General features: G+C 62.0%; 99 protein-coding genes and 2 riboswitches (1 of these 101 running past the window's edge). Of the genes, 41 read left to right on the top strand and 58 right to left on the bottom strand.

Annotated elements, in window-relative coordinates; genetic code table 11:
- The 5 genes from PG898_RS00500 to PG898_RS00480 form a co-directional block, all read right to left on the bottom strand.
- Nucleotides 1–904, bottom strand: partial view of an immunoglobulin-like domain-containing protein gene (locus PG898_RS00500; protein WP_270823264.1) — the 5' portion only. It extends 863 nt beyond the left edge of the window; the window shows 904 of its 1,767 coding nt (coding positions 1–904); the start codon lies at nt 902–904; its stop codon lies beyond the left edge, outside the window.
- Between the two features lie 121 nt (nt 905–1,025).
- Nucleotides 1,026–3,623, bottom strand: coding sequence for a glycosyl hydrolase family 18 protein (locus tag PG898_RS00495; RefSeq protein ID WP_270823263.1), 2,598 nt, complete (start codon nt 3,621–3,623; stop codon nt 1,026–1,028).
- A gap of 111 nt (nt 3,624–3,734) precedes the next feature.
- Nucleotides 3,735–3,821: riboswitch (cyclic di-GMP riboswitch) on the bottom strand.
- A gap of 203 nt (nt 3,822–4,024) precedes the next feature.
- Nucleotides 4,025–7,486, bottom strand: coding sequence for a hybrid sensor histidine kinase/response regulator (locus PG898_RS00490; protein WP_270823262.1), 3,462 nt, complete (start codon nt 7,484–7,486; stop codon nt 4,025–4,027).
- A gap of 65 nt (nt 7,487–7,551) precedes the next feature.
- Nucleotides 7,552–8,700, bottom strand: coding sequence for a 3-phenylpropionate MFS transporter (locus PG898_RS00485; RefSeq protein WP_270823261.1), 1,149 nt, complete (start codon nt 8,698–8,700; stop codon nt 7,552–7,554).
- Nucleotides 8,701–8,963: 263 nt separating this feature from the next.
- Complete coding sequence (locus PG898_RS00480) at nt 8,964–11,057, bottom strand: TonB-dependent hemoglobin/transferrin/lactoferrin family receptor (protein WP_270823260.1); 2,094 nt, start codon at nt 11,055–11,057, stop codon at nt 8,964–8,966.
- A gap of 201 nt (nt 11,058–11,258) precedes the next feature.
- On the opposite strand from PG898_RS00480, the gene PG898_RS00475 reads away from it, so the two are divergent.
- From PG898_RS00475 to PG898_RS00465, 3 genes are read left to right on the top strand one after another with little or no spacing between them, the layout of a single operon-like run.
- Complete coding sequence (locus PG898_RS00475) at nt 11,259–12,233, top strand: ChaN family lipoprotein (RefSeq protein WP_270823259.1); 975 nt, start codon at nt 11,259–11,261, stop codon at nt 12,231–12,233.
- 25 nt (nt 12,234–12,258) lie between these two features.
- On the top strand, nt 12,259–12,813 hold the full coding sequence (locus PG898_RS00470) for a cysteine hydrolase family protein (RefSeq protein WP_171272507.1): 555 nt from the start codon (nt 12,259–12,261) through the stop codon (nt 12,811–12,813).
- Between the two features lie 39 nt (nt 12,814–12,852).
- Entirely contained in the window at nt 12,853–13,257 is a 405-nt protein-coding gene (locus tag PG898_RS00465; protein WP_025328092.1) for a hypothetical protein, read from the top strand.
- A 70-nt stretch (nt 13,258–13,327) separates the two neighbouring features.
- Here PG898_RS00465 and hutZ read toward each other — a convergent pair whose 3' ends face one another.
- Together hutZ and hutX are read right to left on the bottom strand one after the other, a co-directional pair.
- Nucleotides 13,328–13,885 carry a heme utilization protein HutZ gene (gene hutZ / locus PG898_RS00460; RefSeq protein WP_005329149.1) on the bottom strand — a complete coding sequence of 186 codons (558 nt, stop codon included), beginning with the start codon at nt 13,883–13,885 and terminating at the stop codon, nt 13,328–13,330.
- On the bottom strand, nt 13,882–14,394 hold the full coding sequence (gene hutX, locus PG898_RS00455; protein WP_218409657.1) for a heme utilization cystosolic carrier protein HutX: 513 nt from the start codon (nt 14,392–14,394) through the stop codon (nt 13,882–13,884). The genes hutZ and hutX overlap by 4 nt, the downstream gene beginning before the upstream one ends.
- Nucleotides 14,395–14,562: 168 nt before the next feature.
- Between hutX and PG898_RS00450 the strand changes: the two genes are divergently transcribed.
- The 3 genes from PG898_RS00450 to PG898_RS00440 are packed head-to-tail and all read left to right on the top strand — an operon-like array spanning nt 14,563 to nt 17,234.
- Complete coding sequence (locus PG898_RS00450; RefSeq protein WP_218409656.1) at nt 14,563–15,402, top strand: heme/hemin ABC transporter substrate-binding protein; 840 nt, start codon at nt 14,563–14,565, stop codon at nt 15,400–15,402.
- A complete protein-coding gene (locus PG898_RS00445) occupies nt 15,399–16,430 on the top strand; it encodes a FecCD family ABC transporter permease (RefSeq protein ID WP_171272510.1) in 1,032 nt (343 codons plus the stop codon). The genes PG898_RS00450 and PG898_RS00445 overlap by 4 nt, the downstream gene beginning before the upstream one ends.
- A gap of 15 nt (nt 16,431–16,445) precedes the next feature.
- Complete coding sequence (locus tag PG898_RS00440; protein WP_270823255.1) at nt 16,446–17,234, top strand: heme ABC transporter ATP-binding protein; 789 nt, start codon at nt 16,446–16,448, stop codon at nt 17,232–17,234.
- Between the two features lie 213 nt (nt 17,235–17,447).
- Here PG898_RS00440 and PG898_RS00435 read toward each other — a convergent pair whose 3' ends face one another.
- Nucleotides 17,448–18,056, bottom strand: a complete 609-nt coding sequence (locus PG898_RS00435; RefSeq protein ID WP_270823254.1) for a YitT family protein — start codon at nt 18,054–18,056, stop codon at nt 17,448–17,450.
- A gap of 303 nt (nt 18,057–18,359) precedes the next feature.
- Here PG898_RS00435 and PG898_RS00430 point away from each other — a divergent pair, with 303 nt between their 5' ends.
- Nucleotides 18,360–19,721: a UDP-glucose dehydrogenase family protein gene (locus tag PG898_RS00430; protein ID WP_171272513.1), complete on the top strand. Its 1,362-nt coding sequence runs from the start codon at nt 18,360–18,362 to the stop codon at nt 19,719–19,721.
- Nucleotides 19,718–20,716: an NAD-dependent epimerase gene (locus tag PG898_RS00425; protein ID WP_226170158.1), complete on the top strand. Its 999-nt coding sequence runs from the start codon at nt 19,718–19,720 to the stop codon at nt 20,714–20,716. The genes PG898_RS00430 and PG898_RS00425 overlap by 4 nt, the downstream gene beginning before the upstream one ends.
- A gap of 59 nt (nt 20,717–20,775) precedes the next feature.
- Here the strand turns inward: PG898_RS00425 and PG898_RS00420 are convergent, their stop codons facing one another.
- From PG898_RS00420 to PG898_RS00410, 3 genes are all read right to left on the bottom strand, one after another.
- A complete protein-coding gene (locus PG898_RS00420; RefSeq protein WP_270823252.1) occupies nt 20,776–22,464 on the bottom strand; it encodes an ArnT family glycosyltransferase in 1,689 nt (562 codons plus the stop codon).
- Nucleotides 22,454–22,819, bottom strand: a complete 366-nt coding sequence (locus PG898_RS00415; protein ID WP_041206328.1) for a lipid-A-disaccharide synthase N-terminal domain-containing protein — start codon at nt 22,817–22,819, stop codon at nt 22,454–22,456. The genes PG898_RS00420 and PG898_RS00415 overlap by 11 nt, the downstream gene beginning before the upstream one ends.
- A gap of 88 nt (nt 22,820–22,907) precedes the next feature.
- Nucleotides 22,908–23,648, bottom strand: a complete 741-nt coding sequence (locus tag PG898_RS00410) for a glycosyltransferase family 2 protein (protein ID WP_270823251.1) — start codon at nt 23,646–23,648, stop codon at nt 22,908–22,910.
- Nucleotides 23,649–23,997: 349 nt separating this feature from the next.
- Here PG898_RS00410 and PG898_RS00405 point away from each other — a divergent pair, with 349 nt between their 5' ends.
- The 4 genes from PG898_RS00405 (at nt 23,998) to PG898_RS00390 (ending at nt 28,963) form a co-directional block, all read left to right on the top strand.
- Nucleotides 23,998–24,843 (top strand): lytic transglycosylase domain-containing protein, encoded by an 846-nt coding sequence (locus tag PG898_RS00405; RefSeq protein WP_270823249.1) that lies wholly within the window; start codon nt 23,998–24,000, stop codon nt 24,841–24,843.
- A 335-nt stretch (nt 24,844–25,178) separates the two neighbouring features.
- On the top strand, nt 25,179–26,846 hold the full coding sequence (ettA, locus tag PG898_RS00400) for an energy-dependent translational throttle protein EttA (protein ID WP_270823248.1): 1,668 nt from the start codon (nt 25,179–25,181) through the stop codon (nt 26,844–26,846).
- Between the two features lie 163 nt (nt 26,847–27,009).
- A complete protein-coding gene (locus PG898_RS00395) occupies nt 27,010–27,342 on the top strand; it encodes a hypothetical protein (RefSeq protein WP_017410319.1) in 333 nt (110 codons plus the stop codon).
- Between the two features lie 265 nt (nt 27,343–27,607).
- Nucleotides 27,608–28,963: an NCS2 family permease gene (locus tag PG898_RS00390; protein WP_041206332.1), complete on the top strand. Its 1,356-nt coding sequence runs from the start codon at nt 27,608–27,610 to the stop codon at nt 28,961–28,963.
- Between the two features lie 69 nt (nt 28,964–29,032).
- On the opposite strand, the gene djlA is transcribed toward PG898_RS00390, so the two are convergent.
- The 3 genes from djlA to PG898_RS00375 are packed head-to-tail and all read right to left on the bottom strand — an operon-like array spanning nt 29,033 to nt 31,564.
- Complete coding sequence (gene djlA, locus PG898_RS00385) at nt 29,033–29,851, bottom strand: co-chaperone DjlA (RefSeq protein ID WP_005327208.1); 819 nt, start codon at nt 29,849–29,851, stop codon at nt 29,033–29,035.
- Nucleotides 29,852–29,870: 19 nt separating this feature from the next.
- A complete protein-coding gene (gene murU, locus PG898_RS00380; protein ID WP_182786254.1) occupies nt 29,871–30,539 on the bottom strand; it encodes an N-acetylmuramate alpha-1-phosphate uridylyltransferase MurU in 669 nt (222 codons plus the stop codon).
- On the bottom strand, nt 30,536–31,564 hold the full coding sequence (locus PG898_RS00375; RefSeq protein ID WP_182786256.1) for an aminoglycoside phosphotransferase family protein: 1,029 nt from the start codon (nt 31,562–31,564) through the stop codon (nt 30,536–30,538). The genes murU and PG898_RS00375 overlap by 4 nt, the downstream gene beginning before the upstream one ends.
- Before the next feature lie 174 nt (nt 31,565–31,738).
- Between PG898_RS00375 and lptD the strand changes: the two genes are divergently transcribed.
- The 6 genes from lptD to PG898_RS00345 are packed head-to-tail and all read left to right on the top strand — an operon-like array spanning nt 31,739 to nt 38,543.
- The gene (lptD, locus tag PG898_RS00370; RefSeq protein ID WP_270823246.1) at nt 31,739–34,198 is read left to right on the top strand and encodes an LPS assembly protein LptD; all 2,460 of its coding nucleotides are present in this window, start codon (nt 31,739–31,741) and stop codon (nt 34,196–34,198) included.
- A 30-nt stretch (nt 34,199–34,228) separates the two neighbouring features.
- Nucleotides 34,229–35,521 carry a peptidylprolyl isomerase SurA gene (surA, locus tag PG898_RS00365; RefSeq protein ID WP_270823244.1) on the top strand — a complete coding sequence of 431 codons (1,293 nt, stop codon included), beginning with the start codon at nt 34,229–34,231 and terminating at the stop codon, nt 35,519–35,521.
- 14 nt (nt 35,522–35,535) lie between these two features.
- Entirely contained in the window at nt 35,536–36,531 is a 996-nt protein-coding gene (pdxA, locus tag PG898_RS00360) for a 4-hydroxythreonine-4-phosphate dehydrogenase PdxA (RefSeq protein ID WP_043130574.1), read from the top strand.
- The gene (rsmA, locus tag PG898_RS00355; protein WP_043130439.1) at nt 36,521–37,348 is read left to right on the top strand and encodes a 16S rRNA (adenine(1518)-N(6)/adenine(1519)-N(6))-dimethyltransferase RsmA; all 828 of its coding nucleotides are present in this window, start codon (nt 36,521–36,523) and stop codon (nt 37,346–37,348) included. Before pdxA ends, rsmA begins: the two co-directional genes overlap by 11 nt.
- 4 nt (nt 37,349–37,352) lie before the next feature.
- Nucleotides 37,353–37,715, top strand: coding sequence for a Co2+/Mg2+ efflux protein ApaG (gene apaG / locus PG898_RS00350; RefSeq protein ID WP_171272523.1), 363 nt, complete (start codon nt 37,353–37,355; stop codon nt 37,713–37,715).
- 6 nt (nt 37,716–37,721) lie between these two features.
- Nucleotides 37,722–38,543: a symmetrical bis(5'-nucleosyl)-tetraphosphatase gene (locus tag PG898_RS00345; protein ID WP_005327236.1), complete on the top strand. Its 822-nt coding sequence runs from the start codon at nt 37,722–37,724 to the stop codon at nt 38,541–38,543.
- Nucleotides 38,544–38,609: 66 nt separating this feature from the next.
- On the opposite strand, the gene PG898_RS00340 is transcribed toward PG898_RS00345, so the two are convergent.
- Nucleotides 38,610–39,095, bottom strand: a complete 486-nt coding sequence (locus tag PG898_RS00340; RefSeq protein WP_005327237.1) for a 2TM domain-containing protein — start codon at nt 39,093–39,095, stop codon at nt 38,610–38,612.
- Between the two features lie 171 nt (nt 39,096–39,266).
- Nucleotides 39,267–40,256: a luciferase-like monooxygenase gene (locus PG898_RS00335; protein WP_270823243.1), complete on the bottom strand. Its 990-nt coding sequence runs from the start codon at nt 40,254–40,256 to the stop codon at nt 39,267–39,269.
- A gap of 239 nt (nt 40,257–40,495) precedes the next feature.
- Here PG898_RS00335 and PG898_RS00330 point away from each other — a divergent pair, with 239 nt between their 5' ends.
- Nucleotides 40,496–43,381: an HD domain-containing phosphohydrolase gene (locus tag PG898_RS00330; RefSeq protein ID WP_270823242.1), complete on the top strand. Its 2,886-nt coding sequence runs from the start codon at nt 40,496–40,498 to the stop codon at nt 43,379–43,381.
- Nucleotides 43,382–43,452: 71 nt separating this feature from the next.
- On the opposite strand, the gene PG898_RS00325 is transcribed toward PG898_RS00330, so the two are convergent.
- The 4 genes from PG898_RS00325 to rplU form a co-directional block, all read right to left on the bottom strand.
- Nucleotides 43,453–44,823 carry a YjiH family protein gene (locus PG898_RS00325; RefSeq protein WP_025328120.1) on the bottom strand — a complete coding sequence of 457 codons (1,371 nt, stop codon included), beginning with the start codon at nt 44,821–44,823 and terminating at the stop codon, nt 43,453–43,455.
- A gap of 368 nt (nt 44,824–45,191) precedes the next feature.
- Nucleotides 45,192–46,397 carry an Obg family GTPase CgtA gene (gene cgtA / locus PG898_RS00320; RefSeq protein WP_025328121.1) on the bottom strand — a complete coding sequence of 402 codons (1,206 nt, stop codon included), beginning with the start codon at nt 46,395–46,397 and terminating at the stop codon, nt 45,192–45,194.
- Between the two features lie 189 nt (nt 46,398–46,586).
- Nucleotides 46,587–46,844, bottom strand: a complete 258-nt coding sequence (rpmA, locus tag PG898_RS00315) for a 50S ribosomal protein L27 (RefSeq protein ID WP_005911261.1) — start codon at nt 46,842–46,844, stop codon at nt 46,587–46,589.
- A 17-nt stretch (nt 46,845–46,861) separates the two neighbouring features.
- Entirely contained in the window at nt 46,862–47,173 is a 312-nt protein-coding gene (gene rplU, locus PG898_RS00310; protein ID WP_005304210.1) for a 50S ribosomal protein L21, read from the bottom strand.
- A 242-nt stretch (nt 47,174–47,415) separates the two neighbouring features.
- Here rplU and ispB point away from each other — a divergent pair, with 242 nt between their 5' ends.
- Nucleotides 47,416–48,387: an octaprenyl diphosphate synthase gene (gene ispB, locus PG898_RS00305; RefSeq protein WP_171272527.1), complete on the top strand. Its 972-nt coding sequence runs from the start codon at nt 47,416–47,418 to the stop codon at nt 48,385–48,387.
- A 92-nt stretch (nt 48,388–48,479) separates the two neighbouring features.
- On the opposite strand, the gene PG898_RS00300 is transcribed toward ispB, so the two are convergent.
- From PG898_RS00300 to PG898_RS00250, 11 genes are all read right to left on the bottom strand, one after another.
- Nucleotides 48,480–48,668, bottom strand: a complete 189-nt coding sequence (locus PG898_RS00300; protein WP_005327246.1) for a DUF2065 domain-containing protein — start codon at nt 48,666–48,668, stop codon at nt 48,480–48,482.
- Between the two features lie 85 nt (nt 48,669–48,753).
- Nucleotides 48,754–49,638: a protease modulator HflC gene (gene hflC / locus PG898_RS00295; RefSeq protein WP_041206348.1), complete on the bottom strand. Its 885-nt coding sequence runs from the start codon at nt 49,636–49,638 to the stop codon at nt 48,754–48,756.
- 3 nt (nt 49,639–49,641) lie between these two features.
- Nucleotides 49,642–50,790: an FtsH protease activity modulator HflK gene (hflK, locus tag PG898_RS00290; protein ID WP_041206349.1), complete on the bottom strand. Its 1,149-nt coding sequence runs from the start codon at nt 50,788–50,790 to the stop codon at nt 49,642–49,644.
- A gap of 82 nt (nt 50,791–50,872) precedes the next feature.
- The gene (gene hflX / locus PG898_RS00285) at nt 50,873–52,159 is read right to left on the bottom strand and encodes a ribosome rescue GTPase HflX (RefSeq protein WP_005327255.1); all 1,287 of its coding nucleotides are present in this window, start codon (nt 52,157–52,159) and stop codon (nt 50,873–50,875) included.
- 63 nt (nt 52,160–52,222) lie between these two features.
- Nucleotides 52,223–52,486 carry an RNA chaperone Hfq gene (gene hfq, locus PG898_RS00280; RefSeq protein WP_011704864.1) on the bottom strand — a complete coding sequence of 88 codons (264 nt, stop codon included), beginning with the start codon at nt 52,484–52,486 and terminating at the stop codon, nt 52,223–52,225.
- A 72-nt stretch (nt 52,487–52,558) separates the two neighbouring features.
- Nucleotides 52,559–53,491, bottom strand: a complete 933-nt coding sequence (gene miaA / locus PG898_RS00275) for a tRNA (adenosine(37)-N6)-dimethylallyltransferase MiaA (protein WP_182786273.1) — start codon at nt 53,489–53,491, stop codon at nt 52,559–52,561.
- Nucleotides 53,492–53,572: 81 nt separating this feature from the next.
- Entirely contained in the window at nt 53,573–55,444 is a 1,872-nt protein-coding gene (gene mutL, locus PG898_RS00270) for a DNA mismatch repair endonuclease MutL (protein ID WP_270823240.1), read from the bottom strand.
- Between the two features lie 3 nt (nt 55,445–55,447).
- Entirely contained in the window at nt 55,448–55,570 is a 123-nt protein-coding gene (locus tag PG898_RS00265; protein WP_270823238.1) for a hypothetical protein, read from the bottom strand.
- A gap of 180 nt (nt 55,571–55,750) precedes the next feature.
- Nucleotides 55,751–57,286: an N-acetylmuramoyl-L-alanine amidase gene (locus tag PG898_RS00260; RefSeq protein WP_270823237.1), complete on the bottom strand. Its 1,536-nt coding sequence runs from the start codon at nt 57,284–57,286 to the stop codon at nt 55,751–55,753.
- Nucleotides 57,277–57,750: a tRNA (adenosine(37)-N6)-threonylcarbamoyltransferase complex ATPase subunit type 1 TsaE gene (gene tsaE / locus PG898_RS00255; RefSeq protein ID WP_041206351.1), complete on the bottom strand. Its 474-nt coding sequence runs from the start codon at nt 57,748–57,750 to the stop codon at nt 57,277–57,279. The genes PG898_RS00260 and tsaE overlap by 10 nt, the downstream gene beginning before the upstream one ends.
- A 17-nt stretch (nt 57,751–57,767) precedes the next feature.
- Complete coding sequence (locus tag PG898_RS00250; RefSeq protein WP_270823236.1) at nt 57,768–59,270, bottom strand: NAD(P)H-hydrate dehydratase; 1,503 nt, start codon at nt 59,268–59,270, stop codon at nt 57,768–57,770.
- A 132-nt stretch (nt 59,271–59,402) separates the two neighbouring features.
- Between PG898_RS00250 and queG the strand changes: the two genes are divergently transcribed.
- Both queG and ppgK read left to right on the top strand, forming a co-directional pair.
- On the top strand, nt 59,403–60,557 hold the full coding sequence (gene queG, locus PG898_RS00245) for a tRNA epoxyqueuosine(34) reductase QueG (protein WP_270823235.1): 1,155 nt from the start codon (nt 59,403–59,405) through the stop codon (nt 60,555–60,557).
- Nucleotides 60,558–60,640: 83 nt separating this feature from the next.
- Nucleotides 60,641–61,384, top strand: a complete 744-nt coding sequence (gene ppgK / locus PG898_RS00240; RefSeq protein WP_171272533.1) for a polyphosphate--glucose phosphotransferase — start codon at nt 60,641–60,643, stop codon at nt 61,382–61,384.
- A 54-nt stretch (nt 61,385–61,438) separates the two neighbouring features.
- Here ppgK and PG898_RS00235 read toward each other — a convergent pair whose 3' ends face one another.
- Nucleotides 61,439–61,894 carry a hypothetical protein gene (locus tag PG898_RS00235; protein ID WP_005327308.1) on the bottom strand — a complete coding sequence of 152 codons (456 nt, stop codon included), beginning with the start codon at nt 61,892–61,894 and terminating at the stop codon, nt 61,439–61,441.
- 482 nt (nt 61,895–62,376) lie between these two features.
- Between PG898_RS00235 and metN the strand changes: the two genes are divergently transcribed.
- From metN to rfaH, 4 genes are all read left to right on the top strand, one after another.
- Complete coding sequence (gene metN / locus PG898_RS00230; protein WP_270823234.1) at nt 62,377–63,420, top strand: methionine ABC transporter ATP-binding protein MetN; 1,044 nt, start codon at nt 62,377–62,379, stop codon at nt 63,418–63,420.
- 58 nt (nt 63,421–63,478) lie between these two features.
- Complete coding sequence (locus tag PG898_RS00225; RefSeq protein ID WP_005327310.1) at nt 63,479–64,132, top strand: methionine ABC transporter permease; 654 nt, start codon at nt 63,479–63,481, stop codon at nt 64,130–64,132.
- Between the two features lie 26 nt (nt 64,133–64,158).
- The gene (gene metQ / locus PG898_RS00220) at nt 64,159–64,959 is read left to right on the top strand and encodes a methionine ABC transporter substrate-binding lipoprotein MetQ (protein ID WP_005327312.1); all 801 of its coding nucleotides are present in this window, start codon (nt 64,159–64,161) and stop codon (nt 64,957–64,959) included.
- Nucleotides 64,960–65,057: 98 nt separating this feature from the next.
- Nucleotides 65,058–65,558: a transcription/translation regulatory transformer protein RfaH gene (rfaH, locus tag PG898_RS00215; protein ID WP_182786284.1), complete on the top strand. Its 501-nt coding sequence runs from the start codon at nt 65,058–65,060 to the stop codon at nt 65,556–65,558.
- 157 nt (nt 65,559–65,715) lie between these two features.
- On the opposite strand, the gene PG898_RS00210 is transcribed toward rfaH, so the two are convergent.
- The 7 genes from PG898_RS00210 to arcB all read right to left on the bottom strand — a co-directional run bounded on the left by PG898_RS00210 (nt 65,716) and on the right by arcB (nt 79,207).
- Entirely contained in the window at nt 65,716–67,692 is a 1,977-nt protein-coding gene (locus PG898_RS00210) for a HAMP domain-containing methyl-accepting chemotaxis protein (RefSeq protein WP_270823232.1), read from the bottom strand.
- A 37-nt stretch (nt 67,693–67,729) separates the two neighbouring features.
- Nucleotides 67,730–68,941: an EAL domain-containing response regulator gene (locus tag PG898_RS00205; protein WP_043130489.1), complete on the bottom strand. Its 1,212-nt coding sequence runs from the start codon at nt 68,939–68,941 to the stop codon at nt 67,730–67,732.
- Nucleotides 68,934–73,199: a transporter substrate-binding domain-containing protein gene (locus PG898_RS00200; protein ID WP_270823230.1), complete on the bottom strand. Its 4,266-nt coding sequence runs from the start codon at nt 73,197–73,199 to the stop codon at nt 68,934–68,936. The genes PG898_RS00205 and PG898_RS00200 overlap by 8 nt, the downstream gene beginning before the upstream one ends.
- Before the next feature lie 217 nt (nt 73,200–73,416).
- Nucleotides 73,417–74,082, bottom strand: coding sequence for a hypothetical protein (locus tag PG898_RS00195; RefSeq protein WP_270823229.1), 666 nt, complete (start codon nt 74,080–74,082; stop codon nt 73,417–73,419).
- 912 nt (nt 74,083–74,994) lie between these two features.
- A complete protein-coding gene (locus tag PG898_RS00190) occupies nt 74,995–75,198 on the bottom strand; it encodes a hypothetical protein (protein WP_182786292.1) in 204 nt (67 codons plus the stop codon).
- A 292-nt stretch (nt 75,199–75,490) separates the two neighbouring features.
- The gene (dgt, locus tag PG898_RS00185; protein ID WP_182786294.1) at nt 75,491–76,861 is read right to left on the bottom strand and encodes a dGTPase; all 1,371 of its coding nucleotides are present in this window, start codon (nt 76,859–76,861) and stop codon (nt 75,491–75,493) included.
- Between the two features lie 33 nt (nt 76,862–76,894).
- On the bottom strand, nt 76,895–79,207 hold the full coding sequence (arcB, locus tag PG898_RS00180; protein WP_182786296.1) for an aerobic respiration two-component sensor histidine kinase ArcB: 2,313 nt from the start codon (nt 79,205–79,207) through the stop codon (nt 76,895–76,897).
- A 201-nt stretch (nt 79,208–79,408) separates the two neighbouring features.
- Between arcB and PG898_RS00175 the strand changes: the two genes are divergently transcribed.
- Entirely contained in the window at nt 79,409–80,407 is a 999-nt protein-coding gene (locus PG898_RS00175; protein ID WP_171272541.1) for a DUF2860 family protein, read from the top strand.
- Between the two features lie 68 nt (nt 80,408–80,475).
- Here the strand turns inward: PG898_RS00175 and PG898_RS00170 are convergent, their stop codons facing one another.
- From PG898_RS00170 to PG898_RS00155, 4 genes are all read right to left on the bottom strand, one after another.
- A complete protein-coding gene (locus PG898_RS00170) occupies nt 80,476–81,171 on the bottom strand; it encodes a DUF3334 family protein (RefSeq protein ID WP_005323808.1) in 696 nt (231 codons plus the stop codon).
- 118 nt (nt 81,172–81,289) lie between these two features.
- Nucleotides 81,290–81,736, bottom strand: a complete 447-nt coding sequence (locus tag PG898_RS00165) for an HIT domain-containing protein (RefSeq protein ID WP_270823228.1) — start codon at nt 81,734–81,736, stop codon at nt 81,290–81,292.
- A 70-nt stretch (nt 81,737–81,806) separates the two neighbouring features.
- Complete coding sequence (locus tag PG898_RS00160) at nt 81,807–82,415, bottom strand: DUF2057 domain-containing protein (RefSeq protein ID WP_270823227.1); 609 nt, start codon at nt 82,413–82,415, stop codon at nt 81,807–81,809.
- 77 nt (nt 82,416–82,492) lie between these two features.
- The gene (locus PG898_RS00155; protein ID WP_171272544.1) at nt 82,493–83,392 is read right to left on the bottom strand and encodes a LysR family transcriptional regulator; all 900 of its coding nucleotides are present in this window, start codon (nt 83,390–83,392) and stop codon (nt 82,493–82,495) included.
- 98 nt (nt 83,393–83,490) lie between these two features.
- On the opposite strand from PG898_RS00155, the gene PG898_RS00150 reads away from it, so the two are divergent.
- Nucleotides 83,491–84,093: a short chain dehydrogenase gene (locus PG898_RS00150; protein ID WP_182786308.1), complete on the top strand. Its 603-nt coding sequence runs from the start codon at nt 83,491–83,493 to the stop codon at nt 84,091–84,093.
- Between the two features lie 127 nt (nt 84,094–84,220).
- Here the strand turns inward: PG898_RS00150 and PG898_RS00145 are convergent, their stop codons facing one another.
- From PG898_RS00145 to dapA, 3 genes are all read right to left on the bottom strand, one after another.
- Nucleotides 84,221–85,324 (bottom strand): phosphoribosylaminoimidazolesuccinocarboxamide synthase, encoded by a 1,104-nt coding sequence (locus PG898_RS00145; RefSeq protein ID WP_041206365.1) that lies wholly within the window; start codon nt 85,322–85,324, stop codon nt 84,221–84,223.
- Between the two features lie 169 nt (nt 85,325–85,493).
- On the bottom strand, nt 85,494–86,618 hold the full coding sequence (gene bamC / locus PG898_RS00140) for an outer membrane protein assembly factor BamC (RefSeq protein WP_270823226.1): 1,125 nt from the start codon (nt 86,616–86,618) through the stop codon (nt 85,494–85,496).
- Entirely contained in the window at nt 86,611–87,498 is an 888-nt protein-coding gene (dapA, locus tag PG898_RS00135) for a 4-hydroxy-tetrahydrodipicolinate synthase (RefSeq protein ID WP_268435919.1), read from the bottom strand. Before dapA ends, bamC begins: the two co-directional genes overlap by 8 nt.
- 199 nt (nt 87,499–87,697) lie before the next feature.
- Here dapA and PG898_RS00130 point away from each other — a divergent pair, with 199 nt between their 5' ends.
- From PG898_RS00130 to PG898_RS00120, 3 genes are all read left to right on the top strand, one after another.
- A complete protein-coding gene (locus PG898_RS00130) occupies nt 87,698–88,231 on the top strand; it encodes a glycine cleavage system protein R (protein ID WP_025328154.1) in 534 nt (177 codons plus the stop codon).
- Between the two features lie 23 nt (nt 88,232–88,254).
- A complete protein-coding gene (gene bcp, locus PG898_RS00125) occupies nt 88,255–88,719 on the top strand; it encodes a thioredoxin-dependent thiol peroxidase (protein ID WP_270823225.1) in 465 nt (154 codons plus the stop codon).
- A 219-nt stretch (nt 88,720–88,938) separates the two neighbouring features.
- The gene (locus tag PG898_RS00120) at nt 88,939–89,439 is read left to right on the top strand and encodes a YfbU family protein (protein ID WP_005323826.1); all 501 of its coding nucleotides are present in this window, start codon (nt 88,939–88,941) and stop codon (nt 89,437–89,439) included.
- Between the two features lie 45 nt (nt 89,440–89,484).
- Here the strand turns inward: PG898_RS00120 and yfbV are convergent, their stop codons facing one another.
- Nucleotides 89,485–89,925, bottom strand: a complete 441-nt coding sequence (gene yfbV, locus PG898_RS00115) for a terminus macrodomain insulation protein YfbV (protein WP_025328157.1) — start codon at nt 89,923–89,925, stop codon at nt 89,485–89,487.
- 302 nt (nt 89,926–90,227) lie between these two features.
- Here yfbV and PG898_RS00110 point away from each other — a divergent pair, with 302 nt between their 5' ends.
- A complete protein-coding gene (locus PG898_RS00110; protein ID WP_005323830.1) occupies nt 90,228–91,430 on the top strand; it encodes an acetate kinase in 1,203 nt (400 codons plus the stop codon).
- Nucleotides 91,431–91,499: 69 nt separating this feature from the next.
- Nucleotides 91,500–93,653 carry a phosphate acetyltransferase gene (gene pta, locus PG898_RS00105; protein ID WP_025328159.1) on the top strand — a complete coding sequence of 718 codons (2,154 nt, stop codon included), beginning with the start codon at nt 91,500–91,502 and terminating at the stop codon, nt 93,651–93,653.
- A 398-nt stretch (nt 93,654–94,051) separates the two neighbouring features.
- On the opposite strand, the gene ilvN is transcribed toward pta, so the two are convergent.
- From ilvN to PG898_RS00075, 6 genes are all read right to left on the bottom strand, one after another.
- Nucleotides 94,052–94,546, bottom strand: coding sequence for an acetolactate synthase small subunit (gene ilvN / locus PG898_RS00100; RefSeq protein ID WP_025328160.1), 495 nt, complete (start codon nt 94,544–94,546; stop codon nt 94,052–94,054).
- Nucleotides 94,546–96,264: an acetolactate synthase 3 large subunit gene (locus tag PG898_RS00095; protein ID WP_182786314.1), complete on the bottom strand. Its 1,719-nt coding sequence runs from the start codon at nt 96,262–96,264 to the stop codon at nt 94,546–94,548. The genes ilvN and PG898_RS00095 overlap by 1 nt, the downstream gene beginning before the upstream one ends.
- A gap of 389 nt (nt 96,265–96,653) precedes the next feature.
- Nucleotides 96,654–96,806 carry a hypothetical protein gene (locus PG898_RS00090; RefSeq protein WP_005323837.1) on the bottom strand — a complete coding sequence of 51 codons (153 nt, stop codon included), beginning with the start codon at nt 96,804–96,806 and terminating at the stop codon, nt 96,654–96,656.
- Between the two features lie 35 nt (nt 96,807–96,841).
- Entirely contained in the window at nt 96,842–97,951 is a 1,110-nt protein-coding gene (locus PG898_RS00085) for an MJ1255/VC2487 family glycosyltransferase (protein ID WP_270823222.1), read from the bottom strand.
- Nucleotides 97,948–98,451, bottom strand: a complete 504-nt coding sequence (locus PG898_RS00080) for a phosphatase PAP2 family protein (protein WP_025328163.1) — start codon at nt 98,449–98,451, stop codon at nt 97,948–97,950. The genes PG898_RS00085 and PG898_RS00080 overlap by 4 nt, the downstream gene beginning before the upstream one ends.
- Nucleotides 98,452–98,591: 140 nt before the next feature.
- A complete protein-coding gene (locus PG898_RS00075) occupies nt 98,592–99,215 on the bottom strand; it encodes a TetR/AcrR family transcriptional regulator (RefSeq protein WP_005323843.1) in 624 nt (207 codons plus the stop codon).
- A gap of 406 nt (nt 99,216–99,621) precedes the next feature.
- Between PG898_RS00075 and leuA the strand changes: the two genes are divergently transcribed.
- The 5 genes from leuA (at nt 99,622) to PG898_RS00050 (ending at nt 105,616) form a co-directional block, all read left to right on the top strand.
- The gene (leuA, locus tag PG898_RS00070) at nt 99,622–101,184 is read left to right on the top strand and encodes a 2-isopropylmalate synthase (RefSeq protein ID WP_005323845.1); all 1,563 of its coding nucleotides are present in this window, start codon (nt 99,622–99,624) and stop codon (nt 101,182–101,184) included.
- Nucleotides 101,185–101,449: 265 nt separating this feature from the next.
- Nucleotides 101,450–102,535 carry a 3-isopropylmalate dehydrogenase gene (gene leuB / locus PG898_RS00065; RefSeq protein ID WP_182786320.1) on the top strand — a complete coding sequence of 362 codons (1,086 nt, stop codon included), beginning with the start codon at nt 101,450–101,452 and terminating at the stop codon, nt 102,533–102,535.
- Nucleotides 102,536–102,567: 32 nt separating this feature from the next.
- On the top strand, nt 102,568–103,965 hold the full coding sequence (gene leuC, locus PG898_RS00060; protein ID WP_182786322.1) for a 3-isopropylmalate dehydratase large subunit: 1,398 nt from the start codon (nt 102,568–102,570) through the stop codon (nt 103,963–103,965).
- A gap of 12 nt (nt 103,966–103,977) precedes the next feature.
- A complete protein-coding gene (gene leuD / locus PG898_RS00055; protein ID WP_182786324.1) occupies nt 103,978–104,577 on the top strand; it encodes a 3-isopropylmalate dehydratase small subunit in 600 nt (199 codons plus the stop codon).
- A 112-nt stretch (nt 104,578–104,689) separates the two neighbouring features.
- Nucleotides 104,690–105,616, top strand: coding sequence for a transglutaminase domain-containing protein (locus PG898_RS00050; protein WP_182786326.1), 927 nt, complete (start codon nt 104,690–104,692; stop codon nt 105,614–105,616).
- A 104-nt stretch (nt 105,617–105,720) separates the two neighbouring features.
- Here PG898_RS00050 and PG898_RS00045 read toward each other — a convergent pair whose 3' ends face one another.
- Nucleotides 105,721–106,011: a PilZ domain-containing protein gene (locus tag PG898_RS00045; RefSeq protein ID WP_171272553.1), complete on the bottom strand. Its 291-nt coding sequence runs from the start codon at nt 106,009–106,011 to the stop codon at nt 105,721–105,723.
- A gap of 91 nt (nt 106,012–106,102) precedes the next feature.
- Nucleotides 106,103–106,193: riboswitch (TPP riboswitch) on the top strand.
- A gap of 100 nt (nt 106,194–106,293) precedes the next feature.
- Between PG898_RS00045 and thiB the strand changes: the two genes are divergently transcribed.
- The 3 genes from thiB to thiQ all read left to right on the top strand — a co-directional run bounded on the left by thiB (nt 106,294) and on the right by thiQ (nt 109,655).
- The gene (gene thiB, locus PG898_RS00040) at nt 106,294–107,274 is read left to right on the top strand and encodes a thiamine ABC transporter substrate binding subunit (protein WP_226170231.1); all 981 of its coding nucleotides are present in this window, start codon (nt 106,294–106,296) and stop codon (nt 107,272–107,274) included.
- On the top strand, nt 107,250–108,878 hold the full coding sequence (gene thiP, locus PG898_RS00035) for a thiamine/thiamine pyrophosphate ABC transporter permease (protein WP_270823219.1): 1,629 nt from the start codon (nt 107,250–107,252) through the stop codon (nt 108,876–108,878). Before thiB ends, thiP begins: the two co-directional genes overlap by 25 nt.
- Nucleotides 108,879–108,947: 69 nt before the next feature.
- Nucleotides 108,948–109,655 (top strand): thiamine ABC transporter ATP-binding protein, encoded by a 708-nt coding sequence (thiQ, locus tag PG898_RS00030; RefSeq protein WP_270823218.1) that lies wholly within the window; start codon nt 108,948–108,950, stop codon nt 109,653–109,655.
- 247 nt (nt 109,656–109,902) lie between these two features.
- On the opposite strand, the gene PG898_RS00020 is transcribed toward thiQ, so the two are convergent.
- From PG898_RS00020 to PG898_RS00005, 4 genes are all read right to left on the bottom strand, one after another.
- Nucleotides 109,903–111,273, bottom strand: a complete 1,371-nt coding sequence (locus PG898_RS00020; protein ID WP_043130560.1) for a PhoH family protein — start codon at nt 111,271–111,273, stop codon at nt 109,903–109,905.
- Nucleotides 111,274–111,493: 220 nt separating this feature from the next.
- Nucleotides 111,494–112,177 carry a TSCPD domain-containing protein gene (locus PG898_RS00015; protein ID WP_270823217.1) on the bottom strand — a complete coding sequence of 228 codons (684 nt, stop codon included), beginning with the start codon at nt 112,175–112,177 and terminating at the stop codon, nt 111,494–111,496.
- A 9-nt stretch (nt 112,178–112,186) separates the two neighbouring features.
- On the bottom strand, nt 112,187–114,334 hold the full coding sequence (locus tag PG898_RS00010) for an adenosylcobalamin-dependent ribonucleoside-diphosphate reductase (RefSeq protein ID WP_270823216.1): 2,148 nt from the start codon (nt 114,332–114,334) through the stop codon (nt 112,187–112,189).
- Nucleotides 114,335–114,541: 207 nt separating this feature from the next.
- A complete protein-coding gene (locus tag PG898_RS00005) occupies nt 114,542–114,991 on the bottom strand; it encodes a pullulanase (protein ID WP_041206375.1) in 450 nt (149 codons plus the stop codon).
- Between the last annotated feature and the right edge of the window lie 352 nt (nt 114,992–115,343).

The raw sequence follows: 115,343 nt of genomic DNA, 5'->3' as shown, positions 1-115,343 counted from the left end.
TGAGAGGGCGGCTCAGGCCGGGGTCGAACGCCAGCCGGTTGGCAGGATCCGGCAGTACCTGGGCATGAGGATAGAGCGCCTGCTCCTGCACCCCTTCGGCGCCAAGCCAGAACTGGCCCGCCTCATTACGCTTGAAACCCTGCCTGTCGCTACCGGCCAGGTAGCGCAGGGTGAACTGGTAGTCCCGATCCGCCAGCACAGGGATGGGGGCACTGGGGGTGAAGGTGGTGCCACCGCTGAACGTCAGGGGACCGTCATAGAGCACCTCGCCACTGTCAGGATCCCTCAACAGGAGTGCGAACTGACGGTTGTTGCCACCCCAGTGTCCCTCCTTCACCTGGAATGTGCGAATGGACAGCCTCTCTCCCAGCAGCGGCAGGCTGTCTCCATTGATACGGAAGGGGCGGCTCAGCGCGTCGCCAACCACCATGAAGAGAGTGTCGTTGATGACGGGACCCTCATCCCAGAGCGTCCCCAGCACAAGCATCCTGGCGGGCAACTCGCGCGCTGGATCATAAATGGTCACCGGCAACGAGAAGGTGGTGGTGATGCTCCCCCACCCCTTGAAACCATCCTCCGCGGGCAGACCATCGTCCTTGACCTGATACTGGGCCACATAGCTGCCCGGCACCTGGGTATTGACCGTGCTTTTCTGGCTGATGCGAGCCGTGAGATCGCCATCCTCGGCATCCCAGGCCGTCAGCAGGGGGGAAAAGGTCGCCCCCAGTGGCAGCATCTGGGCAAAATTGTTGACCAGCCCCTCCTGGCTGTAGATCTGGGGCGCGCTGTTGTCCTTGCGAAATGCCCCCGTGGTACTGCTCTGCTGGGCCATCGCCAGCGGCGCAAGCAGCACCCAGCCGAGCAGGGGAACACTTGCCCGCAACAGGGTGTGATGATTCTTCATGGGGTCTGTCCTTCATAGGGAATAAATGCTGAGGCATTCTTGTTGCGATGGCAGGGCCGTTGGCCCTGTCAGTGAAAAAGGGTGAGAAGGGATGGGGCCAGGCCCCATCCCAGATGGCTTGTCAGTTACAGCTGGCCACCCCCTGATCCACCCAGACCGCGGCCTTGCCGGGTTCATCGCCCTTGGTCCAGTACTGGGCCTTCCACTTGCGCCCGTTGTGGTTGGTGAAGTCACCGGCGTTGTAGGCCACACCCGCGTTCCAGCCGAGCTGCACCGGGCTTATCAGCTTCCACTGATCCGCCGTCTGGCTTGGCTCGTTGCCCTGGGTCCAGTACTTGGCCTGCCACACCAGCTGGTTGTGGCTCACCTTGGTTTCGGCGTTGTAGACGGTGCTGGCGTTCCAGGCCGGCCAGTTGGCCGCCTCCGGATCGCTTGCCTCACAACCGCCACCGGTGCTGACCGGCTTGACGGTGAGGCGGGTAGCGGCACTGGCGTCAAGGGAACCGTCTGTGACCACCAGGGTCAGGTCATAAGCGGTGTCGCTGGTGACGCTCGGACCCGTGACCACTAGGGTGGCACTGTCCTGGCCGGTGGCGGTAAGACCCGCTGGCAGGCTCCACTGATAGCTCAGGGTGTCACCGTTCGGATCGGATGCCGTGGCCTGGATGGTCACCTGCTTGCCGGACTCGACGCTGGCACTGGCCGGGACGCTGACCACGGGCGGCAGGTTGGGCTGCGGCGCCTTGTTGGTCACCACCACCTGATCCTTGGCGGTGAGGCCCTGATCGTCGGTGACGGTCAGCTCGAACACCAGGTTGACGTCAGCACTGACGGCGTCCAGCACCACGCGGGCCTTGGCCTGGGTGGCATCGAGCAGGCTGGCCTGGGGGCCAGAGACCTGCTTCCAGCTGTGGGTCAGCACCCCGTTTTCAGGATCATGGGAGGCGGAGCCGTTGAGAGTCACCTCGGTCGGGCCGGTGACACTCAGATCGCTGCCGGCATTGGCCAGTGGCGGCTTGTTCGCCGGTGGCAGGGTGCCCTCGCCATGGCCCAATCCCTCGTGCATGGCGTTGAGGATGTCGCCGTTGTCCGCATCGATCTCCCAGGCAAACAGGCCGCCGAGCTGGTTCGCCAGCACGTACTGCCCCTTGGCCTTGACCGAGCGATCGTTGTCGAAGCTGATGAGATCGCCGCTGCTGGCCTTGAAGACATAGGGGGCCTCGGCCACCTCGTCATAGCCCTGCTCCCAGCCAGCGCCCATGCGGTTGTTGACGATGTCGCGGTAATCCACCACGCCGTTCTCCCAGGTGCCGGTTACCGGCCCGGTGGCGGTGCCGGTGAAGGGGTTGCCAGCCTGGTAGCCGTTCACCCCGGTCCAGCCACGACCATACATGGCGGCGCCGACCACTATCTTGCCCGGCGTCACACCCTGATCCAGCAGTGCCCTGACGCCCTTGTCGGTGGTGTACTTGGTGGCCGGATCCCAGCTGGATGCAAAGAGGTTGGTCTGGTGGGCCAGGTTGTTCAGGTCGAAGGCGCCACTGAAGTCGTAGCTCATCAGGAAGATGTGGTCCATGTACTGCTGGGCCGCCTGATAATCCACCTTGGCAATCTTGTCACCGCCGGCGCTGATGGCCGAAGTGAGCTCATACTGGCGTCCGGTCTCGGCCTCCAGTTCGTCGAGCATGGCGCGCAGTTCCTGCATCAGCACCACATAGGTGGCGCCATCGCTCGGGCCGCCCAGGCTGGGGTTGGCACCCTGGCCGCCCGGGAACTCCCAGTCGATGTCCACGCCGTCGAAGAACTTCCAGGTCTGCAGGAACTCCTTGACCGAGGCGACGAAGGTGTCGCGCTTGGTCTTGTCCCCCAGGAAGTAGAAGGGATCGGAGAGGGTCCAGCCCCCGACCGAGGGCAGGATCTTGAGGTCAGGACGGGCCTGCTTGAGCGCCATCAGGTTGCCGAAGTTGCCCTTGTAGGGCTCATCCCAGGCACTGAGGTTGCCCTGGGACATCTGGATCGCCGCCCAGGGATCGTGGATGGAGACCTTGAAGTCCTCGCGACCGGCACAGGAGCGCTGCAGCGCCTCGAAGCTGCCGGAGATCTCTTTGAGGCTGTCGTTGATGCCGTTGCCGCCGCAGATGGGGGTGAAGCCATAGAGGATGTGAGTCAGGTTCTGGGCCGGGATCTTGTCGACGGTGAACTTGCGACCATAGACCCCCCATTCCACGTAGTAGGCACCCACCACCTTGCCGGACTTGTTGGCGTAGGGCTTGTTGTTCTCTTGCAGCGGAGCATTGAGCGGCGCCAGATGGCTGCCGTCGGTATCGGCGACCACCAGTTCCTTCTTGTCGGAGAGCGTGCAGCCGTCGGCGTTGCACAGGGCCACCTGCATCTGGTAGCGCCCTCCCTTGGTCACCTTGAAGTTGGCAGTACCCGCGGCGGAAGCCGGACCTGACCACACCTCATTGCCATCGAGCAGCACCTTGGCGGTCTGACCGACGTCACCGGACCAGAGGTTCCAGGTCACGCTGACCGGGGCACCATCCTTGTGGACGGTCACCAGCTGGTTGTAAGCCGAGGCGGATTGATTGACTTCGACGATGGCGAACTTGGTGGGTCCCGAGCCGATGGTGGGTTTGCCCGGGGCAACGGCGAAGGCGGAGGTAGCACAGAGCCCCCCGACAAGGAGCGCCAGCAGGGAAAGTTTTGGACTTAACATATTTGAACTTCCTTATTTCGTTATTGGAATTAACAACGAAAAAGGCAACGCAACCTGACAGGTAACGCAGACATCATCGCAACCATGGCTTGGCCCATGGACGATACAACCTGTGGTGGCCCCGCTATCCTAGGTGCTTTGACCCTTAGACCGGAGGCTTTGCGTCCCGGACTTTCATCCGGTTTGCCTTTTTGCACAACTTGATTTGCGACAAAAATAATCGCCGAATGACTATAGGTGGGAGCAGGAAGGGATGCTACCTAGTAAAAATGACAGCAAACAGGACTCACTTTTCGCAATTGTTCGCGAACATGCCGGCAAGCTGGCACCAACATCGGTGATGCTGGCGCCTGATGATCATTCATGAGTGAACCTATCAATGATTGATTGTGTGAAGCCTGTCACTGTATTGGCAACAGCAGGCTGTTCATCAATGCCCGCAGCTTGAGCGGCTTGACCGGTTTGCTGACGTAGCCAAAGCCGTGCTCGCGGATCTGCGTCTGCAGCTCGCTCTTGCGATCCGCGCTGATGATGATGCCGCCGATGCCATTGCCGTGGGCCAGCCGGATCATGTGCAGCGCCTGCAGTCCCGTCTTGCCATCGTCCAGGTGATAATCCGACAGCACCAGTTGCGGCAGGAAGCCGTCACCGATGAGGGACAGCGCCTGCTCCTGGTTCTGGGCGCAGCGCACCTCGCAACCCCAGCGCCCCAGCAGGGAGGCCATGGCGATGAGGATCTCCTCCTCGTTGTCTATGCAGAGCACCCGGATCCCCTCCAGCTGGCTGTCCCGCACCACGGGGGCCGCCACCTGGCTCGGCATCACGGGCCGGGTCGCGAGGTTGAGGGTGATGGCAAACACCGATCCCGCCCCCGGCCAGCTGCGCAGGGAGAGCTGGTGGCCCAGCACCTGGGAGATGCCGCGGGCGATGGCGAGCCCGAGGCCGAGCCCCTGCTCCCTCGCGGTGCGGGAGTGATCGAGGCGGGAGAATTCGTCAAAGATAGCCTCCTGCTTGTCCAGCGGAATGCCGGGGCCGTTGTCCCACACCTCGATGCGCACCTTGTCCCCCAGTCGACGGCAACCGAGCAGCACCCGGCCACCGGGGTTGTAGCGAAACGCATTGGTGAGGAAGTTCTGCAGCACCCTCCGCAGCAGGCGCACGTCGCTGTAGACGGCGAGGCGGCTCTCCACCACGGAGAACTGGATCTCTCCCGCCTGGGCCAGCACCCCAAACTCGGCCTTGAGGTTGTCGAACATGTCGCGCAGGGCGAAATCGAGCTTCTTCGCCTTGAACTTGCCCGCCTCCAACCGTGAGATATCCAGCAGATCCGTGATGAGATCTTCGGTCGCCCCCAGGGCATCGTCGATGTGGCGGGCAATGCGGGCCGGCTCGTCTTCCGGCGGCAGCATCTCCAGCAGGGAGGAGGTAAACAGCTTGGCCGCGTTCAGCGGCTGGGTCAGATCGTGGCTCACCGCCGCCAGGAAACGGCTCTTGGAGTGGTTCGCCCGCTCCACCTGCTGGTTGACCAGCAGCAGTTGGCGGTTGAGCTCGGAGAGTTCATGGGTACGCTCGGCCACCCTGGCTTCCAGGTGCTCGTTCGCTTCGCGCAGCACCCGCTCCGCCGCCCGGAAGGGGGTGATGTCGGTGAAGGTCATCACGAAGCCCCCCGCCGGCATGGGATTGCCCTGCATCTCGATCACCCGGCCATCCGGCCGCTCCCGCGCCGAGACATGGGGGCTACCCCGCTTCATGAAGGCGACCCGCCGCGCCACCTGGGCCTCGATGTCTCCCGGGCCGCACAGCCCCTGCTGCGCGTTGTAGCGGATGATCTCCTCGATGGCGCGCCCCACCTGGATGAGCCCGTGCGGATAGTGGAACAGCTCGATGTAGCGCCGGTTCCAGGCCACCAGCCTGAGTTCCCGGTCCACCACCGAGATCCCCTGCCCCATGTGCTCTATGGCCCCCTGCAGCAGGCCGCGGTTGAAGCGAAACACGTCGGAGGCCTCGTCCACTATGGTGGCGATCTCCTCGAGCTGCATGTTGCGCCCCTGCAGGGCAGAGGCCAGCACCAACCGGGCGGACGAGGTGCCAAACACCCCGGCCAGCAGCCGCTCTGTGTGGGCGATCAGATCGGCCGACGCCTGCATCTGGGGTGCCAGGGTGCCGCCCCGCTCGCCCGCGAAGCGGCCGAAGGCGCGCTTGACCCGGCTCGAGCCGACGAAGCGGGCCGCCAGCATCTCCAACTCCTTGACCGAGACCCGCGCCTGATAGAGCGCCGTGGTATCGCGGCTCGGCTTGCCGACGAAGTTGGCGGCCTGCAACCGCTCGCTCACCGCCGCCCGCGACAGCAGCGAACCCGCCACGTAACCTGCGAGGTTGAGCGAGAGGCTCAGGAAGATACACCAGGCCCCCAGGCTCAGATCGCGAAAGGCGGGCCAGTCCGGCGGCGCCAGCAGCGCCTCCAGGGGCGAGCCCGCCAGCAGGCCGCTCTCGGCCAGCAGGGTCACGAACCAGAGGCTGACCCCGAGGAAGAGCCCGAGGTAGACCCCCTTGCGATTGCCGTGCCGCCAGTAGAGACCGAGCAGCAGGGCCGGGGCGAACTGGGCCACGGCGCCGAACGACAGGTAGCCGATGCGTGACAGGCTGGTGAGATCCCCGAGCCAGAGATAGAGCACCCAGGCCGCCAGCAGGATCAGCAGTATGGCGCCCCGGCGCACCTGCAGCAGCAGCCGCATCAGCCGTTCATCCCGCCCCTGCTGCCAGAAGCGGCGCAGCAGCACCGGCAGCACCAGATCGTTGCTGACCATGATGGCCAGAGCGATGGTGCAGACGATCACCATGCCGGTGGCCGCCGAGGTGCCGCCGAGAAACGCCAGCATCGCCATGCCGTCAAAGCCCAGCGACATGGGCAGGCTTATCACATAGGTGTCCGAGGCCATGTCGGCCCCGACCCACTGCTTGCCCGCCAGTGCCAGCGGCCAGATGAAGAGCCCCATCAGGAACAGGTAGAGCGGGAACAACCAGCGCGCCCAGTGAAGATCCTGACCCTGGTTGTTCTCCACTACAGTCACGTGGAACTGGCGTGGCAGGCAGATGACGGCGCACATGGCCACCAGGGTATAGATGGCGAGCTCCAGCAGGCTGCCCGGCGACACCGCCACCACCGCATCGAGAAAGTCCCCGGCTACCAGGGTGCGGGCCTCGCTCGGCCTGGCAATGATGAGCCAGAGCGCGAAGCCCCCCACCGCCATGAAGGCGAGCAGCTTGACCACGGACTCGAAGGCGATGGCTACCACCATGCCGCGATGGTGCTCGGTGGCGTCCAGGTTGCGGGTGCCGAACAGTATGCTGAACAGGGCCAGCAACAGGGCGACGCCGAGGGCCAGCTCGGCCGTGTTGCCCGTGGGCCCCGCCGGCACCGAGTTGGCCATCAACAGATCTAGCCCGGTGACGATGGCCTTGAGCTGCAGCACCAGGTAGGGAAGTATCCCCATGACGGCGATCAGGGTGATCACCATGGCCAGGCGCTGGGACTTGCCATAGCGGGCGGCGATGAAGTCGGCGATGGAGGTGATGTGCTCGCGCTTGGCCACCAGGATGAGGCGGGCCAGCAGGCGCCAGCCAAACAGGAACACCAGCATGGGCCCCAGGTAGATGGGCACCGGCGACCAGGGGGATTCGCTGGCCTGGCCCACTGTGCCGAAGAAGGTCCAGGAGGTGCAATAGACCGCGAGCGACAGGCTGTAGAGCAGGGGCTGGCCCTTGAGGCGACGGCGCTTGCTCTTGTCCGCCACATAAGCGATGAGGAACAGCAAGCCCAGATAGGCGAGCGACAACCCGATCAGCAGCCATCCTTGGTGCATCTATATTCTTCCCTTGTTCAGATGTGTTGAGCGCCGCGCCGGCTCGGCGTGCCGACGGGCAACCGTCATTGGGTGCGCCCGGCGCCCTCATGCTCCCCGCGCAGCCGCAGGACGAAGACCGGCAGCACCACCAGCACCATGATGAAGAAGATTCCCCCACCAAGCGGCTCGAACAGCACACCGCAGATCGCCATCAGGGCCGCCACCGTCATGCCGAGGCCGAGCGCCGCATAGAGCGCCTGGGTGGGGATCTGCTGCTCGGCGGGCAGTTGGCGGGTCATGAAGCGCACGGCGCCGAGGTGACTGATGCAGAAGGTGACCCCGTGCAACAGCTGACCCAACACCAGCACCGCCAGCTCGGTAGAGGCGCCGAGCAGCACCCAGCGCACCACGCAGCCGACGGCCCCCACCAGAAACAGGGTCTGGGCCCCGAAGCGGTGGAAGAAGCGTTTGTCCGCGGCAAACATGGCGATCTCCGCCACCACCCCCAGGGCCCACAGGTAGCCGATCAGGGTGCCGCTGTAGCCCGCCCCCTTCCAGTACATGGCGCTGAAGCCGTAGTAGGCGGCATGGCTGCCCTGCAGCAGGGCGGTAATGAGCAGGAAGCGGCGTACCGGGGCCGACTTGAGGGTGACGAGCAGGTAGGCTCGGGCCCGCTCCCCCTTGAGCTCCTGGGGCACCGGCCGCAGCGGCAGCGCGCTCAGCGCCAGCATGGCCAGCAGTCCCGCCACCATGGTGTGCAGCACCCAGTCGCTGCCGAAGTTGCTCACCAGGGCGCCCACCAGGGTGGAGGCGACGATAAAGGCGAAGGAGCCGCACAGCCGCACCTTGCCATAGTCGAGGTGCGTCTGCACCACCATGCGGGTGGCGAGCGCCTCCCCCATGGGCATCAACGTCGGGTAGATGAAGTTCGCCACCAGGGTCAGCACCACCAGCCACCAGAGGCTATGGCTGAGGTAGAAGCCCAGAAACGCCAGCAGGCTCAGCAGGCAGAGCAGCCGGGTGACGGGCAGCAACTGACCTGCCCCCTTGACCCGCCCCATCACCATCAGGTTGCCGGCAAAACGGATGGCCATGCCGACCCCCAGCAGCAAGCCTATCTGCTCGGCGCTCACCCCTATGCCCTCGAGCCACAGGGACCAGAACGGCAGATAGGCGCCGTAGACGAAGTAGAAGGCGCCAAAGAACAGGGCTAACCAGGAGAAGGCGGGCATAGGGGCTCGGCAGCGTGACAAGGGGCACAAATGATAACCGATTTTGGCGCAGGGATCCCCAGGGGCAAGGGGAGATAAAAACGATAAATATCAATAAAGTTGAACCTTTGTCACATCCCTCTGTCTATCTGGATAACACCGCTTCCTGATGAGTGTTGCAATCCTTACACCCGCCCCTGGCGGGTTTCTTTTTGGGGCCGGTTTGGGCCGCCAGAAACAGAGAAGGGGCCCTGGGGCCCCTTCATCATCGTCATGGACGAATATCAGAACACGTACTTGACCCTTGCACTCAGGTTGCGGCCCGGCTCGGTCTGGTTGCTGGTGTCCGCGCTGGCGGCAAGGCCCGTGATGCTCTCGTAGCTGACGTACTCCTTGTCGAACAGGTTGAAGACGCCGACGTTGAGCTGCAGATCCTGCATCGGCTTGAACTGGGCGTAGATATCCACCACGCCCCAGCCGGCGCTCTTGATGTTGTCGTTGCCTCTGGCGTCCTTGCCCACCTTGTCCATGTCGTCGGCGAAGCGCAGGGCGGTGTTGATGTTCCAGTTCGGCTGCTCAAGACGCACCCCAAGGCTGCCGTTGAACGGGCTCAGGCTGTTGATGTAGTTGCCGTCGCCGTCCTTGCCCTCGATGTAGGCCAGGTTGCCCCAGACGTTGACCAGCTCGTTCAGCCAGTAGTCCGCCTTGACCTCGGCCCCCTTGGTGGTGGCCTTGTCCAGGTTCTGGTACTGATAGATGGCGGTGCGCCCTTCGGTGCCCACGGCGGTCAGCTCGATGAAGTCATCAAACTGGTTGTAGAAGGTCGCCACCTCGTAGCTGAAACCGCCGCGGCTGCCGCGCACCCCGAGATCGATGCCGTCGCTGCTTTCGGGCTTGAGGTTAGGGTTCGGCTCGATGCGATAACCGTAGGCCTGGTGGTTCAGGGTGGAGAAGGCGTTGTCATACATGGGCACCTTGAAGCCATGGCTGTACTGGGCGAACAGGTTGGCCGCCTCGTGCGCCTTGAACACCAGCCCCAGCTTGGGGGAGAACTCCCCTTCGGAGATCTTCTGCATGTTCTCGCCTGTGTAGGCGGGATCCTCGTCCGGGGTCATCTTGTAGTAGTCGTAACGGGCACCCGGGGTCAGCACCCAGCGCTCGCCAAACTTGATCTCGTCGAAGGCCCAGAGCGCGCTGCGCTCGCTGGTGGTGGACGGGAAGCTCAGCTCGTTGTAGCCGACGAAGTCACCGGGGACGGTCGGCCCCTTGAAGCGGGTACGCTCGTTGTCGGTGTGCTCATACTCGACACCCCAGGCCAGACGCTGGTTGACGAGCGCCTTGCTGAACTTCACCTGAGCCCCCAGACTCTCCTGCTCGAAGCCGTTGTGATCCAGGGAGTTCTTGGTCACATAGGGATTGCCCGGGTTGACCGGATACTTGGAGGAGGCGTACTGATCCAGGGTCTGCTTGGTGCGGGTGTAGTAAATCTTGCTGTCCATCCGATCCGCCCAGGGGGCGTTCAGGGCGAGGCCGTGATCCAGCACCAGGGAGAGGTTGTCGGTATCTTTATCGGTGATCGGCTGATTGAAGACGGAGCCCGCCTTGGTCAGATCGATGGCATCCGGATCCTGCCCCTCGGTGAAGTAGTCGACCGTCAGCTTCAGGAACTGATCATCGGAGAGGTTCCACTTGCTCTTGAGCAGCACCGCCTGGCTGACGATGTCGAACTCGTTCTTGTCGCCGTCATGGTTCTGGGTCACCCCGCCGTCGCGCCAGGTGTAGCGCAACAGGTTCTCGAACTCGCCGCTGCGCAGCGCCCCCGTGATGCCAGCCATCTTCTGGTGGCTACTGGAGGCATAGCCCGTGGTCGCGTCTAGGTAGCTGTCCTTCACCTTGAGGAAGTCGCCGGCATCCTTGGTGGTGATGGCGATGACGCCCCCCAGGGCATCGGAGCCGTAGGCCGCGGACGCCGGCCCCTTGGCCACTTCCACCTGCTTGATCATGTCGGTGTCGAAGTAGGTCTGGCCCACACCGCCATTCTTGTAGGCGTCGTTCTGGCGCACCCCGTCCTGCACCACCTTGACCCGGTTCTCGCTCATGCCGCGAATGGTGAAGGTCTGGGCATCCCCCGCCCCGCCCTGCACGCTCACGCCCGGCTCATAACGGAACAGATCGGCGACATTGCTGACGACCTGCTCTTCGATCTGCTCGGAGGTGATGACGGCGATGGGGCCGGAGACGTCTTCCAGCTTCTGCTCCATGCGAGAGCCGCTGACGACCATGACTTCATTCGTTTTCTTGTCTGCGGCGAAAGCAGGGGATACCAGCCCGGCCGCCACGGCGAGGGCAATCAGAGAGGGGGTGTTGTTGTGCGCCACTGCAAAGTCCTTATTGAGAATCATTATCAACCGAACAGCATCTTACCCAGACAGCGACAAAGATCAATAATAAGATGAATCATTCTCATTTTCTTTTAATTCTGAACAGTTTTACACTAGCGCCTCTTTTTTCCTGCTCGCCATGCTGCCATCGTATGGTGCAGTGCCTTTGCCAATCTCTGCCTCTGTGAGTGAGATGCCATGACTCGACGACTCCCCCTGCTCGCCCTGCCCCTGCTGCTGACCGCCTGTGCCACCCCGCCGCAGAGCGAGGTGCCCCGGACCCTCTATCACTACCAGCTTGGCGAGGGGATGGACGACAGGCCCCTCAGCTTCGCCCAGGTGGTGGACAGGGTCAGGGATGCCGACATAGTGCTGGTGGGCGAGCTCCACAGCCACCCGGCCGTGCACCTGTTGCAGGCAAACCTGCTGGCGGAGCTTGCAGGCATGTCGCGCGTCGATGGCCGGGCCCTCGTGCTCTCCATGGAGCAGTTCACCCGCGCCGAGCAACCCGTGCTGGATGCCTACCTGGCCGGGCGCATCGGCGAATCCACGCTGATCCGGGACGGCCATGCCTGGCCGAACTACCCGAGCGACTACCGCCCCCTGGTGGAATTTGCCAAGGCGCAGCAGCTGACGGTGATCGCCGCCAATGCTCCCAAGCCGCTGGTAAGCTGTGTCGGTCAGGAAGGCCCGGAGTGGCTCGACAAGCTGCCTGCCAGCCGCCGCAGCCAGCTCGCCCGCGAGCTCACCCTGGGGGATGACGGCTACCGCCAGAAGTTCATGGCCTCCATGCATCATGGGGATGCGGACGGCAATGCCCGCCGCTTCGCCGCCCAGACCAGCTGGGACGACACCATGGCCGAGAGCATGGTCGATTATCTCGAGCAGCATCCCGGCCGGCGCATCATGCACATCGCTGGCAACTTCCACGTGGAGGGGGGACTGGGTATCGCGAGCCGCATCGCCAGCCGCAATCCGGCGCTGAGAGTCGCCCTGGTGGTGCCTGAAACTGGCTCCCAAGATGGCAAGGCCGTCCCCGGACGGAGTGCCGACGTGCGGGTGCACATAGCCCCCCTGCCGGAACGCTGGCTAAATGCAGCGGAAATGAAGCAAGATATGGGCGCGCTGCATCAATCCCGCAGCCGTGACTGCAGCCAGTGGCTGCAACCCTAATCTTCCAGGATACGGCGGGTAAAATATGGACGTGTTACTGATCATCGATGTGCAGCAAGGGGTCATGAAAGCGACCCATCACCAACAGCCACAGGTACTGGCCAACATCAACCGGGCCGCTGCCCACGTCAGACAGCAACATGGCCGGGTCATCTACATCCAGCATGACGACTTGCCAGGGGGCGAGCTGGAGCCCGGTACCCCGGGCTGGCAACTGCACCCGGCCCTGCAACCCGCCAAGGGGGATAGCCGGGTACGCAAGACGGCGTGCGACAGCTTCCTCGAGACCGAGCTGGCCTTCCTGTTGGCCGAGCAGTCCGTCGACAGGCTGATCCTCTGTGGCAGCAACACCGATTTTTGCGTCGATACCACGGTACGCAGCGCCGCGGCCCATGGCTTTGAGGTACTGGTGTTGCAGGATGGTCACACCACAGCGGATCGTCCCCACCTGAGCGCCGAGCAGATCATCGAGCACCACAACTGGATGTGGCGGCATCTGGACCTGCCCGAGGGCAGACGCATAACCCTGCTCACCACGGATCAGCTGCTCGAGGCGGCTCAACCCGCGCTGGCGTGCTAATCTGCCCGCCTTGAAGTGATCACCTGATTGGAGTCTTGCGTGCGTCTATTCTCTGCCGTTGCCCTTGTGCTGTTGTTACCGGCGATCACGGCCTGCTCCGGAATGCCGGGCACCACGCCCGACGGCCCGGCCCCCCTGTTTCATACCAACATCAACGAAGAGGGGAGCAAGCGCTTCACCTTTGAAGCCGCGCCCCTCGACGTCCTGCCGAGTCGGTTGCAGGAGGATGACAGCCGGCTGAGCCGCAACAGCAAGAGCCTGCTGGAGCGCCGCGAGGCCCTGCAGGATGAGCAACTGACCGAGACGCTGGCGGCGCGCAACTATTGCCGCACCGGCTACATAGTCCTCAGCCAGACCTCCTGGAAGATCCGGGGGGAGTGCAACGAGACCGCCACCCAGGCCGATCGCGACGCCTTCCCCAACAAGGCCTCCTGGCAGGAGTGATCCCGATTGGGGGACAGGTAACAAAACGGGCAGCCCAGGCTGCCCGTTTTTCATCTCATGACCCCGCACCTCAGACAGGTGCGTCCGTCTCGCTGGTCAACTCGGCGCCGTTGTCGACGCGCTTGTGCCCTTCCACCAGATGGACGAAATCCACCAACTCGTCACCGGAGACCCGGAACGCCTGGCCGAAGCCTTTGACGAACAGACCCTGCTCGGGCTTGAGGCGAAACAGCACGAAGTCCTTGAGGTTGGAGAGCCCTTTGACGATGTCGCCGAAACGCCCCTCCAGCGCCGCTATCGCCTTGCCCCAGCGCTCGTCATCCCGCGCCACTACCTCGGCTACGGCATCAAAGGTGAGTCGCTTGCGGGCGAACAGTTCGCGGGCGCCGGTCTCGTCCTCGATCAGCATCAGGGAGACCTTGGGCACCTGTTGCAGGTTGCGGGCATGGCGGGCTATCTCGGAGATCAGCACATAGTAGCCATCTTCCTGCAGCACGAAGGGGGCGTAGCTGGCATTGGGGTTGCCTTCGCCATCCACGGTCGCGAGCTGCAGGGTGCGGCAACCGTCACGAAATTCGCGGATCTCCGGTTGCAGACGGTTCTGCAGACGCTCCTGACGTTCACTCATGCTTTCACTTCCTCTTGATACTGGTGGCGCAGGGCCTTGAAACGCTCCACCTGATCAGGCAGCAGCTGACGCTGCTCGTCACGGCCCAGGTAGATCTTGAAAATGCAGCGACCGCTGTGGCCGAAGAACTGGAAGGAGTGCCCCTCCTTGCCCATGAACAGCTTGCTGACCAGGGCAATGCCGACCACGTTGTCGAGCTTGAGGTGGCCATGCATCTCGCCGTCCCGACCCATCAGGTTGTAGTAGCCACGGGCCGTCTTGCCCTTGGGGAAGGGGGCCTTCACCTCGAAGATGGAGCCGTCGGACTCCACAATGGTGGTCACCTGACCCCAACTGGCCAGATCCACCAGCAGGGCTTCGGCCTGATCGCTCGGCACCAGCGTCATCAGCTCGGCGGGCAGGTGGCGCACCACCTCCCACTCGCTGACGGCCAGCTCGGTGGCGATGCTGGAAGGATGGGCGCTGGGATCTTGTTCCAGCAGCGCATGAATGCGTTGTGCAATGCTCATCGGTTCTCCCTGGATGATCTGGCGATAGTACTCGGTCTCGCGGCGGATACTGTAATAAAGCGGCCCCCTTAACGCAATTGATAATCGCTTTCATTATCAGTGCATTTTTTTCACGAGCTTGATATTCTCGGCGGCAATCCCACTCTCATACACCCTTCGGAGGTTCGCATGGGCCGTCGTTTTGCCCTCGCACTCAGCCTGCTCGGCTGTTCAGCCCTTTCCCTGCCTGCTGCCGCGCAGGAACGTATCGTCAGCATAGGCCCGGCCACCACAGAACTCATTATGGCCCTGGGGGGCGAGCAGAGCCTGATTGCCACCGACGTCAGCAGCCCTGAACCCAAGGGGCTGCCGAGAGTCGGCTACCACCGCGCCCTGGCTGCCGAAGGGATACTGAGTCTGGCCCCGACCCGACTGGTCGGCAGCGACGAGATGGGGCCACCACCGGCTCTGGAACAGCTGCGCCGGGCCGGCGTCGAGGTTACTGTACTGCCGACGGCCCCTACTCTGGCCAACCTCAACGAGCGGATCGACGTCCTGGCCGGCTTGCTGGGCAATCAGGCCGCCGGCACCAGGCTGAAGGCCGAGATCGCCGTCCAGAGCGACCAACTGGCGGCCCAGGCGAAACAGAACAAGTCCCTCAGGGTCGCCTTCCTGCTGCTGCACAAGGGCCAGCCCACCAGCATAGCCGGCGGCAATACCACCGCCAGCGCCCTGGTGACCCTGGCCGGCGGCATCAACCCGGTCGCCCGCTTGCACGACTACAAGCCCGTCTCCACCGAATCCCTGATCGAACTGCAACCGGATCTGGTGCTGGTGAGCGGTCGTGACTGGCAGCAATACCAGAGCGTCGACAGCGTGCTGGCCCAGGTGCCGGCCCTGGCCGCCACGCCGGCAGGCAAGAACAGGGCCATCCACACCATCGACGGTCACGCCCTGCAAGGGGGGCTCAGCCTGAGATCCTTGCAGCAGGCCAACCAGATAGCCCAGTGGATCAAGCAGGGTTCATGATGCGTCTGCCGCTGCCCTGGCTGCTCGCGCTCACCGGCTGCACGCTCGCCCTGCTGCTGGTCGGCTCCCTCGCCACCGGCCCCATGTCGCTCTCCTTCGCCGAGAGTCTGCAGGCCCTGTTTGCTGGCAAAGAGAGCGGGATAGAAGCACACAAGCTGCTAATAGTGCAGGAGATCCGCCTACCACGCACCCTGCTGTGCATCGCCGTGGGGGGCATTCTCGGCATCTGTGGCGCCGTGATGCAGGGGCTGTTTCGCAATCCCCTGGCCGACCCCGGCATCATAGGGGTCTCCGGCGGTGCGGCGCTGGGCGCCGCCCTGGCCATAGTGCTGCTGGCCCCCCTCGGCCAGCAGTTGCAGAGCCTGCTCGGCCTCGGTCTGCTGCCCCTGCTCGCCTTCCTCGGCGGGGCACTCACCACCACCCTTGTCTACTTGCTGGGCACCCGTGAGGGGGGCACCTCGGTCACCGTCATGCTGCTGGCGGGCGTTGCCATCACGGCGCTGTCAGGGGCCGTGATCGGGCTCCTCACCTACCTTGCTGACGATCAGATGCTGCGCAACCTGAGCCTGTGGCAGATGGGCTCCCTGGCCGCCGGCAAGCCGGTGGACGTGGGGCTGGCGCTGCTGACCCTAGTCTCCCTGCTGTGGCTCTTCATGCGCGATGCCAACCCCCTCAACGCCCTGCTGCTGGGCGAAGGTGAGGCCCGTCATCTGGGGGTCAATGTGCAATGCCTCAAGCGGCGTCTCATCCTGCTCACTGCCGCCGGGGTCGGCGTGGCGGTGGCGGTGGCCGGCATGATCGGCTTCGTCGGCCTGGTGGTGCCCCACCTGGTGAGGCTGCTGGCCGGACCTAATCATGTCAGGCTGCTGCCGCTCAGTGCCCTGCTCGGCGCAGCCCTGCTGCTCGGGGCCGACATGCTGGCCCGCACCCTGCTGGCACCGGCCGAGATGCCGGTGGGCATCATCACCGCCCTGCTGGGTGCCCCCTTCTTCATCTGGCTCTTGATCAAGAGTCGCCGGACGCTGTAACAGGAGAACGCCACCTTGCCAGGATCCCCCCCCCTGCTTGTCTGCCGGGAGCTCAGCCTCCACCTGGGCAACCGCCTCATTCTGAACCGCCTGGATCTCGAGCTGCAGGCCGGCAGTCTGACCGCCCTGCTCGGCCCGAATGGCGCCGGAAAAAGCTCGCTGCTCAAATGCCTGACCGGCGAGCTGGCACATGAGGGAACCATCGCCCTGTTCGGCCAGAAACGCCAGGAGTGGGCCGGCAACGCGCTGGCCCACAGGCTCGGGGTGCTGCCGCAAAGCTCGTCCCTGAGTTTCCCTTTCCTGTGCGAAGAGGTGGTGGCCATGGGCCGGCTGCCCCACAGCGAGCCCGCCAGCCGACGCGACCAGATTGTGCGTGCCGCCATGACCCACGCCGGGGTGGATCACCTGACGGGCCGCCTCTACCCCGGCCTCTCCGGCGGGGAGCGCCAGCGGGTGCAGTTCGCCCGGGTGCTGGCCCAGATCTGGCAGGCCCCGGACGAACCGCAGCAAGCGCGGCTGCTGCTGCTCGACGAACCCACCTCGGCCCTCGACCTCAAGTACCAGCACCAGCTGCTCACCATGGCCCGCGCCCTGGCCGGTCGCAACACCGCCGTGCTGGTGGTGCTGCACGACCTCAATCTGGCGGCCCGTTACGCCGATCGGCTGGTGATGCTGGAGCGCGGTCGCCTGATGGCGGACGGCCCCCCGGCCGAGGTGCTCACCCCGGCGCTCATCGCTCGGCTCTACGACTACCCGGCCGAGGTGATCCACCACCCCGAGACCGGACAACCCATGGTGGTGTGATGCCGTTCATCCACCATCCCGAGACGGGGCAGTCCGCCATGGCGGTGTGATGGCGGGCGCATCGCCCTCTCAGTCCACGACCATCCCGTACCAGCCATCCACCACCCCGACATGGAACAACCCATGGTGGTGTGATTGGCCGGCATATTGGTGAGATTCAGAAACAAACAGAGCGCCCTCGGGCGCTCTGTTTGTTTTTGTCTGCGGGATTGGTCAGGCGATCTGGTAGCGGCCCGGCTTGTGATTGAGTGTCAACACCAGGTTACAGATGATGGCGGCCACCACGGAGAGTACCAGCAGCCAGGGAGAGACCACGAAGAAGGAGGCGACGACGATGGCGCAATCCAGTCCCATCTGCAGCTTGCCTGCCCGGATGCCGAACCTGTCCTGGATGAAGAGCGCCAGGATATTGAAGCCACCCAGGCTCGCCTTGTGGCGGAACATGATGAGCAGCCCCATGCCGATCAGGGTGCCACCGATCAAAGCCGCATAGACGGGCTCTATCTTGCCTATCTGCAGCACGGCGTTGAGGTGATCCGTCATGAAGGAGACGGTGGCCACGGCGGCGAAGGTGTTGAGGGTGAAGCGCGACCCCATCCTGAGCCAGGCCAGGGCGTAGAACGGCAGGTTCATGGTGAAGAACAGCAGGCCGAAGCTCAGGCCTGTGACCTGCTGCAACAGCAGCGCCAATCCGGCGGTGCCGCCGGTGAGCAGACCGACCTGATGAAACAGGAAGATGCCGAGGGAAACGAAGCCTGCCGCGGTCAGCAGGGCGAGCACATCCTCATAGAGCGGATGGGCCGAACGGGGAGTGTTGTCCATAACCTTATGTCCAGTAGCGAAGTGAAAAGAGTGTCTGAGGCCCGATGACGGGCGCGAGCCCCGTGAGTCGGGACTTCGTTATGGTCACAGTGTCCATTTTGAGTGACCCGGATCACAAGTACGGGATCGCATGCGCCGAAATGGTGCGCGTCAGCGCTGCGTTACAACCCTTGCACCAAAATATGTCATGCCCTCTCCCCTCCCAGCCTGAAGATAACCTGAAAAACCCAGGGTATCTCGCTGTCAGCGAGTCAGAATCGTTCTAAAATGACTCCCTTGCCACTGGCTGCGGAGCGACAGCAGATGAGAGTCAGCGTATTTGGAATAGGTTATGTGGGACTGGTTCAGGCCGCCGTACTGGCCGAGATGGGCCACAGGGTGACCTGTGTGGATGTGGACGCAGCCAAAGTCGAGCGGCTGAGAGAGGGTATCATCCCCATCTTCGAGCCCGGCCTCGCCCCCCTGGTACAGACCAACCACCAGGCAGGCCGTCTGCTGTTCACCACGGATGTGGCCGAGGGGGTGGGTTTTGCCGAACTCATCTTCATCGCGGTCGGCACCCCGCCGGATGAAGATGGCTCGGCCGATCTCAAGCACGTGCTGGCGGTGGCCGGCACCATAGGCCGGCTGATGCAGGGCGGCAAGGTGGTGGTCAACAAGAGCACAGTGCCGGTCGGCACCGCCAACCGGGTGCACCAGCATATCGCCTCCATCCTTGCAGAGCGCGGGGTCGACCTCCCCCTCGAGGTGGTCTCCAACCCGGAGTTTCTCAAGGAGGGGGCCGCAGTGGCCGACTGCCTGCGGCCGGATCGCATCATCATCGGTACCGGTTCGGCCCACGCCATGTCTCTGCTTGAGGAGCTCTATGCCCCCTTCAACCGTAATCGGGATCGCATCATCCAGATGGACGCCCGCAGCGCCGAGCTGACCAAGTATGCCGCCAACGCCATGCTGGCCACCAAGATCTCCTTCATGAACGAGATGGCCACCCTGGCGGAGAAGCTCGGCGCCGACATCGAAGAAGTACGCAAGGGCATAGGCGCCGACCCGCGCATCGGCCACCACTTCATCTATCCCGGCTGCGGCTATGGCGGCTCCTGCTTCCCCAAGGACGTCAAGGCGCTGATCCACACTGCCAGCGAGGCAGGCTGCGATGCCCCCCTGCTGCATGCGGTGGAACGGGTCAACGACGGCCAGAAGCACAAGCTCATGGCCCGCCTGCAGCAGCACTTCGGCAGCGATCTGACGGGACGGACCTTCGCCCTCTGGGGCCTGGCCTTCAAGCCCAACACCGACGACATGCGCGAGGCACCGAGCCGGGTGCTGATGGAGGCGATCTGGGCCGCTGGCGGCAAGGTGCAGGCGTTCGATCCCGAGGCAATGACCGAGGCCCAGCGTCTCTATGGCCTGCGGGACGATCTGACTCTGTGCGGTACTCAGGAAGCGGCCCTCAAGGGAGCCGACGCCCTGCTCATCTGCACCGAATGGCAGCAGTTCCGCGCCCCGGACTTCGAGCTGATACAGCGTACCTTGAAACAGGCCGTCATCATCGACGGTCGCAACCTCTATGATCCGGCCCGCCTGCACCAGCGCGGCTTTACCTACTACGCCATCGGCCGGGGCGACAGCCTGGCCACCGGACTGCACAAGGAGCAACGGCAATGAAATATCTGGTCACCGGTGCCACCGGATTCATCGGCTTCCATGTGGTGCAGAGGCTCTGCCACGACGGTCATCAGGTGGTCGGCATCGACAATCTCAACGACTACTACGAGGTCAGCCTGAAGGAGGCGCGCCTCGCACGGCTCAGCCCCCTGCCCGGCTTTCGCTTCGAGCGGATGGACCTCGCCGACCGGGTCGCCATGGCGGCGCTGTTTGCCCGGGAGCAGTTCGAGCGGGTGATCCATCTGGGAGCCCAGGCCGGGGTACGCTATTCACTGGACAACCCCTTTGCCTATGCCGACAGCAATCTCACTGGCACCCTGACCGTGCTGGAGGGGTGTCGCCATCACGGGGTCAAGCACCTAGTCTACGCCTCCTCCAGCTCGGTGTACGGCCTGAACGAGCAGATGCCGTTCAAGACCTCGGACGGGGTGGATCACCCTGTCTCCCTCTACGCGGCGAGCAAGAAGGCCAACGAGCTGATGGCCCACTCCTACTCCCACCTCTACGGCCTGCCCACCACGGGCCTGCGCTTCTTCACCGTCTATGGCCCCTGGGGTCGCCCCGACATGGCGCTGTTCAAGTTCGTGCGCGCCATCCTCGCGGGGGAGCCCATCGATATCTACAACCAGGGCCAGCTCAGCCGGGACTTCACCCATGTCGACGACATCGTGGAGGGGATAGTGCGGGTCGCGGATCGGCCGCCGGTCGGCGACCCGAACTGGCGGGGGCAGACCGACGCCAGCCCGGCGCCTTATCGCCTCTACAACATCGGCAACGGCAGCCCGGTGCGGCTGCTGGACTTCGTGGAGGCCATCGAGACGGCGCTCGGCAAGCCGGCGATCCGCAACCTGCTGCCCATGCAGCCCGGCGACGTGCTCGCCACCTGGGCCGACACCGAGGCGCTGTTCGAGGCGACCGGTTATAAACCCAAGATGGCGCTGCAAGAAGGCGTCGAAAGCTTCGTCGACTGGTACAAGACCTACTATCGGGTCTGACCCCGTTTCCTGAGATGAAAAGGGGCTGCCAGTGGCAGCCCCTTTTGCTGTGTCCGGCCTCAGGGGCCCGGGGTATAACGGAAAGGTTCGAGCCGGGGAGTCAACCCCTGGCATGCCGGCTTGAGGGCATCCACGCCAGCCAGCAGCCAGTCGGTGCGATGGCGGTTGCCGAGGTTTTCCATCTTCTCTGGCTCGAAACACAGCACCATCAGATCCGCGCTGCCCAGCACATGGCGCCTGGGCGCGGCCGCCACCCAGGCCGCCGCCTCGCGGGCCTGTTCCCCGTCCCCCAGCAGGTAAGGATAATGGCGCACGGGTTGTAGAGCGAACAGCAGATGCTGTTCCTTGAAGCCGGCCAGCAACAGCTCGTCGCCCACAGGCACCTGCTGCGCCGCCAGCGCCATCACCCCCTCCGGGGTGCGCATGTCGTTGAGCTTCACGCAGATCCAGCTGGAGTAGAACAGCCAGCCCACCGCAAGCGAGCAGAGGATGGCACTGAGCGGCGCCCGGCGCAGCAAGGCGTTGAGCAGCAGCAACGCCGCCCCCATCGCCAGTAGGGGCAGCCAGGGCGCCGGGCCCAGATCCCCCAGCTTGCTCGCCAGCTTGGCGCTGAATGCCAGCGCCCCCGCCCCGCCCAAACAGATGATCCCCAACAGCCAGCCGAGCCCGCCCAGCAGGCGAGCGGGCCAGACCCGCGCCAGCAGCTCGGCGACGAAGGGAGCCGTCAGCAGGGCCAGCGCCGGCGTGCCCGGCGTGACGTAGACGCCGCGCTTGCCCGGCGATACCGAGAAGAAGACGATCACCAGCACCAGGTAGCCGAGTAGCAGGATGATCCGCTTGTCCTGCCCCTGGATGGCCTTGCGCCACGCCACCACCAGCCAGGGCAGCAGCAGGGAGACCGGCAGCCAGAACGGCGGGATCACCGAGGTGAGGTAGTACCAGAACGGTTTGACGTGATGCCAGGCGTTGGTATAGCGGGTCACCGTCTGGCGCAGCAGTATGTTGTCCCGGTAGGCCTGCAGCACGGGATCCCCGCTCTGGGCCACGGCGAGCAACATGGGCACCAGCCACAGGCCGATGGCCAGCAGCATGAACAGCGGCCCCGTCAGCCCCTTGAGCCAGTCGCTCCTGGAGGCGGCACGGATCTTCTCGCGGTGGGTCCAGATCGCAGGGATCAGGATTAGCAAGGCCAGCAGCCCCACCCCCTTGGTGATGATGCCAAGCCCGGCGGCGAACCAGCCGAGCCAGTACCAGCGCCAGCCGCCACCGCAGAGCAGGAAGCAGACGAAGCCGTAGACGCCGAGGGTGATGAAGAAGGTGACCAGCGCATCGATCTGCGCCGTCTTGGCCTGCAGGGTGAACTGGACGGTAAACAGCAGCAACAGCCCTGCCAGGAAGCCCACCGAGGGGTTCCACAGGCGGCGGCCCATGTCCCACACCAGCGTGATGGTCAGCAGACCCGCCAGCAGGGAGGGCAGCAGAAACGCCACCTTGATGGAACCGGTCAGCAGATACCCCAGTGCTATCCCCCACATAAACATGGGGGGTTTGTCCGGGTAGATCTCGCCACCGCGCATGGGGAAGAGCCATTGCCCGCTCTCCACCATCTCCTTGGCGATCAGGGCGAAGCGCGGCTCGTCGGCGGGCCAGGGATCCCGCAGCCCGAGGCCTGCACCCAGCACCACCAACGCGATCAGCAGCAGCCAGCCGAGAGATCTTTGATTGAGCAGGAAACGGTCATTTACCATGACGAGCCTCATAGTCGTTGACGACTTTGTCCCGCTTCCAGCCTCTGTGCTGGATATCCAGATAGAGGCTGTAGAGCGCGGTAAAGGTGGGGAAGAGGTTCTGCAACACGCCAACCGAGTCCTGTTTGGGCGAGAAGACGAAGTAGCTCAGGGTCATCAGGCTGCCGAGCACGCTCATGTACCAGAACAGGCGCGGGATCACCGGCTTGCCGGCGCGCTTGGAGGCGACGAACTGCACCAGCCAGCGGCCGCCGAACATCAGCGCCCCCGTGTAGCCGATGATCTTCCAGCCCGTCACATGCAGGCCAGTCCAGTCGAACCAGGTCAGCTCCATGGAGAGCAGGGCATCGATCATCGCCATCCTCCCAGGTGCAACCCGCCGACATGCAGGGCAAGCTCATCCCGGTCCAGCCAGATCGACGGCAACGAAAGCAGGATCTCCATCACTCCAATGTCTCCCTGATCTCGACCACCTTGGAGCGGCGCTGCAACCACCAGACGCCGACCACGTCCACCAACCCGACCCAGAGCCGGTTCCAGACGCCATATTTGGAGACACCCGCCTGCCTGGGTCTGTGGTTGACCGGCCAGGGGGACATACGGCCACCCTGGGCCTGGATCAGGGCCGGGATGTAGCGGTGCATATGGTTGAAGCCGGGCAGGCGCAGATACCAGTCACGGCGCACCACCTTGAGGCCGCAGCCGGTATCCGGGATGCCATCCCGCAGCAGCAGATCGCGAAAACCGTTCGCGAGTTTGGACGAGAGGCGCTTCACCCAGTCATCGCGCCGATTGACGCGATGGCCGATGAGCCCGACCTGGCTCTTGTCCGCCGCGAAACGGAGCTTGGCCTCCTCCAGCATGGCGGGAATATCGGCCGGATCGTTCTGACCATCGCCATCCAGCACCACCAGCCAGTCACCGCGGCCGTGGCGCACGCCACTCAGTACCGCCATGCTCTGGCCGACGGCCCTCGCATGACGCACCACCTGCAGCGCGGGGAATTGCGCCTTCAGACCGCAGAGCAGGGCGTAGCTGTCATCCTCGCTGCCATCGTCCACATAGATCAGCTCGTAGCTGTATTTCCCCGCCAACGCGGCATCGATCTCGCCGATGAGGGGGGCCAGATTGTCCCGCTCATCCTTGGCGGGCACCACGACAGAGACCTCGATTGAATCAACCATATGCGCTTCCCAATCATGACGAAGGATGCAATCGGTTCGACTGCGCCCCCATTTCTATTTTATCGACAAGGTGACTAACATCATGCAAATACAAGGCGTTAGGCAGCAAGATCGGCAGTCTATTGCCACAAAAATAATAAATCTATCAATTTGAGTTGTGCCATGGAGAAAGGGTCGCGAAGTGCAGCCACCTGGCGTTCGTCGCCAGAGTCTTTTCCTTCTCTGCCAAAAGTTCCATACCGTTTTCATCTCTGATGGCCGAACACATAACCAGATGTTCCATCTCCTGGCTGGCAACCCCCCCATATCGCACCTATATCTTGCGGATACGAAAGACGAGGTATCCATCATGCAGAGACTCTGCACCTGGAGCTGGGGACTCCTGCTACTGCTTGTCACACCATCCTCCCATGCCGATGCCTTTCGCCAGGCCCCGAAGGCGATGAGTGCCCTGCGTCAGGGCGCCGCCATGGAACAAGGCAACCCGAGGCAGGCCATCGCCCACTACTGCACCGCAGCCAACCTTGGTAACCCGGAGGCCTATTATCGCATCGGCCGCCTGCTGGCTCGCGGGCCTCAGGGGATCCGCAGCGCCCGCCACGCCAACGCCTACCTCGCCATGGCCATGCGCCTCGGCAATCAGCAAGCGGCTCGCTACTACAACGAGCGGGTAGGCAATGCCCCCCTTGGCACTTGCGGTATCGGCGGGGGTGGAGGAGGCACCCCCTGGGTGCGCCCCAGCACGCCCTTCGATCAGGATAGCTATCTGGCCCGGCAATCCCGTACCAAGCAGAAGCTGGCCGTCATGATCCGCCAGGCTGCCCACCGTCACAAGGTCGACCCCCAGCTGGCGCTCGCCATCGCCATCGCCGAGTCGAATCTCAACAGCACCGCCGTCTCCCCCAAGCAGGCGCAAGGGGTCATGCAGCTGATTCCCGAAACCCAGGTACGCTTCGGCGTGACCCGCCCCTTCGATGCACAGCAGAACATCCGCGGTGCCATGATCTACTTGAAGTGGCTGGAGAAACAGTTTGGCACTGACTGGGTCAGGATCAGTGCCGCCTACAACGCCGGTGAGCAGGCCGTGATCCGTTATGGCGGCGTACCGCCCTACCAGGAGACCCAGGAGTATGTACAACGGGTGCTCTACTACTCGGGGCAGGACCCGACCAAGGTGATCAAACGGCCACGCTGACGGCTGGCATAAGCAAGCAGAACCCATGGCGCCTCACGGTAACGTGATGAATCCTATCGAGCCAGGCTTAAGGAAGTCTTAAGCCCGCACACCGCGGAATCTGGCCAACCGTTTGTCCTGTGGCGCTCCCTCTTATCTCCCCTCTTCTTTCCCCTCTGCCGAAAGGACTCTCTGCACAACATGTCCCCGGTTGTCTACTTTGCCGCCCTCTTCCCATTGGTTTACAATCGACGGGTTTTTTGGAACCGGGTCGGCCCCTGCCGACCAGGCCCCACCACGACGTCAGTTTGTTAATGCAAAGACATTAAACTGCTGAAAAGGAAGAGAATTAGCCAATGGCTCAATTTATTTACACCATGAACAGGGTCGGCAAGGTCGTGCCGCCCAAGCGTCATATCCTCAAGAACATCTCCCTCTCCTTCTTCCCGGGCGCCAAGATAGGCGTACTGGGTCTGAACGGCGCCGGTAAATCCACCCTGCTGCGCATCATGGCGGGGATCGACACCGAGATCGAAGGGGAAGCCCGTCCGCAACCCGGCATCAAGATCGGCTACCTGCCCCAGGAGCCGAAGCTGGATCCGGAGCAGACAGTCCGCGAGGCGGTGGAAGAGGCGGTCGGCGAGGTGAAACGCGCCATGGCTCGCCTGGATGAGGTCTATGCGGCCTACGCCGACCCGGATGCAGATTTTGACAAGCTGGCCCGCGAACAGGGCGAGCTGGAAGCCATCATCGCCGCCCAGGGTGGTCACAACATGGAGAACCAGCTGGAGCGCGCGGCCGACGCCCTGCGCCTGCCGGCCTGGGACGCCCAGATCAAGCACCTCTCCGGGGGTGAGCGCCGCCGGGTAGCCCTGTGCCGTCTGCTGCTGGAAAAGCCGGACATGCTGCTGCTGGACGAACCGACCAACCACCTGGATGCGGAATCCGTGGCCTGGCTGGAGCGCTTCCTGCACGACTACGAGGGCACTGTCGTCGCCATTACCCACGACCGTTACTTCCTCGACAACGTGGCGGGCTGGATCCTGGAGCTGGACCGCGGCGAGGGTATCCCCTGGGAAGGCAACTACTCCTCCTGGCTGGAGCAGAAGGACGCCCGTCTGGCTCAGGAAGCCAGTTCCGAAGCGGCCCGTCGCAAGTCCATCGAGAAGGAACTGGAGTGGGTTCGCCAGAACCCGAAAGGCCGTCAGGCCAAGTCCAAGGCCCGTATGGCTCGCTTCGAGGAGCTCAACACCAACGACTACCAGAAGCGCAACGAGACCAACGAGCTGTTCATTCCGCCCGGACCGCGCCTCGGCGACAAGGTGGTGGAAGTGGCGAACCTCTGCAAGTCCTACGGTGACCGCCAGCTGATCGACGATCTCTCCTTCTCCATTCCGAAGGGGGCCATCGTCGGCATCATCGGTCCGAACGGTGCCGGTAAATCGACCCTGTTCCGCATGATGTCGGGTCAGGAGCAGCCGGACTCCGGTTCCATCACCCTGGGTGAGACCGTGGTGCTGGCCTCGGTGGACCAGTTCCGCGACAGCATGAACGACAAGAAGACGGTGTTCGAGGAAGTCGCCGACGGCCAGGACATCCTGCGCATCGGCAACTACGAGTTCCCGAGCCGCGCCTACATCGGCCGCTTCAACTTCAAGGGCGCCGATCAGCAGAAGCGGGTTGGCGAGCTGTCCGGTGGTGAACGCGGCCGTCTGCACCTGGCCAAGCTGCTGCAGACCGGCGGCAACGTGCTGCTCTTGGATGAACCGACCAACGATCTGGACATCGAAACCCTGCGCGCCCTCGAGAACGCCCTGCTGGAGTTCCCGGGTTGCGCCATGGTCATCTCCCACGACCGCTGGTTCCTCGACCGCATCGCCACCCACATCCTGGACTACCAGGACGAGGGCAAGATCGCCTTCTTCGAGGGCAACTTCACCGAATACGAAGAGTGGAAGAAGAAGACCTACGGCGCCGAGGCCATCCAGCCGCACCGCGCCAAGTACAAGCGCATCGCCAAGTAACAGGGCAAACAAGTGCGGCTTCTGTATCAGCCGCACCGTTCCCATCACGACAAGCGCATCGCCAAGTAAACCGGTACATGCCACAAGGGGAGCCCAGGCTCCCCTTTCTTGTGCCCGATCGCTTACAATCCAAGACGGATACCTTATGCATGGATGTAGCAAGATGACGACCCAGCCCACAGAGAAGAAACTGACCATCCAGATCCGGGTCGAGCCCGGCTGCCTCGGGCCGGATGGCAAGGCGCACATCGAGACCTTCTGCACCGCCGCCGCCAAGATCTTCGCCGCCGTGGAGCCCGAGCTGGTGAACTGGACCCTACTGCCCCGCTATGACAAGCAGTTGCCGGAGCAGGAGTTTTTCATCGACGGCCGCAAGCTGACCGAGGAGCAGGCCAGCCTGTTTCTGCGCCGCCTGGGGCGGGAGCTGGGGGAAGTGCAGGAGACCCTCGACTCCGTGCTGGCCCAACTGGTGGAGCGCTACTTCAAGACCCTCTGATGGGCAGCTGCCCGCGCAAAAGGTTCTCCAGCGAGAACCTTTTTTATTTTCGGCAGGGCAAACGTTTGAATTTTTGCTCTATTCATTGATCCGCCTCGCAGATCCGGGGTTTGTAAACGTCGCCGCCTGTGTAAAAATGTGCGCGCTGTCACGGTATCAGGACGAGTCTGGTCGCTCAGTCGCCAGAAACAGGGCAACCCAGCCCCCATGGATGGAGTTGACTGTTCGCCTGCTGCTTATTTCACGTCACCCATTGGAATCCAACATGAATCAACCACACAACGCCACAGAGCAGGCAGCCAATCCGGCCGCCGGGCAAGGATTGCTCGAGCGCCTGTTTGCCCTGAAAGGCCATGGCACCACGGCCCGTACCGAGGTCATCGCCGGCATCACCACCTTCCTGACCATGGTCTACATAGTGTTCGTCAATCCGCAGATCCTCTCTGCGGCGGGCATGGACACCCAGGCAGTGTTCGTCACTACCTGCCTCATCGCCGGCATCGGCAGCATCCTGATGGGTCTGCTCGCCAACCTGCCCATCGCCCTGGCTCCAGCCATGGGGCTGAATGCCTTCTTCGCCTTCGTGGTAGTGGCCGGCATGGGTTATTCCTGGCAGGTCGGCATGGGCACCATCTTCTGGGGCGCCCTGGGTCTGCTGATCCTCACCCTGCTGCGGGTACGCTACTGGCTGATTGCCAACATCCCCCTCACCCTGCGGGTCGGCATCACGGCCGGCATAGGCCTGCTCATCGCCCTGCTCGGCCTGCACAACGCCGGCATCGTAGTGGCGAGCCCCGCCACCATGGTGACCGTGGGCAACCTCACCTCCCTGCCCTGCCTGCTGGGGCTGCTCGGCTTCTTCCTTATCTGCATCTTCTCCGCCCGCGGCGTGCACTCCGCCGTACTGATCGCCATTGTGGTCACCACCACCCTGGGCTGGCTGTTTGGCGATGTGACCTTCAAGGGCTTCGTCTCTGTGCCGCCGAGCATCACCCCCGTCTTCGGTCAGCTGGACCTGATGGGGTCTCTGGACATAAGCCTGGCCGGGATCATCTTCTCCTTCATGCTGGTCAACCTGTTCGACTCTTCCGGCACCCTGATCGGCGTCACCAACCGCGCCAAGCTGGCCGATGATCGCGGTCACTTCCCGCGTATGAAGCAGGCGCTGGTAGTGGACAGCGTGAGCTCGGTCGGCGGCGCCTTCATGGGCACCTCCTCCGTGACGGCGTACATCGAGAGCAGCTCAGGGGTGGCCGTCGGCGGTCGTACCGGCCTCACCGCCATCGTGGTCGGCGTGTTGTTCCTGCTGGCGATCTTCTTCTCCCCGGTCGCCGCCATGGTGCCCGCGTACGCTGCTGCGGGCGCCCTTATCTACGTGGGCGTGCTGATGTGCTCCGAGCTGACCCGGGTCAAGTGGGAAGACCTGACCGAAGCGGTACCGGCCTTCATGACCGCAGTGATGATGCCGTTCAGCTTCTCCATCACCGAGGGGATAGCCGTGGGCTTCATCTCCTACTGCGTGATGAAGGCGGGCACCGGCCGCTGGCGCGAGATCAACCCCTGCGTGCTGGTGGTAGCCCTGCTGTTCGTGCTCAAGTTCGTCTGGGTCGACAGCCACTAACCCCGGCTTTCGCATACAAAAATGCCCGTCATCGACGGGCATTTTTTTATGGCTGACAAAGGGCAAGGTTCAACGGATGCCGCGGGCCTCGCGGATCCACTCCCAGGCCTGCTGGATCTCCTGAGTCTTCTCCTTGGCCATCTCCATCATCTCGGGCGGCAACCCCTTGGCGGCCAGCTTGTCCGGGTGATGCTTGCTCATCTCCTTGCGATAGGCGCGCTTGATATCCTGATCGCTGTCGCTCTCGCTCACCCCCAGCAGCTGGTAGGCATCCTTGAGGCGATCCTGGGAGGGGGCCTCCTGCCGGTATTGCTGCCCTTGTCCACCCTGCTGCTGGCGGTGGAAGAAGTTCATCTGCGCCTCCGCCATCGCCAGGATCCGCGCCAGCTCGATGCGGCTGAAGCCGAGCTCGTCCGCTATGGTCTGCAGGATGGCGCGCTCGTTGGCCTCCACCTTGCCATCGGCAAAGGCTGCCTGCAGCTGCACCTCAAGGAAGAAGCGCAGGATGTCGCGCTGCCCCAGGCTCGCCTGGCGAAACTCCGCCAGGGTTTCGCGCAGCGGGAAGTCGTTCTCCTTGCCCTGGCGGAACGACTCCTGAGCCCGCACCCGCTGCTCGCCGGAGAGTCGCATCCTGTCCATCAGGCTGGAGGCGACCCGGATCTCGTGCTCGGTGACCTGACCGCTCGCCTTGGCGATGTGGCCCATGACGGCGAAGGTGGCGTGGAAGAAGACCGCCTGCTGTTGCTGGCTGGGAGCTCGCTGGAATGCCCCCCGAATGCCCATGCCCCGATCGAAGCGGTGGCCAATCCAGAGGCCAAGCAGGGCGCCGAAGATGTTGCCGAGCAGAAAACCGAAGAAGGCGCCAAGCACCTTACCCCAAATACGCATGGTTCAAGACCTCGTGATGTTAATGAGTGCCGGCAAGCAGCTGGTCATCCAGCTCCCGCAGCCGATCGACGGTGCCTATGTCCCGCCACTCGCCGGCCAGCAGACTGCCACCGACCCGGCCTTGTGCCATCCAGTCGCGCAGCAGGGGTGCCAGCTTGCGGGCACCGCAAGGCAAGGAGACAAAGGCCGCCGGGTGATAGAGACCAACGCCGCTGAAGGTCAGAGCCGGGCTGTCCTGCACCCTACCCTCCGCCAGGGAGAAATCCCCCTGAGGGTGCTGAGGTGGATTGGGCACCAGCCAGAGGTGGGCCAGGTCATCCGCCAACGGCTGATTCACCAGAGCGCCATAATCGGCATCAATCCAGGTATCGCCGTTGATCACCAGAAAGGGCTCGCTGCCGAGCAGTGGCAATGCCTGCACGATGCCGCCCGCAGTCTCGAGCGCACTCTCCTCCGCCGACCACAGGATCTCGACCCCGAACTGGCGGCCATCGCCGAGGGCCTCCACCAGCTTGTGGCCAAGCCAGGCGTGGTTGATGACAAGCTGGATCACACCGGCCGCCTTGAGCTTCTCGATGTGGTGGACGATGAGGGGCTTGCCCCCCACCGCCAGCAGCGGCTTGGGCAGCAAGTCGGTGAGCGGGCGCATCCGCTCCCCACGGCCTGCGGCCAGGATCATCGCCTTCATGACGGCTCCCCGGCACGCCGAGCCTCTGCCGTTCGGGTCAGGCCCGGCAGCACAATCCGCTGCAACCAGTCGCCGAAGCGGGCCAGCACAGGATGCTCGGCCCCATGTTGGTGGCACACATCCACCACGTAGCCCAGGGTACGGGGGATGTCCTTGAGGTAGCCGGACTTGCCGTCGCGATGGTAGAGACGGGTGAAGAGGCCGGCCGCCTTGAGGTGGCGCTGCATGCCGGTCAGATCGGCATACCGGCGGAAAGCGACATAATCGAGATCGCCCAGCAGACCGGCCTGGCTCAGGGTATCGAAGCCATGGCCCATGCCCTGCTCTATCACGGCATCGGGCCAACGCACGTAGCAGTCTTTCAGCAGGGAGACCAGGTCGTAGCTGAGAGGGCCGATGACCATGTCCTGGAAGTCGATGACGGCCAGTTGGCTGTCGTCCGGCGTATCGCCACCACACACCATCAGGTTGCGACTGTGGAAGTCTCTGTGCATCACTCCCTGAGGCTGAGCCAGGTTGCTCTCGGTGAGGCAGGCGAATGTCTCCGCCAGCAAGCCTTGCTCCTCGGCGCTCAGGGTCAGTTGCAGATGATGACCCAGCAGCCACTCGGGGAAGATGGCGTTCTCGCGCGCCATGAAGGCCTCGTCGAAGGGCTCGAGCTCGAGCGCCACCGATCCGAGCCGAGGCAGCAGGGCGAGGGCCTTGCCATACCAGGCCAGCACGTTGTCATCGTTCAGGCAGCCGATAAGCTGGGTATCCCCCAGATCCGTCACCGCCAGCAGGCCCTGCTCATAGTCCACCCCCCTGACCTCGGGAGCCAGCAGCCCCACGGCGTGCAGGGCGGCCGCATTGCGAACGAATTCATGATTTTTTTCGGTTTTCGGATTAGCATCCACCCACACCAGGCCACCACCACGGAAGTAGCGGCGGAAACTGGCGTCACCGGAGATCAGGGTCAACTGGAGATTGGCATCACCGGAAATCCGGCGTGCCCATTGCAATAGCAGGGAAGCGCGATCGTGCATGAGTCGGGAACCAAATTGGAAAGCAGCACTTGGCTGTTAGCCCTGGCCGCAATAATGCTTTATCATTGCCGGCTAACATAAAGCAATGACATGCAATGTCAACTCGATGGATCCTGACATAAAATGCATGCCCTGAATCAACCGTTTTTACTACGGATTGCGCGAGCCCTTCACATGACAAAATGGACACTGGGGTGTTCTTATCCCATCGCCCTGACCATCAGCCTTGTTCCTGCCCTGAGCCCGCTCACGGTACAGGCGGCGCCCCTCAACGCGCCACCGGCCACCGGGATCCTCAACAGCCTCTGCTATGACTATGTCCCCAAGATCGAGAAACCCAGCGCGGATCAGGACGCTAATGCCCAGCCCGTCGAAGTGGATGCCGATCGCCTGGAGGCCAAGCAGGGCGGTACAGCCGTCTATGAGGGTGACGTCAAGGTGCGTCAGGGCGTGCGCAAATTTGACTCCGACTATGCCCAGCTTGATCAGAAGAGCCGGGATGTCATTGCCATCGGCAACATCTATTACAACGATGGCCAGATCACGGTCACCAGCGACAAGACCCTCAAATCCAACCTGGACACCAAGAACTCCGAGCTGGAAGAGGGCAAGTATCAGGTTCATGGCTCACCGGTGCGCGGCTTCGCCGAAAAAGTCACCATGACCAACAACAACCAGAACATCACCCTGGAGGGGGCCCAGTACACCACCTGCCCCCCGGGTCAGGAGGCCTGGACCCTGAAGGCCGGCAGCATCGACATCGATCAGTCCGAGGTGTTCGGGGAAGCCTGGAACGCCAGCCTCTGGCTCTATGACTATCCGGTCTTCTATTTCCCCTATATCAACTTCCCCATCAAGGATGAGCGCAAGACCGGTCTGCTCTACCCGGGCTATACCCAAAGCTCCAAGAACGGCATGGACATCACCCAGCCGTTCTACTGGAACATAGCCCCCAACTACGATGCCACCATCACCTCCCGCTTCATGGACAGACGGGGCCTGATGGAGCAGGTCGAGTTCCGCTACATGCCGGATCCGGCCCACGTGGGCAGCCTCTATTTCGAAAACCTGGCGGATGACAAGCAGTACGACGAGACGGACAGCCTCAATAAAAACTTGGCCGATGGGCATCGCTACCTGCTGAACGCCCGCCACACCTCCATGTTCATGGACAACGCCATGCGGGTGTCGGTGGACTACACCAAGGTGCGGGATCGGGATTACAACTACTTCAACGACTTCTCCCCCAAGGTGGGGACCCAGGTCGACAACCAGCTGCAGCAGTCCCTCATGGCCGGCTACTTCCAGCAGAACTGGAACCTCAATGCCGAGGTGCGCACCTACCAGATCCTGCTGGCCAGCGCCCAGCAGCCCCACGAACTGATGCCGCGCATCGATCACAACTACTACCACCAGGGCAGCTGGTACGATCTGGCCTGGAACACAGAGCTGACCAACTTCGGCTACAACAACGACCAGGCCATCGACCAGAACCAGGGAGAGGGCTATACCGGCACCCGGGTCTACACGGCCCCCACCCTGACCATACCGCTCATCGACGAAGCCGGCTACTTCCTCGACAGCCAGTACAAGCTGATGTACACCCGTTACGATCAGACGGTGCCGGACAATATGAGCCAAGCCTTCCGTGACAAATTTGATCCGAATTCCAAAGGTCTTAACACAGGAACAGGCAAGCAAGAAAACATCACCTTGGAAGAGGGCATCATCACCCGGGTGCTGCCTTCGTTTCGCCTCAAGGGCGGCATGACCTTCGAGCGCAACCAGCAGTGGTTCGGCGAAGGGGCCAGCCAGACCCTGGAGCCGGAGTTCCAGTACCTCTATGTGCCCTACAAGGATCAGGACAACATCGGGGTCTACGACTCCACCACCATGCGCCAGGACTACTACAGCCTGTTCAGCGACCGCCGCTTCGCCGGCCTGGACCGCATCAGCGACTCCAACCGGCTCTCGGTCGGCGTCACCACCCGTATCTATGATCCTACCGGGGATGAACGAATTCGGCTGGCCGTTGCCCAAGCCTTCGACTTCGTGGCGCCCAGGGTCAAGCTCTACGCCAGCGACGAGCTGAGCACCAATACCCGCTCCCCGCTCTCGTTCGAGGGTGACGCCAAGATCAACGAGCAGTGGTATGCCCATGCCGGGGCGCAATATGATGTGGAGCAACGCCAGATAAGTTCTGCCAACAGCGCCCTGGAGTACCGCCATGAGAAGCTGATCAGTCAGTTGAACCACCGCTTCGTGCGGGACGCCAACTATGACCTCGACCGCAAGGGCGAGGTGACGGATCTCAACCAGATCGGCCTGCTGTTGACCACCCCGCTCAACGATCAGTGGCACCTCTATGGCGGCTACTATCAGGAGCTCGACCAGAACGTCAAAGTTGACCGCAAGGTAGGTCTGAAATATGACTCCTGCTGCTGGAGCATCAACTTCAACCTGGAGTGGGTCAATACGCCGGACAACGTGAACCTGGCCCCGACGTCCGAGCGCAGCCTCGGCATTCAATTTGAAATGAAAGGATTGGGTAGCGTGGGTACCGGCTCCAAGGGTACCTCCCTGGATACCGAAGCACTGCCTTACATTCGTCCGTTTAACCTGCGAGACCAATAACGGGTCTGGCAAACGCCTTGAGAGATGGATATGAAGAAGACGTTGATTTCCCTGCTGACCGCAGGCCTGTTTGGAGTCATGAGCCAGGGCGCCCTCGCCGCGCCCGAGCTGATGGACAAGGTGCTTGCCGTGGTCAACAAGGACGTGGTGCTGGCCAGTCAGCAGGAAGCCCTGGTGCAGAAGGTGAAGGCCTCAGCCCAGGAGAGCGGCCAATCCCTGCCCGATGACGCCACCCTGCGCAAGCAGGCGCTGGATCGCCTGATCCAGGAGAGCCTGCAACTGCAACTGGCGGATCGCCAGGGGCTCAAGATCAGTGACACCCAGTTGGAGCAGGCCATCCAGAGCATCGCCGCCGACAACAAGATGACCCTGGATCAACTGCGTGCCCAGCTCGAACGGGAAGGGCTGACCTATGCCCAGTACCGGGAGGAGGTGCGCCGCGAGATCCTGATGAACGAGGTGCGCCGCAGCCAGGTGCGCCGCCGTATCAACATCTCCGAGCAGGAGGTGAAGCAGGTGGTCGAGGCCCTGAGCAAGCAGGGTCAGCAACAGACCGAGTACCACGTCGGTCACATCCAGGTTGCCCTGCCTGACAACCCGAATGCCGAGCAGCTCAACGCCGCCAAGGCCAAGATCGAGCGCATCCTGGCCGCGCTGAAAGAGGGGGCGGACTTCCGCAAGCTGGCAATCGCCGAAAGCAACGGCCCCAAGGCCCTGGAAGGGGGAGACTGGGGCTGGATGAGCCCGCAGGAGATGCCGACCCTGATGGCCGAAGCGGTACAGGGTGCCAGCAAGGGTGACATCGTCGGCCCGCTACGCTCGGGCGCCGGTCTGCACATCGTCAAGATCTTCGACACCAAGGGTCAGCAGCAAGTGATGCAGACCGAGGTGAAGGCGCGCCACATCCTGATCAAGCCCTCCATCATCCTGAGCGAGGAGAAGGCCAAGGGCACTCTGGACGGCATCTTGCACGACATCAAGAGCGGCAAGGCGAGCTTCGCCAGCATGGCGGAGAAGTACTCCGAAGATCCGGGCTCTGCGGTGCAGGGTGGCGAGCTGGGCTGGTCCGATCCCAATGTCTATGTGCCGGAGTTCCGCGACATGGTCAACCGCCTGCAACCGGGTCAGCTCAGCGAGCCCTTCCGCACTACCCACGGCTGGCACATAGTGCAGCTGGAAGATCGCCGCAGCCAGGATGCCACCGGCAAGGCCCAGGAGCAGCGTGCCTATCAGCTGATCTTCAACCGCCGCTTCACCGAAGAGTCCCAGGCTTGGCTGGATGAGCTGCGCGACGAAGCCTACATCCAGATCGAACCCAATTAATGGCCGATGAGCAGATGAACAGCCATCGTCTTGCCATCACCCCGGGTGAGCCCGCCGGCATAGGCCCGGACCTGGTGCTGCAGATAGCCCAGCGGGACTGGCCGCACCAGCTGGTGGTGATCGCCGATCCCGCCCTGCTGCGCGAGCGCGCCGCCCTGCTGGGGCTGCCCATCGAGCTGGAACCCTATGATGCCGCCGCCCCCGTGAGGGGGCAACGGGCGGGGACCCTGACGGTCTGTCCCGTTCCCCTCGGCGCCCCCGTGGTGCCGGGTGAACTCGACGAGGGCAATGGCGCCTATGTGCTGGCCACCCTGCAGCGTGCCTGTGACGGCAACCTGAGCGGCGAGTTCGCCGCCGTGGTGACCGGCCCGGTGCACAAGGGGATCATCAACCAGGCGGGCGTCTCGTTCAGCGGTCATACCGAATTCTTCGCCCAGCAGTCAGACACCGCCGATGTGGTGATGCTGCTGGCCACCGAAGGGCTGCGGGTGGCGCTGGCGACCACCCACATTCCCCTCGCCTATGTGGCGATGGCCATCACGCAGGAGCGCCTTGGCAAGGTGATCCGCATCCTGGATGCGGATCTCAAGGGAAAATTCGGCATCGAACACCCCAGAATTTACGTCTGCGGCCTCAACCCCCACGCCGGGGAAGGGGGCCATCTCGGCCGTGAAGAGATCGACGTGATCGAACCCGCCCTGGCCGACTTGCGCCAGGAAGGGATCGATCTGGTCGGCCCCTTGCCGGCCGATACTCTGTTCCAGGACAAATACCTCAAGGATGCGGATGCGGTACTCGCCATGTACCACGATCAGGGGCTGCCGGTGCTCAAATACAAGGGCTTTGGCAACTCGGTCAACATCACCCTCGGACTTCCTTTCATCCGTACTTCGGTGGATCACGGCACCGCACTGGATCTGGCAGGCAAGGGCCTGGCAGACTCCGGGAGCCTGATCACCGCGATTAACCACGCCATCCAGATGGTAGAGAAAAAAAGATATGAGCAGTAAGGTGCAGAGCAACAAGGTGCACATGGGCCACACGGCCCGTAAGCGTTTCGGTCAGAACTTCTTGCACGACCGCTATGTGATCGACCAGATCGTCGCCGCCATCAATCCACAGCCGGGTCAGAACCTGGTGGAAATCGGCCCGGGTCTGGCGGCACTGACCGAACCGGTCGCCTCCCAGATGGACAAGATGACGGTGGTCGAGCTTGACCGGGATCTGGCGGCTCGCCTGCGCGAGCACCCGACCCTCAAGGACAAGCTGACGGTGATCGAGGCCGATGCCATGCGCTTCGACTTCGGCACCCTGATGGGGGAAGGCAAACCGCCCCTGCGCATCTTCGGCAACCTGCCCTACAACATCTCCACCCCGCTCATCTTCCACCTGTGCGAATTCGCCGATCGGGTGGAGGACATGCACTTCATGCTGCAAAAGGAAGTGGTATTGCGGATGTGCGCAGGCCCGGGCAGCAAGGCCTATGGCCGCCTGAGCGTCATGGTCCAGTACTACTGCCAGGTGATCCCGGTGCTGGAAGTGGGCCCGGGTGCCTTCAAGCCAGCCCCCAAGGTCGACTCGGCCGTGGTGCGACTGGTGCCACACAAGAATCCGACAATCGTCGCGAAAGACCTCCGCTGCCTGAGCCGGGTCTGCACCGAGGGCTTCGGCCAGCGTCGCAAGACCATCCGCAACAGCTTCTCCAATTTCATCACCGACGCTCAGCTGACCGAGCTTGGCATCGATGGCAACCTGCGCCCGGAGAACCTCTCCCTCGAGCAGTTCGTCATGATCGCCAACTGGCTGGCCGATCAGCAGCAGGCCTGATCCCATGGCATCCACCCGGATAGTGGTGCGCCCGCACCCCAGCTATGTGGCGGGCACCGAGGATCCCTACCATTTTCTCTATCTCATCGAGATAGAGAATCTGGGGCCGGGCAAGGTACAGCTGCTGCATCGGCGCTGGCTCATCACGGATGCCAATGGCAAGATGCTGGAAGTGGAAGGGCCGGGGGTCGTGGGCGAGCAGCCCTTCATCGCCCCCGGCGAGACCTTCAGCTATCAGAGTGGCGTACCGCTCGCCACCCCCTTCGGCGTGATGGAAGGCAGTTATACCCTGCAAGACGAATCGGGGCAGCAATTCGAGGCCCCCATCGCCCCTTTCACACTGGCCGTTCCCAACATTATCAACTGAGGTTTCATGGCGAATTGTTTCGTCGGTGATATCCAGGGCTGTTACGACGATCTGCGCCGTCTGCTGGATCTTGCCGAATTCGACTCCGACAAGGACACGCTCTGGCTGTGTGGCGACCTGGTCGCCCGCGGGCCGGATTCCCTCAACACCCTGCGCTTCGTCAAGTCACTGGGGAGCCGCGCCGTGACCGTGCTCGGCAACCACGACCTGCACTTGCTGGCGGTGGCTCATGGGGTCGCCCCTCTCAAGAAGAAAGACAAGCTTCAGGCCCTGATGGAGGCCCCGGATCGGGACGAGCTGCTGGAGTGGCTGCGCCACCGCCCCCTGCTGGCGGAGCACCCGGATCTGCCCATCATGATGATCCATGCCGGACTCTCTCCGGCCTGGGATGCCCACACGGCACGCAGTTGTGCCCGTGAAGTGGAGACGCTGCTGCGCGGCGATCAGTACAGCTGGCTGCTGCACCACATGTATGGCGACCAGCCCGATAGCTGGGACGAAAACCTGCAGGGGATAGAGCGCTACCGCTACATCATCAACACCTTCACCCGGATGCGCTTCTGCTACTTCGATGGCCGGCTCGACTTCAAGTGCAAGAAGGGACCCACAGAGTCCACCCCGGGCCTGCGCCCCTGGTTCGAGCAGCGCGAGCACCACGACGACGACCCCATCCTGGTATTCGGCCACTGGGCGGCACTGATGGGTGCCACCGGCAAGGCGGACATCAAGGGGCTGGACACCGGCTGCGTGTGGGGCAACAGCCTCACCCTCTGGCGCTATGAAGACGATGCCCTGATAGCGACCCCCTGCCCCGCCTATGCCAAGTGAAACAAAGACGCTGGCGATATAAAGAGGCCCGGCATTGCCGGGCCTCTTCGTTGGTCAGCACGCAGGCTAGAGCCTGCGCCCCAGCCGCTTCTCGACCTGGCGCCGCTCCCATTCAGGCCCGAACAGCCTGAACGGCTGGAACAGGTTGATGGCATGGGACATCAGGCCAAGCCCCCAGCCCAGCATGGGCCACCAGGCCCAGATATAGTCCGGGTTGCTCAGGTAGTTGATGACAAACAGCCCCCCTATCACCAGCACATAGCTGATGAGGTGGCCGTAGAAGCCTTTGAGCCCCTCGACGAACTTCATCGCCTCCCGCTCATCCTTGGCCACCTGCACCGTCCCCTGACTGTCGGTCTCGTTCCCTTTCATCTCGCTCTCCTGCAGTTGCGTCACATCGAGCTCAAAGACGGAGGCCAGGGCCTTGAGGGATTCCAGTCCGGGCTGCTGGCCCTGCTCGATCCGCTGTATGGTGCGGACACTCAGGCCAGTCAGGGTCGCCAACTGATCCTGGGACCACCCCCGTTGCAATCTCAACTTCCTGACGATCATCTCGAACTCCTTGTGGTGATTGACAGGGCCAGCATAGGGCCAGCGCGGCGAGAGGTGACACGACAGAGGGCCGACATATACCTGACTATCCTTTAAAATCAATAAGTTGAAATAAAAAATTGGATTTTTGTCAGCCCCCGTGCGCGCAGATCGGTGCGCCCGACCAGATTGTCACAGGCTCCGCATCAGCTCGGCGGCGATCTCGAAGGAGCGCAACCTGGCCTGATGATCGACGATGGGACCGTTGAACATCAGCTCGTCAGCCCCGGTTTCGGCCAGCAGGGCCTTGAGGCCGTGACGCACCTGATCCTGATCCCCCACCAGGGAGCGAGCCAGGGTCTGCTCCATCGCCATCAGCTCCCGGGGCGACCACTCCTCTCCCAGGCTCTGCACCGGCAGCGGCAGCTTGCCAGCATCACCCCGATAGAGGCGAAGGAACTGCTGCTGGAGCGTGGTGAACAGGAAGCGGGCCTCCCGGGTTGTGTCGGCGGCGATCACATTGATGCAGACCACCGCATAAGGCTTTGGCCAGCGCGCGGAAGGGCGGAACTGGGTACGGTAGATCTCGAGTGCCTGCAACAACAGGCCGGGAGCAAAGTGAGAGGCAAAGCCGAATGGCAACCCCATGGCGGCCGCCAGCTGGGCGCTGTAGAGACTGGAACCCAACAGCCAGATCGGCACGTGCAGCCCCTGACCGGGCACCGCCTGCACGGCGCCCACCTCGTCGCCGAAGTAGCCCATCAGCTCGCGCACGTCCGCAGGAAAGTCATCCACCTCGCCGCTGCGCTGGCGGCGCAGCGCCTGCATGGTGCGCTGATCCGTGCCGGGGGCGCGCCCGAGCCCCAGATCGATCCGATCCGGATAAAGAGACGCAAGGGTGCCAAACTGCTCGGCGATCACCAGGGGCGAGTGATTCGGCAGCATGATGCCGCCGGCCCCCAGCCGCAGTGTGCTGGTGGCTCCGGCCAGATGGCCGATGAGCACAGAGGTGGCGGCACTGGCGATCCCCGGCATGTTGTGGTGCTCCGCCAGCCAGTAGCGGTGATAACCCCAGCGCTCGGCATGCCGGGCCAGATCCTGCGAATGACGGAACGACTCGGCCGGCTGGCTTCCTTCGGGGACGGGCACCAGATCCAGGACTGAATAGGGGATGGCAGACATGGGACACTCCATTGATTCACAGGCGATTCACCAGTGGAGCAATGTAGCACGAGATATCTGAATGAATCACCTGACCAGGCTGCCGGGGTAACAGCCCACCCGTGCCGTGCAAAGGGCGACCAGGGGGCGCCGGTAGATAGTGGTTCCTCTTGTCAGCCAGCTCCTATGCTTTTTGTCATCTTGCGAGCACACTGTTAGCAGATCATCGCGGGGAGCGCCCGTAGGACAAGGACAGGTCCATGACAAAAGCAAGCCTCGGCAGCAAGCCCTTTTACGTGCACATTGCCACCCTTTTCATACTGCTGTTCTCCGTGCTGGGGGGGGCCCTCATCATGCTGCAGTTCCAGCAAGGCATGCAGCAGGGGCTGGAGCACGAACGGCAAAACTTCCAGCAGTACAGGGAACAGCTGGCGCTCGCCATCAAGCTGAACCAGCGCCCGGCCCGCATGTCCCTGAGCCTGCTGCGCAGTGGCCAGCTGGCCGCCATGACCAGCCTGGAGTCCCGCCTCGGCTACCTGCCCCAACTGGCCGAGGTGCTGGCCAACAGCGCCAGCTATGGCGCCATCTACGCCGGTTACGAGAACGGCGACTTCTTCCTGGTGCGCAAGCTGACCGAGCGGGCCAGGGGATTGCTGGACAGTCCCCCTCCCGGAAGCCACCTGCTGGTGCAGAGCCTGACTGAGGGCCGGGGAGAGTTTCTCTATTTCAACCAGCGCCTGCGGTTGCTGGAGCGGCGGCCCATGCCGGACTACCAGTTCGATCCCCGCGACCGCGGCTGGTACAAGGAGGCCCGCTGGGGCACGGGCATCATAGTAACCCACCCCTATCTCTTCTTCACCACCAAGGAGCCGGGCATGACGCTGGCGGTGGAGAGCGACGATCGCCGGGCGGTGATCGGGCTGGATGCCGGTGTGGAGGGGCTCTCCTCCCTCATCGGCGAGCTGCCCCTGCCCAGCCGCTGCCAGCTGGTGCTGTTCGACGAGTTCGGTACCCTGCTGGCAACGGATCCCGAGCGACTACCCAGCTTCGAACAGCTGAGTCGCCTGCCCATGCTGTCGGCGCTCAAGCATCCCATACTGGCCAAGCTGCAACAGGAGATGGCCTCCAGGCCTGCCCTGCTGCACGAACCGACCGAGCTGACACTGGCCGCCGAGGATGGCAGCGACTGGCTGGTCAACCTCTCCTCCCTCGACGAGGACTCCCCCTTCTATCTGGCCCTGCTGGTACCGGCGGACGAGCTCACAGCACCGGCCCGCCAAGACGCTCTGCACAACCTGGCCTGGGCCCTGGCCGGCCTGCTGCTACTGCTGCCCGTCATCTGGCTGGTGGCGAGGCGCACCGCCGCCCCCTTGCTGGCACTGACACAGGAGGCCGAGCGGATCCAGCACTTCGACTTCGGCGAGAGCGAGCGGCCAGACTCGGCGATCCGCGAGATAGACGATCTCGCCCGCGCCATGTCCAGCATGCGACTGACCCTCGGCAACTTCATGAGCATGGGTCTGGCGCTGGCAGCCGAGCACCGCTTCGATTCCCTGCTCAGCCGCATACTGAACGAAACGGTAGCGGCTGCCCAGGCGGAGGGCGGCTGCCTCTATCTGGCCCAGGACAAGCAGATGAAGGCGGTTCAGGCCATCTGGCAGCGGCAGCCCCTGGATTGTGAGCTGGTGCACTGGCAGGAGTCCCTGCTCGGCGGACTCTATCATTCCGAGCGGCTCAGCCTGACGCTCAACGCCGAGCAGTGGTCGCACTACCTCGCCGACTGGGGCCCCTTCCCAGGTCCCCGCCAACTGCTGGCCGAGCCCCTCTACAACCACCGCCAGGAGTTGATCGGCTGCCTGTTGCTGATCCTGCCGGACTGCGCGCCGCGGGAGCTGGCGTCGCGCATCAGCCTCATAGAAGCGCTGGCGGGCATGTCCGCCTCCGCCATCGAGAATCAGCGCCTGCTGGAAGAACAAAAGCAGTTACTGGAGGCCTTCATCGAGCTCATCGCCGGCGCCATCGACGCCAAGAGTCCCTACACCGGAGGCCACTGCCAACGCGTACCCGAATTGACCCGCATGCTGACGGAGGCGGCCTGCGCCCAGCAGCAGGGCCCCTTTGGCGACTTCACCCTCAGCGACGAGGAGTGGGAGGCCATCCATATCGCGAGCTGGCTGCACGACTGCGGCAAGGTCACCACGCCGGAGTTCGTGGTGGACAAGGCCACCAAGCTGGAGACCATCTACGACAGGATCCACGAGATCCGCACCCGCTTCGAGGTGCTCAAGCGCGACGCCCATATAGAGGCGCTGGCGGCCCGGCTGCCCGCCCCCGAACAACAGGCGGCCCTCGAGGCCGTGGCCCCGCTCTGGCAGATACTGGATCAGGAGTTCGCCTTCATCGCCGAGTGCAACCTGGGGGGCGAGTGGATGGCACCGGAGAAACTGGCACGGCTCGATGCCATCGCCAGCCGCACCTGGCTGCGCACCCTGGATGATCGCCTCGGCGTCAGCCCGGAGGAGCGCAAGCGCCATTCCGGCGAGGCGGCTCCGCTGCCCTGCCGCGAGCCGCTGCTGGCCGACAAGCCGGTCCACCTCATTCCTCGCCCCGCCCACGACAACCTGGCCAGACACAATCCCTGGGGCTTCAAGGTCAGGGTCCCCACCCATCTCTACAACCGGGGGGAGCATTACAACCTCGCCATCGGCCGTGGCACCCTCACCGAGGAGGAGCGCTACAAGATCAACGATCACATCATCCAGACCATCCGCATGCTGGAGCGGCTCCCCTTCCCCCGTCACCTGCGCAAGGTGCCGGAGATCGCAGGAGGCCATCACGAGCGGATGGACGGCACCGGCTACCCGCGCCAGCTGCTGGGTGAACAGATGAGCATCCCCGCCCGCATCATGGCCATCGCCGACATCTTCGAGGCCCTGACCGCGAGCGATCGCCCCTACAAGTCGGGCAAGACGGTCTCCCAGTCGCTGACCATCATGCTGCGCATGGTGCAGGAGCGGCACATAGACGGGGCGCTCTTCGATCTCTTCGTCGACAGCGGTGTCTGGCGGGACTATGCCCTGCGCTTCCTCGCCCCAGAACAGCTGGACGAGGCCGCCTGTCAGGCCCTGCTGGCGGAGCCGCGCTAGCCGCTATCCCCCGAGCGCCCATAAAAAAACGGTCAACCCAGGTTGACCGTTTTTCATCTCCAGGCAGCCCCTTAGAACAGCAGGTGCGCCACGCCGGCGATGACCGGCAGGGTGACCAGGGTGCGCAGCAGGAAGATGACGAACAGCTCCCACAGCTTGACCGGGATCTTGCTGCCCAGCAGCAGGGCGCCCACTTCCGACATATAGATGAGCTGGGTCACCGACATGGCGGCGATCACGAAGCGGGTGATGTCGCTCTCTATGGTCGAGGCCAGCACAGCCGGGATAAACATGTCGGCGAAGCCCACCATGATGGTCTTGGACGCCGCCTCGGCCTCCGGCAGTTGCAGCAACTCCAGCAAGGGCACGAAGGGGGCGCCCAGCCAGTTGAAGATGGGAGTATGCTCGGCCAGCATCAGGGCACAGGTCCCGATCGCCATCACCACCGGCAACACGCCAAACACCATGTCCAGGGCGTTCTTCACCCCTTCCCGCGCCACGGCGCCGAGATCCGTCATGCTGTCGGCCTTGGCCAGGGCCCGCTGATAGCCATAGCTCAGCACGCTGTGCTGATGGGGAATGGCCTCCTGCTTGCGGCACAGGGGAGTGCCATCGCTGTAGACATCCTTCTTCCAGGAGAGCGGGGGCAGGCGCGGCACCACTATGGCGGCCACCACGCCGGCCAGGCAGACGGTCAGGTAGAAGGGGACAAACATGTGCTCCAGCTTCACCTGGGAGATCACCACCAGACAGAAGGTGATGGAGACAGCCGAAAAGGTGGTACCGATAACGGCGGCTTCACGCTGGGTGTAGAACTTGCCCTCGTACTGCTTGCTGGTGAGCAGGATGCCGACGCTGCCATCCCCCAGCCAGGAGGCGAAGCAATCCACGGCGGAGCGACCCGGCAGGCGGAACACAGGGCGCATGATGCGAGTCATCATGGTGCCGACAAACTCCAGCAGACCGAAGTCCAGCAGCAGCGGCAGCAGCAAGCCGGCGAAGATGAAGACGGAGAACAGCACCGGCAGCAGATCGTGCAGCACCAGGCCACCGGTCGCCCCGGAACGCAGCACCTCGGGACCGGCCTCGAAGAAGGTCAGCAGCACGAAGAGGCCCCCCAGCACCCGCACGCAGGCCCAGAAGGGGGAGACGTTGAACAGGCTGTTGAGGAAGGGGCGTCTCACCAGGATCGCCGGCTTGAACAACCAGGCGATCAACGTCATCAGCATGGTGGTGGTAATGATGGCGCTAACCATGGCCACCAGATAATCGGCGAACACCGTCTGTACCAGCTTCGCCAGCACGGCGACGGGGATGGTGACATTGCCGTCATAGATGACGGGGGTCATGAACAGCAGGATCCCGATGAGCGACGGGATCAAAAACATCAGCACGTTGCGGCGAGTATGGATCGCCGGTGCTTCCAGGGTCTTTTCCAACATGATAGACAGCCTTAAATATGACTTTTCCTTCAGCCAGGCAGCCTGCATATTCATGCCCTCGCCCGGCAAACGGGCGCAAGAATAACCCAAAAAACTGCACAAACAAGCTTTAAATGGATTATTTCAAGCATAAATATTTTATCAGGCAAACCATCCATAAGAACAAACCAAAACAGTCATGCATATCAATTCAGTTTAACAGGTTAGCATAATGTTTCAAATTGGTTACGTTCAGGGGCGCAGTATAATGAGTTGCGGTTGGCAGGCAATAAGTGGCATGAGAAATATATCTATATGGTGATCCCGTCGATCCTCCCATAAAAAAACCGGAGCCTGTCGGGGCTCCGGTCTTGTCACGAGAGAGTGTCTCAGTCGCGTACGTAGATCACTTCGACGCCGTCGTCGTCTTCGTCATCCCAGTCGTCGTCATCGTCCAGTGCCTCATCGAAGGCCTTGGAGGCCGCCAGGGCTTCCGCCTCGGCCTGGGCCAGCTGGTTCTTGTGGTAGTCGTCCCACTTGAACTCGACCTTCTCGATGGCGGCCTTGGCATCGGCTTCCAGCTGACGGGGCATGGTGTCCAGCAGATCCAGGATGTCGTAGCAGACCTTCTTGGTGCCTTCCTTGCTGATGGCAGTGATGGCATAGACAGGACCTTCGTGGTTCAGGGCTGCCTTGACTCTGTCCATCACTTCCTGGGCTTCTTCTTCCAGGATCAGATCCATCTTGTTGAACACCAGCCAGCGCGGCTTGCCTGCCAGCTCGGGGCTGTACTTCTCCAGCTCACGCACTATGGTCACGGCGTTCTCGGCAGGATCCGAGCCATCAACCGGGCAGATGTCCACCAGGTGGATCAGCACGCGGCAACGCTCCAGGTGCTTGAGGAAGCGGATACCGAGGCCGGCGCCTTCGGCGGCACCCTCGATCAGACCCGGGATATCGGCGATGACGAAGGAGCGGGAGTTCTCCCCACGCACCACGCCCAGGTTCGGCACCAGGGTAGTGAAGGGATAGTCGGCCACTTTCGGGCGGGCGGCAGAGACGGCGCGAATGAAGGTGGACTTGCCCGCGTTGGGCAGACCCAGCATGCCGACGTCCGCCAGCAGCAGCAGCTCCAGCTTCAGGGTGCGTACTTCACCCGGAGTACCGTTGCTCTTCTGATAAGGGGCGCGGTTGACCGAACTCTTGAAACGGGTGTTGCCGAGGCCGTGGAAACCGCCCTTGGCGACCAGCAGCTTCTGGCCGTGGGTGGTCAGATCACCCAGCAGTTCACCGGTATCTTCATCGCTGGCGCGGGTACCGACCGGGACGCGCAGGGTGCGATCCTTGCCGCGACGACCGGTACAGTTGGCGCTCTGGCCGTTCTCGCCACGCTCGGCGGCATGGAAACGCTCGAAACGGTAGTCGATCAGGGTGTTCAGGTTCTCGTCGGCGATCAGATAGACATCGCCGCCGTCACCACCGTCACCGCCGTCCGGACCACCGTTCGGGATGTACTTTTCACGGCGAAAGCTCACACAACCGTTACCACCGTCACCGGCATCGACTCGAATCTGGACTTCATCAACAAACTTCATAGGTAACCGTCACCTTAATTCGAAAAACCGATACGCAATTATAGTGGTACAGGCCCCTTCGGGCGAGACGCATCTGGCCGATGAGGCCCGTCTGCGCCGGCTCATCCGCGTGCCGTTTTTTCGTCAAACTCATCAGAAAAACAAAAGCCCCGCCAGGTTGGCGGGGCTTCGGATCCTTGCGGTCCGTAATTACTCAGCAACGATGCTGACGTACTTACGATTCTGCGGACCTTTAACTTCGAACAACACTTTACCGGTCGCAGTAGCGAACAGAGTGTGGTCGGTACCCAGGCCAACGTTGGTGCCAGGGTGGAACTTGGTGCCACGCTGACGAACGATGATGCTGCCTGCCAGAACTGTTTCGCCGCCGAAACGCTTAACGCCAAGGCGTTTAGCTTCAGAATCGCGACCGTTGCGGGATGAACCGCCAGCTTTTTTATGTGCCATTTATCGGACTCCTCTAATTAAGCGCTGATGCCAGTGATTTTGACTTCAGTGAACCACTGACGGTGGCCCGCTTGCTTACGATGGTGCTTACGACGACGGAACTTGACGATAGTCACTTTCTCGCCACGGCCGTGAGCCACAACTTCAGCTACAACCTTGCCACCTTCAACGAAAGGAGCACCTACTTTAAAAGTGTCGCCTGCAGCAACCATCAGAACTTCGTTGAAGTCGATGGTAGCGCCAGTCTCAACGTTCAGCTTTTCCAGACGAACGATTTGACCTTCGGCCACACGGTGTTGTTTTCCGCCGCTTTGGAATACCGCGTACATTTGATTAACTCCGTAAAGGCGTGTCTTTTGCTCAAGGCCAGACACGCGCAAAAACCTATAACAATGGGCCGGCATTCTACGCAGAACGATTTGCCTAGGCAAGGCCAATTTAGCAAAAAGTTTATTTTGTGCGCATATCTGCCGCCGTGAATAAACGCTTAACTGTAACCCATTGTGAAATCGTGTAGAATCCCCGCCATTGCTAAAAACGCAGTAATTGCTGCCGTCACGTTACGAGACTTATGGACCAACAGACTATCCGTGCGCTCTGTGCCGCCGACATGACGGCGGTCAATGAACTGATCCTGGCCAGACTCCAGTCCGATGTCAGCCTGATCAACCAGCTGGGTTTCTACATCGTCAGTGCAGGCGGAAAACGGATGCGCCCTATGCTGACGGTGATGGCCGCTCGCGCACTGGGGTACCAGGGTCAGGACCATCTCAAGCTCGCCGCCATCATCGAATTCATCCATACCTCCACCCTGCTGCACGACGACGTGGTCGATGAATCCGACCTGCGCCGCGGCCGGGAGACCGCCAATGCGCTGTTCGGCAACGCCGCCAGCGTCCTGGTCGGTGACTACCTCTACAGTCGCTCCTTCCAGATGATGAGCGAACTCTCCAACCTGCGCGTGATGGAGATCCTGTCGGATGCCACCAACACCATCGCCGAGGGGGAGGTGCTGCAGTTGATGAACTGCAACGATCCGGACACCACGGAAGAGAGCTACATGACGGTCATCTACTGCAAGACCGCCAAGCTGTTTGAAGCCGCCACCCGCCTCGCCGCCGTGCTGACCCATCAGACCGAGCCCGTCGAGCAGGCCATGACCGACTACGGCAAGTACCTGGGTACCGCATTCCAGATCATCGACGACGTCATGGACTACTGCTCCCAGAGCGACGAGATGGGCAAAAACGTCGGTGACGATCTGGCCGAAGGCAAGCCTACCCTGCCGCTGCTGCGCGCAATGGCCGTGGGCACCCCGGAGGAGCGTCAACTCATCCGTGACGCCATCGAGCACCGTAACGGCATGGAACATCTCGAGCGCATCCTGGCCATTCTGGACCGCACTGGTGCCCTCGAGTATGCCCGTCAACGCGCACGGGAAGAGGCCGACAAGGCCATCGCCGCCCTCGCCATCCTGCCGGACTCCCAGCACAGGCAGGCGCTGGAGACCCTGGCCCAGATGGCGGTACAGCGCAGCGCCTGAGCCAGCGTGTCAGCATCCAAGAAAAAAGAGGCCTGTGGCCTCTTTTTTATGGTCTGCGCTTTGCTCTGAGGCATCAGTGCTGTCTTGACTGCTCAATGGGACAGTGCCCAGAGGATCACAGCCCCCGCCACCACCAGGCAGCCGCCGATGCGCCGCAGCTGCTCCGGCGGCTGATCGCTCATCAGTCTCAGCATCCGCTGCCAGACCCTCGGCGCCAGCAAGGGGCCCAGCCCCTCGAACAGCAGCAACAGCCCCACTCCTATCAAGATGGCTGTCAGCATGACTCCTCCTGCCCTCTGGGCCCTTGTCTCATCAAGCAAAAGGGCCTGAATCATCAGGCCCTTTGGGTTATGGCGCTATGCCTGCTTACTGCTTGTCACCGTGAGGCGACTTGAGGTAGCGGAAGAACTCGCTGTCAGGCTTGAGGACCATGAGGTCGTTGCCGCCGGCGAAGCTCTTGCGATAGGCCTCCATGCTGCGCACGAAGCTGAAGAACTCGGGATCCTTCTTGTAGCTGTCGGCATAGATCTTGGCGGCTTCGGCATCCCCTTCCCCACGCAGCTGACGCGCATTACTCTCGGCGTCGGCGATCATGACGGTGACCTTGCGGTCGATGTCGGCACGCAGGATCTCGGCCTGCTCGCGGCCCTGGGAGCGGTGTTCACGGGCTACGGCAGTCCGCTCGGCACGCATCCGCTGATAGATGGAGCTGGAGACTTCCACCGGCAGGTTGATCTGCTTGATCCGCACATCCACCACCTTGATGCCGAGCTCGGAGGAGCGCGCCATCTTCATCAGGGCATCTTCCATCACGGTACTACGCTCACCGGAGACGATGTCCTTGATGGTGCGGTTACCGATCTCGGAACGCAGACCGTTGTTGATCTTGCGCTTGAGCAGGTCTTCGGCCTGGATCTTGTTGCCACCACCGGTCGCCAGGTAGTACTTGGAGAAGTCCTCGATCTTCCACTTCACGTAGGAGTCGATGATGAGGTCTTTCTTCTCGGAGGTGACGAAGCGATCCGCCTGGCCTTCCAGGGTCTGGATACGGGCATCCATCTTGCGAACCTGATCGATGAGCGGCACCTTGAAGTGCAGGCCCGGCTCATAGAGCCGCGGCTCGCCGGAGTCAACCCGCTTCACCTTGCCAAACTGCACCACGATTCCCTTCTGCCCTTCATCGATGATGAAGACGGAAGAGAAGCAGACCATGGCGGCCACAGCGATGACACCAATAGCTAGCTTTTTCATCTATCAGTTTCTCCCTGTGCTGAAACGGTCACCGCCACGCAGCGGGGTCGGTGTGGAATTCGCCCCTTCGTTGGACGGCTGGGCCGGTTCCACCGCAGGTGTGCCCGCCGGACGCGCCGGTTGCGCGGCATTCGCCTTGCCGGACAGCTTGTCGAGCGGCAGATAGATCATGCTGTTGTTGCCAGCAGGCATGTCCACCAGCACCTTGTTGGCTTGCTGATAGAGCTCTTCCATGGTTTCCAGGTAGATACGCTCGCGAGTCAACTCGGGGGCGGACTGATACTGGGGCAGCAGCTCGTTGAAGCGGGCGACTTCACCCTTGGCCTTCAGCACGATCTGGGACTTGTAGCCTTCGGCTTCCTGTTCCAGACGCTTGACCTGACCACGGGCCTTGGGCTCGACTTCACGGGCATAGGCTTCCGCTTCACGGATGAAGCGCTGCTCATCTTCCTGGGCGGAGATGGCGTCATCGAAAGCGTCTTTCACCTCTTCCGGCGGACGCGCCGGCAGGAAGTTGACGTCGACGATCTGCAAGCCCATCTGATAGGGCTCGATGATGCCATCGATCACCTGCCAGGTCTCCTGACGGACTTTTTCCCGACCCGTGGTCAGGACATCATCCATCTTGGTGTGACCCACCACGTAGCGCAGGGCGCTGTCGGTGGCCTGGCTCAGACTCTCGTCGGCGTTGGTGACGCTGAACAGATACTGCTCGGGATCGACCACGCGGTACTGCACGTCCATCTCGACCCGCACCACGTTCTCGTCCTGGGTCAGCATGAAACCGGAGGCAGGCAGGGAGCGCACCGATTCCACATCCACCGGGATCACCCGATCGATGAAGGTCGGCTTCCAGCGCAGGCCCGGATCCACGTTGTGGGAGTACTCCCCAAAGCGCAGTACCACGCCCCGCTCGGCTTCACGGATGGTGTAGAAGCCGCTGACGACCCACACCACCACGGCCACCACCAAAGCGATGGAGAGGCCAAACTTGCCTACGTCACCGCCCGATTTGCCACCACCGAACAGGCCACCGAAACGACGGCTCACCTTGCGCAGCATCTCATCCAGATCAGGGGGTCCCTGATTCTTGCCGTTGTTCCCCCAAGGGTCACGGTCTTTGCCGTTGTTACCAGGCTCATTCCAAGCCATCAGCGTCTCCATTAATACATGCGGATGGATATCATCTCTACCGAGCCATCAACCGTTGACGAAGCTTGTCTTCATCGCCGGATCAATGCCTGATAAAGCGTTGTAAACTCTCACCTTCTTGTTTCATGAGGCGGTTCCAGTCGGCAAGCTGCAAGCGTACCTCCAGGACAAAATCCCCCTCCTCGCTGAAACCTTCCTGCTCGATGCCTTTCAGCCGATAGAGCGCACTGCGCAGTCTTGCGGCCGAGGGCGGCAACTGCAGGGTGTGATGGACCATGGATCCGGCCAGCAGTTCGGTCAGGGCCTGGAACAGGTATTCACTGCCTTCACCCGTCTGGGCCGACAGCCAGACCCGTTGCGGGCGCCCTTCGTCATCCCGCTCCAGACCGGCCGGACGATCGGTCAGCTTGTCGATCTTGTTGCAGATCATCAGCTGGGGACGGTCGTCCGCTTCGATCTCGGCCAGCACTGTCTGCACCGAATCGACATTCTCCTGCATCTGCTCATCGGCACAGTCCACGACGTGCAGCAGCAAGTCCGCTTCGCGGGTCTCCTGCAGCGTCGCCTTGAAGGCCGCGACCAGATCATGGGGCAAGTGCCGAATAAATCCAACTGTATCCGCCAGGATCACATCACCCACATCCTGGATCACCAATTTACGCAGGGTGGGATCCAGGGTTGCGAACAGTTGGTCGGCAGCATACACGCTGGCATCTGTAAGTTGGTTGAACAAAGTGGACTTTCCGGCGTTGGTGTAGCCCACCAGCGATACGGTCGGCACCTCGTTGCGGTTGCGGGCGCGACGCCCCTGCTCCCGCTGCTTCGCCACCTTGTCGAGCCTGCGTAAAATCGCCTTGATGCGCTCTCGCAGCAGGCGTCGGTCGGTTTCAAGCTGGGTTTCACCCGGGCCGCGCAGACCGATCCCGCCCTTCTGACGCTCAAGGTGGGTCCAGCCTCGCACTAGGCGAGTGGAAAGATGGCGTAACTGGGCCAGTTCGACCTGCAATTTGCCTTCGTGGGTACGGGCGCGCTGAGCGAAGATATCGAGGATGAGGCCTGTCCTGTCCACCACACGGCATTGGAACAGACGCTCCAGGTTGCGTTCCTGGGCAGGGGTCAGGGCATGGTTGAAGATGACCACGTCCGCACCCAGCATCTGGACCTGGGACGCGATCTCTTCCGCCTTGCCGCTACCGACAAAAAATTTGGCACTGGGCGCGCTGCGGCTGGTGGTGATCACCCCCAGCGCATTGACCCCGGCCGAGCTCACCAACATCTTGAGCTCGTCCAGATCCTCGCGCTCACCCTCATCGCTGAAGTTGACATGTACCAGAACGGCCTGTTCACCAGCTTCGTAACGGTCAAACAAGCGCTTGCTCCTTGACAGGTATCATGATGATTCTGAGTTGGCGAGTGGGCTCGCCGCGGGATATCACGCCTCGGCTTCACCCTGCTCTTCACCGGCGGCGCCAGGGGCGTGCTGGTGATGGTTGACGGCACGGGCCGGCACCACGGTGGAAATGGCGTGCTTGTAGACCATCTGGCTCACGGTGTTCTTCAGCAAAATGACAAACTGGTCAAACGATTCGATCTGACCCTGCAGTTTGATGCCGTTCACCAAATAGATAGAAACAGGAATCCGCTCACGGCGCAGCGCATTCAAAAACGGGTCTTGGAGAGATTGCCCCTTAGCCATCTTTCTTTTCCTTATAGTTTGTTGTTTTTAAACACCGGATATCAATATAACAACCTGATTATACAGGGAGTGTCAAGCCGCACCAGCTCGGGCGACCACCCTGGCCACATTGCCAGACTCACCAGATTCCAACCAGGTCAGGTCGGTCCAGCCACGCAACCAGGTCATCTGGCGCTTGGCCAGCTGACGGGTGGCCACGATGCCACGATAACGCATCTCATCATATCCCACTTCCCCTGCCAGGTAGTCCCACATTTGGCGGTAGCCAACGCAGCGGATAGCTGGCAGATCCGGGTGAAGATCACCCCGTTCGTAGAGCGCTCTGACCTCCTGTTCGAACTCCCCTTGCAGCATCTTGTCGAAACGCAGCTCGATGCGTTGATGCAGCACGGCGCGATCGCTCGGCGCGATGGCAAACTGGTGCACCCGGTAGGGCAAGCCTTCCCCCTGCACCTGGGTCAGTTCGGTCAGTGTCTTGCCGCTGATGCGATAGACCTCGAGCGCCCGGCTGAGCCGCTGCGGGTCGTTGGGGTGGATCCGCGCGCCAGCCACAGGATCGATGCGCACCAGCTCGTCGTGCAGCGCCTGCCAGCCGAGGCGGGCGGCCTCTGCCTCAATCTCGGCGCGAATGGCCGGATCGGCGGAGGGCAACGGAGAGAGCCCCTCCAGAAGCGCCTTGAAGTAGAGCATGGTGCCCCCCACCAGCAGCGGGATGCGGCCGCGGTCGGCGATCTCTTTCATCTCCCGCAGGGCATCGCGGCAGAAATCCGCCGCCGAATAGCTCATGGCCGGATCCAGGATGTCGATCAGGCGATGAGGCGCCTGGGTCAGCTCGGCGGCAGTCGGCTTGGCGGTGCCTATGTCCATGCCGCGATAGATGAGCGCGGAGTCCACGCTGATGATGTCGCAGGGCAGGGCCTGGCACAGTTCAATGGCGAGATCCGTCTTGCCGGAGGCCGTCGGCCCCATCAGAAAAATTGCAGTCGGCAAGTCAGCCACTTTCATGTTCCTCTGGCACGGTCGCCTCGTCGGGAGGCGTACCATGCAAATAGCTATCAATGAATGGAAGAGGTCAGCCCCGGCGACTCAATCGCCTTGTGCAAACCCTTCCAGCACGGCCGCCAACGACAGAGGGCGCGCCATGCGAATGTCTGCCAGTTGGTCACTGAAATCGGTCACAAGTTCCGTCAGCAGCCGGCTGGCAGTTGAAAAATCATATATTTTCTCGGTGCTTATCCCCTGCTCCACCAGCCACTGGCATAGTACTTCAGCCTGCTGGCCAGCATCACTGTCAGATCCGCTCTCGATCAATTGCAGCAATTCGGGTAAGAGACGCACCAGATCGGTCTGGCGCAACAAGGCAGGCACCCGAGTCAGGATCATGGTGTCGCGTCCCCCGCTTTTCAACTCCAGCCCCATGCGTTTGAGCAAACGTTCCTGCTCGGTCACCAGCGCAATCAGGTTCTTTGGCAGCTTGAAGGAGACCGGCAGCAGCAGGGGTTGCGCCGCCAGCCCCTGGCCCCAGGTCTCCAGCAACCAGTGGCGCAGCAACACCCGCTCGGCCCGCACCAGGGAGAGCAACGCCAGTTGTCCCTCCCGCTCGATCAGCAGATAGGCCTGTTCCACCAGGGTCAGGGCGCGAGTCCCTTGCGGCGGCGAACCGGCCGGGGTGACGGGGGCAGCCTGAGATACCTCCCCCGCTACCGGCAGGGTAGTGAGCAGGGCGCCCATGCCGCGCATCGCCTCCCGGCTGGGGGGCTCGGGGGGCTGGTAGCTGCCCGTGCGGCCAGCACCTTCGCGCACGGCGCCGCCATCCCGCGTCTGGGCGGGGGCTCTGTAGCTGTGCTCGGCACCATACCACTCGGGGCGCGGCGCCTGGCCTGGATACTCTATCTGCGGGCTGGTCGGCAGCTCGACCAGGGTTTCGGCGAGTGGCGCATCCGGCTCGCTGGCACCCACCCCTTCCCGGCGCAGGGCGGTAAAGAGCGCCTGGAAGATGAAGTCGTGGATGAGTCGCGCCTGATGGAAACGCACCTCGTGCTTGGCGGGATGGACGTTCACATCCACCTGACGGGGATCCAGCTCGATGTAGAGCACATAGGCGGCGAAGCTGCCGGCGGGCAGCAGCTCGTCATAAGCCTGACGGATGGCGTGGTTGATGAGCTTGTCGCGCATCATGCGGCCATTTACATAGGTATATTGCAGATCGTTCTGCGGCCTGGCCCCCGCAGGCAGCGCCAGCCAGCCCCACAGACGCACGTCGCTGTGCTCGCTCTCCACCGCCAGCGCATGGTGCATGAAGGGAGTGCCACAAACGGCGGCGAGGCGGCGCTCCTGTTCAGGCACCGTATTGGCAGCCTTGTACTGGCGCACTACCTTGCCGTTGTGGCGCAGGATCAAGGTAATATCGAAACGGGAGAGCGCGATGCGGCGCACCAGCTCGTCGATGTGGGCAAATTCGGTCTTCTCGCTGCGCATGAACTTGCGCCGCGCCGGGGTGTTGAAGAAGAGGTCCACCACCTCTACCGTGGTCCCCATCGGGTGGGCCGCCGGCTTGACAGTGACGCTCATCTCGCGCCCTTCGGCCTGTGCCTGCCAGGCTTCGGACTGCTCCGCGGTGCGGGAGGTGAAGGTGAGACGGGAGACAGAGCTGATGGAGGCGAGCGCCTCGCCACGAAAACCGAGGCTGTTGATCCCTTCCAGGTCATCCAGGGTCGCTACCTTGGAGGTCGCGTGTCGTGACAGCGCCAGCACCAGCTCCTCCTTGGCGACGCCGCTGCCGTTGTCACGGATGCGGATAAGCTTGGCGCCCCCCTTGTCGATGTCGATCTCGACCCGGTCGGCCCCCGCATCCAGGCTGTTTTCCACCAGCTCCTTCACCACAGAGGAGGGCCGCTCCACCACCTCGCCGGCAGCAATCTGGTTGGCCAGAATGGGAGGCAATATACGGATCGGCATCACTTACTCCTGAATTTCAATCTTGCGGATGATGAGCCCCTTAACCACCCAGGAGGGCAGCGCCACCACCTCTTCGCCAACCGGAATCTGGTTGGCCAGAACGGGAGGCAATATACGGATCGGCATGGCTTACTCCTGATGGTTTCGCTTGCGGGGTCAAGACACTTTCAACACGGGGACGGGCCGCGCCACCGCACCTTCGCCAGCAGCCATCCGGTTGGCCGACGTGGCGAACAATGCAGGGCACGGCCTGGCTTGAGCGCCAATCCGGGCGCCCCTCGGCCCTGCATCGCCAGCTCCCGCGCGTTAGTTTTGGGGAATGTAGAGCACCTGCCCTATCTGGATATCCCGTGACTTGAGCTTGTTGATCTCCACCAGCCGCGCCTGGCTCACCCCGTGCTTCTCGGCGAGGCGGGAGAGGCTCTGGCCGCGGGTGACCACGTGGCGGATCATCTGGGACTTGTCGTCGCGCTGGCTGCTTGCGACCGGCACGCTCGGCTCCTTGGCCGCCACCTTGTAGGGTTTTATCACCCCGGCACCGGAGGCGCTGCCGACACTGCTGACCGGGGCTCCGCCATCACTGCTGCGGCTCGGTACTGTCGCCGGCATGCGGTTGGTCACCTGCTGCCGGGGCGCGGGGGCAACCGCCGCCTTTTTCGCCGCAGGCTGACTGACGCTGGCCACTTGCTGCCCCTTGCCGGTCATCATGGGGCCCTTGGTCGGGTGGCTGCGGTAATAGTTGCGGATCCCCTCGAAGATGGCCCGGGCCAGCTGATCCTGATAGCTGGCGGTGGCCAGCAGCTTCTCTTCCGCATGGTTCGAGATAAAGCCCGTCTCCACCAGTACCGAGGGGATGTCCGGCGCCTTGAGCACCGCCAGACTGGCGTGTTCCGGCGCCTTCTTGTGCAGCCGGGCCACCCGTCCCATGGAGCGCAGGATCTGGCGACTGACGTCGTATCCCTCAGCGCGAGACTTGTCCATGGAGAGATCGAGGAAGGTCTGCGCCAGATAGGGGTTGGGATCGGACTCGGCCAATACCTTGCCCACCCCGCCCAGCAGTTCCCCCTGCTTCTCCTGCTTCTCCAGCCAGCTGCCCATCTCGCGGTTGGCGCGATTGGTCGACAGCACCCAGACCGAGGCGCCGCGCGGGGTCGAGTTGTGGAAGCTGTCCGCATGCACGGACACCAGCAGATCAGCCTTGGCCTTGCGGGCGATTTCCGAGCGCTTGTTGAGGTCGACGAAATAGTCACCACGACGGGTCATCACGGCACGCATGCCCGGCTCGCGGTCGATCAGTGCCGCCAACTTCTGGGACACCGCCAGGGTCACCCGTTTCTCGTAGGTGCGGCGCGGGCCGATGGAGCCGGGATCTTCCCCGCCATGGCCCGGATCGATGGCGATGACGATGGCCTTGCCCTGGCCGCCGACGGGAGCGGGCTGCGCCGTGGCGCCGCCCTTCTCTTCATAGGGCAGATCGATCACCAGACGATGACCGTAGGGGCCCGCCGGTGCCAGCGGGAACACCACCGGCTTGATGCTGGAGCTGAGATCCAGCACCAGACGCATGCTGCCTTTTTCAAGGGGCGTGCTCTCGCGGATCTTGCGCACCAGCTCGCTCTTGTTCTCGATGCGAGCCAGGTTGGCGGCGTTGCTCGCCCCCTTGAGATCGATCACCAGACGACTCGGGCCGCTCAGGGTGAAGTAGTTGAAATTGGGGGCGCTGCTCATGTCGAGCACCACCCGGGTGTTATCCGGCGACGGCCAGACCCGCACACTCTTGAGCTGATTTGCCCAGGAGGGTAAGGCCATCAGGGAGAGGGCAATAACAAGGATCAAGCGCACTGAGATGACAACCGTTCCAGAATGGCTTCGCCAATAGCAGTGCGGGCCGCAATCAGGGCCTCGCGCTGCTCGTTTACATACGTCAGGGTAATCTCGAGATCGGGGGACGGCAGCCAGCCTTCCCCTTTTTCAGGCCACTCTACCAGGCAGAGGGTATCGGCGCCGAAATAGTCCCGAATCCCCATGAATTCCAGCTCTTCCGGATCCGCCAGTCGATAGAGATCGAAGTGATAGACCTGCCAGTCGGCCAGTTCATAGGGCTCCACCAGGGTATAGGTCGGACTCTTAACCTTGCCTTGATGGCCAAGCCCTTGCACCCAGCCGCGGGTCAGGGTGGTCTTGCCGGCCCCGAGGGCGCCGTGCAGAAATACGGTAGTGGCCTGTTGGCATGCCTGCGCCAGGCGGCCGCCCAGAGCCACAGTTGCTGCCTCGTCCGGCAGTGTCATCATCAACGTTTTTGCCATGTTCTTCTTGTTACTTGTTACGGTGTCGGATTGACCAGACGGCGGATCCAGGGCAGCAGATCCGATGCCAGCATGCCCCTCTCCCCCTCGGCCGCGGCCAGGTCGGCGGCCTCTGCGTGAATCACGGCCCCCAGTCGCGCGGCCATGCCGGCAGACCAGCCCTGAGCCAGGAGGGCGGCGATTATACCAGATAACAGATCCCCCATGCCGCCACTGGCCATGCCGGGATTGCCTTCATCGCAGAGGCTGATGCGCTGGCCATCGCAGATGAGCGAGCCCGCCCCCTTGAGCAGCACCACGCCGCCGTATCGCTGCTGCAGCCGCGATACGGCGGCGAAGCGATCCGCCTCGACCTCGGCGACACCGCAATCCAGCAGGCGGGCCGCCTCTCCGGGGTGGGGCGTGAGCACCCAATTATCCTGATGACGGGGTGCCTGCGCCAGCCAATTCAATCCATCGGCGTCCAATACCAGTGGCCCGCTGGCGCTGAGGTGGTGCTCGAACTGGGCCCTTCCCCACTCATCCTGCCCGAGCCCCGGCCCCAGTACGCGTACCGTGGCCCACCCCTCGTCGGTCCCGACCGGGCATCCCATCAGCTCAGGCTGCACCAGGCTGGCGGGGGGAGAGTCCGGGTGCTGGCACAGTCGCACCAGACCCGCCCCCGCCCGCAGGCAGGCCTGCCCCGCCAGCAGTATGGCTCCCTGCATCCCCAGGTTGCCCCCCACCAGCAGCACCTTGCCGTGCTTGCCCTTGTGGGCCGAGCGGGGACGGGGAGAGAGCAGATTCTTGAGGCGGGGATAATCCAGGCGCTCGGCGGCGGGCACCAGGCCGGCCTCGGGCACTACCCCAAGGGGATCCCAGTCGAGCTGGCCGACGCCGTCCACCCCGTCGGCGGTGAGCATGCCCTGCTTGATGCCGATGAAGCTGAGGGTGCGGGTGGCGTGCACCAGGGCCCCCATGGCGCGGCCGGTGTCGGCATTGAGCCCGGAGGGGAGATCCACCGCCAGGACGGGGGCATTCAAGCCATTGATTGTTGCGACGATCTTTGTCATTGGCAAGGAGAGGGGGAGCTGGACACCGATGCCGAGCAATGCATCTATCACCAGATCCGGCGAAGGGAGCGACGCCCCCTCGAGCGCATCGGCCATCATTACCTCTCCCCCCACCGCCAGCCACTCGTCGGCGGCCCGCCTGGCGTCTCCTCTGAGCAGGCCCGGGGCCCTAGCGGCGATCACCAGAGGCTCGAGGCCGAGTCGACGGGCGAGGCGGGCCAGCACATAGCCATCCCCCCCGTTGTTGCCCGGGCCGACGAAGATCCACCAGCGGTGACTCTGGGGCCAGTGATGGCGAGCATAACTGCACAGGGCGGCACCGGCTCGCTCCATCAGGGCGTAGAGAGCTTGCCCCTCACGCTCGGCCCAGCGCTGCTCCAGCTTGCGGATCTGTTCGGCCCGCCACAGCGGCTGTGCTAGACTGATGCCTTGTTTTTTGCCGATAGCGTCCTCGATACCCTCTACCATGACGGCTCCCCACCTTCATCATCCACTGACCTGGCTTCTGGCCTGGCATATGGCGTGCCATGACGGCGCACGGCCCTCGTCACCCTCTGTGCTGCGGGCGCCATGCTGCTGCCAGCTGGCAGGTGAGGCATCATGACGGCCACCGAACTTGCACAACTGGCCCACGATATCAAGCTCTGGGCACGGGAGCTAGGATTTGACCAGGTCGGCATCACCGACACGGATCTCGCCCTCGAGGAACCCAGATTGCAGGCCTGGCTGGATGCGGGTCATCACGGCACCATGGACTACATGGCGCGCCACGGCATGATGCGGGCCCGGCCCCACGAGCTGCTGCCGGGCACCCTGCGGGTGCTGTCGGTGCGGATGAACTATCTCCCCTTCGAGGCGGGCTTTGCCGCCACCCTGCGCGATCCTACCCTGGGCTACATCAGCCGCTATGCCCTCGGGCGCGACTACCACAAGGTACTGCGCAACCGGCTCAAGCAGCTGGGAGAGCGCATCGAGCAGCGCTACCAGACACTGTTGCCATCCACGCAGGCAACCCCGGGGGAGTGGCGCCCCTTCGTCGATTCGGCCCCCATCCTGGAACGCCCGTTGGCGGCCAAGGCGGGGCTCGGCTGGGTGGGCAAGCACTCGCTGCTGCTCAACGAGACTGCCGGCTCCTTCTTCTTTCTCGGGGAGCTGCTGGTCAGCCTGCCGCTGCCCGTCGATGCCCCGGTGGAGAAAGAGCAGTGCGGCAAGTGCGTGGCCTGCATCAACATCTGTCCGACCGGCGCCATCGTCGCGCCCTACGTGGTGGACGGGCGGCGCTGCATTTCCTACCTCACCATAGAGAACGACGGCCCCATCCCGGAAGAGTTCAGGCCGCTGATGGGCAACCGCATCTACGGCTGTGACGACTGCCAGCTCATCTGCCCCTGGAACCGCTATGCGGATGCCAGCCCAGAGCCCGACTTCAGCCCGCGCCCCAATCTGCATCGCCCGCCGCTGTTGACCTTGTGGGGCTGGAGCGAGAGCGACTTTCTCAAGCACACCGAAGGCAGCCCCATTCGCCGCATCGGCTATCGGCGCTGGCGCCGTAACCTGGCGGTAGCGCTCGGTAACGGCCCGGCCAGCAGCGATGCCATGGCCGTACTGCAACAGGCGCTCGCCAGTGCCGAGCCCATGGTGGCCGAACACATCGAGTGGGCGCTGGCGACCCTGGCCGTGCGCCAGGAGAAAGAGAACAAGAAGACCCGTTTGCTGATCCGCTGCATCGAAAAAGGCCTGCCGGATCACGCATAAGTGATCTGGTCCTTGCCGGATGACAGCACTTTTTTCATGCTCTGCCGACCATTGGCCATCGGCACAATAAAAGGAAGATTCGGATGCAGATGTTGGGAGTAGATATTGGCGGCTCCGGGATCAAGGGCTGCCTGGTGGACACCGAGACTGGCGAACTGATTGGCGAGCGCCACCGCATCGCCACGCCACAGCCGGCCACCCCGGCCGCCGTGGCGCATACCCTCAAGGCGCTGGTCGAGCATTTCCAGTGGAAGGGCCCGGTGGGGTGCGGCTTCCCCGCCACCATCCACAACGGCATCGCCAAGAATGCCTCCAACATCGACAAGAGCTGGATCGAGACCGACGCCGCCCACCTGTTCGCCGACGTGACCGGCCTGCCCTGCCACGTGCTCAACGACGCCGATGCAGCCGGGTTGGCCGAGATGCGCTTCGGTACCGGCCGGGATCGCAAGGGGGTGATCATCCTCATCACGGTGGGGACCGGCATCGGTACCGCCGTGTTCGTCAACGGCCAGCTGCTGCCGAACACCGAGCTGGGTCATCTCATCCTGGAAGGGATGGTGGCGGAGCACTACTGCTCGGACGCGGTGCGCAAACGCGAGGATCTCTCCTGGAACCGCTGGGGCAAGCGCTTCAACAAATACCTGGCCCGTCTCGAGTTCCTCTTCTCCCCCGACCTCTTCATCCTAGGAGGCGGCAGCGCTGCCAAGCTCGACAAATTTATCGACCGGATAGAAACCCGGGCCCCCCTGGTGGCGGCGGCCAACCTCAACCAGGCCGGCATCATAGGGGCCGCCCTCTACGGCGCGGCCCGGCAAGAGGACTGACTCTCCTCCCGACAACGCCGCAAGAGGCCCGGACCGGGCCTCTGCCATGGCGCGCTAGATGTCGTCGAGCCGATGGGCTCCGTGCACCAGCCGGGTCAGCCGGGATTGCGCCATGGATGCCAGCGACGTCAGCAACGCGGCCGTGTCCGGCGTGGGGCACTCGCGAGCCAGGCGCCCCAGCTCGCCAACGAGTTTTTCCTCCTGCCGCGACACCATGGCCACTATCTCCTCGGGTTGAGTACCGGCCGCCAATGCCAGACGCTGGCAATCGGCCAGCAGATCCTCACCGAAGCCCTGATCCAGCCAGGTCTCCTTGACCGCACTCCCCATCTGCTCCCGATAGTCGTGCAGGTGGGCCGCCGCCGCGTCCTCCCGTCCTTGCAAATAGGCCAGCAGCATCCGGCTGCGCTCCCCATCCACCTGGGGGATCAGGCGCCCGTAACTGCGCCCCTGCTGCTGATGCAGTTGTTCGAGGTAAAGCATCAGGTCCTTGATCTGTTGAAATCGCATCTCTGCTTCCTCCTGCCGTCCACCTCCTGCCAGTATAAAAAAACGCCGCTCCTTCCCCGGATAAAAGCGGTCGTTTTTTGTTCTACATCAAAGGGATGGGAAAGAAAAAGAAGAAAACGAGGAGAAGTGGGCAAAGAGATTCCTCCCTGTCATGCTGGCAACTGACTGCCAGCGCCCAGGGGTAGGCCGTGACAAAACGGGGGAATCATCGATTCAAGGGTGATTATCCAGGTTATATTCGGAAGGATGATTTCAAATCAGAATCTAATATTGAAGCTGTCGGTTTACCCCTCTTCCCTTAGTCAGCGAGCGGGAATCCTTATCCATTTTTTAGACGTCTAGACGTAGAAACATGCGTTGACACAGCCATCCGGACATCTTAGCATCATCCTCCATGATGGCAGAGCAACCCAGTGAAACCTCTGCCCAATTCACCCGCCTGTAGCGCCCTGTGCTTTAAGGCTGTTAGCACGGAAGAATCCATGATTAAGTTGATCGGTCTCAACAAAGTCTACGGTAAAGGCAGTGACGCCGTGCACGCCCTGCGTGACGTGAGCCTGCATGTGCCACAAGGCAAGATTTTCGGGGTGATCGGCTCCTCCGGTGCCGGCAAGAGCACCCTTATTCGTTGCGTCAACCTGCTGGAGCGTCCCACCCAGGGCCAGGTCATCGTCGATGGTCAGGATCTCGTGGCCCTGAGCGAACGGGACCTGACCCAGGCTCGTCGCCAGATCGGCATGATCTTCCAGCACTTCAACCTGCTGGCCTCCCGCACCGTGTTCGCCAACATCGCCTTCCCGCTGGAGCTGGCTGGCTGGAGCAAGTCGCAGATCCAGACCCGGGTCGACGAACTACTGGCCCTGGTCGGGCTGGAAGCCCGTGCCCACGCCTATCCGTCCGAGCTCTCCGGCGGCCAGAAGCAGCGCGTCGCCATCGCCCGCGCCCTGGCTCCGGCCCCCAAGGTACTGTTGTGCGACGAGGCCACCTCGGCCCTCGACCCCCAGACCACTCGATCCATCCTGAGCCTGCTCAAGGAGATCAACGTCAAGCTGGGGCTCACCATCCTGCTCATCACCCACGAGATGGACGTGGTGAAGGGGATCTGTGACGAAGTGGCCATCATCAGCGACGGTCGCCTGATCGAGCAGGGCGAGGTGGCCTGGTTCTTCAGCAACGCCAAGACCCAGCTGGCCCGTGACTTCATCCACTCCACCATCCACCTGGAGGTGCCCCAGGAGTACCAGGACAGGATGAGCAGCGAGCGGGTGGCCAACAGCTATCCCCTGGTGAAGCTCGGCTTCACCGGCGCCACCGTCGATTCGCCACTCATCTCCGAGGTGAGCCGCCGTTTCAACATCGACATCAGCATACTGAGCGCAGACATCGAATACGCCGGTGGCGTCAAGTTCGGCTTCCTGCTGGCGGAGCTGTTCGGGGATGAGGCCCAGTGCGAGGCCACCCAGCAGTTCTTCATCGACAACCACATTCAGCTGGAGGTAATGGGCTATGTACGAAGCAATGACTAATCTGCTGCGCCCAATCCTCGGCGACTCAGCCATCGTATCCAGCTGGAGGTAATGACTCATGTCCGAAGCCATGATTAATCTGCTCATCACAGCCCTCGGCGACACCCTGATCATGGTGTTTGCTTCCGCCCTGTTCGGCTGCCTGCTCGGCCTGCCGCTCGGCGTGGCACTGCACGTGACCAAGGCGGGCCAGATCCTGGCCAACCCGCTGCTGAACAAGATCCTCGGCATCGTCGTCAACGTCGGCCGCTCCGTGCCCTTCATCATACTGCTGGTGGCCATCATTCCGCTGACCCGGCTGATCGTCGGCACCAGCATCGGCACCATAGCCGCCATCGTGCCGCTGACCGTGGGCTGCATCCCCTTCATCGCCCGTCTGGTGGAAGGTGCCCTGATGGAAGTGCCGGACGGCCTGCTCGAAGCCGCCAAGGCCATGGGTGCCAAACCCTTGCAAATCATTGCCAAGGTGCTGCTGCCTGAGGCCCTGCCCGGGATCCTCAACAGCATCATCATCACCCTCGTCACGCTCGTTAACTACTCCGCCATGGCCGGTGCCATCGGGGGGGGCGGTCTCGGCGATGTGGGTATTCGCTACGGCTACCAGCGCTTCGACCCTACCGTCATGCTGGTCACCGTGGTCATTCTGGTGGTACTGGTTCAACTCATCCAGAGCGCGGGTGAGCGCCTGGTCAAACAATGTGATCATCGTTAATCGTCGATTTCTGACAGGAGGTTTTTATGAAATTGGGCATTAAATCCGCTGCGGCTGCGCTGCTGGCAACTCTGGTACTGGTCGGCTGCGGTCAGAAAGAAGAGAGCAAGACCCTGAAAGTCGGCGCCATCGCCGGCCCCGAGACCGAACTGGTCGAGACCGCGGCCAAGGTGGCCAAGGAGAAATACGGCCTGACCGTCGAGATCGTCACCTTCTCCGACTACGTCACCCCCAACGTGGCCCTGAACGACGGCAGCGTCGACGTCAACGCCTTCCAGCACAAGCCCTATCTGGATGCCCAGATCCGTGATCGCGGCTTCAAGCTGGTACCGGTTGGCAACACCTTCGTCTACCCAATCGCCGGTTATTCCAAGAAGATCAAGGCCCTGTCCGAGCTGAAAGACGGTGCCCAGATCGCGGTGCCGAACGATCCGACCAACCTGGGTCGCTCCCTGATCCTGCTGGAGAAGCAGGGCCTGCTGAAGCTGAAAGAAGGCGCCGGTCTGGAAGCGACCGTGCTGGACATCGCCAGCAACCCGCGCAACTTCAAGATCGTCGAGCTGGAAGCCGCTCAGCTGCCCCGCTCCCTGGAAGATGTTGATCTCTCCATCATCAACAACACCTTCGCCGGTCAGATTGGCCTGACCCCGACCGAGAACGGCCTGTTTGTCGAAGACAAGGAGTCCCCCTACGTCAACCTGATCGTTGCCCGCGAGAACAACAAGGACGACGAGAAGGTCAAGGAGTTCGTCCAGGCCTTCCAGACCGACGAGGTCTACAAGAAGGGGACCGAGCTGTTCAAGGGTGGTCTGGTAAAAGGTTGGTAATCACTCACTCTGTAAAAAAGGCCACGTCAAGCGTGGCCTTTTTTTTTGCCCCCGTTATCATAGCCAGAAGCACGGCAACACGAAAAAACAGAACAACAATGAAGAAATGGTATCTGGCCTACTGCAAGCCCAAGGAAGAGGCTCGCGCTCGCGCCCATCTGGCAGCCCAAGGCGTCGAATCCTATTACCCCATGGTGGAAGTCGAGAAGCTGAGACGGGGCAGACGGGTTCCGCTACGTGAACCCATGTTCCCCAACTACCTGTTCATCTACGTGGATCTGGAAGAGGTCACTCCGGTCACCCTGAAGTCCACCCGCGGCATCAGCCGCATCATTCACTTCGGCAAGGAGTGGACCCCCGTCAGCAGCCAGCTGATCTACCGGCTGATGAGCCGGGACGACAGCGACGAGGCGCGCGCCAGCTATGCCTGCCTGCCGACGCAAGGGGACAAGGTATTGATCGAATCTGGTCCCCTGGCCGGGTTCGAGGCCATCTACCTGGAACCGGATGGGGAGAAGCGGGCGATCCTGCTGGTCAGCCTGCTCAACCAGGAGACCAGCAGCAGCTTTGACAACCAGGCCTTCCGGCGACTGGACTGATTCTCACCAGACGTCGCTGGCGAGAAGCGCCCCAACCCTGCTGGTGAGCCTGCTCAATCAGGAGACCAGCCGCAGCGTCGACCACCAGGCACTGGAAACAAAACGGGGCAGGCCCATCGGCCTGCCCCGTTTTTATGCCGCTGCACCGCTCCCCTCCTCAGGCATCCAGCGCAAAGCGGCTGATGGCCGTGGTCAGTCGGTTCGTCTCCCGGGTCAGTCTGGCGGCGATCAGCTCGCCCTGTTGACTGTGCTCGCTGGACTGGTGGCTGAGCCCGGCGATTTCCTCCACGGTGCCCGCCACCTCCTGCGCCACTCTCGACTGCTGCTCGGTCGCGGTGGCGATGGCGGCAAGCTGGCCGCTGAGATCCTGCACCAGCGTCGACATGGCCGCCAGTGTCTCGCTCGCCGAGACCACGGCGCCCCGGCCTTGCTCCACCAGCAGGGTACCGCTGCCCACGGTGTCGGCCGTCTGCCGGGTCTGTTGCTGTATGCTGGCGATGGTCTGGTTGATCTCCGCCGTCGACTGGCTGGTGCGGCTGGCCAGCAGGCGCACCTCGTCCGCCACCACGGCAAACCCCCTGCCCTGCTCTCCCGCGCGCGCCGCCTCGATGGCGGCATTGAGCGCCAGCAGATTGGTCTGCTCGGCGATGGTGGCGATCACCTCGGTGACGCGACCCACCTGCTCGCTCTGGCTGCTGAGCAGCGTCATCGCCTGATTCGCCTGGGTGATCATGGCGGCAATCTGCGCCATGGTGGTACTCATGCGGGCGAGAGCCTGTTCCCCCTGTTTGGCCTGTCGCTCGGTCTGACGCGCCGCCCCGGCCGCATCGGCGATGTTCCCCGCCACGTCCCGGGTGCTGGCCGACATCTGCTCTATGGCGGCCGCAACCGTATCCAGCCGATGATTCTGGCTCGCCAGATCGTCCACTATGGCATTGGTGGTCTGGCCCACCTCGCGACCGGCCCCTTCCACCTGCGCCACGGCCCCCTGGATCTCCCCCACCAGCTGGCGCAACTGGCTCGACATCCGGTTGATGGAGCCCGTCAACCCGCCCAGCTCGTCCTGGCGCAGCACCGGCAACGGCTCCCTCGGCAGACGGCCATCGGCGACCTGCCCGGCACGGCTCACCAGGCTGGCGATGTCACGGGTCAGGCGACGACTGAACAGCAGCGCCACCAGGGTGCCGAGCAGGATGACGCTGGTGGTCGCCAGCAGCAGGGTGCGGTGGATGGTCTGACTGGCGCCGGCCATCTTGCCCGCTATCTTCTCCACTTCCCCCCGGGTCTGGGTCACCTGGCTTGCCAGCTGGTCGGAGAGCCGGGTCAGGGAAGGTTCTATGTCGGTGGCCATCAGGTGGTTGGCCTGATCCCAGTCCGGCGCCTGTCGTCTGGCGATCACCTGCCCGACCAGCTCGGCAAAGGGAGCCGACATCTCCTCAAAGAGCGTCCACAGACCCTTCTGCGCCTCGGTGAGGTTGGCCTGTTGCTGTTTCAGCTCGGCCACTCGCTGCAGGTGGAACTGGTAGTAGTCCTGGTACTTGTCCAGGTACTCCTTGTCCCCGGAGATGAGGAAGTCCCGCAGGGCGGAAAGCGCATTGGCCAGCCCGTTGTAGGCATCCCCCACCTGCTTGAGCAGCAGGCGGCGATCGCCGGGCAGCGTCATCTGGGGGGTCGCCACCTCTTCGTTGGCAATGGATTGCAGTTGATCGAGGGCCGCCTCCGCCAGGGGGCCGGCCTCCAGCAGCATCAGGGTGTGGGCCGGCAGATTCTCCTCGGTATGGGCCAGGGCCCACACCTTCTCCTGCCCCCCCTTGAAGGTCTTGAGGGACCGGGTCAGAGCGGGTGTGAACCCCTGCTGCTCGATGGCCTGCCAGGCCGCCTCCCACTCCTGCTTGATGCGCGCACCTTGCGTGGGATCCTTGCCGAGGATGAGGTAGGCCCGCAGGGAGGAGACGGTAGCGATCAGGGCTTTCTGGCTCGCCTCGTCCCGTTGCAGGGCGGGCAGGGCCTGGGCCAGCAGGGTCTCCTGGGACGCTTCAATCCGGCCGAGCTGATGGTAGACAAGGGCGGACGAGAGAATGATGAGCAGATTGATAAAACAGAAGCTCAACAACAGCTTGCTTGATATTTTCATGACCATCCTTGTGTCGCAGCGGGCATCCTGCCCTTGATTAGCGCCCGATCAATGCGGGCAATCGTTCGCGCCAGGTGTCATGCCAGACGAGCAACTCCTCGCGTGGCATGGGGCGGGCGGAGAAGAACCCTTGGCACTGATCGCACCCCAGCCTGGCCAGCAGCCGCCAGGTGGCCTCATCCTCGACCCCCTCTGCCACCGATTTTAACCCCAACTTGCGCGCCAGTTCGATACTGGATTCGATGATGGCGAGGCGGGAGGGATCCTCATAGCAGCGATCGACGAAGGATCTGTCCAGCTTCAGCTCGGTGAACGGCAGCAGGGCGAGCTGCTGCATGGAGGAGTAGCCGGTCCCGAAGTCGTCGATGGAGAGGCCGAAGCCGTGCATCCGCAAGCGGGTCAGCACCTCCAGCGACTTGCCGAGATCCTTGACGAAGGCACTTTCTGTCACTTCCAGTGTGATGAGCTCGGGGTTGATGCTCCAGCGCTGGCAGTGATTGAGCAGGGTATTGCACAGATCCCCCTCGATCAGCGAGGTGGTGGAGAGGTTCATCGACAGGTTGAGGGAGAGTCCTGTCTTCTCCCAGAGATGGCCGTCGCGCAGGGACTTGCCGATGATCACCTCGGTCAGCGGATCCATGAGCCCGTTGTGCTCCGCCAGCGGGATGAAGCGGGCCGGCGAGATGAGCCCATATTCGGGATGCTGCCAGCGGGCAAGCGCCTCCATGCCGACCCACTGACCGTTTTCAAAGCTCACCTTGGGCTGATACCAGGGCAGCAACTGATCCTGTTCCAGGGCCCGACACAGTTCATCCAGGCTCAGGTTGTGACCGTCCTCCTCCTGGCTACGCACCTGCTGGGGCTGCCAGGCAGCGATCAACTGCGCGATCTGCTGATGGCTCGCGGGTTTGTCGATACGCCCCAGCACCTGCAGGCCGTAGGCACGGCTCATGCGCAGTACGGCATCGACCACATCGTCCTCCAGTGCGCTGCACAGCACTATGCCGCCGCGAAAACCGCCCAAAGAGAGGCGACGCAGCAGGGCCATGCCATCCATGCCGGGCATCCGCAGATCGCAAAACAGGATGTCGACCTGGTGGTGCTGGCACTGGGCCAGTGCCTCCTCCCCGTCCTGAGCCTCCAGCAGGTTAGCGTAGCCAAGTCCGCGGATCTGATGCATCAGGGCCTTGCGCTGGAAGTTGTGATCCTCCACCACCATGATCACCCACTCATGCCGTGCACTATTCATCGAGCCATAACCCCGTTTCACCTCTGATAGAGTCCATCAATGCCTGTACCGTCTGACTCAGCTCGCCGAGCCTGTCCAGCTGCTTCAACCTGGCCGCCGCCTCCAGTCGGGCAGCCTCCTCCGCCAATGCCTGCTGTCCCACCATGCGGGCGGCTCCCTTGATGCGATGCGCCGTCTCCACCAGCGCCTGGGTATCCTGTCGGGCCAAAGCCAGCATCATGTCCTCGCCATCTTGCCGATTGGCCTCCAGATATTCGCTGGCCATGCTGCGAGCAACCGCCTCCTCCCCAAACAGGGTCAACCAGCTGATGCCCGACGCCTGGGCCCTGGCTTGTAGGGGGGCCACTGACTCATGCTGCAGCGCCAGAGCCGGCAACCAGCGAGCCAGGGTCTGACGCAAGGTCTCCAGGCTGTAGGGCTTGAACAACATGTCGTTCATGCCCGCCTCCCGCATCTGCTGACCGGCCTCCTCCGAGGTGTCAGCGGTGACGCCTATGATGGGCGCCTCGTCACCGGCCGCCCGCAGGGTGCGTGTCAGGGTATAACCATCCATCACCGGCATGTGGCAGTCGGTCAGCAACAGGGTAAATCCCTGCCCCTGCCAGGCGCGAAGCGCCTGTTCCCCATTATCCACCACCTCGGACTCGAGCCCCAGGATGGCGAGCTGACGGGTCAGCAGCGCACGGTTGACGGGATGATCGTCCGCCACCAGCACCCTGCCCTTGAGCTTATCCCGCTGTATCTGTATCGGCCGACTGGATCGCTCGCTCGACAGTTGGCGACAGGTCTCCAGCAGCAGGTCGGGATAGATGGGCGACTGGCCGAGCCGCCACCAGGCGTCGCTGCCCATGCGGCCGCGCAGTGCTTCGTGGGGGGAGAGTACTATGCCCTTGAGCGAAGACTGCTGCAAATACTGCAACCAGCCACCACCGAAAACCTGCTCCATATGACCCTCTTGCGCCAGCAGGTAGCCATCCAGAGGCTGGTGCCACTGGTCGGCGGTCAGTCGGTGGAGTCTGGCGCCGAGTTGTTCCATCACCGACTGCACCACCTCGTCCTCACCGCACCACCACCACACCTGGCCGGCCAGCGGCGGCGCATCCCACTGACACTCGGACAGGGGCATCGCGAAAGTCACCGTGGTGCCCACCCCCGCCTCGCTCGCCAGCGTCAGGCTCCCACCCATTTTCTGGGTCAGCTGATGGCAGATGGCGAGCCCAAGCCCGGTGCCGCCAAAGCGCCGGTTGATGTCGGACTCCACCTGCTTGAACGGGATGAACAGGTTGTCCTGCTTCTCCCGGGCGATGCCTATTCCCGTATCCCGTACCTGCAAGCTCAATCGATGGTCGTGGTAGCTCACCCGGATGGCAATCTCCCCCGCCTCGGTAAACTTCACCGCATTGCTCAGCAGATTGGAGATAACCTGGCCCACCCGCACCGCATCCATGCTCGCCTGATCCGGCACCTCCCGCCCCCACGTCAGCGCCACATTGAGCCCCTTGCCATAGGCCAGGGCGGCATGCCCCCGGATGACGTCACAGATGACCGAGGTCAGTCGGCAAGGATGGGGGTGCAATTGCAACTGCCCCGCCTCCATCTTGGAAAAGTCCAGGATGTCGTTCACCAGATAGAGCAGGTGATTGGTGGAGGTCGAGATGTTGCGCAGCATGTAGCGCTGATCGTCATCGAGATGGCTCATCTGTAACAGCTCCAGCATGCCGTGCATGCCGGAGATGGGGGTGCGCAACTCGTGGCTCATGGTGGCGAGGAACCGGCTGCGCACCCGGGTCGCCTCCTCCGCCACCCGCCTCGCCTGGCGCAGCTCCAGCTCCTGGCGTTTCAGGTTCGTGATGTCCTGCACCACCCCGTTCAGGATGACGCCCTCGAGCCCCTCCTGCCGCACGAAGTGACCCCGGATCTGCAGGTAACCCGATTGCCCCTGGCGCTGGATCTCCACCTCGAGATCCAGCGGTTTCATGGCCCTGGCATGCTCCTCGACAGTGTCAACGAAGTCCTGATGGGCCTGCCCCGCCAACCCGAGAATCGTGGCTCCGGTGCTTGCCGTCTGCACCGGTTCATCTTCATAGCCCACTATCTCTCTGAGACCCTGGGAGGTGTAGAGGAAGTGCCCATTGCCCGGCCCCAACCAATGGTACTGGTAAACCAGGCCCGGCATGCTGTCGGTGATCTGGGTGAGCCGGGTCTGGGCCTCCTGGGCCGCGAACCGCGCCTGTTCCAGCTCGGTCACATCGGTCAACACGGTCAGGATCCCGAGTCGCTTGCCGCCGGGGCCGACGAACAGGCGCTTGGTGTAGATCATCTGATGTTCGACACCGTTGGCGAGCTGGATCTCGCCGCGGCCATGGAGCTCCTCGCCACTCTCCCAGACCCTGGCATCCTCCTCGATCACCCTGGCCCGGATGGCCTCCGGCAGCCTGTCCTGGAGCAGTTGCTCATACGAGCCGTTCAGGTTCTCGCCCCCCAGGAACATCTGCCGATACGCCAGATTGGTCATCGCAATTTCATAGCGCTCGTTGGTCAGCACCACCTGATTGGGCAGGGCATCGAGCATCATCTGGACAAACATCAATTGCTCTTCGAGCCGCCGCTCCGCCTCCCGCCGCTGGCTGATCTGGCGGCGCAGGGTCCGGTTCCAGCCCACAAACAGCAGCAGGAAGAGCACGAAGATGCCCCCGCCCAGGGTGGACCAGAGCAGCACCTTGTCGGGATCCAGCCCCGTCTGTATGGTCAGGGAGAGCCACTTCTTCTCCAGGGCGGTCAGCTCCGCCGGCGAAATGGAGAGCAACACCTTGGTCAGGATCTGCTGCAACATGGGATCCTGCAGATGGGTTGCCATGGCGATGGGAACCCGCAGTTCGTTGCCGGAGAAGACCACCTGATAACGGTCGCTGAATCCCTTCTTCAACGACTCTTCCAGGGTGGTCATGCTCATCAGCACGTAGTCGACCTGCTGCCGATCCAGCTGGGGCAGCAACTCGGGATCGCTCGCGACCGCCACGGGCTCGGCCCCCACCTCGGTCAGCAGCGTTTTTTCCACCGAGCCCCCCACCATGCCCACCCGGTGTCCCTTCAACGCCCTGGGGTTGGTCAGCTCGGCCATGCCTCGCCTCGCCACTATCACCCGGTTGAGAGAGGCATAGTTCGGCGTGAAACGGGCAAACTGCTGTCGTTCGGCGGTCGGTGTCATGGCCGGGATGACATCCAGCTTGCGAGCCTGAAACAGATCCAGGGTCTGGGCCCAGCTTCGGGTCTGTACCAGGGTGAACTGCAGACCGGCACGCTGGTTCATCATCGCCAGCAGATCGGCAATGAGCCCCTTGAGCCTGCCCCGGTCGTCTATCTCGCTCATGCCGGGCCAGTCCGGGGCGACCCCGTACCTGATCACCGGATGCGCTTGCAGCCACGCCTGCTCCTGCGCGTTGAAGACAATCTCCCTGTTCCCTTTCACCAGGGCATAGTCGACTATGCCGCCAGCCTCCAGGATGCCGCGACGCTCCAGCGGGGAGATGTCCTCAAGGGCCCGGTCCAGCAGCCCCTGCAGTACCTCGCCCCCAGGGGCGACCGCCATGGCGAGCGAGGTATCCCTCATCCAGTCCACCGTGGTCAACGTCATGCCCGCCATGGCTTGCAGGCGGCTCAGCATGGGCAACTCGGCCAGATAGGCGTCCGCCTGCCCCTCCTTGAGCATGAAGATCGCTTCATCCCGGCTGTCCACCGTCACCAGGTTCGAGATGCCGAGTCGCAGCAACTCATCGCAAGCGCTGACACCGAAGACGCAGACCCAACGCACCCCATAGGCCTCCTCCAGGGAGAGACTGTCCCGTCCTCCGGTCAACAGGACGGCGCGCGGCAGCGCCATCAACGCGGAGGTAAACAGCATCTGCAACTTGCGTGTCGGGCTCGGTGCCACGCCGATCACCATGTCGACCTTGCCATCCAGCAATGCCTGCTGGACCCCTGCATTGTTGGCATAGGCCTGGTAGCGCAGCTTGAGCCCCAGCCTGCTTGCTATCTGCGAGGCAAATTCATCCAGAGGGCCGGTGAAGTTGCCCCGGCCATCGGTATAGACATAGGGAGGCCAGGCCGTCGCCGGCATGCCGACCACCAGCTCGTCATGGACGGCGAGCCACTGCTGTGCGGCTGGCGTGAAAGTGCTTCTGTCCAGTTGCGTCGAGGCCGCCATCACCACCAGGCTACAGCAGGTCAACCAGCACAACAGGATGAGACGGTAAAACATTGTTAGTTCCTAATAAAGCGAGGGCGATAGCAGGTCAGAATCTCAGGGCAGGGTGAGAACACTGCGAGTAAAAATAAAGCCAGGCTCCCACCTTGCTTGAAAATGTCGCGTTTTCGCGCAGGTCAGGAGTCCTTCCCTGAGCATTGTTACAATACCACCAGGCAGCAGTACCGCATGAGTGGTTTCTTGATATCAAAAATCCAGGAGATTGCCATATTCAGTGACAGGGATGGGCACAGCAATACGTTCCCTGACCCAACATAAATCCATTGCTGACAGCGAAGGCGAAATGCTCTTTATGTTCAAGACCATGCACTATGGTTTGCTCACCGCCCCATGCATTGAGTATGCGTCTTAGCTCAGTAGCATCCCCCCTGCTAAATGCAGCTTCAAAAAAATTGCTGTCTATCTTTACCCCATCAATATATGGGTGAAAGGATTTTGACATCTGCAATGAAGGCCATTCATCATCAGCAATCATCCAGAATCGCACGCCTAATGACTTGAGTTTTATAATATTATCCAGCGCAATGCCGGACGACTCGTTCATGATCGTCTGCATCTTCACGCCAACATTGACTCTGAATTGAAAAACAAATGGAATAAAGTCTTTCCATGCCGATCTGGTATCCAGCAAACTAGCTGCAGCATCAATAAACAACGCTCGATAGGACAATGCATCCTGCCGATTCAATTTTTGAAAGAACTCCAGTTGTCGCATAAAAGACATTCTTTCATCGCTGTGATTGTTGAGCACACTCCCATTGTTTTTTAGGATGCGTTGCTTGATTTCAAAAGAAAAGACATCGCCGCTATTGAAATTAACTATCGGTGTTAATGTATGCCTAACAGAGCCAGGGCATTGGCTGATTGCCATAGTCATCAAATTCCTCCATCTCAAACCTTGCAAGACGTGGATAAAACATGCCTCAACTTGACCAAGGTAACTATGTGCCGGCAATCAAGGTCCGTTTTTATCACTATGCTCCTGATCCCAGAAAGGGGCACCTGCACCGTATCTTCACATGCGGTTAGTTCACGCCTGAGATGGATTGGCAATGTGTCTCTGAAAATCAGGTAGCCACGGTTTCTTGTCAAAGATATGAGCTAATTCATTTCTCTGTTTCCATATTTATGATGCGGTGGTACAACCCGCCGGCACATTCACTGGATAACATCACGTGACTTCTCAAGTCGATGACAATGTTTTTCTGTATTCTTCAAGTACAACGCTTTTCTCCGACCTTGAGTGCCCTCGAACCATGCAAAGGGATGCTCATCATTCGAGCAAACCACTGTACGGAAACTGAACGAATGACCAGATGGCGACCCTGAATAGAAAAGATGCATTATGATCCACATAATTCACACCAATTTAAATGACAAATAAATCAAAACAACAAAAAATTTAAATATCGATGAAAAACAAATACATAAAGGAAAATCAAACAGAAGAAAGCCCCGAACGAGACGGGTTTATAATCTGAAAACCAAGTATTGAAAGTATAAAAAACCTTTTGTTAAAGAGTTACCCGCATTAAGAAACATAAATACAACAGTGAGCGCACTCGATGCTTGTCGGCGTCACATGGTTTGAAGAGGTCATTCTGGAAACCGTCATCTGCGATCGGAATGAATTTCATAGCGAGGTATATCTCACCGAAAGATTTATCTTCCTCTGAGATTGCTTTATACCGATGTGGGCCGTGCTGCGAATGATGACGGCTTCTATCAGAAAAGAAAAATGGCAGGCCCGGGCCTGCCATCCACAAGTCGGGGGCCGAAGCCCCTCGCCTCAGGTTATTCGATTCCCGAGTCGGAAACCGGTTTGAAACTCCCGCTCACGGACATGAGCGACCTGCACATTGTGCCCTTCCAGCCCGATGTCTTTGAGCAGGGCGGGAGAGAGATGCAGATAGCTGACGCGACGTTCCAGCCGGGTGATCCGTTTTTGAACCAGGGTTTCGACGTGGCGCAGCAGGGTGAGTTCGATAGACATAATATTCTCCAGTTGAACGAGCGGTTCTCCCGGAGAGAGGACATCACCCTGCGGGACAACCGCGGGTGATGAAAAGGCAGGTGTTACCTGTTCCCTCCACGCGGTAAATAAAGAGCACGAGTCTTCGCGCTGCCATTGCAGCGAGCGAACGCAACGTTGAGCATGGAATGTTGCATGATCGTCTCCTTACCGTGTGAAAGTTGAACAAGTTGCCACAGTTTAAAAAAACACCGAATTTTACGCAATATCACCCCCACCCATATGGGTGGAATGCGGCCACAGCCGGCCCCGGTCAAATCCCGGACAACAGCCTGAACTCCTCAAGCGCATAGGTATCCGTCATGCCGCTGACGTAGTCGAGCAAGAGCCGCACCCTGTAGTACCACTCCTGCTCGCTACCCTTGTCGAAGCGCGGATCCCGGCTGGCCACCGCCAGCCGGTATGCCTTGAGATGGCGGGCCGACAAGCGGTGGAATAGCCGCCGGGCAAAGAACAGCTCACTCCCGCCGTTGCCGGCCAGCAACCGCTCGAACTGCGCGGCCGGCAGTGCCAGCAGGCAGGAATAGGTGGAAAGCACCCCACGCAGGGCGGCATGGCCTTCCAGCTCCAGCGCCTCCACCTCGGGGCGCATGAAGACCTGCTCGCGGGCCACACGTTTGAGGGTATCCAGCACTCTGGCAGCCGGTGCCTGACCGTGCAAGAGCGCCCTGGGGTAGGCGCCGCTCAGGATAGCCTCGTGGTCGCTCACATAGGTGTGGGCCGCGAGCGCCACCAGATCCCGGGTCAGATGCTGGCGGAAATGGGGGAAGAAGCCCCTGCCGGAGGCCAGCGCCTCCTCGAGCAGGCTGGCCATGTAGTCCCCCTCATCGGCACCGCGCAGCGCCACCAGCAGCTCGCCCTGGGTGAGGATGCGTCTGTCGACCGCATCCTCCAGATCGGCGATGCAGTAGGAGATGTCGTCCGCCGCCTCCATGATGTAGACCAGCGGATGCCGGCATCCCGGCGCCAGCCCCAGACTCTGGCCGAGGGCGCGATAGAGGGGTTGCTCGCTGAAGAAGATGCCGCGCTTGCTGGTCCAACCATGGTGCTGGCCATAGCCCTGGGGATTGTGCAACAGGGGCTGCTGCGGGTATTTGCACAGGGCCGCCAACTGGCCCAGGGTCAGGTTCATCTCGTGCAGACTGTGCACCAGTCGCAGGCTCTGGGCATTGCCGTCAAACACCAGCAGGTCCTGGCGAAGCTCGGCCCACTGCGGGCTCGGCAGCTGATCATGGGCGCTGGCAAACAGCTCATCCAGCGACTGTGCCAGCCACTGGCTCATCACCTGCTCGCCGAAGTGGCCGAACGGCGGGTTGCCGACGTCGTGCAGCAGGCAGGCCATCTCCACCAGGTTGATAAAGGCCCCTTCGCAGACGGTGCCCGCCGGCAGGGCCGCCAGGATGCGCCTGCTGATCTGGCGACCCGTCTCCTGCACCTCCAGGGAGTGGGTGAGACGGCTGCGCACCGAGGCCTTCACATCGAGCGGAAAGACCTGAGTCTTCTGCTGCAGGCGGCGCACCGGCGCGGCCTGCACGATGCGAGCGCGATCCTGCTCGGTCGCCTCCAGCAGCTCTTCGCTGCCCCAGGGGTGAATGCGCGCCGGGGTAATCAAACGGCTATACATGGTGCGGCTCCTTGCCAGCGACGTCCGTCAGGTTCACGACAACAACCAGCGCCGCAAGCGGGCGATATCGCCGGGGTATTCACGGCGCAGCGTCTCAATCCAGTCCTCCACGTTTTCCCACCAGGCGGGGTGATCCGGGCTCTGGATAAGCTGGGCTGTCTGCTGCAGGCGGCGCAAGCCGATGGAGCCCGCAGCCCCTTTTATCTTGTGCGCCTCCTCCACCACGCCGGCCTGATCCCTGGCAATCATGTTGGAATCGAGCACCGCCATGTAGTCCGGCATCATCTTCTCGAACAGATCCACGCTGGAGAGCAGCACCGGCTTGCCGACCGTACTGGCGTAATCGGTGAGGAAGGGCAGATCCAGCAGCGCATCCTGATTGCCCGCGTCCGCCTGATCAAAGGCCTCGTCGTCGGCGAGATCCGCAAACAGATGACCTATCACCTCCCGCACGGCCTTGGAGCCGAGCGGCTTGTTGATCACATCCTGCATGCCGTGATCCCGGTAGTACTGGCGATCGCCGGTGGCGTTGGCGGTGAGCGCCACCATGGGGGGCAGGCTGTCGCCATAACGCGCCAGCAACTGGGCCGCCACGTCGAAGCCAGTCATGTCCGGCAGCTGGATGTCCAGCAGGATGAGGTCGAAGTCATCCGGGTTGGCCATGGCCAGCGCCTGAGTACCGTCCCGCGCCACCTGCACCTGATGACCCAGCTTGTTGAGCAGGGCGCAGGCGACGGTGACGTTCAGCTCCACATCCTCCACCAGCAGGATATCCAGGGAGGGCATCTCGGGCTCGACTTCCGCGACCTGAGGTGCCACACAATCCACCTCCAGCTCGGCGGTGAAGCAGGAACCCTCACCCGGGTCACTGTCCACGTAGAGCTGGCCACCCATCGCCTGCACCAACTGACGGGAGACCGCCAACCCAATGCCGGTGCCGGTAGCGTGCTTCTTGCCCTGCACCTGATAGTACATGGCGAAGATCTTCTCCTGCTGGGCGCGCGGGATGCCGACCCCGGTGTCTTCCACCTCGAAGTGCAGCGCCAGCTTGCCCGGTTCATCGGCGGCGTGGGCGAGGCAACGCACCGTCACGCCACCCTCGTCGGTGAATTTGACCGCATTGCCCACCAGGTTCCACAACACCTGGCGCAGCCGGGTGCCGTCCGCCATCACGAACTGCGGCATGTCGCCATCCCGATCGAAGTGCAGGTAGAGCCCCTTCTGCTCCGCCTGGATGCGCGACAGCATCTCCAGCTCGTCGAGGAAGGCGGGCAGGTCCATGGGGGCAGGTGCTATCTCGAGGCGGCGGCGATCCAGTTTGTCGAGATCGATGATGTCATTGAAGATGTTGCCGAGCGTCACCGCGCTCAGGTGGATGGTCTTGAGCTGCTGCTGCCGCTTGGCATCCAGCGGCGTGTCCATCAGCATGCGGCTCAGTCCCACTATGCCGTTGAGGGGGGTGCGCAGCTCATGGCTGATGGTGGAGATGAAGGTGGTCTTGTCCCGGCTCGCCTTCTCCAGTTTGTCCTGATACTGCTTGCGCTCTGTGATGTCGCGGCCAAAGCCGAGCAGACCGAGCCGCTTGCCGAAGCGGTCGAAGAAGGGCACCTTGCGCAGCTCGAAGTAGGCCTTGCGGCCATCGGGGTACTCCAGCCACTGCTCGTAAGTGAGCGGCTCGTTGCTGGCGAAGACCTGCTTGTCGGTCTCCACCACCTTGCTGGCGATGTCGTGCTTGTAGACGTCGAACGGCGTCAGCCCGATGAGCTCGGCCTCCACCTTGCCGGTCAGCTCCTCCATGGCGCGGTTGCAGCCGGAGAACTGCTCGTCCTCGTTGCGGTAGTAGACCAGGTCCGGAGAGCAGTCGATGAAGGAGCGCAACAGGGCGGTACGCTCCCCCAGGTGCAACTGGGCCTTCTCCCGCTGGAACACCTCGTTCTCCAGATCCTCGATGGCTTGCTGGCGCAGGGTCTCGGCCCGGTTGGTCTCGGCTATCTGGGCATTGAGGCGGCTGATGTTCTCCTGCAGCTGGCTGTTGAGCTCGAGATCGCGCTCGCGCATGTCCTGCAGCTTGCGCACCATGCGGGTCAGCCGCTGGCGGGAGTCCTCCAGCTGATCCACCACGATGGAGAGGAAATAGACGGCCCAGGGGGTCACCAGCAGGCCGAAGAAGACAGAGCGCACCAGGTCGACGATGTCCACGGTACCGCGCAGAAACAGGGTCACCCCCATCTGGATGGAGACCGCCAGCACTATGATGGCGGTCGCCAGGAACATGCTGAAGCGCACCAGTCCCAGCTTGGTCATCAGGTCGACATAGTATTGCGCCCAGGATTTGATTTGCTTCATCTCGTTGTTTTCTCCCCGTTATTGCGCAAACAGAATACCAGTACGGCGCCCTGAACTCTTGCCCGTTGCACCTTAAATTATTGATTAACGTCACACTCCGACTGGGGTAGCATTCACGCCTGAGTCAGTCAGCTCCGGTTCAGCAAAGGATCCCGAGCCGCACTGCCACCCTTGTCATCCCTTGTGTCAGGAGCACACCCCATGCGCAATCATGTCCTGTTGAGTCTTGGTCTGCTAGCCGCCAATGCCGCCCACGCCGATCTTGGCGAGATCCCCAGAGAGTCCGGCTGGTCCGGTTTCCTGCTCGGCGGGGTCAACGTGGTCAGCTACGAGTCCAACTTCTACGCCGGCGATGACAACCACAGTCGTATCAATGACCTCGGCTCTCCCGACAGCGAGAGCGGCCTGACACCGCTCATCAACGCCGACATCCGCTACACCTTCGCCGACACCCGCACCCAGGTGTTCCTCGGCAACCTGATCCAGGATGCGGTGCGCTTCGACTTCACCCAGCAGCTGGGCCTGCGCCAGGAGATGGGCGACAAGGGCATAGTGGCCACCTCCCTGGTGTTCAACGCCATGCCGGTGGAGCTGTGGAGCGATCCCTTCGCCACCAAGGTAGATCGCAGCTCGACCGACGTGAAGTCGAAGGGCGTGCGCTTTGCCTGGGACAAGATCTGGGGCAGCCACTTCTACGGCACCCTCACCACCCGGGAAGTGGATCTGGACGAGGAGCGCAGCGGTCAGCAGTATGACCAGACCCACGGCACCCAGTATGCCGCCATGCTGAATCGCAACGGCAAGGTGCACGACATGGCGCTCTCCTACCAGTTCCACTTCGGCGGCAACCAGTTGCTGGAGCCGGCGATCCTCTACAAGCAGGCCAGGCTCGACGGCAGTGCCGAGAGCTTCGACAACACAGGGTTGCAGCTGACTTACGCCAAGCGGGGCCCGCAATGGTCCATCGTCAGCAACCTCTATGCCGGCAAGCGCAAGTATGACGAGGCGAATCCCCTGTTCGGCCAGCGTGCCGATGCAGACGAGTTCGCCATCAACGGCACCTTCTTCTGGCACAACCTGTTCGGGGTCAAGGCCCTGGCCGCGACCTTCACCGCCGCTTACTCAGGCGCCGACTCCGACATCGACTTCTACGATACCCAGGCCACCCGCTTCAGCACAGGCCTGCTCTACAACTTCTAAGCCGAGCCCTGTCGAAAACAGCGAGGCCACCCCAGGGGTGGCCTCGTTTTTTTCGCTTCCTGACTGCCTTAGATGCCGAGGGAGTCCAGCAGATCGTCGTGCTCGTTGCTCGCCGGGGCGACCGCCTGGGCCGGCTTGGTCGCCGCCAGCTTGGCCTGGGCGATCAGCTCGTCCGGATCGACCTCCTCCTGCACCCCACCATCGTGGATCCGGATAAACTCGGTCCTGTCCATGGCCAGCTCCAGATAAAAGATGTTGTTGCTGGCGGTGAAGAAGGTAACCCTGCGGGTCTCGGGGTTGTCGAGGTTGGTGTCGACGCTCAGCATCACCTGCTTGTTGAGGGCCAGCATCTTGGGCTGGTTCTGGGTGATGTGGGTCTGCAACTCGCGTCCCACCTTGGTGGTGAAGCTGCCGACGATCTGGTTCATCAGCTCGCCCATGACGTTGCTCACCTCATCCGAGGTATGGGAGATGGCGAGATCCTCCTTGGAGAGCCCCATGCTGAGCATGTAACGCTCGTAGAGCTCCATGGCGGCGGCGGCGGAGAAGTTGATCACCACCAGCCCGGAGAAGCCCCCGTCAAACAGCACGAAGCAGCCGATGTCCGGCTTGAGGCAGGTCTTGCTGATCCGTTGCACCATGCCGGAGAAGCGCACCTGGGTCTGGGTCGCCGCACTCAATACGCTCGTCACCGAATTGCACAGGCTCAGCAGCACGTCCTCTGTGGTCAATACGGCATCATCCTCGGATCTTGTCACTATCATGGAACCTTCCTGCTGATCGAAAAAATAGGCTTGTCTGTCTCGTCACCCATGTCATCACGCGCGCGTCCGATACGCTAACAGATTGCGTGATCCCGGTGTTGAAACCGCGAGCCGCCTCTCACTTGACCGTATTGTCAGTCAGAAACGGCTGGAATCCACCCAGGGTGACCAACCGGGCTCGCCAGTTATCGGCCTGCTGTCGCAAATCTTGTGTCTGATAGGGGATGGTGGGATGTGCTCCCCAGATGGGACCGGGCCAGGCGGCATCCGAGCTGAAGCGGGCGACATGATGCAGGTGCAACTGGGGCACCAGGTTGCCGAGCGCCGCCACGTTGATCTTGTCCGGATTGAGCGCCTCTTCCATCAGGGTGGCGACGGCGCAGGACTCCTGCATCAGCTGTTGCTGCTGCGCGGGGGCCAGGTGGTGGATTTCCCGCAGGTCGGCGACCCTGGGCACCAGGATGAGCCAGGGATACTGGCTGTCTTTGGCCAGCAGCACGCGGCAAAGGGGGAGATCCCCGAGTATCTGGGTATCCGCCTGCAGGCGGGGGTGCAATGCAAACATGGGGCCTCGCTGGTCAACATGGGCACGTCAGGAGATGAGTGTGCCCACGTTACTGCAACCAGGGGCAAACTTAAAGCCGGGGCACGGCCCAACCGATGAAGCGCTTGCGAAGTTCGGGATCCGCCCGCAGGAAGAGTTGCTGCAACTGCCCCTCCAGCTCGCTGGCAGGTACTGAAGGGGCCTGGGCCGCCGTCGCCACGGCGCCGGTCGCCAGCACCGCCTTGCCCGTGCCGCGGTTGTACTCCATCAGCCTGGCGTGCCAGTCCATGCCGATCTGCATGCCGTTGACCACCAGGGCCTCCTGCTGCACCTTCAGGGGCTTGTCCCCCGCCAGCAGGCTCACGGCCGGCGCCTTGGCGTAGCGCTCCATGCCTTTCTCGTCGGTGGGCACTGCGGCCTGCAGGCGCACCGACTGGCCGCTGGCCTCATAGCGGATCACCTGGGGCTCGGAGCGGATCTGGCGATCGTTGTCGCTGCTGTTGCGACTCGGGATCACCCCCTCATAGCGCACCAGCAACTGCTGCACCCCGTCGGCCAACACCCCATGCCGCTCGTCCTGCACCTTGCCGTCGCTCACCGCCAGGATCTGGAAATCCCCGGGGACCTCGACCCTGACCTCGGCCTGCACGGCGCCAGCACACAACAACATGACCCCAACCCAACCCTGATGACCCTTCATTCCCGTCTCTCTCTGCTCGCTATGATGGGCGCAGGCTAGCAGCCGAAGATGACAGAAAAATAACGCGAGCCTACCTCTCAGAGCAGGTAGTGGGGCCGCTCGGCAAACCACTGGGCCAGCACCTGCTTGAACAGCCGGATCTTGCGCGGTACCCGGCGCTGCTGGGCATGGAGCACATGCAGCGGGTGCAGGCCGGTCTGCCAGTCCGTCAGCACGGCCACCAGCTCGCCCCTGGCCAGGCTCGTCTCCACCAGCATCAGTGGGCACTTGGCAAACCCCATGCCCGCCCGTGCCAGCTGCAGCACTGTGCTGTAGTGGTTGGCCCGCACCTTGCCCTGCACCAGGATGTGGGCCTCCTCCCCTGCCTTGCGAAAATGCCACTGCTCCCAGGCCGGGTTGTGCCCCTGGCGCAGGCAGGAGCGCCCTCCCAGTTCATAGGGAGTGGCGGGGAGCCCCTCCCGGGCCAGCAGGGTTGGACTCGCCACCACTACGTCTTTCAACTGCCCAAGGGGCAGCGCCACCAGATTGTCCGGCACCTGATCCATGGCGCGCAGGGCGATGTCATTCTCCCCCTGACTCATGTCGATCATGGCGTTGGTGAAGTTGAGCTCCACCTCGACCCCGGGGCAGAGCACGGCGAAGCGCGCCAGCAGCTCGCTCACCATGGCATCCCCCGTGCTGACCGGGCAGGTGAAGCGCAGGCGACCACTGTCCTCCTCGGTCAAGGCCTGGATGTCCTGCTCCGCCTGACGGGCAAGGGCAAAGATCTGCCCCGCTTGCACATGGAGGGTTCTGCCCGCCTCGGTCAGGCTGAGTCTGCGGGTCGTGCGCTGCAACAGTTGCGCATTGAGGGCGGACTCCAGAGCGCTGACGTGGCGGCTCAGCATCCCCTTGCTCACCCCCAATGCATCGGCAGCGGCGGAGAAACTGCCCCGCTGCACCACTTCATAGAAACTGCTCAGATGGGCGATCTCCATCCATTAACTCCAATATGGAAACAATGGATTCATCATAAGCGCTTTTTCTCCCTTTTCATCCAGCTATCATCAACTCATCTCAACCAGGAGCGATAGATATGAAGATTGTGATTGTGGGTGCCTCCGGCACCATAGGTTCCGCCGTCAGCGAGTTGCTTGCCAGAGACCACCAGGTGATCCGGGTCGGCCACAGCCGGGGGGATGCCACTGTCGATATGACGGATGGCGCCTCCATCGCCGCTCTGTTTGCGGGCATCGGCCGGTTCGATGCTCTGGTGGTCGCCAGCGGCAGCGTGGCCTTCAACGCCCTGACCGAGATGACGGACGAGCAGTGGCAACTAGGGCTCCAGAGCAAACTGATGGGCCAGATCAACCTGACCCGGGCCGCCATTCCCTATCTGAATGACAACGGCTCCATCACCCTCATCAGCGGCATACTGAGCGAGGAGCCCATCAACTGGGGGGTCAGTGCAACCACCATCAACGGTGCCATAGAGCACTTCGTGAAGGGGGCCGCCTGCGAACTGCCGAGGGGTCTGCGCATCAACGTGGTGAGCCCGACCGTACTGGAGGAGTCCATGAGCAAGTACGCCGACTTCTTCCCGGGCTTCGTGCCGGTGCCTGCCGCCCGGGTGGCGCAGGCCTACAGGAAGTCGGTGCTGGGAGTGCAGACCGGCCAGATCTTCCGGGTCAATGGCTGAGGCCGCTCTCTCTCACTCCAGATGCCAATAAAAACGGGCCCCGTCATGGGGCCCGTCTGTTTGCCGGCTTGCTGCCTTCACCGCCAGCAAACGTTTGTGCGCCGGTGGCAAAAAAAGGCGGTCAGCCTCAGTCGATCAGACCGTACTGCTCGCGCAGTACCTCGATGATCTCCTGCTTGGGATTGGCACTGCGCACCAGCTTGTGACCAATGACCTTCTCGGCGATCCCGACATAGGTGTGGGAGATGTCCATCATCACCTCGGTGGGCAGCTTGTTGTCCCGGGCCAGGGCGAAGCGTTCCGGCATACGATTCTTGTTGAGCAGGATGTCCGGATCCGGGAAGTGATTCAGCAGCCACTGGCGGAAGCCCTCTTTGGACTTCTCGACGATCTCGCCCTGGCGCAGGGCGGCGCCGTCCCAGATACGGGAACTGTCGGGGGTACCCACTTCATCCATGTAGATGAGCTTTTCGTTGCCGGCGGCATCCTGGACATAGCCAAACTCGAACTTGGTGTCGACGAAGATCTGATCGAGCGCGGCCAGGGCCTCGCTGATGACGTTGAAACCATCCTTGAGCAGCGTCTCGTAGCGGTCGATGTCCGCCGGGGAGCGGAAACCGAAGGCCTGATGGTGGCGCGCTATGTCGGCACGGGAGACGTTGACGTCGTCCGCTTCCGGCACGCCATCCAGCCCCTTGAGGATCCCCTTGGTAGACGGGGTGATGAGGATCTCGGGCAGCTTCTGATCCTTCTTCAGCCCTTCCGGCAACGTGATGCCGCAGAACTCCCGCTCGCCGTCCTTGTAGGCACGCCACATGGAGCCGGTGATGTACTGGCGGGCGATGGCTTCGATCATCACCGGGCGGGCCTTTTGCACTATCCAGACGAAGGGGTGCGGTATGTCCAGGATGTGACTGTCCGCCAACCCCTTCTCCTTGAACAGCTTGAACCAGTGGCTGGAGATGGCATTGAGTGCCGCGCCCTTGCCCGGCACGCCGTTCAAGCCATCCACACCCTGCCAGATGCAGTCGAAGGCCGAGATGCGGTCGCTGATCACCATGAGGGCGAGGGGCGTATCGGCCGGCACATCATAGCCTTTCTCTCTTATGAGCCGGGCACTGTCTGCGGGGGTCAACCAGTAGACGCTGCGCACTTTGCCGGAATGGACAGGTTTATCGGTACGGATCGGCAAATCGTCATTCACCGCCAATACTTGATCTGCAAGACTCATGGCTAATAACACTTCCTGTTGTGGGACTGACAAGACAGGCGCATCAGGCTCCTGTCTACGAGGGATTCATTCAAGCGAAGCAGCGCCAGGCCTCTCTGCCGGGGCAGGCTCCCAAGAGGGCCTCTGCGCGAACTCCGCATAACAAAACAGGGGCACCAGGCCCCTGTTTCTATTCTGCTTTCGCAGCCTGATCGGCCACGCCTTTGGCAAACGCCTCGGACAGGCTGATATACATCTGGGAGATGACGCCGGATGCGACCGGCTTCTTGTCCTTGTCGAACAGGGTGATGGAGGTCTTGCCTCCGGCCATCTCGCCCAGCTGGAAGCGGTACTTGTCTTCCTCCAGCTTGAACGGCTCGGCACCCTTGGCCTGCCAGAACTCCGCATCGGGCTCGTCATACTCGACGTCGATCCAGCCCAGGGACTGCTGGGTATCCTTGATGGTGAAACCATAGGCCGGCAGCACCTGGTTGAGGCGGCGCCAGACCTGCTCGAAGGAACCATCGGCAATCCAGGCACTCAGCTCGTTGTTGTCCAGACCCAGCTCCAGACCCATGCCATCGTTGGACTTGTGTTGTTCGCGGGCCTTGAGCTGCTTGTCGTAGTAGAGGGAGAACTGGTTCAGTGCCCGGGTCGCATAGCGCTGGGCATCCGCCGGGGTCAGCACTGTGCTGGTCTCGCCGTCTATGGTCTCTTCATGATCCAGCACCCGTACCGACATGTTGACAGCGTGACGCTGCACATCGTTGTGCAGGGTGAACTGGTAGCGTTGGCGGATACGGAAGTCGTCGTCCTCCTCTGCCCAGCCATCGAGGGCGGCGGAGTTGTCAAACCAGCCGGTCTGCAACACGCCGGCCTGCTGATCCAGCTTCTCTGTGGTGACCTTGTGCAGGGCCAGGAAGTTCATCAGGAAGGCCCAGGTATCGCGCTCCACGCTCTGGCTGGTGCTCAGGGCATAGAAGGCCAGGGTCGGTTCGCTAGCCTTGGCCACCACCTGACTGCCAGGGATCACCGTCAGCAGTTGGGCTGGCGGACGCACGTCCACCTTGGCACCGATGGCACCTTCGCGGCTGCTCTCCGGCAGGGCCGGGATGTCGAAATTACTGTTAAAGGCGGGGGTACTCAACCCGGCGGGCACGAGGAAGGCGCGACCTTCGAGGCGGCTCTCTTCATACTCGAAGCCACGGTTGGCCATCTTGCGATCCTGGGGTGAGCTACAGGCTGCCAACACGGCAACAGTCGCGACACTCAGCACCAGGCGCACTGCATTTCCCTTTCCATTTGCTTTAAACACTCGCCATCAACTCCGCAGTCGTCAGTGCTCGCGCCATCGCCTGTTCCCCCTCGGGGGTGAGGTCGGTCAGCGGCAGGCGCAAGGTCGCCGTCGCCATCAATCCCAGTCGGGCACAGGCCCACTTCACCGGGATGGGACTCGGTTCGCAGAACAGAGTCTGATGCAACGGCATCAATCGATTGTTGATGTCATGAGCCTGCCCGGCATCACCGGCCAGTGCAGCACGACACATGTCGGCCATCTGGGGCGCCGCAATATTGGTGGTGACCGAAATGACGCCATCGCCCCCTTGCAGCATAAAATCACATCCGCTGGCATCATCGCCACTATAAAGCGCGAAATCCGGCCCGCACAACTCGCGCAGCAGCGGGGTGCGGCTCAAATCCCCCGTCGCCTCCTTCAAACCGATGATGCCGGGAACCTTGGCCAGACGAGCCACGGTCTCCGGTTTGAGATCGCAGCAGGTGCGACCGGGCACATTATAGAGAATTTGAGGCAGACCACTAGCCTCGGCGATCGCACAATAGTGACGATAGAGACCTTCCTGGGTGGGTTTGTTGTAATAAGGGGTCACCGAGAGACCCGCCACCACGCCGGTCTGGGCGAAACGCCTGGAGAGGGCGATGGCATGGGCGGTGTTGTTGGAGCCGCAGCCCGCGATGACCGGAACACGGCCAGCGGCGAATTCGACGGTTTTTTCCACGACGGCGATATGTTCCTGCTCGCTCAGGGTGACCGACTCTCCCGTGGTGCCCACCGCAACTATGGCACTGGTACCGGCGCCGACATGATACTCCACCAGGGCCGCCAGACTGGTCCAATCGATGTCACCCGAGGCCAGCATGGGGGTAACGAGCGCAACAATACTACCGCGTAACATGGATATTTCTCCCGATTTTCAGGGGCGTAATGGTAAAGCTGCCCCTTTTGAAAAACAAGGGAGGCAAGGGACAAGCCGTGTTACCATCCGCCACAAAACGTATGGATGCACGAGGGCAGGAGAGAGCCCGGAGCAGGGCGTCATGCCCGCCAAGCGCTCGCTTTCACCGCATTCGCAATAAATGGACGAGAGACGATTTATGACTCACTACCTGGTCGTAACGGCCATCGGCACGGACAGGCCTGGCATCGTCAATGAGGTTACCCGTCACGTCAGTGGCTGCGGTTGCAACATTGTCGACAGCCGTCTTGGCATCTTCGGTAACGAATTCACTTTCATCATGCTGTTGTCCGGTGACTGGAACAGCTTGATGCAGCTTGAGATAAGCCTCCCCCTGCGCAGCCAGGAGTGGGATCTCATCACCATGATGAAGCGCACCGAGCGCCACCACTCCCTGCAATATGACATCAGCGCCAGCGCCGAGGTGCTGATCCGGGATCAGCCGGGCATCGTAAGCCAGTGCACCCAGTTCTTCAGCGATCACGGCTGGGATATCCAGGCCATGCAGACTGTCACGCTCGAGCAGCAACCCTTCAACCTGCTCAAGGCCAATTTCCAGCTCAATCAGGCCAAGCAGGGCGAGGCGGCCGACTCGAAGACGGCCTTCGCCGATTTCTGTCGTGAACTGGGTGCCGAGTCATTCGAGTTCATCGTCAATCACAAATACGCCTGACGGCGTTTATCCGAGGAGACCCCATGCAACCACTACAAGTTGGTACTCAGGCCCCCGATTTTTCCCTCCCCGATCAGGATGGTCAGCAGGTCAGTCTGTCCTCCCTGCGGGGCAAGAAGGTGCTCATCTATTTCTATCCCAAGGCGATGACCCCGGGCTGCACCACCCAGGCCTGCGGCCTGCGCGACGTCAATACAGAGCTGGCCGCCCTCAATGTGGTAGTGCTCGGTATCAGCCCGGATCCGGCCAAGCGCCTGAAAAAATTCGAGGAACGCGACAGTCTGAACTTCCGGCTGCTGGCCGATGAGGATCACGCCGTGGCCGATGCCTTTGGCGTCTGGGGCCCGAAGAAGTTCATGGGCAAGGAGTATGACGGCATCCATCGGCTGAGCTTCCTCATCGATGAGGAGGGCAAGGTGGCCCATCGCTTCGACAAGTTCAAGACCAGCGATCACCATCAGGTAGTGCTCGACCTCGTCAAGGGCTGAGCCCCGCCAGTTCAGACACGACAACAGGGCCTGCAGATGCAGGCCCTGGTCGTTTGCACCCAACTCTGCCATGCAAGAGCCGGGGATGTCCTGCCAAATGCAGCTCCCCTATTAGACCCTCCTTCCCGTTTTTCTCGCCAACCTCCCCTATCAGATCAAAAAATTCATCCTGGATATGGGTTAACGTGACCCCAGATTCATTTTCCAGCGAGACAGCCCATGAACATGAGCCATACCGAACGCCTGATCCTGAGCAATCAGTACGAGATCCTGGCCAAACTCAATCCGGAGAAGGCGGCGTTTTACCAGCGGGCCAGCACCATAGTCGAGCGTGGCTACTGCCTGCAGATCCTCGAGCTGGAGAAGAGCTTCGGCCACCTGGATCTCGCCACCTGCCAGGAGGTGCTGGACACCCTGGAACTGCATCATGCGCTGGCCATCTCCTGGGGCAACCTCGACGCCGGTACCCGGGCCGAGGTGAACGAGAGTCGCCTGGCTTTCAACGGCTACAGCCGCAGCCAGGAGCGGGAACTGGCGGATTATGTCTGCTTCCTGCTGGAAGTGGACAAGCGCTTCCCCGAACTGCCCTGCCCCTGCGACGAGCTCTCCAGCGACATCGCCATGCGCGACAAGTACCAGCGCATGCTGGCGGCCTGGCGTCAGTGCCCCCGTCAGTACAAGCTCTCCATTCAGGAGATCAGCAAGGTGCTGGCCGCCTGAATGTGAAAAAGGCGCCTGACGGCGCCTTTTGCTCCCCTGCCGGGGTTATTCGTAGAGGAAGGATTTGTCCAACTGCTTGAAGGCGGCGTTGAGGGTATCGGCCAGCTCCTCGTAACGGGGGCGAGCCACCAACTGACGATGACCGCCCTGCTCGTTCATCTTGCCGTTGATCTCCCTGTACCAGTTGGCGAGGGAGGGGGGAAGGCGGGTATCGGCGCGCTGGCCGAGCCAGTAATAGCCTTGCAGCGGCAGGCTGAGCAGGAAGAGCACGGAGGCCATGACGGAGGGCCAGTAGTGCAGCTCGCCGAACTGGAACTGCAGCATGACGCTGAGCACGGCGAGTGCCGGGATGACCCTGAGGGCGAACTCGGTGGCCTTGATCACCCGATTCTCCGGGAACATGGAATTAAGCTCGGGACGGCGCGGCCAAAGAGTCATATAATGACGGCCTTGCTGTAATTTAGTTCCAAAAATGTTCATGCTCATACTACCTCCGAGCTCTTTTTGAACGTATTAACGGCAAAACCTCGACAATATTTGAGAGGTAATAACAAAGGTTGAGGATGACTTTGTTATTTTTCAACAATCAGGTTATCCTTTGTACGCCCAATTTTTACGCCAGTGGTTTGCTGCTGGCCTGTCAGGGACGTCAGAATTCCGGGTCTTGTATCACTATACAAGGGGCAAGCAACAGATTGCCAACCCTCATAAGGATAAGTTGATAGTTTTTGGACGCACCGCGTCCGGCGCATCCTCCAACCCAACCCAATCTGCGATAGGATTTATTCATGAGTAAGCTGGTTCTTGTTCTTAACTGTGGCAGCTCGTCCCTGAAGTTTGCTGTCATTGACGCAACCACCGGTGATGATCTGCTGTCCGGCCTGGCCGAGTGCTTCAACCTCGACGACGCACGCATCAAGTGGAAGCTCAACGGCGAAAAGGGTAGCGCCGATCTGGGTGCCGGTGCCGCTCACCAGGAAGCGCTGGACTTCATCGTCCACAAGATCCTGCCGCTCAACCCGGAACTGTCCAAGAACCTGATCGCCATCGGCCACCGCGTGGTACACGGCGGCGAGCAATTCACTTCTTCCGTGCGGATCTGCAATGACGTGATCGCCGGTATCGAAGCCGCCATTCCTTATGCTCCGCTGCACAACCCCGCTCACCTGATCGGTATCCGTGCCGCGCTGAAGGTCTTCCCTGAGCTGGCCGAGAAGAACGTCGCCGTGTTCGACACCGCCTTCCACCAGACCATGCCGGAAGAAGCATTCCTGTACGCCCTGCCGTACAAACTCTACAAAGAGAACGGCATCCGTCGCTACGGCGCCCACGGCACCAGCCACTACTACATCAGCCTGGAAGCCGCCAAGCAGCTGAACAAGCCGGTGGAAGAGCTCAACATCATCAACTGCCACCTGGGCAACGGCGGCTCCGTCTGCGCCATCAAGAACGGCAAATCCGTCGATACCTCCATGGGCCTGACCCCACTGGAAGGCCTGGTGATGGGTACCCGTTCCGGTGATCTGGATCCGGCCATCATCTTCTTCCTGCACGACAAGCTGGGCATGAGCGTCGCCGAGATCAACACCATGCTGACCAAGGAATCCGGCCTGCTGGGTCTGACCGAAGTCACCTCCGACTGCCGTTTCGTTGAAGACAACTACGACAGCAAGGAAGAAGCCAAGCGCGCCATGGACGTGTACTGCTACCGTCTGGCCAAGTACATCGGTGCCTACGCCGCCGCCATGGACGGTCGTCTGGACGCCGTGGTCTTCACCGGCGGCATCGGCGAGAACTCCGCCCCGATCCGCGAGATCACCCTGGGCAAGCTGGGCCTGCTGGGCTTCGACGTCGACCACGACGCCAACCTGAAGGCACGCTTCGGCAAGGGTGGCGAGATCACCAAGGCTGGCTCCACCAAGGCCCTGGTTATCCCGACCAACGAAGAGTGGGTCATCGCCCACGACGCGCTGGAACTGGTCGGCGCATAAATTAGCTGTAGAGCAAGGCCGCCCCAGGGCGGCCTTTTCCTGATCCCAAAAATGAACAAGGGGTAATAAGTGGCACGCACTATTATGCTCATCCCGGTCGGCACTGGTGTCGGCGTAACTTCCGTGAGTCTTGGCGTCGTTCGCGCCATGGAACGTCACGGTGTCAATGTCAGCTTCTTCAAACCGGTCGCCCAGCCGCGCCCGGGTGAAACCGGTACCGAGCGCTCCACCGCCGTGATCCGCGCCGCCGCCAACATCAACCCGCCCGAGCCGTTCGCCCTCTCCTACGCCGAGAACATGATCACCTCCAGCAACACCGACATCCTGCTGGAAGAGATAGTGGCTCGCTTCGAAGAGCACGTGAAGACCAGCGGCGCCGAAGTGGTGGTGATCGAAGGCCTGGTGCCGACCGACAAGCAACCCTTTGCCAACAAGCTGAACTACGACGTCGCCAAGGCGCTGGATGCCGACATGGTGTTCGTGACCCATCCGGGCAACGACTCCAGCCAGAAGCTCAAAGAGCGCATCGAACTGGCCTGCTCCAACTTCGGTGGCGTCAGCAACCCGCGCATCGTGGGCTGCGTCATCAACAAGGTGGGTGCACCGGTTGACGAGCACGGCGTGACCCGCCCCGATCTGACCGAGATGTTCGAGGCCCATCACCACACCTCCGACACCGCCCACAACCTGGAAGTGCTGCAGGTGTTCGGCAAGAGCCCGCTGCGCATCCTCGGCTGCATCCCCTGGAACACCCAGCTGATCGCCCCGCGCGCCAAGGATCTTGCCAAGCATCTGGCCGCCAAGATCCTGCACAAGGGTGAGCTGGACAGCCGTCGCCTGCAGACCGTGACCTTCTGTGCCCGCTCCATCCACAACATGATCGAGCACTTCCGTCCGGGTAGCCTGCTGGTGACCTCAGGCGATCGCTCCGACGTCATCGTCTCCGCCTGCCTGTCCGCCATGAACGGCGTCAAGCTGGGTGCCCTGCTGCTGACCGGCAACTACCACCCTGAGCCGCAAGTCATCGCCCTGTGCCAACAGGCCATGGCTACCGGCCTGCCGATCATGATCACCGGCACCAACACCTGGCAGACCGCCGTCAGCCTGCAGAACTTCAACGTCGACATCCCGGAAGATGACCGCGAGCGTATCGAGCTGGTGCAGGACTATGTGGCTGGCCACATCGACAAGCACTGGATCGAGTCTCTCTCTGCCAAGTCCACCCGCTCCCGTCGCCTGAGCCCGCCGGCGTTCCGCTATCAGCTGACCGAGCTGGCCCGTCAGGCCAACAAGCGCGTCGTGCTGCCGGAAGGGGAAGAGCCGCGGACCATCAAGGCTGCCGCCATCTGTGCCGAACGTGGCATCGCCCGTCCGGTGCTGCTTGGCAACCCGGAAGAGATCCGTCGCGTCGCCGAACAGCAGGGTGTGGTACTGACCGATCGCGTCGAGATCATCGACCCGCTGGAAGTACGCGAGCGCTATGTGCCGCGTCTGGTCGAGCTGCGCAAGAACAAGGGCATGACCGAAGTGGTCGCCCGCGAACAGCTGGAAGACAACGTGGTGCTGGGCACCATGATGCTGGAGCGTGGCGAAGTGGACGGTCTGGTTTCCGGCGCCGTGCACACCACCGCCAACACCATTCGTCCGCCGATGCAGATCATCAAGACTGCCCCGGGTTCGTCCCTCATCTCCTCCATATTCTTCATGCTGCTGCCTGATCAGGTGCTGGTGTACGGTGACTGCGCCATCAACCCGGATCCGAGCGCCGAACAGCTGGCCGAGATCGCCATCCAGTCCGCCGACTCCGCTGCCGCCTTCGGTATCGAGCCGCGCGTCGCCATGATCTCCTACTCCACCGGTACCTCTGGCGCCGGTGCGGATGTGGAGAAGGTGCGTGAAGCGACCGAACTGGCCAAGGCCAAGCGCCCCGACCTCATCATCGACGGCCCGCTGCAGTACGACGCGGCCATCATGGAGAACGTGGCCAAGTCCAAGGCACCGAACTCACCGGTCGCGGGTAAAGCCACCGTGTTCGTGTTCCCGGATCTGAACACCGGCAACACCACCTACAAGGCGGTACAGCGCTCCGCCGAGCTGGTCTCCATCGGCCCCATGCTGCAAGGCATGCGCAAGCCGGTCAACGACCTGTCCCGTGGCGCCTTGGTAGACGACATCGTCTACACCATCGCCCTGACCGGAATCCAGGCAGCCCAGGCCGAGTAATATCGCCCTCGCTGACCCTGTGAAAAACCCGCCTTCCGGCGGGTTTTTTTATGGCGGCGAGATGTTGATCCACAAGATCAAATCAGGATCCTGGGCAGATCCCCCGATCTGACGCTGGGGCTCATCTGGCAAGGCGCTGGCGATAAGCAAACACTCACACCCGCGCAGGGGGATTGCACAATTGCGATCCAGCCAGGATCAAATCAGAATATCCCTTTAAGATCAGCAAACTAACGCCAGACACACCGCTAATCTACAGAGTTTTCCACAGCTTTTGTGGATAGTTTACCGATCATTTGAAAGAAAATGACAGTTCCGGTCAGCACTTCCCCCCCTAGAGCGACCATGAGAAAGGGGCTCCGAAGAGCCCCTGTTGGATAGATTACCAGCCCCTGATATCAGGGACGCAGGGACTTGTCCGCACGGGAGATGCCGCAGACACCAGAGCGCACCACTTCGATGATCTCGTTGGTTTGGGCGGCAGTCTTGATGAAGGCGTCCAGCTTCTCGCTGGTGCCCACCAGCTGCACAGTGTACTGCTCGGGGGTGACGTCGACGATCTGGCCACGGAAGATGTCCGCCAGCCGTTTCAGCTCGTCGCGGGCACCACCGGCGGCACGTGCCTTGACCAGGGCGATCTCCCGCTCGATGTGCTCCCCTTCGCTCAAATCGCACACCTTGAGCACGTCCACCAGCTTGTGCAACTGCTTCTGGATCTGCTCCAGCACCCGCTCGTCACCCATGGTGACGATGGTCATGCGCGACAGGGTGGGATCCTCGGTGGGGGCCACCGTCAGGGTCTCGATGTTATAGCCGCGCTGGGAGAAGAGGCCCACCACACGGCTCAGGGCGCCGGATTCGTTCTCCAGCAGAACGGAAATTATATGTCTCATCAGGTCCTCTCCGTCTTGCTCAGCCACATCTCGTCCATGGCACCGAACTTTATCTGCATCGGATAGACGTGTTCATCCGGGTCGACCGAGATGTCCATGAACACCAGCCGATCCTTCATGGCAAACGCCTTCTCCATGGCACTCTCCAGCTCGGCCGGATCGCTCACCGCGATGCCGACGTGGCCATAGGCTTCCGCCAGCTTGACGAAGTCCGGCAGGGATTCCATGTAGGAGTGGCTGTGACGGCCGCCGTAGAACATCTTCTGCCACTGCTTGACCATGCCGAGGGCGCGGTTGTTGATGGAGATGATCTTGATGGGCACCCCGTACTGCATGCAGGTGGAGAGCTCCTGGATGTTCATCTGCACAGAGCCGTCGCCGGTGACGCAGCAGACCACGGCATCCGGGTTGGCAAACTGAGCCCCCATGGCGGCGGGAATGCCGAAGCCCATGGTGCCGAGGCCACCGGAGTTGATCCACTGGCGCGGCTTGGCGAACGGGTAGTAGAGGGCGGCAAACATCTGGTGCTGGCCCACGTCGGAGGCGACGAAGGCCTCCCCCTTGGTCACCTTGTAGAGCGCCTCTATGACCTGCTGCGGCTTGATCAGGGTGGGGTGGGTCTCGTAGGCCAGGCAGTTGCGGGAGCGCCACTGATCGATCTGGCTCCACCAGTCCGCCAGCGCCTGCTTGTCGTTGTCGAAGCCGCACTCGCGGATCACTTCCAGCATCTGCTCCAGCACGGTTTCCACCGAGCCGACGATGGGCACATGGGCCTGCACCGTCTTGGAGATGGAGGTGGGGTCTATGTCGATGTGGACTATGGTGGCGTTGGGGCAGAACTTGCTCACGTTGTTGGTGACGCGGTCATCGAAGCGGGCACCCACGGCGAAGATGAGATCCGCGTTGTGCATGGTTTTGTTCGCTTCGAAGGTGCCGTGCATCCCCAGCATGCCGATGAATTGCGGATGGGTGCCGCTGAAGGCCCCCAGCCCCATGAGGGTGGTGGTCACCGGCAGGTTCAGCAGCTCCGCCAGCTTGGTCACCAGATGATCCGCATTGGCGTTGATGGCGCCACCGCCCACGTACATGACAGGGCGGCTCGCCTCGGTCAGCAGCTTGGCAGCCCGCTTGATTTGCCCCTTGTGTCCGGCCTTGGTCGGATTGTAGGAGCGCAGGGAAACGGACTCGGGATACTGGTAGGGGAATTTCTCTTTCGGGTTCTGCACGTCCTTGGGCAAGTCCACCACCACGGGCCCCGGGCGGCCACTGGCGGCAATGTAGTAGGCCTTCTTGATGGCCTCTGGAATCTCGCTGGCCTTCTTGCACAAGAAGCTGTGCTTCACCACAGGGCGGGAGATGCCGATCATGTCGGTCTCCTGGAACGCGTCCTCCCCTATCATGCTGGTCGGCACCTGACCGGACAGGATCACCAGGGGGATCGAGTCCATGTAGGCGGTGGCGATGCCGGTGATGCAGTTGGTGGCGCCGGGACCCGAGGTCACCAGCACAGTGCCCACCTTGCCGGTGGAGCGGGCGTAACCGTCCGCCATGTGCACCGCGGCCTGCTCGTGCCGCACCAGGACATGCTCCATCTTGCCGTTTTCGAAGAGAGCGTCATAGATGTCGAGCACTGAGCCACCAGGGTAGCCGAAAACGTGTTCCACTCCCTGATCTTCCAGCGCTCTAACCACCATCTGGGCGCCTGATAACATCTCCATGATAAAGCCCTCCAGGCTTTGCTCCGTTAAGCGAAAGCTACCGACAGTCCGCTGCTTCCCGGCAGCGCCGATCCGTCTCTTGTTGTTGTCTGCATCCAGACCAGGCGAGTTCGGAGCCGTCGATAGTAGAAAAATAGGTTTTTTCCATCATTCACCCGAAAAGCGGGTGAAAAACCAACTTAACCCGCTTGTGAACGCTTGTCCACGGCTTTGTCTGACCAGAACAGTCATAAATTTCAAACAGCTATTAACATTCAGTGACTTGGTCACCAGACCGGAAACAAAGCGGGGAGTATGGGGGGGAAACTAGCGGATCATGCTGCCAATCAGGGCAGAGATGGAAATAAATGGCCCGCCCCCAGGGGGCGGGCCGTCAAAACCATAACGTTTTAGTGCTCGTCTTCCGGCTCCGCCAGCCAGATCTGCTGGTCCGGATCCGTCTCTTCACAGACCGAGATGCTGACCCCCATGTCGAGCAGCTCATGCAGGGTGAGATTGTCTGCCAGGGTCATGGTGTCGCCGTTTTCATTGGTAAAGCGCATGGTGTCCGTCCTCTCCTTGGTGGGATCAATTCAGTCTAGTCAAAGGCGCTGAGTTGCGATAACCAGGGACGGGACAATGCCGGGTTGCCCGCCAACTCGCTGAGGCGATCGCACACCTCCTCCGGGAAGAGGGTCCTGGCCCACAGGCGGCGGGAGAGAGACTCAATATCTTCCTCGGTACCGGCCATCAGCCAGTCGGCCAGCGCACCCGCCACATCGGGGTAATACACTCTGCCGGGTGCCGGCGCCTCGAGCCAGGCTCTCACCGCATTGACATCCAGCGTCTCCATCAACTGGGCCAGCCCTATCAACTCCAAGGTCCTGCCGTTGGTCAGCTGCTCGAACTGGCCACCCAGAGGCTTGACCAAGAGCTTCTTGCCCAGCGACAGCGCCTCCGAGGCCAGTTCAAACCCCGCATTGCTGATGACACCCCGGCAACCGGCCAGCGCCAACTTGAAGCCCTCACGGGCCGCCGGCTCGAAGTGGATGTTGCGCCATTGACTGGCTTTGCGAAGACCGGGGTGAAAGCAGACGAAGCGCTGCTGGCTGAAGCGCGACAGCAGCGCAGCTATCTGCTCTGTCTGCTCGAATGGCAGATAGACCAGGATCTGCTGGTTGTCCGGGGCCGGGGTCATGGGATCTATGATGGGGGGCAGCAGCGGCTGACCGAAATGGAACCAGTGCAACCCCAGAGAGCGGCTCACCGGGGCGAAGTGGCGCATCAGCTGACGGTTGAAACCACTCTCCCCCCAGCGCGGAATGGGCCAGTCGAAGCTGGCCTGATGGCTGATGGTCAGACTGGGTTTTTGCCCGCGCCGGGCGGCATGGGCACTGAGTGGCTCAAAATCGCTTATCACCAGATCGTAATCCCGGCAATCCAGCGCTCGCATGTCTTGCCAGAAACGCAGAGGCGAGAGCCCCTTGAGGGTACGCCAGCCCGAGATGCGGCCCTGATGACTGACGAAACTGATGCCGGGGAAGGTGCGGTACTCCCCGAACTCCCCCATCTCGAAGTAGCCGTCGGCGGTGCGCCCGCTGAACAGGTAGTCGACCTCTATCCCCCTGGCCTTCAGGGCGCGCGCCAGAGTCCTGCTGCGGCTGATGTGACCGTTACCGGTCCCCTGTACCCCGAACAGTATTCTCATCCCTGGCTCCAGCCGAGCGCCCACAGGGCGCAGCCGCCCCCGAGCAGGGCGCCGGCCACCAGATCGCTCAGATAGTGCACCCCGAGCAGCAGGCGCGACGCCCCGACCAGGATCGCCCAGAGAAACAGCAGCGGCGCCCAGAGCGGAAAACTTGCCGCCAGCACGGTGGCCATCAGGAAGGCGGCGGCGGTATGGCCGGAGGGCAGGCTGTAGCGATCGGAGGGGGTGATGAAGACCGGCAAGCCCACGGGGCGCTGACGTCTCAGGGCATTCTTGAGCAGCAGATAGAGCGGCAGCTCGGCGGCAAAGGCCAGCAGGGCGACTTGCACCACTTCCCGCTGCGCCTCTCCCTGCCACCAGAGCAGGGCCGCCAGCACGGCGTAGAGGGGGCCGTCACCGGTGCGGGAGACGAGCCGGCTGATCCTGGCCTGTGGCCGGTTGTAGGGATGAAGCAGACAGACGCGGCACACCCGTAGGTCCCATTGCTGGATCTTGTTCATCACGCCTCCTGCTCTTGAGTCTTGCCTGCAGACTAGGGCGCTGGAGTGACACTTGGTTGAAGGAGAGATAACAGATTTGTGAAATGAGCCATGCAAAAAAGGGCCATGCGGCCCTTTTTTCAGTTCTTACCCGGGAAGACTCAGTTCAGGGAACCGCGCAGGCCGTTCTCCATCAACTGGCAGTTGTGGGCCGCCAGCCGGCTCATGAAGCTCTCGTCCACCGTCAGGCCGAACACCTGCTCGTAGAGATCCTTCATCACGAAGGGCTGCCACATCATGCTGAGGAAGGAGATCTTCAGCATCTCGGGATCCAGGTTGTCGCCCAGCTGGCCATTGGAGCGCATGGATTCGAGCAGGGCATCGAACTGGGGCAGTTGACGCTCCAGCAGACGATTCAACACAAAATCCCGCCCCGGGCTTTTTTCGGTTGATAATGCGCTGGAGATGGCGGAAGTCAGCTCGCTGTTTGGCGCCATCACCTGATAGTAGGTATTGAGCAGATCGGTCAGGCTGCGGTTGCTGCTCTCGTCATGCCAGGCCTGATCCAGCGGCTCGGCCACATCCCCCAGCACCGCCTTGTAGAGGCCCTCTTTGCTGCCGAAGTAGTAGTGGATCATCGCCAAATTGGAGCCTGCCAGCTCGGCGATCTCGCGGGTCGTCACCTTGCTGTAGGGGGTGTTGAGAAAACGTTCGCGTGCGGCGGCGAGCAGCTTGTCACGAATGTCGGAACGTCCGACCGGACGGCCAGGTCTGCGTTTTTCCATGGAATACCTCAGATAATTCAGCAAGGGCTGATAAGTCGATCTGATTGTGCGGGTGATCGAGTACAGCAGGAACGACCAGATAATCAGGCATGAACCGAATATGGGACAAGGAAATTTGCACTCCTTTACAATCCGATTAAATAACACAGTGAATTGAACCTGTCCTTTCGAGTTGACACAGCATAAAAATCTCGATATTGGTAGTAGCGTTATCGACTGGAAGGATTGAGTCATCATGCATATTGCCGCTCCGCTACTACTGCTCCCCCTAATCGCGACTTCTCGCGCGGGATCCTTGTAGCCGGGCTAAGGCATAGCCGGAATTTACAAAAACCCGTGCACCCCGCACGGGTTTTTTTATGCCAATGCAGGATGCACGCACCGAACTTAGGAAGAGGGAAGTCACATGTCAGATCGAGTCATCATATTCGATACCACCTTGCGTGATGGCGAGCAGGCGCTGTCGGCCAGCTTGACGGTCAAGGAGAAGCTGCAGATTGCCCAGGCGCTGGAACGACTCGGTGTCGACATCATGGAAGTGGGCTTCCCTGTCTCCTCCCCCGGTGATTTTCAATCGGTGCAGACCATAGCCCGCCACATCAAGAACAGCCGTGTCTGCGCCCTCGCCCGCGCCCTGCCCAAAGACATCGATGCCGCCGGCGAAGCCTTGCGGGTCGCCGAAGCCTTCCGCATCCACACCTTTATCTCCACCTCCTCCATCCACGTCGAAAGCAAGCTGAAGAAGAGTTTCGAAGATGTGCTGGAGATGGGGGTCGGTGCCATCAAGCACGCCCTGCGCTACACAGACGATGTGGAGTTCTCCTGCGAGGATGCGGGTCGCACGCCGATTGATAATCTCTGCCGCATGGTGGAGGCCGCCATCAAGGCGGGGGCTCGCACCATCAACATCCCGGATACCGTGGGCTACACGGTGCCGACCGAATTCTCCGGCATCATCCAGACCCTGTTCAACCGGGTGCCGAACATAGACCAGGCCATCATCTCGGTGCACTGCCACGACGATCTGGGCCTCTCGGTGGCCAACTCCATCGGTGCCGTACAGATGGGGGCGCGTCAGATAGAGTGCACCATCAACGGCATCGGCGAGCGGGCGGGCAACTGCTCCCTGGAAGAGGTGGCGATGATCCTGAAAACCCGCGCCGACCTGCTCGGGGTGCACACCAACATCCGCCACAACGAGATCCACCGCACCAGCACGCTCGTCAGTCAGCTGTGCAACATGCCGGTGCAGCCGAACAAGGCCATCGTTGGGGCCAACGCCTTCTCCCACAGCTCAGGCATCCATCAGGACGGCGTGCTCAAGGCCAAGAACACCTACGAAATCATCACCCCCGAGAGCATCGGCCTCACCCAGAACAACCTCAACATGACCTCCCGCTCCGGCCGCCACGTGATCAAGCACCGCATGGAGAGCATGGGCTACGCCGAGAGCAGCTACGATCTCGACCACCTCTACGGCAAGTTCCTGGTCCTGGCCGACAAGAAGGGGCAGGTGTTCGATTACGATCTCGAGGCGCTGGCCTTCTTCAGCCAAATCCACGAGGAGCCCGAACACTTCAAGCTGGAGTACCTCGGGGTGCAGAGCGGCAGCTCTGTGCTGGCCACCGCCTCGGTCAAGCTCAAGGTGGGTCAGGATCTGATCTGCGAAGCGGCCACCGGCAACGGTCCTGTGGATGCGGTCTACCAGTGCATCAACCGCATCACCGGCTACGAGATCCGCATCGACAAGTACGAGCTCAAGGGCAAGGGGGAAGGCAAGAATGCCCTCGGCCAGGTCGACATCGTCGCCGAATACAAGGGCCGCAAATTCCATGGCATGGGGCTGGCCACCGACATCATAGAATCCTCGGCCCAGGCCCTGGTCCATGTCATCAACAGCATCTGGCGTGCCGATCAGGTCGCCGAGCAGATGGAACGCAATAACAACATCAAATCGGAAACCGTCTGAGCAGTTAGTGATAGGTTCACTGAGCAGATGGGACATAAAAACAACACCAAATCGGAAACCGTCTGAACAGTGAGTGATCGGCTCACTGAGCAGATGGGACATAAAAACAACACCAAATCGGAAACCGTCTGAGCAGCGATCGGCTCGCTGAAAGCGACGGAATTCAATCACAACATCAGGACGGAGACAGTCTGAACAGGTATAGGCTCGCAGTATCGGGTCACTGGGCAGATGGAACTCAAGACAACATCAGGACGGAGAGAGTATGAGCAGTTATCGGATCGCAGTATTGCCGGGGGACGGCATTGGCCCGGAAGTGATGGCCGAGGCCATCAAGGTACTGGAAAAGGTACAGGCCAAATTCGGCTTCTCCCTCGACTATGATCGCCACGACGTCGGTGGCATCGCCATCGACAACCACGGCACCCCGCTGCCCCAAAGCACCATAGCGGGCTGCGAAGCGGCCGATGCCGTGCTGTTCGGCTCGGTCGGCGGCCCCAAGTGGGAGCACCTGCCACCGAACGATCAGCCGGAGCGCGGCGCCCTGCTGCCCCTGCGTGCCCACTTCAAGCTGTTCTGCAACCTGCGCCCGGCCCGTATCTACACCGGCCTGGAGCAGTTCTCCCCCCTGCGTGCCGACATCTCGGATCGCGGTTTTGACATCGCCTGCGTGCGGGAGCTGACCGGTGGCATCTACTTCGGCCAGCCCAAGGGGCGCGAAGGGGAAGGCGCCATGGAGAAGGCATTCGATACCGAGGTGTATCACCGCTTCGAGATCGAGCGCATCGCCAGGATAGCGTTCGAATCGGCCCGAGTGCGCAAGTCCAGGGTCACCTCCATCGACAAGGCCAACGTACTCGCCTCCTCCATCCTGTGGCGCGAGGTGGTCAGCGAGGTCGCCAAGTCCTATCCGGACGTGGCCCTGAACCATATGTACATCGACAACGCCACCATGCAGCTCATCAAGGATCCGTCCCAGTTCGACGTGCTGCTCTGCTCCAACCTGTTCGGTGACATCCTCTCCGACGAGTGCGCCATGATCACCGGATCCATGGGGCTGCTCCCCTCCGCCAGCCTGAACGAATCCGGCTTCGGCCTGTTCGAGCCGGCCGGTGGCTCGGCCCCCGACATCGCCGGCAAGGGCATTGCGAACCCCATAGCCCAGATTCTCTCCGCCGCCCTGATGCTGCGTTACAGCCTCAAGCAGGAAGAGGCGGCCCAGGCCATAGAGCAGGCCGTGGCCCAGGCTCTGGCCGAGGGTTACTTCACCGCCGACCTGCATCAGGGTAACGCACAGCACCCGGTACAGAGCACCGCCGAGATGGGCAGCCAGATAGCCGCACGGATCTGAGCCACGCAGCACATAACAAGGAATACAGAGCAATGTCCAAGACCCTCTATCAGAAAGTGTTCGACGCCCATGTGGTCCGGGAAGTGGAAGGGGAAACCCCCCTTATCTACATCGACCGCCATCTGGTGCATGAAGTGACCAGCCCGCAGGCGTTCGACGGCCTGCGCGCCATGAAGCGCCCGCTGCGCCGCCCGGATCTGACCTGGGCCACCATGGATCACAACGTCTCCACCACCACCAAGGACATCGCCGCCTCTGGCGAGATGGCCCGCATCCAGATGGAAACCCTGGCCGCCAACTGCAAGGAGTTCGGGGTCCGTCTCTACGATCTCAACCACAAATACCAGGGCATAGTCCACGTGATGGGTCCCGAGCTCGGCATCACTCTGCCCGGCACCACCATAGTCTGCGGCGACTCCCACACCGCCACTCATGGCGCCTTCGGATCGCTCGCGTTTGGCATCGGTACTTCCGAAGTGGAACATGTGATGGCGACCCAGACCCTGAAGCAGGGCCGGGCCAAGACCATGCGTATCTCTGTCAACGGCAAGCTGGCCGAAGGCATCAGCGCGAAAGACGTGGTGCTGGCCATCATAGGCAAGGTCGGCGCGGCCGGCGGTACCGGTTATGTGGTGGAGTTCGCAGGCGATGCCATCACGGGTCTCTCCATGGAAGGGCGCATGACGGTGTGCAACATGGCCATCGAGCTCGGCGCCAAGGCAGGCATGATCGCACCGGATCAGACCACCATCGACTACATCCGCGGCAAGGTATTCGCCCCCACCGGCGAGGCGCTGGCGCAGGCCATCGCCTACTGGCAAACCCTCAAGAGCGATGCCGATGCCAGATTCGATGCCGAAGTGGTGCTGGACGCCGCCGCCATCGCCCCTCAGGTGACCTGGGGCACCAACCCGGGCCAGGTGATTGCCGTCAATGAACCCATTCCTGCGCCGGAGTCGTTTACCGACCTGATGGAGCAGCAGTCCGCCCGCAAGGCGCTTGCCTACATGGACTTGCAACCGGGCCAGAAGCTCTGTGATGTCACCATCGACAAGGTGTTCATCGGCTCTTGCACCAACAGCCGCATCGAGGATCTGCGCGCCGCCGCCGCCATCGCTCGTGGCCGCAAGGTGGCCGCCGGGGTACAGGCCCTGGTGGTGCCGGGCTCCGAGCAGGTGAAGGCCCAGGCCGAAGCCGAGGGGCTGGACAAGATCTTCCTCGAGGCGGGTTTTGAGTGGCGCCTGCCCGGCTGCTCCATGTGTCTGGCCATGAACAACGACCGGCTGCAACCGGGGGAGCGCTGCGCCTCCACCAGCAACCGCAACTTCGAAGGGCGTCAGGGCCGTGCCGGCCGCACCCACCTGGTGAGCCCGGCCATGGCCGCCGCCGCCGCCGTCACCGGCCGCTTCGCCGACATTCGCGCACTCTAAGAGGAAACAGCGATGACAGGATTCAAACAGCATAAAGGGATCGTCGTCCCCCTCGACAGCGCCAACGTCGACACCGACGCCATCATTCCGAAGCAGTTTTTGCAGAAGGTGAACCGCATCGGTTTTGGCAAGCACCTGTTCCATGACTGGCGCTTCCTGGACGATGCAGGCCAGCAGCCCAACCCCGAGTTTGTGCTGAACCAGCCGCAATTCGCCGGTGCCAGCATACTGCTGGCCCGCGAGAACTTCGGTTGCGGCTCGAGCCGCGAGCACGCCCCCTGGGCGCTGGCAGACTACGGCTTCAAGACCATCATTGCCCCGAGCTTTGCCGACATCTTCTACGGCAACGCCATCAACAACGGCATGGTGCCGGTGCGCCTGCCGGAGGAGGAGGTCGAGGCCCTGTTCCAGCTGGTTGCCGCCCAGCCGGGTATCGAGATCGACGTGGATCTGGAGGCGAACCAGGTGCGCGCCGGCGCGCTCACGTTCGGTTTCGAGATCGACGAGTTTCGCCGCTACTGCCTGCTCAACGGGCTGGATGCCATCGGCCTGACCCTGCAACACGAGGCCGCCATCAGCGCCTTCGAGGCGAAGCAGCCGAGCTGGATTTGACGAGCCTGCGACAAGAAAACGAGTAGAATCAACAGGGAGCCGAGGCTCCCTGTTTTATTGTCGGGTCGCTGTACAAGGCCCGCCACCTCTGCATGTCCGACAGGAGACACCTATGTCCGCAAGGGGCGCCCTTTCACTGCTCAGCCTGCTGCTCAGCCTCCCGGCCCTGGGCGGACAGACCTACTTCAACAGCAACGGCGGCCAGCTCAACGTCGGCTGGCAAGACAAGGAAGGCAAGGCCCAGCAACTCAGCTACCGGCTGGAGGCGGGCAAGCTGCCACCGCTCATCGCCTATCGCCCGGCCAGGATGCAGGAGGAGGTGCTGCAGAGCTTGCTGCAGCAGGCTGCACTTGAGTTCCCCGAGGTGCAGTTCTCCCTCTCTCGCCCCAGCCTCGCCCTCAGCCTCAAGAGCCGCAACGCCGACAAGGCCAGGGAAGCCTCGCTATGGGTCAAGCCGGAGCAGGCCATGCTGGAGGCCGAGTGGCTCAAGCAGCACTACTTCCAGCCCTTCACCCCGCCCGACGGCGCCCCCGCCATCAAGCAGGATCATGTACGCATCGCCCTGGAGAGCCGCGCCGAACTGGCGCCCCTGGCCGAACAGCTCAAGCAGGAGGGGGCCACAGAGACAGAGGCGCGCCAGAAGACGGTGGAGCACATGCTCGACTTCATCCAGGCCATCCCTTATCAGCTGCTCGACAGCCAGTCGGGGCGATCGGGCAAGGGCTTTCTGAGCCCGCGCCAGGTGCTGGAGCAGAACCGGGGGGACTGCGACAGCAAGGTGACCCTGATGGCGGCCCTGCTGGCCCAGCGCTTTCCCGAGCTGAAACAGGCCATGGTGTTCGTGCCGGGTCATGCCCTGCTGGGAGTCGCGTTGCCGGCTGGCCCGGGTCAGGCGACCCTGAGCTGGCAAGGGGAGACCTATCTGCTGCTGGAACCGACCGGCCCCGCCCAGCTCCCCATGGGCCAGATCGCCGTCACCAGCAAGACGCTGGTCGACAGCAAGCAATTGAGCGTCCAACCCGTGCTGGCCAGCCACTGAGTCGCCTCCGGAGCGGCGATCCGGGCGGGAAGGCAAGGTTGGCCCGGGCCGAAAATGCATCGACCAGCCGGTGGCTGGTCGATGGAACAGGGTGGCGTGCGGACTCAGGTCAGCGGCAGGAACTCCAGGGCCAGCAAGAGCCCACCCTCCTCCTCCAGCACCCGCACTATGCGGGCCTGGGCCTCGAAGGGGGGCAGCAGGTTGCTGCTGGTGGCCAGGCTCACCCGGATGGGTTGGGCCAGATCAAACCCGTGTTCGTTCACCTCGACCCCCATGCCATTGGCGCTGAGATCCCGGCAGACTCCTTCAAGCACCTTCTGGTGCTGGAACAGGGTGACAGGGGCGTTGATGACCATGCGCTGGAAGGCACGTCTTTCCTTGGTGCTGGTGATCACTGGGGGCATCCTCCTTGGTGGTGGCTCGCACGGCGCGGCCCCTGAAACATAGTGCTGGCCTCCCCCAAAGAAGGTCAATACAATGCGGTTCGTTGCTCAAACGGGGTGCGGTTTACCGCTGAGATTATACCCGTGAACCTGATCCAGATAATGCTGGCGGAGGAATTTGAGGCATGGCGCGCGTTTTTTGCGCCCTCATCCGCTGGCCCTCACCACAAGAGAGGTGCCATTGATGCGCAGACCGCGGCCCATGGCACCTCATTACTCACAGGAGTGCCATTGATGAAGACCCTGCTGCTGCTCGCGACCGGCCTGCTCTCTGCCCAGGCATTTGCCGCCGACACCCTCACCGTCTACACCTACAGCTCCTTCGCCGCCGAATGGGGCCCGGGTCCCAAGATCAAGCAGGCCTTCGAGAAGGAGTGCGGCTGCACCCTCAATCTGGTGGCCCTGGAAGACGGTGTCGCCATCCTCAACCGGCTGCGGCTGGAAGGTCAGCACAGCAAGGCAGACCTGGTGCTGGGGCTGGACGATGCTCTGGTCAGCGAGGCCAAGCAGAGCGGCCTGTTCGCCCCCCATCACACCAGGCTCGACGCCCTCAAGGTGCCGGGCGGCTGGCAGGATGACACCTTCGTCCCCTATGACTACGGCTACTTCGCCTTCGTCTACGACAAGGACAAACTCAAGCAGCCCCCCAAGAGCCTGAAAGAGCTGGTGGAACGCCAGGATCTCAAGGTGATCTATCAGGATCCCCGCACCTCCACCCCGGGCCAGGGGCTGATGCTCTGGATGAAGTCTGTCTATGGCGATCAGGCCCCCGCCGCCTGGGAACAGCTGGCCAAAAAGACGGTCACCGTCACCAAGGGCTGGTCGGAGGCCTATGGCATGTTCCTCGACGGCGAGGCGGACATGGTGCTCTCCTATACCACCTCCCCCGCCTATCACCTGATCGCCGAGAACAAACCCCAGTATCAGGCGGCCGCCTTCGCAGAGGGGCATTACCGTCAGGTGGAAGTGGCCGCCAAGCTGAAAAGCGCTACCCAGGACAAGCTGGCTGACCAGTTCCTGCAGTTCATGGTGAGCCCGGTCTTCCAGCAGGAGATCCCCGCCGGCAACTGGATGTACCCGGTGATCGACCAGCCGCTGCCCAAGGGCTTCGAGCAGATGATCACGGTCGCCAAGCCGCTGAGCTTCACCTCTGATGAAGTGGCCGCCAATCGCAAGAACTGGATCCGCGAATGGCTGCAAGCCGTCACCCAGTGAACGCAGGCTCTCGTCCCCTCTGGTGGCTGCCGGGCAGTGCGGCCACCCTGCTGATCCTGCTGTTGTCCCTCGGGCCGCTCGCGGCCCTGCTGTGGCAGGCGGGCACCTTGTCTCCCCGCACCCTGCTGGCCGATCCCTATCTGCGCCATGTGCTGGGCTTCAGCCTGGGGCAGGCCCTGCTCTCCACCCTGCTGAGCTTAGGTGTAGCCATTCCGGTGGCAAGAGCCCTGGCGCGGCGCCGCTTCCCCGGCAGGGCCCTGCTGCTCAAGCTGTTCGGCCTCTCCCTGGTGCTGCCCGTCATCATCGCCATCTTCGGCATGGTCGCGGTGCACGGCCGCCAGGGCTGGCTGCCACAGCTGCTGCGCGGCCTGGGGCTGGATCCCGGCAACTACCTGTACGGCCTGTTCGGCATACTGCTGGCCCATGTGTTCTTCAACATGCCGCTGGCGGCGCGCCTCATACTGCAGAGCATAGAGAGCGTCCCCGAGACCTCCTGGCGCCTCGCCAGCCAGCTCGGCATGCGCTCATCCCACATCTTCCGGCTGCTGGAGTGGCCGCTCATCCGCGGCATACTGCCGGGGCTCGCCAGCCTCATCTTCATGCTCTGCTTCACCAGCTTCACCACAGTGCTGGCGCTGGGCGGCGGCCCCAAGTCCACCACCCTGGAAGTGGCCGTCTATCAGGCACTGCGCTTTGATTTCGATCTCGCCACCGCGGGCGGACTGGCGCTGGTACAGCTGCTGCTGACCGTCGCCCTGCTCCTGCTGCAACACAGGCTGCAGACCACCCCGGCCAGCCGTCTCACCAGCCGCCGTCCCTGCCTGAGGCCGGATCGCCATCAGCCGGGGACAGGCCTGGTGGATGCCGTGGCGCTCTGCACCGGACTCGCCATCTTCCTGCCGCCCCTGCTGGCCATAGTCGTGGCCGGTTTCAACCCTGGCCTGCTGACTGCGCTGGCATCCCCCCAGCTGTGGCAGGCGGGCGGCCAGTCCCTGGCCATCGCCCTGGCGGCCGGGTCGCTGGCGACCCTGCTCGGCGCCGGTCTGCTGCTCACCAGCCGCCACCTGAGGGTGCGCGGGCGCAAGCGGCGGGCCGCCGCCCTGTGGGAGGCCAGCGGATCCATGATCCTGATGATCCCGGCAGTGGTGCTCTCCACCGGTCTCTTCATCATGTTCATGCCCTTTGTCGACGTCTTTGCCCTGGGCCCCTGGCTGGTGGTGCTGGTCAACGCCCTGATGGCGCTGCCCTATGTGCTGCGTACCCTCAGCGCCCCCATGCAACTGGTAGTACGCCAGTACGACCGGCTGGCGGACAGCCTTGGGGTACGCGGTCTGCATCGCCTGCGACTGGTGGAGTGGCCTCTGCTGCGCCGCCCGCTGGCGCTCGCCATAGCGCTCTCCATGATATTGTCCCTCGGGGATCTCGGCGCCATCGCCATGTTCGGCAGCCAGGCCCTTACCACATTGCCCTGGCTGCTCTATCAGCAACTCGGCAGCTACCGGCTGACCGAGGCGGCCGCCACTGCCCTGCTGCTGCTCACGCTCTGTTTCTCCCTGTTCTGGCTGGTTGAGCGGGGTCTTGGAGGAAAAAATGGCGAGCATTGAGGTACAAACCCTGCGCTACCGTTTCTGCGGCTGTTCTGGCTGGTCGAACGGACTCTTTGAGAGGAAAAAATGCTGAACATCGATGAACTGGTCACCAGCTACCCGGATTGGCGCGTCAGCTTCAGCGCCACCCTGCCCAGGGGGGAGATCACCGCCCTGATAGGGCCGAGCGGTGCCGGCAAGTCCACCCTGCTCGGCATGATCGCCGGCTTCGTGCCGGTGGAGTCCGGCCGTCTCAGGTTCGATGGCGTCGATCTGCTGCCGCTCGGTCCCGCCGAGCGGCCGGTGACCACACTGTTTCAGGATCACAACCTCTTCCTGCATCTGTCGGTGTTCGACAACATCGCCATCGGCCTGCACCCTGGCCTGCGCCTGAGCGAGGCCCAGCGCGAGCAGGTGAGACAGGGGGCAGAGCGGGTCGGCCTTGGAGACATGCTGAGCCGCCTGCCGGAGCAGCTCTCCGGCGGCCAGCAACAGCGGGTGGGGCTGGCCCGCGCCCTGGTGCGGGGAAAACCCCTGCTGCTGCTGGATGAGCCCTTTTCGGCCCTGGATCCCGCCCTGCGCCGGGAGATGCTGGCCGAGGTGGCTCGCCTCGCCTGCGAGCAGGGCATCACTGTGCTCATGGTGTCCCACAACCCGGAAGATGCCCAGCTGATCGCAGATCAGGTGCTGTTCGTGGACCAAGGCCGCATCGCCCTGCAGGGCAAACCCGACATACTGCGGAACAGCGAGCACCCCGGGCTGCTGCGCTACCTTGGTCGCGCTCTATCTCCATAGGGGATGGCCAACAAGCTGATGGTCTCCCCCTGGCATAACCCCGGAAGATGCCCAGCTGATCGCCGATCAGGTGCTGTTCGTGGACGAGAGCCACATAGCCCTGCAGGGTAAACCAGACATACTGCAGAACAGCGAGCACCCCGGGCTGCTGCGCTACCTTGGCCGTACACAAGGGCAATGACGGCGACGGGATCAAAAAAGGGGAAGCCGTCCGGCTTCCCCTTTCTCATGCAGAGATTGCGTTGAATCAGAGATTTTCCTCGGCGAACGAAGCCAGCCGGCTGCGCACCACGCCGTTCAGGAAGATGTTGGCACTGCCGTCGAAGTCCTTGAAACGCTCGACTATGTAGGTCAGACCCGAGGTCACCGGGCTCAGGTAGTTGGAGTCTATCTGGGCCAGGTTGCCGGAGCAGACGATCTTGGTCCCCTCGCCGCAACGGGTGATGATGGTCTTGATTTGGGAGGCGGTCAGGTTCTGGCACTCGTCCAGCAGCACGAAGGTGTTCTGGATGCTGCGCCCGCGCATGAAGTTGACCGATTTGAACTGGATGTTGGCCTTCTCCATGATGTAGCTGAGGGACCCGCTCATGTTCTCGTCCTGCTTGTGCAGCACCTCCAGGGTGTCGGTCACCGCCGCCAGCCAGGGCATCATCTTCTCCTCCTCGGTGCCGGGCAGGAAGCCGATGCTCTCGGCAATTTCCGGGGTGTTGCGGGTGACGATCACCTTCTCGTAGATCCCCTTCTCGATCACCAGCTCCAGGGCAGCCGCCATGGCGAGCAATGTCTTGCCGCAGCCCGCCGGGCCGGTCAGGATCACCAGGTCGATGTGCGGATCCAGCAGGGCATCCAGCGCCATCCCCTGATAGACGTTCTTGGGGTGCACCCCCCAGGCCTTGCGGGACATCAGCCGCTCACGGCCCAGATCCTTGAGGCGGATCTTGTTGCCGTCGTGGCTCAGCACCCTGGCAGCAAAGAAGTTCTCCTCGTCCAGCAGGTACTGGTTGACGTGCACCCCCTCCAACAGGTTGGCATCGATAACGTGCACCGTATCGCGGCCATGGGTCTCGCTGTCGCACTCGCCGACCCGCTCCCAGAAGCTGCCGGGCACCACCTGGAAGCCCTTGGCCAGCAGGCGGATGTCGTCAATCAGCTGGTCGCTGCGATAATCCTCCACGTGGGCAAGACCCGCCCCCTTGGCCTTGAGGCGCATGTTGATGTCTTTGGTGACCAGCACCACCTGGCGTTTCATCTCGTGCTTTTGCAGGTAGAGGGCCGCGTTGATGATGCGGTTGTCCGCCTCCTTGTCGGTGAACACCTCGGCATCCTGGGGCAGGTGGTGATCGCTGAAGATGGAGATATGACCACTCGCCTCGCCGGCCAGGGCCACCCCCTGCACTATCTGTTCGGGGTTGGCGTCGCGAAACACGTCTTCCAGCGCCCGGATGGCGACCCTGGCATCACGACTGACGTCTTTCTGGCGATCCTTGATGTTGTCGAGCTCTTCGAGCACCGTCATGGGAATGAGCACGTCGTGCTCTTTGAAGGAGTAGATGGCGAGGGGTTCGTGAAGCAGAACATTGGTATCCAGGATAAACAGCTTTCGGTCCGTGTTGTCCATAAGCATCCTCCTTGGCACTGAAGGTGCCACGTGTGTGAATCTCAGATGTCATTGAAACCACACGGCCGTGACAGTTTTATTACCCCTCACGCTACGCCCGAATTTACCGGTGTGCAACATTTCCCTTGTCCGTCCTAACTGACTGTATATAAAGCAATCAATAAACAAGACCGGCCCATAGGCCGGTCTTTTAAGCTGATTTATGCTCCTGTTGGCCCCATTAGCCACACTTGGAATCACCGCAGTTGAGGCAGGTCATGCAACCATCCTTCTGCACCAGCGCCTTGGTGTGGCACTTGTAGCAGAGCGCCGCACTGGCCGGGAAGCCGCTGCCTGCCTGCTGGGCGTCAGCCTCCTGTTCGGCCTGCATCTGTGCCTGTTTCTCGGCCAGAAACGCCTGCTGGTGCTCATCCAGCCCGGTGGCCTTGAGCATGCCGATCTCGGTGAGATGGGTCTCGATCACGTTGCCAATTTCGGCGATGAGCGACGGCACATACTTGCCCTTGTTCCAGTAGCCCCCCTTGGGATCGAACACGGACCTCAGCTCCTCCACCAGGAAGGTGACATCCCCGCCCTTGCGAAACACCGCAGAGATGATGCGGGTCAGCGCCACTATCCACTGGTAGTGCTCCAGGCTCTTGGAGTTGATGAAGATCTCGAACGGACGGCGCGTCTCGTGGACCGTGCCCTCGTTGAGAATGATGTCGTTGATGGTGATGAACAGCGAGTGCTCGGAGACATGCTCCGGCGTCTTCAGCTTGTAGGTGGTGCCCATCAGCCGCTCCGGACGCAGTACCGTCTCGTGCATGTGCACCACGTCATCCTGAGGAGCCGGCGCTTCTTGCGGCTCATCCCGGATTTTCACCTTGTAGGCGACGATTTTCCTGTCGATCTTCTTGACCATAATCTGTTCTCAGAATTTACCGTAATAGCCTTCTTTCAAGGCGTCGTAGAGGTTGGCGGCGGTGTGCAGCTCGCCATCGTATTCGATCTCTTCGTTCCCCTTCACCGTGATGACGGAGCCATCCTCCAGAGTGAACTCGTACTGAGTGTTCTCCAGATCCTTCTCCTTCACCAGCACCCCCTGGAAGGCCTCGGGGTTGAAGCGGAAGGTGGTGCACCCCTTGAGGCCTGAGTCCGAGGCATACATGTAGATGTCCTTGAACTGCTCGAACGGGAAGTCGGTCGGTACATTGGCGGTCTTGGAGATGGACGAATCTATCCAGCGCTGGGCCGCGGCCTGGATGTCCACGTGCTGGGCCGGGCTGATGTCGTCGGCGGTGATGAAGTAATCCGGCAGACGGCAGGCCTCATCCTCGGTGTAGGGCATGGCGCCGGCGTTGATGAGCTCCCGGTAGGCCAGCAGCTCGAAGGAGTAGACATCCACGCTCTCCTTGCTCTTCTTGCCCGCCTTGATGACGTTGCGGCTGTAGTGATGGGCGAAGCTCGGCTCTATGCCGTTGCTGGCATTGTTGGCAAGCGACAGGGAGATGGTACCGGTCGGCGCTATGCTGCTGTGGTGGGTGAAACGCCCACCCACCTCGGCCAGTGCGGCCACCAGGGCGGGATCCACCTCGGCCACCTGCTGCATGTAGCGGCTGTAGCGCGCATGCAGCACCTTGCCCTTCACCTTGTCGCCGAGCTTGATGCCATCGGCCACCATCTCGGGGCGCAGCCGCAGCATCTTGCCGGTCACCTCGAACTCCTGCTCCATGATGGGGGCAGGGCCCTTCTCTTTCGCCAGCGCCAGGGACTCCTGCCAGCCGGTCATCGCCAGCTCCTGGGAGACCTGCTCGGTGAAGGCGACAGAAGCGGCAGAGCCGTACTTTATCTGCAGCATGGTGAGGGTCGACCCCAGGCCGAGGAAGCCCATGCCATGGCGGCGCTTGGCGGTGATCTCCTCGCGCTGCCTGGGCAATGGCAACTGGTTGATCTCCACCACGTTATCCAGCATGCGGGTGAAGATGGCCACTACCTTGCGAAACGCTTGCCAGTCGAAGGCGGCCCGTTCGGTGAAGGGCTCGCGCACAAACTTGGTCAGATTGACCGACCCCAGCAGGCAGGCGCCATAGGGGGGCAAGGGCTGCTCACCACAGGGGTTGGTGGCGCGGATCTCCTCGCAGAACCAGTTGTTGTTCATCTGGTTCACCTTGTCGATCAAGATGAAACCGGGCTCCGCATAGTCATAGGTGGAGGTCATGATGACGTTCCACAGCTTGCGCGCTGGCAGGGTCTTGTAGACCTTGCAGGCCACCTGCCCCAGTGCATTGATCACCACTCCTTCCTTGTTCGGCCAGTCGGCCCAGAGCACCTGAGCGGGATCATCCAGGGCGATGCCGTCCTGCTCCACCTCTTTGGCGGTGTAGGGGAAGATCAGCTGCCAGGGAGCATCCTCCTTCACCGCCTTGACGAACTCTTCGGTGATCAGCAGGGATAGGTTGAACTGGCGCAGGCGGCCATCTTCCCGTTTGGCCTGAATGAACTCGATCACGTCGGGATGCCGAATATCCATGGTGCCCATCTGGGCGCCGCGACGACCACCGGCTGACGAGACGGTGAAACACATCTTGTCGTAGATATCCATGAAGGAGAGCGGGCCCGAGGTATAGGCCCCGGCGCCGGAGACGAAGGCGCCGCGCGGGCGCAGGGTCGAGAAGTCATAACCGATGCCGCAGCCCGCTTTCAGGGTCAGGCCGGCCTCGTGCACCTTGCCGAGAATGTCGTCCATCGAATCTTCGATGGTGCCGGAGACGGTGCAGTTGATGGTCGAGGTGGCCGGCTTGTGCTCGAAGGCCCCGGCATTGGAAGTGATGCGACCCGCCGGGATGGCGCCATTGCGCAGGGCCCACAGGAAGGGCTCATACCAGGCATCGGGCTCGCTCTCCTGGGCCGCCAGCGCACGGGCAACCCGCTGATAAGTCTCGTCTATGGTGCCATCTATGGGCGCCCCATCCTTGCTCTTGAGGCGATACTTGCTGTCCCAGATCTCGAGGGAGGTTTCCTGCATGGGGATGAGGGCAGAGTTGGGTCCACTCTCCAGAACAGGGTTGGATTTAGCCATTTTCAAGCCACCTTATGTGAATGCAACAACGTCATGACAGAGTTAAAAACACAACTAATAGGTTTCATATAAACCAGATAACACTATATATAGTATCTCTCTCACGGGGCGCCGATTCTATCCTAAAAAAATGCCCCGGCCAGCAGATATTTGGGCCAGGGCATTTAACCAGTTCATTTCCCGATGAATTTAACGGGAGGGGAAATCTCAGGGCTTCTTGACGTACACGCTCGGCGTCTCACCCGCCATATTCAGATAGAACTCGTAGACACCGTCGGCATCCGGCGAGAACTTCATGTCCTCATACTTGGAGCAGGGGTTGACCGGCACAGGCTCTCCGCCCAGCACGGCGACGCCGTCACTCGGACTCTTGTAGCCGAAGTTGGTACCACAGCTCCAGCCGGAATCGGCGAACTTGAACTTGTAGGGCGCCCACTCTTTCTTGAGCGTTCCCTTAGCCATGTAGAGCTTGTCTGCTACCTTGACAACCTTGCTCTCATCGGTCGCCATCCAGTCATTCATCTCCCCGCGCAGGTAGATGGACTTGCCGTCGAAGTCGCTGTTGTCTGCCGCCTGCTCTGCACCACCATTGGATGCGCAACCGCCTAATACCAGGGTTCCCGCCGCCAGCATCATCGTTACTGTTCTTTTGAACATGTGTCCATTCCTCAGATTATTGTGATTCCTTGGCCCATCGAACGTGGGCAGACGAATTAAAGCAGAGCAGGCATCACAAGAAAGGTAGAGTCATCACATTCTGTGCTTTTTATATCCAGCACGTGGCGATAATGGATAAATATCGAACAGAAGATGGTCGAGGTTTTTGGACCGAGGGAACATGTCGTCAAAGTTAGAGGTCAATTATCAGTCAATGCGCTAATTTTCAGGCAATAAAAAACCCCGCTCATTGAGCGGGGTTTCTTGTATTGGGTGCCTGGCAGTGTCCTACTCTCGCATGGCGAATGCCACACTACCATCGGCGCTACCGCGTTTCACTTCTGAGTTCGGC

Origin of the sequence: Aeromonas sp. QDB31, assembly GCF_027707605.1 — a bacterium.
Taxonomy (GTDB): Bacteria; Pseudomonadota; Gammaproteobacteria; order Enterobacterales; family Aeromonadaceae; genus Aeromonas; species Aeromonas media.
This window is presented reverse-complemented; position numbering and strand designations above follow the sequence as displayed.

What these genes read in the sequence shown, in the direction of transcription:
- PG898_RS00235 (WP_005327308.1), bottom strand. Translation starts at nt 61,894, where the DNA reads ATGCGATTTCAACAGATCAAGGACCTGATGCTTTACCTCGAACAACTG.
- PG898_RS00050 (WP_182786326.1), top strand. Translation starts at nt 104,690, where the DNA reads ATGTCCGCAAGGGGCGCCCTTTCACTGCTCAGCCTGCTGCTCAGCCTC.
- bcp (WP_270823225.1), top strand. Translation starts at nt 88,255, where the DNA reads ATGCAACCACTACAAGTTGGTACTCAGGCCCCCGATTTTTCCCTCCCC.
- PG898_RS00015 (WP_270823217.1), bottom strand. Translation starts at nt 112,177, where the DNA reads ATGGTCAAGAAGATCGACAGGAAAATCGTCGCCTACAAGGTGAAAATC.
- PG898_RS00005 (WP_041206375.1), bottom strand. Translation starts at nt 114,991, where the DNA reads ATGTTCAAAAGAACAGTAACGATGATGCTGGCGGCGGGAACCCTGGTA.
- PG898_RS00075 (WP_005323843.1), bottom strand. Translation starts at nt 99,215, where the DNA reads ATGGAAAAACGCAGACCTGGCCGTCCGGTCGGACGTTCCGACATTCGT.
- PG898_RS00265 (WP_270823238.1), bottom strand. Translation starts at nt 55,570, where the DNA reads ATGCCGATCCGTATATTGCCTCCCGTTCTGGCCAACCAGATTCCGGTT.
- PG898_RS00195 (WP_270823229.1), bottom strand. Translation starts at nt 74,082, where the DNA reads ATGACTATGGCAATCAGCCAATGCCCTGGCTCTGTTAGGCATACATTA.
- rpmA (WP_005911261.1), bottom strand. Translation starts at nt 46,844, where the DNA reads ATGGCACATAAAAAAGCTGGCGGTTCATCCCGCAACGGTCGCGATTCT.
- rsmA (WP_043130439.1), top strand. Translation starts at nt 36,521, where the DNA reads ATGAGCAGTAAGGTGCAGAGCAACAAGGTGCACATGGGCCACACGGCC.
- hflK (WP_041206349.1), bottom strand. Translation starts at nt 50,790, where the DNA reads ATGGCTTGGAATGAGCCTGGTAACAACGGCAAAGACCGTGACCCTTGG.
- murU (WP_182786254.1), bottom strand. Translation starts at nt 30,539, where the DNA reads ATGAAGGCGATGATCCTGGCCGCAGGCCGTGGGGAGCGGATGCGCCCG.
- dapA (WP_268435919.1), bottom strand. Translation starts at nt 87,498, where the DNA reads ATGTTACGCGGTAGTATTGTTGCGCTCGTTACCCCCATGCTGGCCTCG.
- PG898_RS00470 (WP_171272507.1), top strand. Translation starts at nt 12,259, where the DNA reads ATGGACGTGTTACTGATCATCGATGTGCAGCAAGGGGTCATGAAAGCG.
- PG898_RS00145 (WP_041206365.1), bottom strand. Translation starts at nt 85,324, where the DNA reads ATGAGTCTTGCAGATCAAGTATTGGCGGTGAATGACGATTTGCCGATC.
- apaG (WP_171272523.1), top strand. Translation starts at nt 37,353, where the DNA reads ATGGCATCCACCCGGATAGTGGTGCGCCCGCACCCCAGCTATGTGGCG.
- PG898_RS00205 (WP_043130489.1), bottom strand. Translation starts at nt 68,941, where the DNA reads ATGAATAGTGCACGGCATGAGTGGGTGATCATGGTGGTGGAGGATCAC.
- tsaE (WP_041206351.1), bottom strand. Translation starts at nt 57,750, where the DNA reads ATGGCAAAAACGTTGATGATGACACTGCCGGACGAGGCAGCAACTGTG.
- pdxA (WP_043130574.1), top strand. Translation starts at nt 35,536, where the DNA reads ATGAACAGCCATCGTCTTGCCATCACCCCGGGTGAGCCCGCCGGCATA.
- thiP (WP_270823219.1), top strand. Translation starts at nt 107,250, where the DNA reads ATGGCTGCAAGCCGTCACCCAGTGAACGCAGGCTCTCGTCCCCTCTGG.
- PG898_RS00340 (WP_005327237.1), bottom strand. Translation starts at nt 39,095, where the DNA reads ATGATCGTCAGGAAGTTGAGATTGCAACGGGGGTGGTCCCAGGATCAG.
- miaA (WP_182786273.1), bottom strand. Translation starts at nt 53,491, where the DNA reads ATGAAAGTGGCTGACTTGCCGACTGCAATTTTTCTGATGGGGCCGACG.
- PG898_RS00165 (WP_270823228.1), bottom strand. Translation starts at nt 81,736, where the DNA reads ATGTTTGCATTGCACCCCCGCCTGCAGGCGGATACCCAGATACTCGGG.
- ppgK (WP_171272533.1), top strand. Translation starts at nt 60,641, where the DNA reads ATGCAGATGTTGGGAGTAGATATTGGCGGCTCCGGGATCAAGGGCTGC.
- PG898_RS00410 (WP_270823251.1), bottom strand. Translation starts at nt 23,648, where the DNA reads ATGGTTGATTCAATCGAGGTCTCTGTCGTGGTGCCCGCCAAGGATGAG.
- PG898_RS00080 (WP_025328163.1), bottom strand. Translation starts at nt 98,451, where the DNA reads ATGAACAAGATCCAGCAATGGGACCTACGGGTGTGCCGCGTCTGTCTG.
- PG898_RS00405 (WP_270823249.1), top strand. Translation starts at nt 23,998, where the DNA reads ATGCAGAGACTCTGCACCTGGAGCTGGGGACTCCTGCTACTGCTTGTC.
- PG898_RS00020 (WP_043130560.1), bottom strand. Translation starts at nt 111,273, where the DNA reads ATGGACAACACGGACCGAAAGCTGTTTATCCTGGATACCAATGTTCTG.
- PG898_RS00200 (WP_270823230.1), bottom strand. Translation starts at nt 73,199, where the DNA reads ATGTTTTACCGTCTCATCCTGTTGTGCTGGTTGACCTGCTGTAGCCTG.
- PG898_RS00435 (WP_270823254.1), bottom strand. Translation starts at nt 18,056, where the DNA reads ATGGACAACACTCCCCGTTCGGCCCATCCGCTCTATGAGGATGTGCTC.
- thiB (WP_226170231.1), top strand. Translation starts at nt 106,294, where the DNA reads ATGAAGACCCTGCTGCTGCTCGCGACCGGCCTGCTCTCTGCCCAGGCA.
- PG898_RS00085 (WP_270823222.1), bottom strand. Translation starts at nt 97,951, where the DNA reads ATGAGAATACTGTTCGGGGTACAGGGGACCGGTAACGGTCACATCAGC.
- PG898_RS00300 (WP_005327246.1), bottom strand. Translation starts at nt 48,668, where the DNA reads ATGCTGACAGCCATCTTGATAGGAGTGGGGCTGTTGCTGCTGTTCGAG.
- surA (WP_270823244.1), top strand. Translation starts at nt 34,229, where the DNA reads ATGAAGAAGACGTTGATTTCCCTGCTGACCGCAGGCCTGTTTGGAGTC.
- hutZ (WP_005329149.1), bottom strand. Translation starts at nt 13,885, where the DNA reads ATGAGTGAACGTCAGGAGCGTCTGCAGAACCGTCTGCAACCGGAGATC.
- yfbV (WP_025328157.1), bottom strand. Translation starts at nt 89,925, where the DNA reads ATGAGCATGAACATTTTTGGAACTAAATTACAGCAAGGCCGTCATTAT.
- PG898_RS00150 (WP_182786308.1), top strand. Translation starts at nt 83,491, where the DNA reads ATGAAGATTGTGATTGTGGGTGCCTCCGGCACCATAGGTTCCGCCGTC.
- ettA (WP_270823248.1), top strand. Translation starts at nt 25,179, where the DNA reads ATGGCTCAATTTATTTACACCATGAACAGGGTCGGCAAGGTCGTGCCG.
- PG898_RS00425 (WP_226170158.1), top strand. Translation starts at nt 19,718, where the DNA reads ATGAAATATCTGGTCACCGGTGCCACCGGATTCATCGGCTTCCATGTG.
- PG898_RS00345 (WP_005327236.1), top strand. Translation starts at nt 37,722, where the DNA reads ATGGCGAATTGTTTCGTCGGTGATATCCAGGGCTGTTACGACGATCTG.
- PG898_RS00190 (WP_182786292.1), bottom strand. Translation starts at nt 75,198, where the DNA reads ATGTCTATCGAACTCACCCTGCTGCGCCACGTCGAAACCCTGGTTCAA.
- rplU (WP_005304210.1), bottom strand. Translation starts at nt 47,173, where the DNA reads ATGTACGCGGTATTCCAAAGCGGCGGAAAACAACACCGTGTGGCCGAA.
- metN (WP_270823234.1), top strand. Translation starts at nt 62,377, where the DNA reads ATGATTAAGTTGATCGGTCTCAACAAAGTCTACGGTAAAGGCAGTGAC.
- PG898_RS00095 (WP_182786314.1), bottom strand. Translation starts at nt 96,264, where the DNA reads ATGGAGATGTTATCAGGCGCCCAGATGGTGGTTAGAGCGCTGGAAGAT.
- leuC (WP_182786322.1), top strand. Translation starts at nt 102,568, where the DNA reads ATGTCCAAGACCCTCTATCAGAAAGTGTTCGACGCCCATGTGGTCCGG.
- PG898_RS00210 (WP_270823232.1), bottom strand. Translation starts at nt 67,692, where the DNA reads ATGAAAATATCAAGCAAGCTGTTGTTGAGCTTCTGTTTTATCAATCTG.
- PG898_RS00155 (WP_171272544.1), bottom strand. Translation starts at nt 83,392, where the DNA reads ATGGAGATCGCCCATCTGAGCAGTTTCTATGAAGTGGTGCAGCGGGGC.
- hutX (WP_218409657.1), bottom strand. Translation starts at nt 14,394, where the DNA reads ATGAGCATTGCACAACGCATTCATGCGCTGCTGGAACAAGATCCCAGC.
- arcB (WP_182786296.1), bottom strand. Translation starts at nt 79,207, where the DNA reads ATGAAGCAAATCAAATCCTGGGCGCAATACTATGTCGACCTGATGACC.
- leuB (WP_182786320.1), top strand. Translation starts at nt 101,450, where the DNA reads ATGAGCAGTTATCGGATCGCAGTATTGCCGGGGGACGGCATTGGCCCG.
- ilvN (WP_025328160.1), bottom strand. Translation starts at nt 94,546, where the DNA reads ATGAGACATATAATTTCCGTTCTGCTGGAGAACGAATCCGGCGCCCTG.
- PG898_RS00170 (WP_005323808.1), bottom strand. Translation starts at nt 81,171, where the DNA reads ATGATAGTGACAAGATCCGAGGATGATGCCGTATTGACCACAGAGGAC.
- leuA (WP_005323845.1), top strand. Translation starts at nt 99,622, where the DNA reads ATGTCAGATCGAGTCATCATATTCGATACCACCTTGCGTGATGGCGAG.
- PG898_RS00495 (WP_270823263.1), bottom strand. Translation starts at nt 3,623, where the DNA reads ATGTTAAGTCCAAAACTTTCCCTGCTGGCGCTCCTTGTCGGGGGGCTC.
- hflC (WP_041206348.1), bottom strand. Translation starts at nt 49,638, where the DNA reads ATGAAAAAGCTAGCTATTGGTGTCATCGCTGTGGCCGCCATGGTCTGC.
- PG898_RS00445 (WP_171272510.1), top strand. Translation starts at nt 15,399, where the DNA reads ATGATGCGTCTGCCGCTGCCCTGGCTGCTCGCGCTCACCGGCTGCACG.
- PG898_RS00475 (WP_270823259.1), top strand. Translation starts at nt 11,259, where the DNA reads ATGACTCGACGACTCCCCCTGCTCGCCCTGCCCCTGCTGCTGACCGCC.
- PG898_RS00225 (WP_005327310.1), top strand. Translation starts at nt 63,479, where the DNA reads ATGTCCGAAGCCATGATTAATCTGCTCATCACAGCCCTCGGCGACACC.
- PG898_RS00375 (WP_182786256.1), bottom strand. Translation starts at nt 31,564, where the DNA reads ATGCACGATCGCGCTTCCCTGCTATTGCAATGGGCACGCCGGATTTCC.
- dgt (WP_182786294.1), bottom strand. Translation starts at nt 76,861, where the DNA reads ATGTATAGCCGTTTGATTACCCCGGCGCGCATTCACCCCTGGGGCAGC.
- PG898_RS00090 (WP_005323837.1), bottom strand. Translation starts at nt 96,806, where the DNA reads ATGCGCTTTACCAATGAAAACGGCGACACCATGACCCTGGCAGACAAT.
- mutL (WP_270823240.1), bottom strand. Translation starts at nt 55,444, where the DNA reads ATGCCGATCCGTATATTGCCTCCCATTCTGGCCAACCAGATTGCTGCC.
- PG898_RS00010 (WP_270823216.1), bottom strand. Translation starts at nt 114,334, where the DNA reads ATGGCTAAATCCAACCCTGTTCTGGAGAGTGGACCCAACTCTGCCCTC.
- PG898_RS00415 (WP_041206328.1), bottom strand. Translation starts at nt 22,819, where the DNA reads ATGATCGATGCCCTGCTCTCCATGGAGCTGACCTGGTTCGACTGGACT.
- PG898_RS00335 (WP_270823243.1), bottom strand. Translation starts at nt 40,256, where the DNA reads ATGTCTGCCATCCCCTATTCAGTCCTGGATCTGGTGCCCGTCCCCGAA.
- PG898_RS00395 (WP_017410319.1), top strand. Translation starts at nt 27,010, where the DNA reads ATGACGACCCAGCCCACAGAGAAGAAACTGACCATCCAGATCCGGGTC.
- rfaH (WP_182786284.1), top strand. Translation starts at nt 65,058, where the DNA reads ATGAAGAAATGGTATCTGGCCTACTGCAAGCCCAAGGAAGAGGCTCGC.
- PG898_RS00120 (WP_005323826.1), top strand. Translation starts at nt 88,939, where the DNA reads ATGAACATGAGCCATACCGAACGCCTGATCCTGAGCAATCAGTACGAG.
- PG898_RS00330 (WP_270823242.1), top strand. Translation starts at nt 40,496, where the DNA reads ATGACAAAAGCAAGCCTCGGCAGCAAGCCCTTTTACGTGCACATTGCC.
- PG898_RS00130 (WP_025328154.1), top strand. Translation starts at nt 87,698, where the DNA reads ATGACTCACTACCTGGTCGTAACGGCCATCGGCACGGACAGGCCTGGC.
- PG898_RS00490 (WP_270823262.1), bottom strand. Translation starts at nt 7,486, where the DNA reads ATGCACCAAGGATGGCTGCTGATCGGGTTGTCGCTCGCCTATCTGGGC.
- metQ (WP_005327312.1), top strand. Translation starts at nt 64,159, where the DNA reads ATGAAATTGGGCATTAAATCCGCTGCGGCTGCGCTGCTGGCAACTCTG.
- PG898_RS00420 (WP_270823252.1), bottom strand. Translation starts at nt 22,464, where the DNA reads ATGGTAAATGACCGTTTCCTGCTCAATCAAAGATCTCTCGGCTGGCTG.
- lptD (WP_270823246.1), top strand. Translation starts at nt 31,739, where the DNA reads ATGACAAAATGGACACTGGGGTGTTCTTATCCCATCGCCCTGACCATC.
- PG898_RS00175 (WP_171272541.1), top strand. Translation starts at nt 79,409, where the DNA reads ATGCGCAATCATGTCCTGTTGAGTCTTGGTCTGCTAGCCGCCAATGCC.
- leuD (WP_182786324.1), top strand. Translation starts at nt 103,978, where the DNA reads ATGACAGGATTCAAACAGCATAAAGGGATCGTCGTCCCCCTCGACAGC.
- thiQ (WP_270823218.1), top strand. Translation starts at nt 108,948, where the DNA reads ATGCTGAACATCGATGAACTGGTCACCAGCTACCCGGATTGGCGCGTC.
- PG898_RS00160 (WP_270823227.1), bottom strand. Translation starts at nt 82,415, where the DNA reads ATGAAGGGTCATCAGGGTTGGGTTGGGGTCATGTTGTTGTGTGCTGGC.
- PG898_RS00450 (WP_218409656.1), top strand. Translation starts at nt 14,563, where the DNA reads ATGGGCCGTCGTTTTGCCCTCGCACTCAGCCTGCTCGGCTGTTCAGCC.
- queG (WP_270823235.1), top strand. Translation starts at nt 59,403, where the DNA reads ATGACGGCCACCGAACTTGCACAACTGGCCCACGATATCAAGCTCTGG.
- PG898_RS00485 (WP_270823261.1), bottom strand. Translation starts at nt 8,700, where the DNA reads ATGCCCGCCTTCTCCTGGTTAGCCCTGTTCTTTGGCGCCTTCTACTTC.
- PG898_RS00430 (WP_171272513.1), top strand. Translation starts at nt 18,360, where the DNA reads ATGAGAGTCAGCGTATTTGGAATAGGTTATGTGGGACTGGTTCAGGCC.
- PG898_RS00250 (WP_270823236.1), bottom strand. Translation starts at nt 59,270, where the DNA reads ATGGTAGAGGGTATCGAGGACGCTATCGGCAAAAAACAAGGCATCAGT.
- PG898_RS00110 (WP_005323830.1), top strand. Translation starts at nt 90,228, where the DNA reads ATGAGTAAGCTGGTTCTTGTTCTTAACTGTGGCAGCTCGTCCCTGAAG.
- ispB (WP_171272527.1), top strand. Translation starts at nt 47,416, where the DNA reads ATGGACCAACAGACTATCCGTGCGCTCTGTGCCGCCGACATGACGGCG.
- cgtA (WP_025328121.1), bottom strand. Translation starts at nt 46,397, where the DNA reads ATGAAGTTTGTTGATGAAGTCCAGATTCGAGTCGATGCCGGTGACGGT.
- hfq (WP_011704864.1), bottom strand. Translation starts at nt 52,486, where the DNA reads ATGGCTAAGGGGCAATCTCTCCAAGACCCGTTTTTGAATGCGCTGCGC.
- PG898_RS00325 (WP_025328120.1), bottom strand. Translation starts at nt 44,823, where the DNA reads ATGTTGGAAAAGACCCTGGAAGCACCGGCGATCCATACTCGCCGCAAC.
- djlA (WP_005327208.1), bottom strand. Translation starts at nt 29,851, where the DNA reads ATGCGTATTTGGGGTAAGGTGCTTGGCGCCTTCTTCGGTTTTCTGCTC.
- PG898_RS00390 (WP_041206332.1), top strand. Translation starts at nt 27,608, where the DNA reads ATGAATCAACCACACAACGCCACAGAGCAGGCAGCCAATCCGGCCGCC.